Below are 115343 nucleotides of genomic sequence, written 5' to 3' on the forward strand. Positions count from 1 at the left end.
CCATGGGCATGAACGTGGCCGCAGTCGATGTGGACGATAAGAAGCTGGAACTGGCGCGCCGGCTGGGGGCTGAGGTTACGGTCAACTGCCGTGAGCTGGACCCGGCGGGCTATCTGAAAAAGGAGATCGGCGGCGCCCACGGTGCCCTGGTCACGGCTGTCTCGCCCAAGGCGTTCGAGCAGGCTATCGGCATGACCCGTCGTGGTGGCACCATTGCCCTGAACGGGCTTCCGCCGGGAGAATTCCCATTATCGATCTTCGACATGGTCCTCAACGGCACAACCGTTCGCGGCTCCATCGTCGGGACGCGGCTGGATCTGCAGGAAGCCCTGGAGTTTGCCGGTGAGGGCAAGGTCAAGGCGACGGTTGCAGCCGAACCTCTCGAAAACATTAACGACATCTTTTCCCGGATGCACGAAGGCAAGATCGAAGGACGTATCGTGATCGATATGAGCCTGTCCTAGATGCCCTGCGGTACATCTTGCCTCGATGCAGCAGGATGTACCGTTCCTACCCTCCCGTCTGTCTAAAGATACTGACGCTGTATCTGTCTGCCTTAAATGCAAAGCCTCAGTGCTGTATAAGCACGCCCTTGCATGCAAGTTCTTCCTGGAAGGTTAGCTGACGTAGGGTTGCGCTTGTGAAACAATCCCACGCCGCCGCTACCTTTTGGGACTGTAGACATGAATGTTCAAATGCGTAACAACGTTCACGTCACCGGTAATGGACCAGCTACCATGGTGTTTTCCCATGGTTTTGGCTGTGATCAAAACATGTGGCGCTTTCTTGCTCCGGTGTTTGCCAAGCAATATCGGACGGTGTTGTACGACCTTGTTGGAAGTGGCTCATCAGACCTCTCCGCCTATGACCGGGTAAAGTACAACTCTTTGAAGGGCTATGCCGAAGACGTAATCGAACTCATCGACCAATTTGCCGAAGGGCCTGTGATTTTTGTTGGCCATTCAGTCAGCTCAATGATTGGTATGCTGGCCGATATTGCTGCGCCAGGGCGTTTTGCTGCCCATATCATGATTGGCCCATCACCCTGTTACATCAATGATGGTGATTATTTCGGCGGATTTACCCGCAGTGACATTGAGTCATTGTTGGAAACCCTGGAAAGCAACTACCTGGGATGGTCAAGCACCATGGCCCCCGTCATCATGGGTGCCCCAGGCCAGCCGGAACTGAGCGACGAATTAACTAATAGTTTCTGCCGTACCGATCCAGAGATTGCCAAACAGTTTGCCCGTGTTACGTTTACCTCGGATAACCGAGCTGACCTTGTAAAACTTAAGACCGACACGCTGATTCTTCAGTGCAGCGATGATCTGATCGCACCGATTCAGGTAGGTGAATATATGCACCGCACGCTACCGAACAGCGTACTGAAGATCATTGATAACGTAGGGCATTGCCCTCACCTGAGTGAGCCGGATGCGAGTATCGACGCTATGAATGCTTTCCTCGGCACGCGTTGCCGTGACGCCAGTGGCGTTTGACGCTAGCGGCTTGCCGGATGCTGAGGCGCTCTTTGAAGAAGCTGCCTGTGGGCTTTTGGTTACCAATCGGGACGGGATCATTCGCCGCGTCAACAAAACCTTTTGCCGGTGGATGGGCTACTGTGCGTCCGAACTGGTCGGTTTGCGGCGGATACAGGATCTGCTGACGATGGGCGGGCGTATTTTTCACCAGACCCATTGGGCGCCGCTGTTACAGATTCAAGGCTCCGTGGCTGAGGTCAAGCTTGATCTGGTTCATCAGGCAGGGCATACGATCCCGATCATTCTCAATGCCGTACGCCGTGAGTATGCCACTGGTGTTTTTCATGAGCTGGCCATTTTCGTGGCCGAAGATCGGCATAAATACGAGCGCGAGCATATCCTGGCGCGGCGGCGGGCCGAAGAACTATTGATCAAGCAGCTTGAGGCGCAGCAGGCTCTTGAAGTGGCTCAGGCAAAACTTCGGCTGGCGCTCGAGTCCGGTCAATTGCTGGTCTGGGATGTTAATCCCGAAACCACTGAACGCCGTTATGAAGAGGGAGTTGCCAGCCTGCTGGGGTTCGAGACGCCCCAGACCATCACCGAAGAGCAGTATGCCTCGTTCATCGAGCCTGAAGACCGTGAGCGGGAGCAGCTGGCCTTCTCACAGGCGTTAAACGTCTATGGTGAAGCCTATCGCTGTGTGTATCGGCTTAATGGTGTGGATGGGGTTCAGCGGACAGTGAGCTCTTCGGGGCGAGGGTTATTCAAGGAGGATGGCTCCCTGCATCAGTTTGTAGGCATTCTTCAGGACATTACCGAGCTGAGCCAGCAGCGGGCAGCGGCGGAAGATCGCGCGCTGTTTGCCGAGCAGATGGTAGGCATCGTCAGTCATGACCTGCGTAACCCGCTATCAGCTATCAGGATGGGAATTCATCTGTTAGAGCGAGGCGAAGTCACGCCTGCCCAAACTCAGGTGCTGGGGCATCTCACGCACTCCACGGACCGTGCGCAGCGGCTGATTGCCGACCTGCTAGACTTTACTGTGGCGCGGGTGGGAGAAGGCATCACATTGTCCCTCGAACCTATCCAACTGCATAAACTGGTATCGGCTAACGTTACTGAGCTGACCCTCGCATTTCCCGGACGAGCTCTGGAACATGGAGCATTTGGGGAAGGCATGTGCATGGGGGATGCTGATCGCATTGCTCAGGTCATTGGGAACTTGGTTTCCAATGCCATGGCCTATGGCGCTCCAGACCGTACGGTGACTGTAGCATCCGGTATTGAGGGCGATACCTTCTGGGTCTCGGTTCATAACCATGGCGTACCTATTCCAGACGATGTATTGCCTAGATTGTTTGAGCCCATGACCCGCGGTGGCAGTGGTAACAGCAAGGTACGCAGCGTAGGGCTCGGCTTGTTCATCGTGCGTGAAATTGTAAGAGCCCATGAAGGTGATATTCGTGTTCGCTCATCGGCTGGGGAAGGCACAGCCTTTATCGCGACCTTTCCGCGGAGAACCATGGAGCGTGCCTAGCCTGACCGAAGCCTGCCGTTAGAACACGCCTCGATCAGTTTTGGATTTATGCTGGCCGGCTTTCACTAACCATTCGCACGGCCAACCCTGCCAGTACGGTTCCCATCAGCCACCGCTGAACAGTCAGCCATAACGGGCGGCCTGCCAGAAACGCTGCAATAGAGCCTGCCGTAAAGGCGATCAATCCGTTCACGGTTACGCTGATCAGAATCTGCGTCGCGCCCAGGAGCAGGGACTGGGTCAACACGCTGCCCTGTGCAGGGGAAATGAACTGAGGCAGCAACGACAGATAGATCACGGCAATCTTGGGATTGAGCAGGTTGGTCACAAAGCCCATGGCGAAGAGTTTGCGTGGACTGTCCTTGGGTAGGTCCCTGACCTGAAACGGAGACCGTCCGCCGGGTTTCACGGCCTGCCAGGCCAGATACAGCAGATACAGCGCACCGCCTATCCGCAGCGCATCGTAGGCGAAGGGCACCGCCATCAGCAGAGCAGTGATTCCAAGGGCTGCACAGACCATGTAGAACGCAAAGCCCAGGGCCACGCCGCCAAGGGAAATCATGCCAGCCGTTCGGCCCTGGCAGATGGAGCGGGAAATCAGATAGACCATGTTTGGTCCGGGTGTCAGCGCCATGCCCAAGGTGATGGCCGCAAAGGCGAGCAGGTGTGAAAGTTCAGGCATGACGACTCCTTTCAAGACATTGTTTCTAGGCTATCTATATATCATCGGAAAACGTTCAATGGATTGAATAATAAGCCAGCAGGAAAGGGCTAAGCTTAGAGCACTCGCTATATACAACAAGAACAAGGTGAAAGGCCCATGAATGCGCAACAACCCTTTCTCTCTCCATTATCTGCTGTCATTGAGGAGATTCAGGCGTTTCTCGGTGAGCGGATCGTAACCAGTCTCGCGGAGCGTGAACAGCATGGTCATGGCGAGTCCTACCATGCGACCCGGATGCCTGATGCCGTCTGCTATGCACATAGCACCGAAGAAGTCTCCCGCATCGTCAAGGTCTGCGCCCACTACGGCGTTCCCATCGTTCCCTTTGGGGGCGGCACCTCGCTGGAAGGGCATGTCTGTGCGCTCAAGGGTGGCATCTGTATAGACCTTAGTCGCATGCAGCGCATCCTGGCGGTTCGCCCGGGCGATCTGGATGCCACGGTTGAAGCCGGAGTGACGCGCCAGCAGCTCAATACCGAACTGCGGGCCACGGGACTATTCTTTCCCATCGATCCGGGCGGAGAAAGCACCCTGGGCGGCATGGCGGCAACACGTGCCTCCGGGACCAATGCCGTACGCTACGGGACTATGCGGGAAAATGTCCTGTCGCTGACCGTGGTGTTGGCCGATGGCCAAATCATCAAGACGGCCAACCGTGCCCGCAAGTCCTCGGCGGGTTATGACCTGACTCGCCTGTTTGTAGGATCGGAAGGAACGCTGGGTATCATTACTGAAGTGACCTTGCGGCTGTACGGCATTCCTGAAACCACTTCTGCTGCAGTGTGCACATTTCCCGATGTGGAAAGCGCCGTGACCTCGGTAGTGACGATCATTCAATACGGTATCCCTGTTGCACGGGTCGAGCTACTTGATGCGCGAACCATCATGGCAGTGAACCGTTATTCGAAGATGGAGCTGGATGAACGACCTACCTTGTTCTTTGAATTCCACGGCTCACCCGCAGGCGTTGCCGAACAAGTAGAGCTGACCCAATCGATCACCGAGGGTAACGGAGCGCTGAACTTTGTTGCTGCGGCCGATGCCGACGCGCGTAACGCGCTTTGGAAGGCCCGTCATAATGTGCACTACGCCATGCAAGCCATGCGTCCGAACGGGCGGGTATGGAGTACCGACGTATGCGTCCCTATCTCGCAGTTGACCCCTTGTATCACCGAAACCGAAAAAGACGTGCAGGCCGCCTCGTTCTTCATTGCCATGGTCGGGCATGTGGGGGACGGTAATTTCCACCTGGGGCTGGTGGTTGACCCTTCTAGCGAATCCGAGTTGGCAGAAGCCGAAGCGCTTAATGATCGGCTGGTGCATCGCGCCATTGCCCTGGATGGAACGGCCACGGGTGAGCATGGCGTGGGATCAGGTAAGATCAAATTCATGGGGCTTGAGCACGGTGCCGCCGTGAACACCATGCGCACCCTGAAAATGGCGCTGGACCCCCAGGGGATTCTCAACCCAGGGAAGGTGCTCCCGGAAGCCGATGTCTGACGCCTCGGCAAGCAGGCCCGCCTGGAAATAACGGCGAGCCTGCTTTACATACGTCTTTATAGATCGGATTTTCGTATACCCCCATGAAAGACGCAGGGTGTACTTTCTGGGACAGAACAGGATCAGGCGAACCCGCCATTGGCGCGTATGACTTGCGCGTTGATCCAGCTGCCTGCTGGGCTTGCCAGAAACGCTACCACCTCAGCGATGTCCTCAGGCGTACCGAGGCGTTCAAGCGGTGTAGCCTGTTCGATCTGCCGGATCTGCTCCTCACTTTTGTCACTAAGAAAGAGCTCGGTTGCCACCGGGCCGGGCGCAATGGCATTGACGGTGATGTCCTGACCGCGCAATTCATTAGCCAATACTCTGACCAAACCTTCAACGCCAGCCTTTGTGGCGATATAAGGGCCGTATGTGGGCAGCGATTTGGCGATCACGCTGCTGGATAGCGCAATGATCCGGCCGCCACGCTCTACCTGTTGCGCCGCCTGGCTCAACACCAGAAACGTGCCGCGCAGGTTGATGGCTATCATCCGGTCAAACGCCTCCAGGTCACCTGCCGAAACAGGAGTATTGGTCATGATACCGGCGCTGTTCACGACTATATCGATCCGTCCGTAGGCTTCCTTGGCCGCCTTGAACAGGGTCTGCACATCTTCCAGAGTGGCAACGTCGCCTCTGACCGCGAGGGCATTACCTCCCAGTGATTCTATTTCAGCCACCAAAGCCTCCGCAGGGCCTCGGCTGTGGGCGTATTGAATGGCAACGGAAAAGCCTGCTTGGGCGAGACGTTTGGCAATGGCATGTCCGATACCACGGGAAGCGCCGGTAACAATGGCTGTACGGGATGAATGCGGCATGTCCGACTCCTAAAGCCAGGGCCGGAACGTCCAGCCCTTTCATGGCTGTCATTTTTTGCAATTCATTGGCATTGGATAAATGCACAGAACTTGGTAAGACCGTTCAACAGGCACCAACAATGGGCTGAAGCCATGGATAGATTCGAGTCGCTGCGGCTGTTTACCCGTATCGTCGAGCTGGGCAGCTTCACGCAGGCAGCCAATGCCCTAGGTATCCCTCGGGCTACGGCAACCCATGCGGTTAAGGAGTTGGAGAAGCGGTTGGGAACGCGCCTGCTGGAACGTACAACCCGACAGGTCCGCACAACGCTCGATGGTCAGACCTACTACGAGCGATGCTCTCGTATTCTGGCAGATCTCGAAGAGGCTGAGTCTTCCCTGAGCGCCATTGCGGCCAATCCGCGCGGCATGCTTCGCGTCGATCTGCACGGCAGTCATGCCACACGAATCATCCTTCCTCGAATCGCCGAATTCCGGCAGCGTTATCCAGACATTGAGTTATCCATCAGCAGCGGTGATCGGTTGGTGGATCTGGTGCGTGAAGGAATCGATTGTGTGGTGCGGGCAGGGCACCCTAGGGACTCAACGCTGATCGTAAAAAGGCTGGCGCTCATGCCCGAGGTGGTCTGTGCAAGCCCTGGCTACTTTGCCCGCTATGGTGTGCCAAAGCATCCAGATGAGTTGACCCACCATCAGGCCGTTGGCTTCTTTGCCAGCAGCCACGACATTCGTTACCCCTTCACCTTTCAGGTTGAGGGGCAGGTTATCGAGTGCGATCTTGGCGGTTGGATCTCGGTCAACGATGCCGAATGCTATACCCGCGCAGCCCTGAGCGGTTGCGGTTTGATTCAGGTGCCTCGCTTCCGGGTGGAAAAATACCTGAAAGCGGGGCGGCTGAAGGCGGTTCTACAAGAGTTTGCTACGCCGGGCCTGCCGGTTTCATTGCTCTATCCCCAACACAGGCAGATATCGCCTCGAGTGAGAGTTTTTGTGGAGTGGCTGACTGACCTGTACCGCGACCGTTTTGACCCGATAACCTGAGCTGGCAGTTGGTTTTATTTGGCAGGATGGATTTCTTGCCAGAGGTGGACCTTGTTGACGAAGGCTTTGCCAATGGAGACCGCCATCGGCTCTACCCCGAACACCTCAAAACCGCAACGCTCATACAGGCGCAGTGCGGTGTGGTTGCCTTCCGTGACGGTAAGCTGTACCAGCCTGATATCTTCGTGATGTCGGGCATGCTCCAGTACAGCTTGGATCAGATGAAAGCCGATGCCTTGACGGCCAAACCGCTGTGGAACGTACATGCCAAACAGAGTGGCCTTGTGCCTGATCTTTTCTCGAGTTTCGAAGGAAAGTCCTGCTACACCCAGCAGCTGATCCTTGTCGAATGCGCCAAATACCGCATCGCTTTCCAGCCGGGATCGCCACCAGTCCAACGGTAGCACCGCGCGCTCCGCCTCGCTGGAGGTAAAAGATTCCGGATGCAAGGCATAAGCCTCAAGCATCAGGGTGCGGTAACTGATTGCATGATCTGGACAAAGACGATGGATAACCATGATGAACGGTAATAAAAAGTAGTTTATTTAATTATAACCAGCTGCTTTTTTAAAGACCTTAACAAGGTTTTCACATAGTGCTTGGTAATAAGTATTTTATTGACCCTTCATATTGAAAATTTATTCATGGTCCCTGATTTTTAGCCGATAAGTTTGTTTGCCAGAATTCTTTTTGCAGATTAAACATCTGCATCTTTATAGCCCTGCAGTTTGCCTTTTCAGGCAAAGGATGTGTGTATGCTAAGACGCATGAGAATCGCACAACGGACCGTATTATGTTTTGGTCTCATTATTATCCTGCTGTTTGGGCTTGGTGTCTTTTGCCTGCTCCAGATGGCGGAGATCAGAAAGTCCGGCGAGGTCATTCAGAACGAATCGTTACCCAGTCTGGCTTTAGGCGATGAGCTTGGCATTGCACTTGCCCGTTTGCGTACCACAGCACTGCAACTCTATGTATACGACCTGCCGGAAGAGCAAACCAAATATAAGGAGCGATTTTCCAAAATAACGGCTAAGGTCGAGCGCGTCATGGCAGATTACAACAAGGATGCCGATGCGCCGGAAGAAGTTAATGCCATGAAGACGCTAGGCGACTCTTATCAGGTTTATAAAGAAGCCATATATAAGGTTATCTCCCTGATGGAGGCTAAAAAGCCGGAAGAGGCGTTGAAAGTTCTTCGCAGTGTTTCTTCCTACGCAGACGTTATCAATGCGCAGATTGAAGTTCTGGCAAACCATAACCAGAAAGAAGCGCAAGGTGCAGGTAATAATGCCAACAATGCCTACACTCAGGCACGCACCATTGCCATTACAGCCATTACTTTGGCTGTCTTGTTTGGTGCACTGCTTGCCTGGTTTTTTAGCCGTAGCATCATTTTACCAATTCGTTCGGCGGTCAGCGTGGCCCAACAGATTGCGCAAAACGATCTTACGGGGCGTATCGATACCCAAGGTGTAGATGAAGCAGCTCAACTGCTTCAGTCCTTGAACTTCATGCAGGAAAACCTGCGTACAACATTGGGCGAAATCGAGGGTTCTGCCAACCAGCTTGCAGCTGCTGCGGAGGAAATGAGCAACATTACCCAGGAAAGCAAGCGGGATATTCAACAGCAAAACAGTGAACTGGATCTTGCAGCGACGGCCGTAACCGAGATGAGTGCTGCGGTGGATGAAGTGGCCTCCAATGCAGTGGCTACTTCGGAGGAATCCAAAGCGTCCACCCGTACCGCCGAGCAGGGCCAGGCTCAACTCAGCGAAACCATTGAGTCGATCCAGTCCATGGTGAGCAACGTGCTGGGAGCTTCTCAGCGAGCGGAAGCGTTGGCTGCGCAAACGCAAAACATCAGCAAGGTTCTCGATGTTATTCGTGCTGTGGCAGAACAGACTAACCTGTTGGCCCTGAACGCAGCGATTGAAGCCGCACGAGCTGGCGATGCGGGTCGTGGCTTTGCAGTGGTTGCCGATGAAGTGCGCGCCCTGGCCCACAGGACCGGTGAGTCGACTCGCGAAATCGAGAGCATGATCGGCCAGATTCAGGTCGGTACGCGCGAAACCGTGAGTGCACTGCAAAGCAGTGCCGAGCAGGCTGGGGAGACCATGGATAAGGCGAGCGCTGCTGAACAGGCTCTGCACAGCATTACCTGTGCGGTCATGGGTATTAACGAGCGTAACCTGGTTATCGCAACTGCCGCTGAAGAACAGGCGCAGGTTGCCCGCGAGGTGGATCGCAATCTGGTGCGCATCCGCGATTTGTCCCAGCAGACGGCCTCTGGCGCAGAGCAGACAGGCGTGGCCAGCCATGAATTGTCGCGTCTGGCAACGGACCTCAACGGCATGATTCGGCGGTTCGCTCTGTAACTCAGTCGCCTATCGGCTGTAACTTCTTTTCGCGCAATAAAAAGCGGCTCACAAGAGCCGCTTTTTTCATGCACTATTCCTACAGATCAAGGGTAGCGACGGCGCTCAGGCGCTGGCGGGAAGTATTGATACAGCCATGTTTCGCTGAGCGTTCGGTCGTTGGTGCGGATGAACAGGCGCATGTCTACCGGGTCCACGCTATCGCTGGTCGGATACCAGTCGAAGATCACACGATACCCTTTGATGTCCGGTATCCAGAGGACGTGGAAGTCTTTCAGCTCACCGCTCGAGACCTTGACGACGGGCTCGATTCCGGTGCCTTGGGGGAGGGTATCCAGGCCACCGCCCACGAAGTCCACCGCAAAGCGGCGGGCCCAGACTTCCGGATAGTGCTCACCCGGCGCCCACCCCTCTACGAAGCCGCCCATGCCGGAGCGCGTCGCATGGACCTGTGCCAGCGGTGTTCTAACCGGCGGCAGCGCGCTCCAGTAGAGCTTGTAGCCATAGCGCAGCTCTTTGCCCGCCGTGATAGGCACCTTGGGATTCCAGCAGGCCACGATGTTATCGAGCGTCTCGCCGGTTGTCGGGATTTCCAGTAGATCAATGCTGCCTTCACCCCATTCCGTAGTGGGCTCGACCCACAGGCTTGGGCGGCGGCTGTACCAGTCCACCGTATCTTGATAGCTGGAAAACTCATGGTCGCTCTGCACGAGGCCAAAACCCTTGGGGTTTTTGTCTTCGAACGCATTGAACTGAAGCTTGGCGGGGTTATTCAGCGGACGGCACACCCACTCGCCATTACCGCGCCACATATAGAGGCGGTCGGAGTCGTGGATCTGCGGGTGGATGGTGTCGCACATGCGGCGCTCATGGGTGCCGCAGCTGAACATGCTCGTCATCGGCGCAATACCCAGCTGCTTGATTTCCTTGCGCGCATAGATATTAGCGTCGATTGCCATTACCACCTGCGTGGCGCGGCAGTCGATGTCGAAGCGATATGCACCGGTCGCGCTGGGCGAGTCGAGCAGGGCATAGACTACAAATCGCGTGCTGTGCGGCTCGGGCGTCTCGAACCAGAACTTGGTGAAGTTCGGGAATTCCTCCACCGTATCCGAGAAGTTATTGATGGCAAGGCCACGGGCTGACAGGCCGTACTGCTTGGTATCGTCCACTGCACGGAAGTAGCTTGCCCCCAGGAACGAGACGATATCGTGCTGCGTCAGCTCGGGTGACTTGAACACCTTGAAGCCGGCGAAGCCCAGGTCACCCTTGAGTTGTGACTTATCGACGCCGCTGTTCTCGTACTTGAACATCTGAGGCCGGAAATGGATTTCCGTGGCCTGCTTTTTCTTTGGATCAACGCTATACATGCGGACCGGCTGTTTGAAGCCCATGCCAACATGGAAGAACTGAACATCGAGCTGGCCTTTCAGATCATGCCATAGCGACTCGTTGGCATCGTACTGAATGGCGTTGAACTGCTGTGGCGTCATTTTTGCCAGCGTGGGCGGCAACTGCTGAGACGTATCCACATAGGCACTGGCTGCCATCTGCTTGGCCTGATTTTTCAGCAGATCGAACTCGAACGGTTCTACATCCTGGCTGGAGGCGCCAGACAGGGATTGAGCGGCGAATACGGTCGTCGAAGGAAGACCGGTATACGCGGCAAAGGCCAGTGAAGCTTTCAGAAGATCTCTGCGGTGCATACATGAACCTATGTGACTAAGGTGTCGTCAAGCGCTGTGGCAACGGGGCCGGCTCTGTCCGATAACAAAGACCTGTCTCGAATAATCCTCAACGCAGCGGCTGAGGGTAAGAGATGTTTGCGAACGAGAACAGTTCGATTCTGTTTCGGAAACTGTAAAACACTGCACAAAGCTGTCGATTTGGGTCTGGAATGCCTTTTCAGGGTGTTTCCAGGGGTTGTCTCATCTGGCCTGATGGGGCAGACGAGACATAGTCCGACACGAATTCTGTCAGGCGCGGCGCAGCAGCATGCGCTCGATGGCGCTCAGCAGCACCCCGTAGAGCGGCAGGAACAAGAGCAGGCTGACGCTGAGCTTGACGGTATAGTCGACCCAGGCAATCTCCACCCAATGCTCGGCCATGAAAGGGTTGTCGCTGTGCCAGAAGGCAATGGAGAAAAAGGCGAAGGTATCAAGCAGGTTGCCCAGTATCGTCGAGGCAGTAGGTGCTATCCACCATTGCTGCAGCTGACGCAGACGATCAAAGACATGGATATCTACCAGCTGGCCCAGCACATAGGCAAAAAAGCTCGCCAATGAGATACGCAGTACAAAGGTATTGAATTGCGCCAAGGCTTCCAGGCCGCGGAATGCGCCTTCCTGGAACAGCACAGAAAGGATGTACGAGACGACCAGCGCCGGCACCATGACTCGGGCGATGACCTGGCGCGCCGGGCCTTTACCGAGAATCCGCACCGTCAAATCAGTGGCCAGGAAGATGAACGGAAAGCTAAATGCGCCCCAGGTTGTATGCCAGCCAAACAGGTTGAGCGGCAGCTGGACGAGGTAGTTACTTGCGATGATGATCAGGATATGAAAGCCAATCAGGCCGGCCAATGCCGAGCGCCTGACGGAAGAGGTCAGTTGCATGATGCATCCTTTTTAGTGGAATGGGGTGAGGGAACCCATGACGTTGATCTGCTCTTGGGAGCAGGGCGCGCATTCTAAGCGCAGTGCTGGCTAAAACGTAGCGAAATTCGCCGGGCGTTATTGACGCACCCAGGAAAAAGCCCACCAGGCGGTGGGCTTTTCAACACACAGGGCTTACAAGCGGAACTGCGCGACCTGCTTGTCTAATGACTGGGCCAGATGCTGAATGCTCGATGCATTGCGCGAGGCGCTTTCAATGGAATGGCTGTTGGTCTCTGCCATCTGAGCGATGCGCTCCACGCTGCGGGCTACATCCTGGCTGGCAGCAGATTGTTCACGCAGTGCCATGGAGATCTGGTCAACCACGGAGATGATGCGATCCGAGCCACTGCGAATCTCGTCGATGGCCTGGCTGGCCGAGTGAGCCAGTTCCACACCCTGGTTCACCTGAGTCACGCCCACGTTCATGCTGCTGACTGCGTCCTGGGTGCTCGCCTGGATCTTCTTGATCATGTCGGCGATTTCCTGGGTTGACTTGCCGGTGCGCTGCGCCAGCAGGCGAACTTCATCGGCGACCACCGCAAAGCCGCGGCCCTGGTCACCTGCACGGGCGGCCTCGATGGCTGCGTTCAGGGCCAACAGGTTAGTCTGCTCGGCAATCTCGCTGATCACGTTCACGATGGAGGTGATCTGATCGGCGTGGCGGTCCAGCTCGGAAATCTGTTCAGCCGAGCTCTGCACCGTACCGGCGATCTGCGTCATGCTGTCCAGGGTTTGCTTGATGACATTGCCACCCTGGATGGAACGCTTGCCGGAGTCAGTAGAAATACCATGGGCCTCGTTCGCGCTGGTCGAGACATGGCTGATGCTGACGGTGAGTTCTTCCACGGTAGCGGCCATGGAGGATGCCGAGCTTGACTGGTCCCGTGCGGCGACAGCCAGTTGCTCCGAGGTGTTGGAGATATCGCGAGCGGCCGTCAGAAGCTGCTCGGCACCACCCTTGATCTCGGAAATCATTTCCCGCAGACGCTGCTGCATGGCGTTGAAGGCCTTAAGCAAGCTGCCAATTTCATCTTCGCCGGTGCTGCGGATCTGAGTATCCAGACGGCCAGCGGCAATGGCCTGAGCAACCTGAATGGCATCATTTAGACGGCGCTTGATGGATACGGATAGGCTGAAGGCAATGACTATGGCCGCTAGGGCAGCCAGGATTCCACCCCCGATAAGCGTCCAGATAGCAACCTGTTCGGCAGACTGCATGGCTTCATTACGCACGCCCAGCAGCTTGGACTCATCGTTGCTGAAGTCAGCGATGATCTTGCGCATCTTGTCCATCTTGGCCTTGTCCTGACGGTCGATGATGCGTTGCACCATGTCGTCCATGGAGGAGGCACCTTGTACGACTGCGCGACGTAGCTGGATGGAACGCTCGATGTCTTCGCTCAGCCACTTCATTTGCGTGGCCTTGAGTTCATCCAGACGGGTTTGCTGGGTCGGGTTATCCGACGTCAGGTTTTTAAGCTTCGTCCAGGTTTGCTCAAACGCTGTTTTCCCTGCGTTGTAAGGTTCCAGAAAGTCGTCCTGACCGCTGAGGGCAAATCCACGCATACCCGTTTCGATGTTGGTCAGGCTAATCAACAGGTTGTTAGCCCCATCAATGGTCTGATAGGTATGAATGTTCCACTTGACCGAATTATCGACCTCGGTAAAGCCGTGGCGGGCTACATACACCAGGATGCAGATGATCGCGATGATAAGCCCAAAGCCTGCACCAAGCTTTTTGGCAATACTTAAATTGGACAACATGGGACGCGCTCCGATAGGAGAAGGCAGTAAGGTTTCACCTGCTCTGTATCGGTAAAAAAAAGAAATATCTTTAGGCTGGACGCACCCTGCGGATAGCGATAAGACGGCGGCCGCTCTAGCGCGGCTATCTAAAGCGCTCCGTTGGTAAGAGGAGCGCTTTGAGCCTTGCGGCCTTATGAAAGGGGTATTCCCAGCTGCTCTTCACAGCGCTTGAGCGAGCGCGCCTGGGTCTCGGCGTACAGGGCCAGCTCATCCAGTACCGACGCGCCCAGTGCCTGCTCGAAACGGTCCTTACTGGACGCCTTGGTATACTGCGTCTGAGCCTGATCGCCCAGGTTGGACTGGAAAATACCGGCCGCGCTGACCGGCAGAAAGTCCTCATATACCAGCGGTTCATAGTGGATATAGCCTGCCTGGATCAGGGCATCCAGATCTCTTGCCCCATCCTGGGTAACCGCATCGTCCTTGTCGGTGACGAAGTAACGAAAATAGGCCAGCCCCTGTTTTCTCAAAGCCTCATAGCTGTCCGGCAGCTCGGCGAATATGTCGGTCAGTGCCTGCATGTATGCCTGAGCGTTGCTCTCGCTGGGAGCCTGGGTGCGGGCAATGTTCAGGAGCTTGTCGTAGAGCGCACGTCCCTTGGGCGTCAATGCAACACCACGCTGCTCGATCTCGCCAAAGCGGGCCGTGTGGCTGCCAGCAACGGCATTGCCCTGTTCATCGATGAAGGTCACCTTTTCCTGCAACGCCTTAAAGCTTGTCTGGCGAAGCAGAACAGGGCAGCGGCGGGGTGGTGGGCCTTCGATAACTGCCTTGGGCGTAATCCCCCGTGACGGCATGCCTTGCTGGATGGCATCGATATCCAGGGTCCGGGGCGTCAGGTGATTAATGTGCGGCCCCTTGAACGCCACGATATCGGCAATCAGACGATGCTGGTCGTGCAGCTGCTGATATACCTCGGCGCTGACTGTGGCCTCGCCGTGCCAACGGAAGGTTTCCAGGGCTTCACGCACGAAGGCATCGGCGTCGCTTGCGCTCAGCCCGCCTTCGGTCTCGCAGCGGGCGATCAGTTCCAGCGCACGTGACGTAAAGATGATGCGCTGCGCCAGAATCGCCGCGGCTTTCTGTTTAAGTGCTTCGTCCTCGATCAGCTCCAGACGGAGCAGAGAGGTAAAAACGCGAAAGGGACTCTTTTGCAGCGAAGCCTCGTGGACGGCCCGAAACGCGGTGGAGTGCACCGGCACGCCTGCTTCGGAAAGATCGTAATAACCCACCGGATACATGCCCATGACTGCGAACAGGCGCCGCAGCGTAGCCAGCTCCTGCGCCGTACCTACGCGGATAGCCCCATGGCGCTCCTGGTCCAGCCGCTCGATTTCACCCGTCTGGCGCAGTTGTTCTGCCAAGATCGGATTGTTTGCCAGCGTACGCTGATTGATATCGCTCACCAGCTCCAGCAATGTTCCATACAGGGGCACTTCGGCCTTGTACATGTCGGACATAGCTCGGGAGAACCGGGCGCGAATCTCATCGGGATCGACAAAAGCCTGCGTCGTCATGGCATACCGCTCCTTAGATGGGCCGGACTATAGAGGTATCAGTCCATTCTGCTGGCCGCTTTCCTGCCTTACAAATGACAAAAATTCACCCATTCATTCATAAAGGGAATCAGACAAGCCGCTCAGTCGTGCCGCTTCTCACTGTCCATGTGAGCCAATTGAGCGGCGGGATAGCGTTCTCCTGCCGCGGCGTTGGCGGGAATGGCCTGCTCGATTCTGGCCAGCTCCTCGGCGGTTAGCATGATATCCAGTGCACCCAGCGACTCATGCAAACGTTCACGGGTACGTGCGCCTACCAGCGGGACAATATCTTCACCGCGCGCCAGCACCCAGGCGATTGCCATCTGTGCCGCGGTAACCCCTTTCTCTTGAGCAATGACTTTGAGCGTGTCGGCCAGCTTGAGGTTGGCGTCCAGATTGCTGCCCTGAAAACGCGGGCTGATGGCGCGAAAGTCCTGCTCACCTCCGCGGTCTTTTGACCAGTGACCGCTGATAAGGCCACGTGAGAGCACGCCATAGGCCGTGATTCCGATGCCAAGTTCACGGCAGGTAGGCAGGATGTCCGCTTCGATTCCGCGTGAAATCAGTGAGTATTCGATTTGCAGATCAGCGATAGGGGTAACGGCCGCGGCCCGGCGGATCGTATCGGCCCCGACTTCGGAGAGGCCGACATGGCGCACATAGCCTGCCTTGACCATTTCGGCGATGGCGCCCACGGTATCTTCGATAGGAACGTCTGGATCGAGGCGGGCAATACGGTAGATATCCACATGATCCGTATTCAGGCGTTTGAGCGTGTACGCCAGGAAATTCCGGATAGCCTTGGGGCGACCGTCGTAACCCATCCAGGCCCCGTCTGGTCCTCGCAGGGCACCGAACTTTACGCTGATCGTTACTGCCTCCCGGCGATCCCTGAGCGCTTCGGCAATCAACAGCTCGTTATGGCCCATGCCGTAGAAATCACCGGTGTCGAGCAGGTTGACGCCCGCTTCCAGCGCCGCGTGGATCGTGGCAATGCTTTCGGTACGGTCCGCCGGACCGTACAGGTCCGACATGCCCATGCATCCTAGTCCGAGCGCTGATACCTGGAGGCCGGTCTTGCCGAGCGTGCGTGTAAGCATGGCGAAAGCTCCTAAAAGAAGACGTTCACCATAGACCGGTCCCTGGCAGCATCTACGCCCTGGGAGCGCAGCATTAACCTGGCTAATCGCTCACTCAGTGATGAGCGGCTTCTTCCTCGACTCGTGCCGCACGCTCTGAAGAACGTACGGTCGGTATAGCGGCCACTTTGTCATCCAGCTCTTCCAGCTTGAATTCGACGTCTCTGAGTTGCGTACTGATGGCCACCAGCTGGTCTTCCAGCAGGCGAGCACGCGCCAGTGTTTCCCTGATGATTTTAAATGACGGGATTCCTACGACGACGATAAGAATCAAGGCAATGATCGAAGCGATGCTCATGGGTGGGGTCCTTTTATCGGCAGTCATCAAACTGCGGCATTCCATTACCAAGGGCTTTCCCGCATGAGTCTCGGAAAGTATGGCGAGTCGATACCGCGTCTGGTCTCGGCTACGCTTTTAAAGGCGCGCCGATCCGTGGTTAAGGGCGAGATGATGCTCTAATGCCATCAACTCCCGCTGTGACAGTGCAAATGATGTTTTGATCCTCAATGCAACCGCATTCGCAGACAAAAGGTCGCTATCACTGTATGGAATAGTATGGAAAAGCCGTGTGTTAGACACGCTGACGCATAGTCAGCCTGTGGAACCACGACAGCGGCCTGCAAGTCACACCCGCAGGCGCCCCAGATGCTCTGCAGGCGGCTGGCGCCGTTGATCTGCCAAAAGGAAAAACAATGACTCTATCCCTAAAGAAACTGATAACCCTGGGGCTGCTCATGGCGCCTCTGGGTGCCTTCGCTCAACCCGGCGCGTTGACTGAGGTAGGCATCGACAGTGGCCGCTTGAAAGGCAGCCAGTCGGGCGATGTCATCTCCTTCAAAGGCATTCCCTTTGCGGCCCCGCCGGTGGGTGAGAACCGGTGGCGTGCGCCTCAGCGTGTGAAGCCCTGGCGCGGAGTGCGTGAGGCGACTGCCTATGGCGCAGACTGCATGCAAAAGCCGATGGCCAGCGATGCAGCTCCCTTGGGCGTAGAGCCCTCCGAGGACTGCCTGTACCTCAACGTCTGGCGTCCGGCGCAGGAGACGGCAAACCGCAAGGCCACACTGCCGGTTGTCGTCTGGATCTATGGGGGCGGCTATGTTAACGGCGGTGCTTCACCGTCTGTCTATGACGGTAGCGCCTTTGCCCGCGATGGCGTGGTCTTTGTCAGTTTCAACTACCGGATCGGCCGCTTCGGCTTTTTCGCTCATCCTGCGCTGACGGCTGCAAAAGAAGGCCCGCTGGGCAACTATGGCTACATGGATCAGATCGCTGCGCTGCAATGGGTGAAGCGCAACATCCGTCAGTTCGGCGGTGACCCAAACAACGTTACCGTCATGGGTGAGTCTGCTGGCGGCGGCTCGGTGCTCAATATCACGACCACACCACTGACGCGGGGGCTGTTTGACCGTGCCATCGTCATGTCAGGGGGCGGACGTTCCTTGATGGGTGAGCTGCATGAGGTCAGCCGTGACTTGCCCGGGAATCCCTCCGCCGAGACCATCGGCAAGAATTTCGCCCGCAGTGTTGGTGTTGAAGGCACTGGTTCCGAGGCATTGAAGGCGCTGCGTGAATTGCCGGCCAGCCGTGTGCTGGGCGACCTGAACATGATGACCATGGGCAGCAATACCTCTACTTACGTGGGCGGACCGGTACTCGACGGGCGGGTCGTGGTGGGTACACCGGAACAGGTCTACAGCGCTGGTCAGGAAAACAAGGTGCCTATGCTGAGCGGTTCGACCAGCGCCGATCTTGGCTTCAATACGGCCAAGACAATGGATGAGCTGTTCGCACCGTTTGGGCGTGAGGCAGAGCGGGCTCGTCAGCTATACGACCCGGAAAATACAGGTGATGTGCAGGCGGTAGGGGCTGCGGTTGCCATGGACCGGATGATGACCGAGCCGGCTCGCTTCGTGGCCGACAAGATCTCCCAGCATGATCGCCAGGCATTTCTTTATCGCTTCTCCTACGTCGCCGATTCGCTGCGCAGTGAGACCAAAGGGGCGCAGCATGCCAGCGAAATTCCCTATTTCTTCAAAACGCTGGAAGCGCGATATGGCGACAAGGTAACGGACAAGGATCAGGACATGGCCAGCGATGCTCACGCCATCTTTGTCAACTTCATCAAGACGGGTAATCCCAACGGTACAAATGTGGCGCGCTGGCTACCGTTCAACCGTGAGGGCAATCTGGTCATGGATTTCACGGCCGATGAAGGTCCGGTTCTTAAAGAGGACCCCTGGAAAGAGCGCCTCGACCTGATCGAGAAAACTCAGCACGCCAAACCGTAAGCTATTCGTCGAGCCGGTCCTTGCCGGCTCGACATGCCTGTTTTCCCTGTTTTTCTCTCTCTGGCAACCCGTCCGCCATCACACTTCGCAGATTGACAATTCTGCCAATTCTTCTCATAGTTTTGCCACGCAAACGTTTGCGCCATAACAAAGACAACAATGGAGTGCACCATGAACGCATCCCGCCCTATGCGGCTTCTCGCTGCTGCTGTTCTGTTTTCCACGACTTCCGCTTTTCTGCCCTTGTCCGCGGCTTATGCTCAGGATGCGGATAAACCCAAGGTCGCGCTGGTGATGAAGTCTCTCGCCAACGAGTTCTTCCGCACTATGGAAGACGGTGCCAAGGGTTATCAAAAAGAGCATTCTGACCAGTTCGATCTGATCTCCAATGGCATCAAGGACGAAACCGACACGTCCAGCCAGATTCGTATTGTCGAGCAGATGATCGTGTCCCAGGTCGATGCCATCGTCATCGCACCGGCAGATTCCAAGGCGTTGGTGCCCGTCATCAAGAAAGCCATGGATGCAGGCATCAAGGTCGTCAACATCGACAACCGTCTGGATCAGGACGTACTCAAGAGCAAGCAGCTTGAGGTGCCCTTCGTAGGCCCGGATAACCGCAAGGGTGCCCGTCTGGTAGGTGAGTACCTGGCCAAGCAGCTCAAGGCCGGTGACGAAGTTGGCATCATCGAGGGCGTTTCCACTACCTTCAATGCCCAGCAGCGCACCGCTGGCTTCAAGGACGCTATGGAAGCGGCCAACATGAAGATCGTGGGTGTCCAGTCCGGCTCCTGGGAGATCGACAAGGGCAACGCCGTGGCCTCTGCCATGATGAACGAACATCCCAATCTGAAGGCGCTGCTGGCTGGTAATGACAGCATGGCCCTAGGCGCTGTTTCTGCCGTTCGCGCTGCGGGCAAAAAGGGCGAAGTATTGGTAGTGGGTTACGACAACATCAATGCCATCAAGCCCATGCTCAAGGACGGCCGCGTTCTGGCTACGGCTGACCAGTACGCCAGCAAGCAGGCGGTCTTTGGTATCGACGCTGCGCTCAAGCTGGTCAAGGGTGAGTCCACCGGTGCTGTCGACGGTGTGATCGAAACGCCTGTCGAGCTGGTAACCAAGCCGTAATTCATCCTTACCCGCCGGGCTTTGGCGCGGAGTCGATCGTATTCGCCTCTGCACCGGAGTCTTGCGGGGCACCTGAGTTTTAAAGGAGACCGTCATGTCGGGCAGGCCAGTCCTTTCCATTACCGGCATCGGCAAGACCTATGCGCAACCCGTTCTGGGAGAGGTCAGCCTTGAGCTGTATCCCGGCGAGGTGTTGGCGCTGACAGGTGAGAACGGCGCCGGCAAGAGTACGTTGTCCAAGATCATCGCGGGGCTGACTCCGCCCACGACCGGGCAGATGACCTTTCTCGATCAGCCCTACACCCCCGGTAGCCGCACCGAGGCCGAGCGCCTGGGCGTGCGCATGGTTATGCAGGAGCTGAACCTGCTGCCGACCCTGACCGTTGCCGAAAATCTGTTTCTCGATAACCTGCCCAGTCGGGGCGGGTGGATTTCCCGCGGGAGGTTGCGCGAACAGGCACGGCTGGCCATGGCGCAGGTCGGACTGGATGCTATTGATCCGGATACCCTGGTCTCTGACCTGGGGGTCGGCCACCAGCAGATGGTCGAAATCGCCCGTAATCTGACCGGTGACTGCCGCATCCTGATTCTCGACGAGCCTACCGCCATGCTGACGGCGCGCGAGGTCGACCTGTTGTTCGAGCAGATCGAGCGCCTGCAGGCCCGTGGTGTCGCCATCGTCTACATCTCCCACCGCTTGGAAGAACTCAAGCGCATCTCCCAGCGGATCGCGGTTCTGCGCGATGGCCGGTTGGTTGCCGCCGAGTCCATTAGCCGTTACAACACCGATCAGCTGGTAGCGCTGATGGTGGGACGTGAGCTGGGTGAGCATATTGACCTGGGCGAGCGCCACATTGGCGCGCCGATACTGAAAGTGGACAAGCTGAGCCGTGCCGGCAAGGTCTGCGATGTATCGTTCGAGGTTCGCACTGGAGAGATTCTCGGTATTTCCGGCTTGATCGGCGCGGGTCGTACCGAATTGCTGCGGCTCATCTACGGCGCCGACCGGGCCGACAGCGGGCGTGTTTTTGTGGGTAATCCGCTGCGTGAAGTCAACGTCAGCTCGCCAGCCGAGGCGGTCCGCAATGGCATCGCCCTGATCACCGAAGATCGCAAGGGGGAAGGGCTGCTACTCACCCAATCCATCTGCGCGAATCTGGCGCTGGGTAACATGCCTGCCGTTGCCAAGCGCGGCGTGGTTCAGTCTGCGTCCGAACTTGCCTTAGCAGAGCGGCAGATCAAGGCCATGCGAATTCGCAGTTCCAGCCCTCATCAGCTGGTGGGTGAGCTTTCCGGCGGTAATCAGCAGAAGGTCGTGATCGGCCGCTGGCTGGAGCGTGATTGTCAGGTGCTGTTGTTCGATGAGCCTACCCGGGGCATCGACATCGGTGCCAAGTTCGACATCTACGGCTTGCTGGGCGAGCTGACCCGGCAGGGTAAGGGACTCGTTGTCGTGTCCAGTGACCTGCGTGAGCTGATGTTGATCTGCGACCGGATCGCCGTGTTGTCTGCCGGCCGTCTCATGGAAACCTTTGACCGTAACGATTGGAGCCAGGATCGCCTCCTGGCCGCCGCCTTTGCCGGATACAGCAGCCGTGAAGCGATGCTGGGCGAAGCGGTTTCTCCCATACAGGAACTCTCCGTATGAACACTACCGTAACTCCGGCCGCGCCCAAGCGCAGCAGCAGTGTGTCCGGCCTGGGCACCTACCTGGGATTGGCCGGTGCCTTGCTGGCCATGATCGTGCTGTTCTCTGCCATGAGCAGCCATTTCCTGTCCTATAACACCTTCACCACCCTGGCCAACCAGATTCCGGACCTGATGGTGCTGTCGGTGGGCATGACGCTGATCCTCATCATCGGTGGGATCGACTTGTCCGTAGGTTCGGTGCTGGCACTGGCGGCCTCGGTCGTTAGCGTGGCTACGCTCAACTGGGGGTGGGGTATCTTCCCGGCAGCGGCCCTAGGTATGGTTTGCGCAGCCTTGGCAGGCACCGTGACGGGCAGCGTAACCGTGGCATGGCGGATTCCTTCATTTATCGTCTCCCTGGGTGTGCTGGAAATGGCGCGGGGACTGGCCTACCAATTAACGGATTCGCGCACGGCCTACATCGGTGACGCCTATGGTTGGCTGTCCACGCCGTTCGCCTTTGGGATTTCGCCTTCCTTTATCATCGCGCTGCTGGTGATTGCCGTTGCCCATGCCTTGCTGACGCGCAGCGTGTTTGGCCGCTATCTCGTCGCCATCGGCACCAACGAAGAAGCAGTGCGCCTGGCGGGTATCAACCCCAAGCCTTACAAAATCCTGGTTTTTGCTCTGATGGGCCTGCTGGCAGGGTTGGCCGCGTTGTTTCAGGTGTCCCGTTTGGAAGCGGCTGACCCCAACGCCGGCGCCGGGCTTGAGCTGCAAGTCATCGCGGCGGTAGTGATCGGCGGAACGAGCCTCATGGGCGGACGCGGTTCGGTCATCAGCACGTTCTTTGGCGTACTGATCATTTCCGTGCTGGCCGCCGGGCTTGCACAGATTGGCGCCAGCGAGCCGACCAAACGCATCATTACCGGTGCGGTGATCGTGGTGGCCGTGGTGCTGGACACCTACCGCAGCCATCGCGCCAAGCGCCGAGGCTAACCATGGCGACCATCAAGGACGTCGCGGCACTGGCCGGTATCTCCTATACCACCGTGTCGCACGTGCTCAATGGTACTCGCCCGGTCAGCGCGGAAGTGCGCACTAAGGTCGAGGCAGCCATCGACCAGCTGGGTTACGTTCCCAGCGGCGTGGCCCGCTCGCTCAAGGCCAAGGCCACCAGCACAATCGGGCTGCTCGTGCCCAATGGCAGCAACCCGTACTTCGCGGAGCTGGCGCGGGGTATCGAGGATCACTGCGAGCGTAACGGCTACAGCGTCATCCTCTGCAACTCCGATGATAATAACGACAAGCAGCGCCGTTACCTGCGTGTGCTGCTGGAGCGTCGTATCGACGGCTTGATCGTGGCCACCGTGGGCGGCGACGGTGAGTTCGCCCAGGCCTTGGCCGCAGTCAAGGTGCCGATGGTGCTGGTCGACCGCCCGCTGGAAGGCGTGGAGGCGGATCTGGTGCAGATCGACCATGAAGAGGGCGGCTATCTGGCAACGAGGCACTTGTTGGCGTTGGGTCATCGGCGTATCGCCTGCCTGGGTGGACCTGCCGAAACGCTGGTCGCTCAGGAACGCCTGGCTGGTTATTGCCGTGCGATGAAGGAAGCTGGGCAGACGATACAGCCTGGGTGGCTGCTCAATACCGAGTTTACTAGCGCCGCCGGTTATACCGCTGCCGCACACTTGTTGGAAAAGAGTGCACCCACGGCCATTTTTGCCGGGAACGATATGATCGGAATCGGTATCCTGCGCGCCGCCGCCGAGCGCGGCCTGCGCGTTCCGCAGGATCTGTCGGTTGTTGGTTTCGACGATATCGCTGTGAGCCGCTACCTTTATCCGGCATTGACCACGGTGGGGCAGTCCATCCTGCAATTGGGCGAGCGCGCCGCCGGACAGCTACTGGCCCGGCTCGGGCAGCGGCACCGGCCTACACCCGAACATACCGTGGTGGCGCCTACCCTGGTGGTACGCGAGTCCACCACGTCTATCGAATTGAACGAGAGTCCATAAGATGCAAGCAAAAATAGTGATCGTGGGGAGTCTGAATATGGACCTGGTCGTACGGACCCCACGCGTGCCGGTAGGCGGTGAGACCCTGGCGGGCCGCAGCTTCGTGACAGCGCCGGGCGGTAAGGGTGCCAATCAGGCAGTGGCCTGTGCCCGTTTGGGCGCCCAGGTCACCATGATCGGCTGCGTAGGCCGTGACGCCTACGGCGAGCAGCTGCGTAGCGGATTGGAAGCCGAAGGCATCGAGTGCTCCACGGTCGAATCCGTAGAGGGTGTACCGACCGGTATCGCCTCCATTCTGGTTGATGACAATGGGCAGAATTGCATCGTGATCGTGGCAGGGAGCAATGGCGAGCTGTCGCCCGAGCACCTGACCCGCCACGACGCCGCATTGCAGGCTGCCGATGTGGTCATCGCCCAGCTGGAAGTGTCGGTCGCCACGGTCGAAAAGACGCTGACCCGCGCTCGCGAGCTGGGAAAGACGGTCATTCTCAACCCAGCACCAGCCGTAGGCCCGCTGCCTGCTCATTGGTATGGTCATGTGGATTACCTGGTTCCAAACGAGAGCGAGGCCGGCCTTCTGACCGGTATTGAGGTCAACTCGCTGGAAACAGCCGCCCAGGCTGCCCAGCAACTGCTTGATGCAGGCGCCAAGCGTATCCTGCTGACGATGGGCTCACAGGGCGTGCTGTATAAGGATACCGAACGGCAGCAGCACTTCCCGGCGCAGGTTGTCCAGGCGGTGGATACCACGGCGGCCGGAGACACCTTTGTTGGCGGATTTGCTGCTGCCCTGGGTGAAGGTCTTCCATTGGAAGAGGCCGTTCGTTTGGGCCAGCAGGCGGCTGCGCTGTCCGTCACCCGTGCCGGAGCGCAACCCTCCATTCCCTATCGCCGCGAATTGAACATCTGAGAGCGCCCATGAAAAAGACTCCTTTGCTTAACAGTGCGCTATCCCGCGTGATCGCCAGCCTTGGTCACGGTGATGTGATCGTGATCGGCGACGCTGGCATGCCCGTACCGCCCGGCGTGGAATGTATCGATCTGGCCGTGACTCATGGCGTGCCCGACTTCGCTACTACGCTGCGTGTCATCGTGAGTGAAATGCAGGTCGAGTCCCATGTCCTTGCCGAGGAAACCATTGCCCAGCATCCGCCTGCATTGGCTGAAATCCAGCGGTTAAGCGCCGCGGGCGAGTTAGGCAAGCGCCAACTGGTAAGCCATGAGGACCTCAAGGCGCTATGCAAAAAGGCGCGCGTTCAGGTCCGCACCGGCGAATGCCAGCCCTATACCAATATTGCATTGATTGCTGGCGTCACTTTCTGATGACACCGGCAGGGCACGCTCACTGAGGTAGTCTATCCAGTGAGCGTGGCTCATGAATGGGGCAACCGTTGTACTGCCCCCTGAACCCGGATGACATCTCGTAGGCCGGCTTGCGAGAACGCATCACACCCCCAATGGGACGATGCGCTGCCAGGCCATGCCAGGGTGAGAACGCCATGCTGTCGTCTACTTCCCTGGCGCGGGCCTCCGTCCAGGTGGGCTGCGGATCGACTTCGATCCGGGCTACGGTGATATAAGGGCTTTCTTCCTCCGGCCACTGTGCTGAAGCATCCTCGACGGGCATCTTCTTCGAATCGGTAGCCAACTGAACCCGCATCTCCCATACGCCACCCTGCCTGGCAAAGAATTCGCTTACCGCCTCGCGTAGCCCATTGGGCTTGCCGTTTACATTCAGCGGTGCGTCGGACAGGGCCATCAGCTCGGGAGAAGCAGGCACTACGCTGAGTTTGGCGTAATAAGGCCCATACAGCAGGGGCACGCTGGTGTAGAAGGTTTCGCCCAGGATGTGGGTCTCCGGATGGCCGCCCAGGGATTTGAGCGTTGCACTTTCACCGCCAACGGCTTCGATTACCTTTTCAGTACCGCGCAGGACGGCCGACAGCGCTTTCTTGAGATCCGGAGTCTTGTCTGTGGTTGCGGCCAGAAGCTTCAGGCTTTTCAGAAAGGCCTTTGGTGTTGCTGCCGAAAAAGCCGGTGCATTCACCATTACGAAATCCTGAGTCAGCTGGCCCTCGCTACCCGGCAGACGATCTCCCTCCACACCAATGACCTTGATCGCAAGCCCCCGCGGCGAGGAGACGCTATCGTCCAGCAGATCTCCGGGGTTGGTTGAAAAGCGCAGCACGACAGGGTAGTCACCCGCTTTGGCAAATACACCCTGAGCAAGCTCTGTTGGCAGGCCTTCCAGTACCTTCAGACGTCCCTGCAACAAGCCATGGCTCTTGGCATGAACACTGCGTACGGCGTGCCCATAATCCTCGGAGGTCGTCTCGATGATCTTGCGCATCGTTTCGACAAGCTTGCGAGTGGTCTCGGCCTCATCCTCCGGGATCTGTTCAAATGATGGATCAAACAGCAGTGGGCGAATGGGAAGGGTGGTCGACATGGAAAGTCCTCAGCTCATCAGGGTGCGTTATGTGGCATCGTTGTTATGGCGTGCGTACTGGCCACAAGCCTTCCTGACTCTGGACACGCCCTGCTATCGACTGTTCATGAAAGGCGCTGATGAATGACAGATAGATGGCATTTTGTATAAAAATCCCTCGTCCCGCCGTCTCGTTTGGAACGAATCGAACCTTTTTCGCTGCACATTCCGTTTAAACGCAACAAAACGCTATGAAGCAAAACCCTTCCCGCTGGCCGCAGTCCGTTAAAGAACGTTCTATTAGAGGAGAACTCCATGTCTGCCCCAGCACTTCCCATGATGCCGGCGGCTCGTACAGCCCAGGTCAACGGTATCAAGATGGCCTATTACGAGGCCGGCCCTCGAATGACCGGCTCCAAACCAGCCATTCCCATTGTGCTCTGCCACGGTTTTCCCGAGCTGGCCTTTTCCTGGCGTCATCAGATCAAGGCGCTGAGTGAAGCGGGGTATTGGGTCATCGCGCCTGATCAGCGCGGCTATGGATTGACCGATCGGCCCGAGGCTGTTGAGGCCTACGACATGGAGCACCTGACCGGTGATCTGGTCGGTCTGCTGGACCATCTGGGGATAGAAAAAGCCATTTTTTGTGGTCACGACTGGGGCGGCTTGCTGGTCTGGCAGATGCCGCTTCTGCATCCTGATCGTACTGCCGGTGTGATTGGCCTTAATACGCCCTATCTGCCTCGCCCGCCTGTCGAACCGATCGAGGCGATGCGAAAGCGCATGGGCGACGAGATGTATCAGGTGCACTTCCAGAAGCCCGGCGAGGCAGACAGCGTTTTCAACCGAGATGCCCGTAAAGTGTTCAGTTTCCTGATGAAAAAGCCTAGAGGAGACGAGGTCGACGGGGCGGGTATCGCAAAGGCCAAGGCATCTGAGCAGGGCTCAGCCTTTGCACTGGTGCGCTGGCTGGAGGCCTATCAGCCCGAACAGGATACCCGGGAAACCTTTCTGACCGAGGAGGAGTTCAACGTCTTTGTTGAAACCTTCAGCCGGACCGGCTTTACCGGTGGCATTAATTGGTATCGCAACATCACACGTAACTGGGAGCGTTCGGCCAATCTGCCGACGGAGATAAACGTGCCTTCGCTCATGGTCACTGCGGATCAGGATGCCTTCCTGCCGCCTTCCATGTCGGAAGGCATGGAAATGTACGTGCATGACCTTCAGCGAGGCGCCATCCAGTCCTCCGGTCACTGGACCCAGCAGGAGCGGCCCGATGAGGTCAACCGCGTCTTCCTGCACTGGTTGCTACTGCGGTTTCCGCTAGAGGTCCGTTGACGGGGTAGGACACGCGTTGATGCCGCTCAGGCTGCGACAGCTTGAGCGGCTCGCATGATTCGGTTGCGGCCTTGCTGTTTACCCTGGTAAAGCGCCTTGTCGGTGCGCTTGATGGCATCCTTCAGACACTCGCACTCGCCAATCACGCAGGTCGCCAGCGTGGCCGTCACCATAATGGTGGCACCCTCTACCTCTAAACGTATTGCGCGAATTTCATTCAAGATCCGCTCGGCAATCTTGTCGGCATTTTTCAGATCGGTATTACGCATCAGGATCAAAAATTCCTCACCACCCCAGCGTGAGGCCACGTCCGTGCCTCTCACCGACGCGGCAATGACCGATGACACCTGCTGCAGGACCGTGTCGCCCACGTCGTGGCCAAAGGTATCGTTGATGTTCTTGAAGTGATCCACATCCAGCATGATCAGTGAGATCGGCTTGAACGTTTGAGGGCTGCGGTACAGCCGCTGCGCCTCGCTGTGCAGACGTCCGCGGGTATATAGATTGGTCAGGCTGTCCTTGTTGGCCAGGGTGAACAGGTCTACCTGCATGGCAATCGAGCTGGAAGCCGTCAGGGCCGAAATATAGACCAGCATCACGATGGCCGAGCTCAGATTGAACAGGCTGAACAGCTCTGTAACCTTGGGGCTCAACATGAGCAGGGGTTCAACGGCGAAAAACAGATCCGTAACCTTGCCTATCAGTAGGCAAGTACAAATCAGTATGCAGGTTACCCAGCGCCAGAAGGGGGCAACGGTGTAATTGAACAAGGCAATCGGAACGATGCAGAGCAGGTAGTAGTAAAACCCGGTATGCCATCCTATGACCATGGTTGCGACCACGGCATGCACGACGATTTCTGATATGAGCAGCGTGCTTGTCAGCCGATAGCGCTTGGCCTTGAGTAATTGAAGGCAATAGAAATGAATGGCCACGCTGCCAATGTTGGTCAGCCAGAGGGCTTTTACATCCAGTGCAATGAACGTCACCAGAAAAATAATGTGAATACCCAGCACTGCCTTGATGCCAAGTACACCCCTGCTCCAGAAACGATCCGTTGCTGTTTCCAAAATCTGGGCGCGATCAGACGCCGAAAGATCATTACTCATTAAGTCCGACCCGACTTATACATGCATGGCGCTGCACGTTTCAGCCCGTGAAAGTTGTTACAGAACATCGGCTGGACCTGGTAAGTCTTGAGTGAGAACAGCTTGAAAATAAGCCGCTTGATCAGCGGCACGGCAATCTTGAGGAGGTACAGGAACCGCCGATTAGTAAGGGTATGTTGCTTACAGTAAGCTAGCTAATAAGACACGCTTATCCCTGAGTATGAATAAGCCTATTGAACCGGCACCTCATAACGCCGGACACCCATTACCTGATGAGTATCGAGACGCAGCCCGAATGGCTTGCGTGGAGTTGATGTGTGCTGCCCAACAAACTGATCCTTGCCGTGCTGATTGTCGGCATTTCTGTCGTCGGCCTCAGTATCGGCGCCACCATTCCCGTCGTGGCGCTACGCCTGCACGAAGCGGATATCTCCAACCTGACCATTGGCATCCTTTCAGCCTTGCCGGCCGCCGGTATGCTCGTGACGGCCTTTATCGTCGAATGGCTCACCGCACGGCTTGGCCGCAAGCACATCTACCTGCTGTGCTTTTTCCTCTCCATGGTCAGTATCGCCATGCTGGAAGTCTTCAGAACCGAACTCATCCCGCTAGGGTTGTTCCGCTTTCTGATAGGAGTAGGGGCAGGGCTGATCGTTATTCTGGGGGAGGCCTGGGTCAACGAGATTGCCGATGAATCCAACCGTGGTCGTGTTGTCTCCCTGTACGCCACCTTCTTCACTGGTTTTCAGCTGCTTGGGCCTGCCATGGTTTCCGCCTTGGGACCCAGCAGTGCCTGGGTGACAGGCATCGTTCTGGCGATCTTTGCTGTGTGTTTGCTAGCTACCGCGCGGTTTCTGCCCAACCCCATCGCCGGTAAGGCTATCGTTGAGGAAAAGACCTTTACCGTGTTGGGCTTTCTGAAGGTCGCCCCTGCGATCTGCGCAGGCGTCGTGTTCTTCTCCTTTTTTGATAGCGTCGTGCTGTCCATGTTTCCCGTGTTTGCCTTGAGCCACGGTTACGAAGTTGCACTGGCCGCACTGATGGCGACCGTCATTCTGCTAGGTGACACCTGCCTGCAATACCCGCTGGGTTGTCTGTCCGATCGCTTCAACCGCAACCACCTTTACCTCGGCTGTGGTCTGATTGCCTTGCTGATTGGTCTTGCGCTGCCCTGGTTGATCCAGATGCAAGCGTTGCTTTGGCCAGTGCTGGTCATATTGGGTGCGGTAGCCGGTGGCGTCTATACCTTGGCCATCACCCTTATCGGGCAGCACTTTCAAGGGCAGAACCTGATTACCGCCAATGCCAGTGCAGGGTTTCTGTGGGGCGTGGGAAGTCTTGCTGGTCCCATCCTGAGTGGCGCAGCCATGTCCGCAGGGCCAAATGGCCTGCCACTGGTATTGGCCGCAGCGGCTGGCTTATTCGTACTGTGTGCCCTGAAGGCAAGGGGTGGACGTGCCCTCAGACTGGAGCAACATGGTTAGAGACTCGATAGACGAGAGCCATGCGCTCTTGCAGCGTGGCTGATGAGCTTTGTTCCCCGGCAGACAGGGGCGCGGCTGCAACCATAAAAGCTCTTGCCAGCCTTGGCCGTGCGCAGGCTCATGGGCGCCGAGCAGAACGGGCAATTCTCCGCGTTGGCCTGCCAGGGTGTAACCAAAGGTGCATTGGCAGCAATGATCGAATGGTGCGGCGCGGGTTTTTGAGTTATTCCACTGCTGCGCAACCCCTCATAGACGCTCCAGGCTACCAGCACGCCAACAATACCCAGCATGATCGCGGCATCGCTGACGGAAAGTGCCCCGGCAGCCGCATCCTCGGCCCATGTCAGGCAAGGTAGAAGAAAAAGCACTGATCCAGTGAATGCCTTTTGCGTAAGCGGCATGCGTCCCATGACTCTATCCATTTGGCTGATGCGCGGCGCACAGTGCGCCTGATATGCGAGGGCTATCGGCAAAGGACATTCAAGCTTAAGTCGAAGGCAATAAGCCCCGACCAGTGGCGTATCGGGGCTTTGTTTTGTCACCGATGAATGGGAGAGGCGGCATTCATGGCGAGAGCGTGCAGGCGCTCATCAATGCGTCTCGGTCACCTTTTTCAGGTAACGCGGCTGATCAGGATTGCAGCCGCGCGCCTTGGCCAGTGTCTCGGCAAGAACATAAAAGCTCTGGATCAAGGTGAAAGGCTCCAGCATGGCATGGTCGGTCCGGGCGCTGGGTAAATCGACGCCGTCATTATCCTCGGTTGCAGCCACCAATACCTTGGCCCCACGCGCACGCATCTCTTGGGCGAACGCTAGCGTGCCGGCCTGCTCAGGGCCGGCAGGTGCAAAGATCAGAACCGGATACCCTTCGGTGATGATCTCCATCGGGCCGTGTTTAACCTCTGCACTGGAAAAGGCTTCGGCCTGTATGCCGCAGGTTTCCTTAAGCTTCAGAGCTGCTTCCATGGCAATCGGGAGGGCCGGGCCTCTGCCGATGATCAGCATCTTGTCGACCGGTGTCAGCACCTCGATGGCCCTGGACCAGTCTGCCTCCAGGGCACGCTCCATCTGCTGAGGCAATGTCTGGAGCGCTTGTAGCAGGTCCGACTTTATACCCAGGTTGCGCTCCAGATAACCTACCGTCTGGGCAGCTGCCATAAGCATGGCAACATAGCTCTTAGTGGCAGCCACACTTTGCTCAAGTCCGGCAGGCAGCAAGACCTCACCATCAGCAATTGCCGCCAGAGGCGAATCGGGCGTATTTACCAGGGCAGTCGCCCGAGCGCCGCGGGATTTCAAATAACGAACGCTGGCAATCAGGTCCGGACTCTTGCCAGATTGGGAAAGCGCCGCCACCCAGGCATTGTTGAAGCGCAGGGGCGGCTGATTGAGGCTGACCAGCGAAAGCGGCATGGAAAGGCTGGGAATGCCGATCCGGCACATCATCAGATGAGCAAAATAGGCGGCTGCGTGATCCGAGCTGCCCCGCGCCACGGTCATCATGAGGTCGGGCAGATTGCGAGCCAGACGGTCTGCCAGTGCCGTAACAGCACTGTTGTCGTCCAGCATGCGTTGCAGGACGGCAGGAATGGACTGGGTTTCATTCAGCATCAGGGACATTGCAGTTACCTTCGGGACGTCAACCTTCGGACGCTGTAGCGTCCAGTGTGGAAAGAAGCTCGGTTTGGCTCAGGATCTGCTCGGGAATAAAGGCAAGCCCGACGGCATCCATAGCCATACTGAGCGCGCCCCATAGAGGCGCGTCGTGCGTGAAATGCGCCGTGACGATCTCAGGCGCAAAGGGAACAGTACGGTTGATCATGTGCTTGATGAGCGGGGCCAGCGTTGCCGCTTGCCGATAAAGCCCTCCACCAATGGCAATGCGGCCAACATCCAGGGCGATCGCCAGATTGGCCACCTGAGCGGTGCAGGCAGCAATCCGCACATGCAGCGCCTGCTGAGCGCGAGGCTCCTGGCTGGTGAACAGGTCGAGCGCCTGGTGGCCCGGCCCGAGTAGCTCAACGGCCAGCTGATTCAGGGCCGTTCCGGAAAATAGCTCCTCCAGCGGGGCGCCACCTTGCTCGTGGCTGTACCAGTCCGACACGCGCTCAGGGTCTAGAAAGGGCGACAACATATAGCCAATTTCCATGGCGGCGCCGTTATGCCCACGGATCAGCTGCCCATTGGCAATGGCTGCGGCAGAAAGCCCCGTGCCCAGGTTCAGGTAGAGGGCATGATCGATACCCTGCAGGCTGCCCCAGCGCGTCTCGGCCAGTGCACCGGCCTTGACGTCGTTGTCCAGCATGACCGCAGGCGTACCCAACCCTTGAGCAATCAAACCGTGCAGATCAAGCCCTTCAAAGCCGGGTGTATTGGGCGCCATCAGCAAGGTATGAGCACGTACAACGCCTGGGAATACGCCCGCCACGCTGCGAATGGTCGTTGCGCCAAGTTGCTGTGCACATTCCCGTGCGGCCTCAAGCAGGCGCATCAGGGCCGGCTCGCCAAGCAGGCCCTCGGCATGGGTCGCCAGGACCCGAGTCGCCAGCTGTTCGCTGGCGGGGTCATAGCAGGCAATGTGGGTTTTAGTACCGCCAACATCGATGGCCAGCAGTACGCCCTGATCAGGCATGGTAAGACTCTCTCTTTCAAGTGCTTGTGTCATGGCGCTACAGTCAGGAGAGCCGGTGTGTACGCGCCCACAGGAGATAGGCGCCGCCACCCACCAGCAGCCAGACCAATGACCACTGGATCGGGTAGGCACCGGGTGCGTTATGGTTGGAGGCCATGTAGATATAGACCCAGCCCACCAGCGCAATAACGGCCGGCACCGGGTAAAGCCACATCGCATAAGGCCGTTTCAGGTGCGGTTGGTTCTTGCGCAGCACGAACAGTGCAATGATCTGGGCAACAGACTGCACCAGAATCATGACGGTTGTCAGAAGCTGGATCAGCGTGGTCAGGTCGCTCAACCGGCCGATCATGAAGCCGATCGACGTCAGCACACCCATGCTCAGCAGCCCATACGTCGGGAACTCATGGCGGGCATGCACCTTGGCAAACGCCTGGAAGAACACCTTGTCCCTCGCCGCTTCATACGGCACCCGCGAGCCACCCAAAAGCCCTGCGAACACCGAAGCCAACGCAGTGATCAGAATCAGAACCGTCACGACATTGGCTGCTGTAGCGCCCCATGTTTCGCTCAGTACCACCGAGGCCACGGATTTATAAGCCGCCGAATTGGGATCAAGCATGCGATGCCAATCCACGACGCCCAGCACGCCCACCTGCATCAACAGGTAAATGGCGAGAATGCCGAGAATCGAAAAGATGATGGACCTGGGAATCACGCGGCCCGGCTGGTCAACCTCACCAGCAAGGTAGGCCGAGGTGTTGTAGCCTAGGTAGTCGTAAATTCCGATTGTTAGCCCTCCAGCCATGCCAAGCCAGAAGCCACTGTCGGAAAGATCAAACGCCCCCTCGGGAAAGCTGAAGGCCAGCTCAGGGTGAAAGTGGGAGAGGGCTGCAGCAATCAGACTGCCAATGCTGATCAGCATGATCACCCACAGCACAATGCCCAGCTTGGCGACCGACTCGATTTTGCGCCACAACAGCCCGATGATCAGCCAGATAAGCCCCAGGCCAATCACATTGCCTGCCGTCTGGCTCATGTCCGGCCAGAACCAGGTGAGGTACTGAACGAACCCGATGATTCCCGTGGACATGATCAGCGGAATGAACAGCATCGCCGTCCAGATGAACAGAAAGGGCATCAGCTTTCCCGTGCGTTTGCCAAAGGCCTCGCGCAGGTACACATAGGTACCCCCGGCACCTGGCAATGCCGCACCCAGCTCCGCCCATACCAGACCATCGCATAGGGCCAGCAGGGCGCCCAGTATCCAGCCGAGATAGGCCTGTGGGCCGCCCATGATGACAATCATGGTTGGAATGGTAATGAAAGGCCCCACACCACACATCTGGCTCATGTTGAGCGTAGTGGCGGGAAACAGACCAAGTTTTTTCTTGAGGCCGGAGGAGGGCTGGCCGGTTACGGGTGATGACGGCATAGGACGATCTCTTCGCTCGAAAGGTAAAGGGTGGGCAGATGAAAGATTCTTCGTGCCATCGATCGGCTCTACCGATTCGGCATTGTTGTTGTAGTGAAGGGATCGCTTTGGTCAGGTGAGCACATGCCAAACAGCGAACCACCCTTAGAAAACCATAGGCTTTATATTAATTCAACTTGATTTAATTAATGCGCGCTCCTGATGATGTAAACATGAGAAAGGCATCTACCAAACGCATCGTGACCACCGGCACCAATGCCGAACACGCCCGCCTGCATAATCGTCGGGTCATTCTGGAAGCCATCCGCCTGGGTGGACGGCTGACCCGTGCCGACCTGACAAGGCTGACCTCCCTTACCGCTCAAACCGTCTCGAACATCGTGACGGAGCTGCAGGAGGAGGGCGTGCTGCTCGCCCATGCGCCGGAAAAGGTTGGCCGGGGCCAGCCCCCCGTTCCCCTGTCGATCAACCCTCAGGGCGGCTATGCCATCGGCTTTCATGTCGAGCAGCATCGCATCATTGCCGTGCTGCTTGATCTACTCGGAGAGTGTCAGGCGCAGGCCAGCCTGCCGGTCGATTACCCCACCTTTGACGAAGCGCTGCCCCTGCTCACTGAAACTGTTGGCCGCTTCCGGGCACAGTTTCCCTCGCATCGCTTCATCGGTGTCGGTATTGCCTTACCCGGGCCGTTCGACGTGGAAGGCATCACTGCCGTTGGCCCGACAGCCCTATCCGGCTGGGATGACCCAGCCATTCCCTCGCGCCTTGAAGAGGCGCTGGAATTGCCCGTGCTTATCGAAAACGACGCAACCGCCGCCACCATGGGCGAGCGGCTACACGGCGTTGCCAGCGATCTGCAAAACTTTGTGCATCTCTTCATTGGCAGCGGCCTGGGGGCAGGGCTGTATCTGGAGAATCGCCTGTATCCCGGGCACTGGCATAACGCCGGGGAGATTGGCCACATGTCCGTTATTCCTGACGGCAAGGTCTGCTACTGCGGAAACACGGGTTGTCTGGAGCGGTATGTGTCCATCGCCTCGCTGCTTGAACACCTGGGACAAACCGCCGATCAGGATATTGCCACCTGGGACTGCAACACCGCCGCCTTCAGGCAAGGCGTTGACGCCTGGCTTGATGAGGCCGTACCTGCCCTGCGACAAGCCATCAACATCCTCGAATCCCTCCTGGACCCGCAAACTATCCTCATCAGCGGTTTTCTGCCTGAGCCAATTCTCAAGCAACTGGTAAACCGACTAGCGCCGCTACCCGTCTCGGTCAGCCGCCGCCCAGACCGTGAATACCCCCGCATCCAACTCGGCGCCGCCGGCCCGGACACCGTCGCCCTAGGCGCGGCAGCCCTAGTCATCCTGACCGAAATCAGCCCGCATTATGAAACGCTGCTCAAAGCCGAAAGGGGATAAGAACAAAAAACCCGCACAAGGCGGGCTTTTGGTGTTTCGCTACATGCAGCGCATGTGGAAACAGGTATCTGGCGCATCCGGCGGGATTCGAACCCACGACCCCTGCCTTCGGAGGGCAGTACTCTATCCAGCTGAGCTACGGATGCGTTACGAGGGCGACATGATACTCATGTCAGGGCGGAACGTCCATGCCCTGTTGCGCGTTCGTGTTTCCAAGCAAAATCAGCGGGTTGGCTTCGTAGCTTCTCTGACGGTTTATTTCTTCTATAAAGCAGCGTGCGTTGTTTTTATCGAACACATATTGCGCTTATGTTAGCGGAAGCCTAGCATGCGTTTGAGATTTTGAACGCTTGCCGCTTCGCTTTGGCAGACGTTCGCTGTGTCATCCATCGGCCCGTCCGGCGATGGGCCGTGTTCCGCTGTATACCGCCAATCAATGCCTTCCCATAACCCTTTGAATTCAGGGTGAGGGATGGTTATCGATTCGCGATAAAAGAGTTGAACGGAAAGCGCTGTTGCCTTTCCCATTCAGAATATTGTCAGCGGGGCTTAATAAAGTGGCCCCGTCGACCTGAAATCTCTTCGAGGAGACCTTCATGCAATTGAAAGATGCTTCACTGTTCCGACAGCAGGCTTACATTGATGGAGCCTGGATGGATGCCGACGGCGGCCAGACGATCAACGTAGGCAACCCGGCCACGGGCGAAACCCTCGGAACAGTACCCAAGATGGGCCGCGCAGAAACCAAGCGCGCCGTCGAGGCAGCTGAGCGTGCTCTGCCGGCCTGGCGTGATCTGACGGCCAAGGAGCGTTCGCAGAAGCTGCGTCGCTGGTTTGAGCTGATGATCGAGAACCAGGACGACCTGGGCCGCCTGATGACGCTGGAGCAGGGCAAGCCGTTGGCCGAAGCCAAGGGCGAGATCACCTATGCCGCCTCCTTTATTGAGTGGTTTGCTGAAGAGGCCAAGCGCGTTTATGGCGATACCATCCCCGGCCATCAGGCGGACAAGCGCATTATCGTTATCAAGCAGCCGATTGGCGTGACTGCGGCGATTACGCCCTGGAACTTCCCGGCAGCCATGATCACCCGTAAAGCCGGCCCTGCCCTGGCAGCCGGTTGCACCATGGTCATCAAACCTGCCAGCCAGACGCCATTCACCGCGCTGGCCATGGCCGAGCTGGCCGAGCGTGCCGGTATTCCGAAAGGGGTGCTGAGCGTGGTCACAGGCAGCGCGTCCGAAATCGGCGCCGAGCTGACCAGCAACCCGACTGTTCGCAAGCTGTCCTTCACTGGCTCTACCGAAATTGGAGCCAAGCTGATGGAGCAGTGCTCCCCAGGCATTAAGAAGGTGTCTCTGGAGCTAGGTGGTAACGCACCGTTCATTGTATTTGACGATGCCGATCTGGATGCCGCCGTTCAGGGCGCCCTCATCTCCAAGTATCGCAATGCGGGCCAGACGTGTGTCTGCGTCAACCGTATCTATGTGCAGGATGGTGTGTACGACGCGTTTGCCGAGAAATTCAAGGCAGCGGTCGAGAAGCTCAAAGTGGGCAACGGCCTGGAAGAGGGCGTTGCGATTGGCCCGCTCATCGACGACAAGGCGGCTGCCAAGGTCAAGGAGCACATCGAGGACGCCGTGTCCCACGGTGCCCAGGTGATCACAGGCGGCAAGGCTCACCAGCTGGGCGGCAGCTACTTTGAGCCGACCATCATGATTAACGTACCGGCAGACGCCAAAGTCTCGAAGGAAGAAACCTTCGGCCCGCTGGCGCCGCTGTTCCGCTTCAAGACGGAAGAAGAAGCCATTGCCCGCGCGAACGATACCGAGTTCGGTCTGGCCGCGTACTTTTATGCCCGCGACCTGTCCCGCGTCTTCCGTGTGGCTGAGGCGCTGGAGTCTGGCATGGTGGGTATCAATACCGGCCTGATCTCTACCGAAGTGGCACCGTTTGGTGGCGTGAAGTCGTCCGGTCTGGGTCGTGAAGGCTCCAAGTACGGTATGGAAGATTATCTGGAAATCAAATACCTCTGCCTGGGTGTTTGATCGCCACGGCGTCTGGTTAACAGGCGTTGATAGTTATCGGACCCCGGTTGGCCCAAGGCCAGACCCGTTTTCCGGTAGCCGTCTTGTGGTTCCCTCGCTCAGGGTGTCATCGCCTTGGGCGAACGGTGTGGTAACGCACTACCTCCGGCGAGTGGCTGGCGTTGTTGGCAGTCGATCATCGTATGCTGCCCTGCGACCGGTGCTCGCTTTTACTCCCTATCTGGCTGACGATGAGCAGCTCAAGAGGACACCATGACTGATACAAACGCTTCCCTGATGCATCGCCGTAACGCCGCTGTACCCCGTGGCGTTGGGCAGACTCACCCGATCTTTGTCGACCGCGCCGAGAATGCCAAGGTGTGGGATGTCGAAGGTAACGAATACCTGGATTTTGCCGGCGGTATCGCTGTGCTGAACACCGGCCACCTGCATCCCAAGGTAGTGGCGGCCGTGCAGGAGCAGCTTAAAAAGGTGTCCCATACCTGCTTCCAGGTACTGGCGTACGAGCCCTATGTCGCCCTTTGCGAAAAGCTCAACCAGCTGGTGCCGGGCAACTTCCCCAAAAAGACCGCACTGTTCAACTCAGGCTCTGAAGCCGTTGAAAATGCGGTGAAGATTGCCCGTGCAGCCACTCAGCGCGCCGGTGTCATCGCGTTCACCAGCGCCTACCACGGCCGTACTATGATGACCCTGTCGCTTACCGGCAAGGTCGCTCCTTACTCGGCTGGCATGGGCCTGATGCCGGGCGGTGTATTCCGTGCCCTGTACCCTTGTGAGCTGCATGGCATCACCGTTGACGACGCCATTGCCAGCGTGGAGCGTGTGTTCAAGAACGACGCACAGCCGGGTGATATCGCAGCGATCATTCTTGAGCCGGTGCAGGGCGAGGGTGGCTTCTATGCAGCACCGAAAGAATTCATGGTTCGCCTGCGCAAGCTGTGCGACGACCATGGCATCCTGCTGATTGCCGATGAGGTTCAATCGGGTGCGGGCCGTACCGGTACTTTCTTCGCGATGGAGCAGATGGGCGTTGATGCTGATCTGGTCACCTTTGCCAAGTCTATCGCGGGCGGCTTCCCTCTATCAGGCGTTACGGGCCGCGCAACTGTGATGGATTCCGTGGGCGCTGGCGGCCTGGGTGGTACTTATGCCGGTAACCCGCTGGCGTGTGCGGCGGCATTGGCTGTCATCGATGCGTTTGAGGAAGAAAAACTGCTGGACCGCTCCAAGGCTGTGGGCGAGCAGCTGACGGCAGGCCTCAAGGCCATCGCTGCCAAGCACAAGACGATTGTCGATGTGCGCGGCCTGGGTGCCATGATTGCGGTCGAGCTGGGTGAAGATGGTGACGTCCACAAGCCCAACGGTGCATTGGCCAGCCAGATTGTGGTTCGTGCCCGTGAAAAGAACCTGATCATGCTCAGCTGCGGCACCTATGGGAACGTCCTGCGCATCCTGGTTCCGCTGACTGTCAGCGATGAAGATCTGCAGCGTGGTATTAGCATTATCGGCGAGTGCTTCGACGAACTGGCCTGATCTGCTGTGTGACAAGAACCGCCGCTTTCGCGGCGGTTTTTTATTGTCTGCAAAAAAAGTTGTTTGATGATTTAAGGCGCTGATTTAGAGCCTTTAGGCCGCTTTGCGCGATGTTCGTTAGCCTTTTTCTTGCAAGTCATACGATGACTTGTCTAGAGTCTGTCTTTCCTCTTCGAATGCTCCTGTGCTGTATGCAGCACGAGCGGCCAATGTGGGCGTTGCTGTCGGGAGGATGACAGGCCCGTCGCCACGTTTCGGCGGCTATTTATAATAAGAACAAGGAGTAATGCCCCCATGGCTGATCAACAGCAGCATGGCGCTACGGCTGACGATACCCGTAGGCGTTTTCTCAAAACATCGCTCGTCCTTTCGGCTGCGTCTGTAACCCTGGGCCGCTTCGGTCTTGCAGAAGCCGCAAGCCCCGAACCGCTCAGTGAGCGTTACCCGGATCCGCTGGTCCAGGTATTGGATGAGAGCTTTCTTAAATACCGTATTTTCAACGCGAGCATTGAAAAGCTCGGCACCGGCATGCGCTGGCTCGAAGGGCCGGTCTGGTTTGGTGACGGTCGGTATCTGCTGGTTAGTGATATTCCCAATAATCGCATCATGCGGTGGGACGAGGTTACCGGTAGCCTGAGCGTTTTCCATGATTCTTCCAATTACTCCAATGGCTTGTGCCGGGATCGTCAGGGCCGCCTGTTGATCTGCGAAGGGTCAACCACTACTCATGAAGGCCGCCGCATCACGCGGATGGAATACGACGGTCGCATCACTGTTCTGGCGGATCAGTTCGAGGGCAAGCGCTTCAACTCGCCTAACGATATTGCTGTGAAGCGTGACGACTCCATCTGGTTTACCGATCCACCGTTCCAGGCCGACAGTAACTATGAAGGGCATAAAGTCCAGACCGAGCTGCCTCATGGGGTTTACCGTATCGATGGCAAGACGGGAGCGGTTACCCGGGTGATCGATAATCTGGCAGGGCCCAATGGCCTGTGCTTCTCGCCAGATGAAAAGACTCTGTATGTGGTCGAGGGGCGTGCCAAGCCGAACCGTCTGGTCTGGGCCTATGTGGTCAACGATAACGGTACGTTAGGTGAGCGGCGCAAGCATATCGAAGGTGTAAATTACGGGGCACTGGACGGTATCAAGTGCGACGAAGACGGCAACCTTTGGTGTGGCTGGGGAAGCCCAGGTGTCCCGGAGGCCAAGCCGGAGGAGCTAGACGGCGTGATGGTCTTCAACCCGGCCGGCAAGGCGATCGGTCATATCCGTTTGCCGGAGCGCTGCCCGAATCTATGCTTCGGTGGTTTGAACGGTAACCGCCTCTTCATGGCGAGCAGCCACTCGCTCTATTCGCTGTATGTGAATACGCGCGGTGCGATCTATTTATAGCAGGCAATAAAAAAGCAGCCAGCCGGGCAACGGCTGACTGCTTTCATAATAAGGATCAGCTGACGGTGGGGCGGAAATACAAGGCATCCCCTTTGTGCAAGCCAATAAGGCTGTCGTGATCCTTGATGACCTCTGCCTCGATTAGCTCATCCTGACCATTCACGCGTAGCGTCACCCGTGTGGTCGCACCCAGCGGGCGAACATCACGAACTTCGGCAGGCTGATGCCCTGTGAGTGCCTCCCGGCTGATGGAGACTTCGTGGGGGCGGAACATGATTTCCGAGCCGTTTACCTGCAGGCGGTTCGAGTCGCCCAGGAAGTGATAGACGAAATCACTGGCCGGTTGCTCATACACCTCACCCGGCGAGCCGATCTGCTGAATCACGCCCTTGTTCATGACCACGATACGATCCGCCACTTCCATGGCTTCTTCCTGATCGTGGGTGACGAAGACAGATGTCAGGTTGATTTCTTCATGCAGACGAGCCAGCCAGCGGCGCAGTTCTTTACGCACCTTGGCATCCAGCGCGCCAAACGGTTCATCAAGCAGCAGAATCTTCGGCTCTACTGCCAGCGCACGCGCCAGGGCGATCCGCTGACGTTGGCCGCCGGACAGCTGCTCAGGGTAGCGGTCTGCCAGCCAGTCCAACTGAACCATGTTCAGGAGTTCATGGACCTTTTCGGCGATCACTTTCTCGCTGGGCCGTTCGCGCTTGGGCTTCATGCGCAGGCCAAACGCCACGTTGTCGAACACGGTCATGTGGCGGAACAGGGCGTAATGCTGGAACACGAAGCCTACGTTCCGATCCCGCACGTCACGGTCGGAGACGTCTTCACCATGAAAGACAATGTTGCCGTTGTCCGGTGTTTCCAAGCCGGCAATAATCCGCAGCAGGGTGGTCTTGCCGCAGCCGGAAGGACCGAGCAGGGCGACCAGCTCACCGCTCTGGATATCAAGGTTGATAGTGTTCAACGCCTGGAAGGCACCAAAGCGTTTGCTGACGTTACGGATTTCAATGCTCATCAATGCGTCTCCCGAGTGCTGTTCTGGCTGGCTAGGCGGCTTTCGCTCCACTGCTTGAACAGCAGGGTCAGCAGGGCCAGGGCCAGCAGCAGCGAGGCCACGCTGAACGCGGCCACATGGTTGTATTCGTTATAGAGGATCTCGACATGTAGCGGCAGTGTATTGGTGACACCGCGAATGTGACCGGATACTACCGATACCGCACCGAACTCACCCATGGCACGTGCATTACAAAGCACCACGCCATAGATCAGGCCCCATTTAATATTGGGCAGGGTGACATGCCAGAACATTTGCCAGCCACTGGCGCCCAGGAGTCGTGCAGCTTCTTCTTCCTGCGTGCCTTGCTCCTGCATCAACGGGATCAGTTCGCGTGCCACGAAGGGAAAGGTGACAAACAGGGTGGCCAGCACGATTCCAGGGACGGCAAACACGATCTGAATATCGTGATCCTGCAGCCATGGGCCCAGCAGTCCCTGCGCGCCGAAGAGCAGCACATACACCAGACCGGCGATGACCGGCGAAACAGAGAAGGGCAGATCGATCAACGTAACCAGGATGCTCTTGCCTCGAAACTCGTACTTGCTCACGCACCAAGCCGCAGCCACGCCAAACACCACGTTCAGTGGCAGCGATATACCGGTCGCGATGAGCGTCAGTTTCAGCGCTGACAAGGCATCCGGTTCGATAATGGCGCTAAAGAACGTGCCAAACCCTTCCTTAAGGGCCTCCGACAGGACGATATACAGGGGCAGCAACAGGAACAGTGTAAATACGACCCAGGTAGCTACGATCAGGATACGACGTCCCCAGGGGCTGCCGCGCCGAGCGGCACTGAGGGAGGGGAGATTCGATGTGTTCATGGTGTTCCCTCAAGGATGCTCGATACGGCGCTGCAAGAGGTTGATGCCCAGCAGCAGGATGAACGACACCACCAGCATCATCACGCCAATGGCCGTGGCGCCGGTATAGTCGTATTGATCAAGCTTGACCATGATCAGTAGCGGCAGGATTTCGGTCTTCATCGGCATGTTGCCGGCAATAAAGATGACCGAGCCGTACTCGCCCACACCGCGAGCAAATGCCAGGGCGAAGCCGGTCAGCCACGCCGGAAGAATCGCCGGTAACAGAACATGACGAAACACCTGCAATGGCTTGGCGCCGAGGCAGGCTGCCGCTTCTTCAATTTCCTTGGGAATGTCCGCCAGTACAGGCTGCACGGTACGGACCACGAACGGCAGCGTGACGAACACCAACGCCAGGGTGATACCCAACGGGGTGAACGCAATCTTGATGCCCAGCGGTTGGAGCAGGCTGCCAATAAGTCCGGCCGGAGCATACAGCGCCGTTAAAGCAATGCCGGCAACGGCCGTTGGCAACGCAAAGGGCAGATCGATCATGGCATCGATGATCTTGCGTCCGGGAAAGGTGTAGCGGACCAGTACCCAGGCCAGCAGTATCCCGATAACACTGTTGATAACAGCTGACGCAAACGCAGTGCCAAAGCTCAGGCGTAAGGCGGCCAGGACGCGCGGTGCGGTAATAATGGCCCAGAACTGGTCCCACGTAAGCTGGGCGGCATGGACAAACATGGCCCCCAACGGAATCAGCACAAGAAGGCTGAGGTAGACAATGGTGTAGCCCAGGGTCAATCCGAAGCCGGGTATGACTGGGGAAGTACGACGCGACATAGTGTGTCCTTAGTCAGGCCCGCAGACCTGGCAAAAGGCCCCGGTTAGCCGGGACCATTCTGTGGAGCTCATCCGGGCATCAGTGGCCCTGGTAGATCTGGTCGAAAACCCCGCCATCATTGAAGAATTTGGGCTGCGCCGATTTCCAGCCGCCAAAGGCGTCATCGATGGTTACCAGTTCAAGCTTCGGAAACTGCTGGGCAAACTCGGCAGCCACCTTCTCGTTACGCGGACGGTAAAAGTTCTTCGCGGCAATACGCTGGCCCTCTTCACTGTACAGGTACTGCAGGTAGGCCTCGGCAATCTTGCGTGTCCCCTTGCGATCGACCACCTTGTCCACCACCGCTACCGGCGGCTCAGCCAGAATGGACAGTGACGGCACGATGATCTCGAGCTGATCGCCGCCTTGTTCCTTCTTGGCCAGAAAGGCCTCGTTCTCCCAGGCAATGAGCACGTCGCCCAACTGGTTGTTCACGAACGTGATGGTCGAACCGCGCGCCCCGGTATCCAGTACAGGGACATGCTTATAGAGGTCTTGCACATAAGCCTGTGCCTTCTCGTCAGTGCCGTACTGTTTCTTGGCCCAGGCCCAGGCTGCCAAAAAATTCCACCGAGCCCCGCCAGACGTTTTCGGATTGGGTGTTATGACTTCTACACCTTCTTTGGTCAGGTCGGCCCAGTCATGAATACCTTTCGGGTTACCCTTGCGCACCAAGAAAACAATGGTCGAAGTATAGGGCGTGCTGTTATCGGGAAGACGAGTCTGCCAATTATCTGGCAGCAGCTTGCCGATGCTGCTGATCTGGTCAATATCGCCTGCAAGGGCCAGCGTGACTACATCCGCCCGTAGCCCATCGATCACCGAGCGCCCCTGTTTGCCTGAACCACCATGCGAATTTTTGACGGTAACGCCTTCACCCGTTTCGCTTTTCCAGTGCTTGGCGAACGCCGCGTTGTACTCCTGGTACAGCTCACGTGTCGGGTCGTAAGACACATTCAACAGTTCCGTTGCGGCTGCGGCCGGCCCTGCAATCAATACGCTGGCCAGCGCGGCCAAAGCGAAACGGCGGATGAACATGAAACGGCTCCTTGTGACTTTTTATTTAGAATTGGCTACTAGGATAGACGGTGGCATGGCACGAACGTCGCATAGACGTTCAAGCCTTATTATTGGAAGGTAGCTGTGGACGAAACTTTTCCTTGCGTTCAATCTGCACGACCTGCCCGTTATGCACGGTGATCTCGACCGAGCCGAAGCGCAGGCCCTGCAGGGCGTTCTGAATATCGTGAAGAATGGTGTCGTTGTGGTTATCCAGACTACGAAAGGGCGTTGCGCTCATGGAGTCTTCCTGATCGTCATGTCGTGTTAACGGCGTGAGCGCATAGTGATGGAAACGGCTTATTTCTTAAAATACTGTTTAGTGATTTTCTTATGCTTTAAGGTTTTAAGAAGCCGAACGGTGACATTATTCGTAGCAAAAGCATGAGTGGACATCTGTAAATACTCAGTAATAATGGGCGAACGCCTGTTCACTGAGCGTATTCATTCTTACCCCCTCTGAGGTAATGCCAGCACTATGTGGTACAACGGCTTGCTCGATCTTTCAGTGTGGCAACTGATTGCGGTTACGCTGGTGCTCACGCACATCACCATCGTAAGCGTCACGGTGTACCTGCACCGTTATTCCGCTCACCGCTCGCTGGATCTCCATCCCGCGCTCAAGCACTTTTTCCGTTTCTGGTTGTGGTTGACCACTGCCATGAACACCCGTGAATGGACAGCCATTCATCGTAAGCACCACGCCAAATGCGAAACCGAAGACGATCCTCACAGCCCGGTTTTCAAAGGGCTCAGTACGGTCGTGCGCAAAGGCGCCGAACTCTATAAAGCGGAAGCCAAGAACGAAGAAACCTTGCGCATCTACGGCAAGAACTGCCCGGACGACTGGCTCGAGCGTAACGTATACAGCCGGTATCCCAACGGCGGCATCCTGCTCATGTTTCTTATCGACATCGCCCTGTTTGGTACGCTCGGACTAAGCGTCTGGGCTATCCAAATGGCCTGGATTCCTTTCTGGGCAGCCGGTGTGGTCAATGGCCTGGGGCATGCGGTGGGCTATCGCAATTTCGAGTGCCGCGACGCGGCTACCAACCTGATCCCTTGGGGCATCATCATTGGTGGCGAAGAGCTGCACAACAACCACCATACCTATCCGAACTCGGCCAAGCTGTCGGTCAAGAAGTGGGAGTTCGACATGGGCTGGGCCTGGATCAAGCTCTTTTCCTGGCTCAAGCTGGCAAAGGTCAATCGCGTGGCACCCATCGCGCATCGCGTGGAGGGGAAAGGGCTGCTCGATATGGATACGGCCATGGCAATTCTCAACAATCGCTTCCAGATCATGGCGCAGTACCGAAAGCAGGTCATCGCTCCCCTGGTCAAGCAGGAGTGGCGCACGGCCGATCCAGCCAAGCGGCCGCTGATCCGCAGCGCAAAGCGCTTGCTGTCCCGTGAAACCAGTCTGCTCAAAGAGCGCCAACACGCTACAATTCAATCACTGCTTGAGCAAAGTCAGTCGCTCAAACTGATCTATGAGAAACGTTTGGCATTACAGCATATCTGGATCAAGACCAGTGCCAACGGACATGACATGCTAGCGGCCATGAAGGAGTGGATTGTCGAGGCGGAGACAAGTGGCATCCAATCCTTGAAGGAATTTGCAGAGCATTTGAAGACGTACTCACTGCGACCAGCAACGGCTTCAGCGCTTTCTTAAATAAACTTGAACAAAAGCCCGCCAAATGGCGGGCTTTTGTCTTTTCGGCAGCGGAACTGGAAACCCGAATGATGTTCTTATGCTGCTGGATTGATATAACGGCGACATTATGGACGAACAGCTGCTAGGTCCGCTTTCTGCGGATGAAACAATGCTCGCGTTACTGCATTCGCGTGCTGAGGCTGAGCGTCTGCGGGAACGTGAAAGACTCTTTAGCGCTCTGCTTGAAAGCGTTAATTCGGTTCTGTGGGCACTCAACTGGCAGACTGGTGAAGTCATCTATGTAAGCCCTGCCTATGAGCAGGTATTTGGTCGGCCGATCGCCCTGGCCATGACCAGCTACGACGTCTGGATAAATAACGTCTACCCCGATGACGTCGAATATGTTCAGGAAACGCTTAACCAGGTGCTTCAGCAAGGCGCCATGGAATCCCGTGAATACCGCATTATTCGAGGGGACGGAGAAATTCGCTGGCTAAGCGACAAGTGCTTCGTCAGCCAGCGCAGCGAAGCCGGTATGCCGCTGCTGGTCGTCGGTATCGCCGAAGACATCACCGAGAAAAAGCGCATGGAGGAAGAACTCCAGCGCCTGGCGACAACTGACGTGCTTACGCGCAGCAGTAACCGACGTCACTTCTTCGAAAGCGCACAGCGTGCCTTTGAGTTGGCTAAAACGACCGCTGAGCCGCTGGCTTTTCTGCTTTTCGATATCGACGACTTCAAGAAAATCAACGACCGCTTCGGTCACCAGATGGGCGATCTGGTGCTTCAGCGTGTGGCTGAATGTGGTGCCCAAATGATCCGCCGGGGCGACCTGTTTGGCCGCATCGGTGGAGAAGAGTTTGCGCTGCTGCTGCCGGGCTGTGATCGAGAGCTGGCGGAGCAAATTGGGGTACGCTTGCAACGAGCAGTACGCCAGTTGATGGTGCCCACTCCCCAGGGCCCCTTGCGGGTCACGATCAGTCAGGGATTGGCCGTTCTCAAGGAAGACGACAAAGGGCTCGATGCCCTCTACGCTCGTGCTGACGAGGCCATGTACAAGGCCAAGCGGCAGGGTAAAGATCAGATCGTCCAGGGCTAGACGAAAACACTTTTTACATTTAGTTTGCTCCCCTGCAAGGGAACCGGTCAGTAATGACGGTTTTAATAGCTATATGAAATAAGACGGGGAAACCTTATTTCAAATAGCGTTAAAACGGTGTTGCTAGTGGTCTACGCTTAAGTTCTGTTCTTATCGACCGATAAGTTCAGTAGCAACACAAAAATAGTTTGGAGCATCTATTTTCATGGGTAAGAAGCCTTTGGCTCTGGCTGTCGCCAGCGCTTGCTTGTCTCTGTACGCCTTTTCCTCCGCTCAAGCTGCTGGGTTCGTAGAAGACAGCAAAGCAACGCTTTCGATGCGGAACTTCTACATCAACACAGATAACCGCAATGGCTCTGCCAAGCCCTCGAAGAACGAGGAATGGGGCCAGGGCTTCATGCTCAACTACCAGTCCGGTTACACACAGGGCACCGTTGGTTTTGGTGTTGATGCCGTTGGTATGTTGGGTTTGCGCCTGGATGGCGGTGGCCGTCTCGGCAAGTCCACGGCAGAGCGCCAGCCTAGTGCTAGCGGCAGCTTCCCGTTGGATACAGATGGCAGCTATGAAAATGAGTTCAGCAGCCTGGGCCTGACGGCAAAAGTCAAAGTATCTGAGACGGAACTACGTTACGGCACCTTATCTCCCAAGCTGCCGGTGGTGACTATTAACGATGGTCGCCTGTTGCCCCAAACCTTTCAAGGCGGTCAGATCCAGTCTAAAGAGATTAAGGATTTGACATTTACTGCCGGTCAGCTTTCCAAGACTAAAACTCGTGGATCAAGCAGCAGTGATAATCTGTCTATTGCCGGTGCTAATAGTGCTACTGGTGAAAATACCAATAAGTTTTGGTATGCCGGGGCTGATTACCAGCTAACTAAAGATCTAACCCTCCAGTACTACTACGGCAACCTGGAAGATTTCTATAAGCAGCACTTCCTGGGCTTGGGTCATAGCATCAAACTGGGTGAAGGTACCTTTAAGACCGATCTGCGCTATTTCAACAGCAAAGACGATGGTGCAAATAATAATACCTCTTCTTATTACACTAGCGGTTATTACGGTGGTAATACGCTGAAGGGTAAGGTTGATAACCAACTGTATAGTGCTTTATTTGCTTACACTATTCAGGGGCATACTGTTGCTGCGGGTTATCAAATCAGCAACGGAAACAGTGATTTCCCGTTTATTAATACTGGTGGTGGCGCGAGTGCATATATCAATACTGATGCACAGATCGCTAAGTTCAATCGTGCAGGTGAGGATACTTGGCAGGTTCGCTACTCCTACGACTTTGCTGCCGTTGGTATGCCCGGCTTGACAGCTGGTGTTGTCTATCTGCGTGGCGATAACATTGATACAGGTCGTGGTGATAGAAGCGAATGGGAACGTGATTTCACGGTCACATATGTTATCCCGCAAGGTACTTTCAAAGGGTTAGGTCTTTCCTGGAAGAATGCTTCCTTCCGCACGGGCCTGCCAGCTTCTGCCCAAAATGCTTCTGGCGTCCCAGGTGCACGCGACCAAGACGAAAACCGTCTGATCGTCAGCTACTCGTTGCCGCTGCTCTAATAGAGCGGTTCGGAAAAAAGCCCGCCTTTATGGCGGGCTTTTTTGTACGTGCTCACGGCGGATACTGTATCGACAGGTGAGCGGCCTAAAAAGCGCTACTTGGCTAAAAGTGTTTTGCCCCAAAAGAGTGCATTGAAAGGTAGACGCTCCAGACGTTTGACTTTAGTTTTGCCGCCTCCGGCAGGAGGTAAGGCAGCCCATCCAATACCAACCTCTTGCTCTAAGCGTTGTAGCGCTCCGGTGCTGCAAGAAGTTGTTATTGCGTTGGAGCACTCCTTGAATACCTCCCCTTTTGCCCTGGCGACTGCCATCGGGCTGCTTTCCTTGCATACGGCCGCACAAGCAGGCGGTTTTATCGAAGACAGCAAGGCTACGCTGTCCATGCGTAACTTCTACATCAACTCCGACTACCGAAGCGGCGGCAAGGCAACGGACCCTTCCAAAGTCGAGGAGTGGGGACAGGCGTTCATACTCAACTATCAGTCCGGGTTCACCCAGGGGCCGGTAGGTTTTGGAGTAGACGCGATAGGTATGTTGGGTCTGAAACTGGACTCCGGCAGTCATATCGGCAAAGGCAGTCGCCAGCCAGGAACCATGTTTCCCCGCGAAAGCGATGGCGCTTCCACGGATGATTTCAGTAGCCTGGGATTGACCGCCAAGGTTCGTATGTCTAGGACTGAGCTGCGCTATGGCACGCTGATGCCCAAGCTCCCTGTGGTCAACTACAACGATGGGCGCCTGTTGCCACAAACCTACGAGGGTGGGCAGATCACCTCGAAAGAGTTCGATAACCTCACGCTGATTGCAGGCCAGATCGAGCACGTCAAAGACCGCAACTCCAGCAATTATGAGTCGGTTTCCATTGCCGGATCCAAAGCGGACAGCAACCAGTTTCGCTATGCAGGGGCTGATTACCAGCTCACCAGAAACCTGACGCTCCAGTATTACTATGGCAGCCTGGATGACTTCTACAAACAGCACTTCCTGGGCGCGCTACATAGCCAGCCGCTAGGCTCTGGTGTGCTCAAAACGGATCTACGGTATTTCGACAGCCGTAGCGACGGCGCCAATGGGCATGAGCCTGCGTACTATGCCAACGGGTATTACGATGGCGGAAGTGCTGTGAAGGGCAAAATCGACAACCGCCTGTACAGTGCCATGTTCAGCTATAGCGTAGCGGGGCATACGTTGGGTGCAGGGTATCAGGGCTCGGAAGGTAACAGTGACTTCCCCTACCTTGAGCAAGGTAATGGCAAGACCCTGTACACCATCACCAATGCCCAGATTGGCAAGTTTATCCATGCGGGTGAGGATACCTGGCATGTCCGTTACGCGTACGACTTTGGAAACGTAGGTGTACAAGGGCTCAATGCCGGTGTTGCTTACTGGCATGGTGATAATGCCCGTTATCAAACAGGTGACAGAAGCGAATGGGAGCGTGATCTTACCGTGTCGTATACGGTGCCCAGAGGAGTCTTGAAGGGTGTGGGTCTTACGGTGAGAAATGCCATGTACCGGCCGGGCTTTCCCGGGCAGCGTGATCAGGATGAAACGCGCGTTATTATCAACTACTCCATTCCACTGCTCTGATGAGGTTGAGAGGCTTGTCGTTACACGGCAAGCCTTATCAAGCCTGGACCTGGCAGAAAAGAATTTCTCTGAATATTCAAGCCTAACGGTGAAAAAGTGTTTTGCCTGAAATGATGGCACTTTGTTATGGACGAAACACTTTTTTACATTTAGTTTTGCGCCGCCGACAAGGGACGCGTCAGTGAACGACCTTATCTTCCAGGGAGTGGAGACACAAGGCGTTATAAAGCCAACCTCGATCTACCCGCTCTCTTGCCGGCCTAGCCGTGCGGCCGTACGTGTGCCTTAACAGCCGCTTTTGTTGTTGTTAGTTGTGGAGCATCTTTTGAACGTAAAACCTCTCGCCGCAGCCATTGCTGCCGGCTGCCTTGGCCTGACCCTGAACAGCGCTGCCCATGCCGCGGGCTTCCTGGAGGACAGCAAGGCTACCCTTACGTTACGTAACTTCTATTTCAATCAGGATAACCGTGACTCGGCTGCGCCCAAGTCTGCCTCCAAGGCAGAGGAGTGGGGGCAGGCGTTCATGCTCAACTATCAATCCGGTTTCACCGAGGGTACGGTCGGCTTTGGCGTTGATGCCGTGGGGATGCTGGGTCTCAAGCTTGACTCGGGCAAGGGGACGCACGGGACTGATGCCAACAGTGTGTTCCCGGATAACGGGCACGGCACTGGCGTTGATAACTTTTCAACGCTGGGCCTGACCGCCAAGGTTCGTATCTCCAAGACCGAGCTGCGTTACGGCACACTTATGCCAACGCTGCCGGTGGTGACCTACAATGACAGCCGCATGCTGCCACAGACCTTTGAAGGCGGCATGATCACCTCCAGGGAAATCGAAGGCCTGACCTTGAATGCCGGTCGCCTGGAGCATTCCAAGGCGCGTAACTCTTCAAACATGGACAGCCTGCGCATTCTCGGCGGCACCGAGCGCAGCAACGCGTTCTACTTTGCGGGGGGTGACTACAAGCTGACCAAGGACCTGACGGTCAGCTACTACTACGCCAACCTTGAAGATTACTACAAGCAGCATTTCCTGGGTCTGGTGCATGACTGGCAGATCGGTCCGGGTGTGCTTAAGAGTGACCTGCGTTATTTCCACAGTACCGACGATGGTGCCAATGGACATAATCCGGACTACTACTCCAATGGCTACTACGGCAGCGGCGTAACCAAGGGCAAGGTCGATAACGATTTGTACAGCGGTCAGTTCCTGTACAGCGTGGCCGGCCATACCTTTGGCGGTGGCTATCAGGTCATCAACGGGGACAGTAACTTTCCCTTCCTGAACCAGGGAGATGGTGCTACGCCATACCTGATCACCTTCTCGCAGAATCAGAACTTTACGCGTGCCGGTGAGCGGACCTGGCTGGTGCGCTACGCGTATGACTTTTCCCAAGTGGGCGTGCCGGGGTTGACGGCAGGTGTGGTCTATCTGAAGGGAGACCATATCGAGGCGGCTGGCAGCAATCCGAGCGAGTGGGAGCGGGACTTTACCCTGGGCTATACCGTGCCTACCGGAACATTGAAAGGGCTGGGCATTCAGTGGCGTAACGCGGTATGGCGTAACGATGTCGCCAACACCCGCGATCAGGATGAAAACCGTCTGATGCTGAGCTATTCGATTCCGCTGCTCTAAGACGTGAATAAGACCATCCTTTACGATGGTACGTAGACTGGAAATGCCGCCTCCCTTTTGGGAAGGCGGCATTTTCTTTTTGCAGAAGGCTCTACGGGTTTAGCGAGAGAGCTGTTCCAGCACGGCCTTGGCCGCAGGCTCCGAAGAGGCGGGGTTTTGGCCTGTTATCAGATTACCTTCAGTCACCACGTAAGGCGCCCAGTCAGCCCCTTTGCTGTACAGGCCGCCGTTGGCCTTGAGCATATCTTCCACGAGGAAGGGTACGACGTCGGTGAGTTGAACCGCTTCCTCTTCGGTATTGGTGAAACCGGTTACCTGCTTGCCCTTGACCAGAGGCTCACCGTCAGCAGTCTTGACCTTGGCCAGCACGCCGGGTGCATGGCAAACCAGGGCGGTGGGTTTGCCTGCTGCATAAAAGGCTTCCAGCAGCGCAATGGAGTCCTGATCTTCAGACAGATCCCAGAGCGGCCCATGGCCTCCGGGATAGAAAACAGCGTCGTAATCATCCGCCTTGACGCTCGCGAGCGGCACGGTATTGGCGAGAGCCGCCTGTGCGTCGGGATCATTACGGAAGCGTTCTGTCGCCTCGGTGCGCGCCTCTGGCTCATCACTCTTGGGGTCCAGAGGCGGCTGGCCCCCTTTGGGTGACGCCAGGGTCAGCGTAGCGCCTGAGTCCTTGAAGACATAATAAGGTGCCGCAAACTCTTCCAGCCAAAAGCCGGTCTTTTTACCGGTATTGCCTAGTTGGTCATGGGACGTCAGTACGAGAAGGATATTCATATGATGGGTCCACCGATCCAGTTGCCGATAAGCTCCTTATGGAGCGCGGTAGGGGTATGGACAGCACATCCGAGAGGACAATTCAGCGTTATCACATGCGTGGTGGCAGTTGTACATGAAGCGCCTGACATGTTCACAAAAAACCGAAGCCTGGCGGGAGGCTCCGGTTTTATTCCACAGTACGCGTGGTGCTTAGTTTCGCGCTCTGGGGGCAGGCTGCTGCTGGGTAATGCAGTGGATATTGCCACCCCCCAGCAAGATCTCGCGGCCTGGGACCTGTACGATCTCGCGCTCGGGGAAGCAGCGCTGAAGAACGTCCAGCGCTTCGGCATCTTCCGGGACATCGAACGTTGGTGCGATGATGGCGCCGTTGACGATCAGGAAGTTGACGTACGACGCCGCCAGACGCTCGCCTGACTTGCGTGGCTGACTGCCCACTGAAGCATCTACGGTTTCGTATTCTTCATCCGACGCATACAGCGGGCCGGGCGTTGGAATCTTGTGGACGGTGAACTTGCGGCCTTTGGCATCCGTGTTGGTTTCCAATACCTCAAGCGCCGCGCGACACCGCGCATAGTTCGGGTCGTTTTCGTCGTCGCACCAGCTCAACAGCACTTCGGCAGGACGCACGTAGCAGCAGAAGTTATCCACATGACCGTCGGTTTCGTCGTTATACAAACCGTCTGGCAGCCAGATAACCTTATCCACAACCAGATAATCACTCAGGATCGCCTCGATCTCACGCTGGGACAGATGCGGATTGCGGTTGCGGTTGAGCAGGCACTCGCCGGTAGTAATGAGCGTGCCTTCGCCATCGACGTGGATAGAGCCGCCTTCCAGTACGAAATCCTCAGTGCGGTAGCGGGGGCAGCTTTCCATCATCAGGATTTTACTGGCGACCTGATCGTCCCGCTTCCAAGGGAAATACAGCCCGCCAACCAGCCCGCCCCAGGCGTTGAAGGTCCAGTCCACACCGCGCACTTCCCCCTGATCGTTGATGACGAAAGTCGGGCCGGTATCACGCGCCCAGGCATCATCGTTGCTGATCTCGACGACACGAATGGCCGGGTGGTTGAGTCGTGCACAGGCATTGTCGAACTGAGCAGCAGAAACACCAACGGTGACCGGCTCGAAGCGTGCAATGGCTCGTGCGACTTCGGTAAAGGCCAGTTGGGCTGGCTTGGCACCCAGGCGCCAGTTATCGGTACGCTCGGGCCAGATCATCCAGACCTGCTTTTGGGGCTCCCACTCCGCGGGCATACGGAAGCCTTCAGCACGGGGTGTCGAGGCGAGCAGACTCATGATTGCAATTCTCCATCGAAGGGGTAGGTCGTACAGGTTCAGGCAACGGTCGCGAATGAGCAGGACATCCCGTTAACGGTAGCAGATTCGAGCGCCATGACTGGCTGGCCGTTATGCCGACAGGCAAAGGCGTGCTTTATAACGGATAAATATCCGACTTAAAAATGAATTTAAGCAATACCATTACAGCATGCGATAACTGGACGGATAACTATCGGTTTATTGGGCAACTGTTAGATCGTTTGGCAGGTACGTGTTTCGCTTGGGCAAATAGGGCGGAAGGTAAAGACTAAGGTAGGCATCGAAAACCCGATGGCTTTCTGCTGCCCAGCGAGGCGTAACAACACCGTGCTGTTGTACGGATCTTGCGTAGACGCGATCACCCAGTTCCATGGCAAGGGCGAAGACGTCGATATCGTCCGGCAGGGGCGGCAGATGAAAATGGGCTGCGAACAGGGCCTGAAGCTGCTCGCCTAGTCGGGTGTCATGCTGTCGGTCGGCCTGGACTACTTCGGTCAGGCCATGATTGGCCAGGATCAATTGCCTGGCCGCGGCATCCTGTTCATATACTTCCAGCATGCGTGCCTCGACGATCCGCGATAGATCGCGCCAGTCGTTAAGGCTGTCATGGTCGACGGAAGTCTGAAGACAGGCGCGAAACGCTGCATGAGCCTCTTGAGTAAGGGCCTCGAGCAATGTGGCAACGCTGGGGAAGAAGTGATAGACCGAGGAAGGCGGAAGGCCCGCCCTTTCGGCAATGCCGTAGATACTTAGGCGTGCAGGCCCTTGATCTATCAGCATGTGCCGAGCCGCTGCCAGGATCTGCTCGATACGCTGGCGGCTGCTGCTGCGCGCCTTGCGTGGGCTGGAGGTTCGGGCCATTACTGTACCGGTGTCCTGGTCGTAAAGGTGATGAGGTTCTGACGATGCCTGTACGGACACGCCGCGTTATCGCGCCTCGCCAGAACCTGATACGGCCCATTCAGGGGTAGCCTGCCCGTTCAGTACTACGATCTGATCTTGAAGATCAACGGGCTTGCTTGAATGTCTGCCAGAGACCTTCGAATGTCTGACGAGTCTCGGCAGGTGGCGGAACCAGAGCGAACAGACGGCGGCGCAACGCCCCGTTGGGGTAAAGTGCATTTTCCTTCTGAAGTTCAGGCGAAAGCAACTTCATCGAGTCAGGGTTGGCATTTGGATAAGACGTCTCTTCGGTAATGCGGGCCAGGGAACGAGCACTCATCACATAGTTGATGAAGCGATGCGCCAGTTCCGCATTGCGCGACTTGCTGGGGATAGCCAGCGTATCCACAAAGACATACGTACCTTCTTGCGGTACGACATAGCTGACCGGCTGGCCTGTCTTACGCGTATTGATTACATCGCCTACGCTGTACACCATTGCTACGCATAGTTGGCCATTCTTGAATGCATCAACCGTGGCGTCGTTATCGATGGAGCGAACATAGGGGCGAATGCTCATCAGGTCCTTGGCAATTTTCTCCATCTGCGCGGGAGAGCTGCGCTCGGGAATGTTGCCCTGATAGTTCATCATGATTGATGAGACATAGATGGGATCGTCGAGCAGATTGACGCCGCACTTGGAAAGGCGCTTGATCTGCTCGGGATCGAACAGCACGCTCCAGCTCTCCGGCAGCGGACCGCCAAAGGCTTCCTGCGCCTTGGGAACGTTGATTGCCAGACCTACTGCGCCCCATAGATAGGGGACGGCATAATGGTTGCCCGGATCCACGGAGTTCAGAATGCCCGAAACATAGGGATCGAGCTTGCTGGTATTGGGCAGCTGTTGGGTGTTGAGTTTTTGCAGCTTGTTTTCCCGGATGAGTCGTTTGAGCTCGTCATGGGAAGGCGCATACACATCGATCGGCGTGTCGCCATCCAAGAGGGCATTTGCCTCCTCAGAAGTGCTGAAGGTGTGGTAGTCGACACGGATGCCGGTGTCCTTCTGGAAATCACTGATGACCTGAGGGTCAATGTAATCCTCCCAGTTATAGACGTGCACAACCTCTTCGGCCTGGGCGAGCAGGGGCAGAATGGCCAGCGCCATGAGCAGCTTTCGCATGGAAACTCCTTGTGTTCCATCATGGGACCTTCCGTGGAACTAAGGCCAGGACGGTACGAAAAGCTGCAAAGTGTGACGGCGTTCTCGTAAACAGACAACGGCCGCCCGGCGAGGACGAACGGACGTTGTCTATAACCGACGTGCTAGACGGTGTGCAGGTACCAGTTGTATTCGAGATCCGAGATGGAGTGCTCGAATTCTTCCAGTTCATGCTCCTTACAAGCCACGAAGATATCGATGTACTTCGAATCGATGTATCGCGCCATGATTTCGCTGTCGTCCAGTTGCCGCAAGGCATCACGCAGGTTGTTCGGCAGACTTTGCTCGTGCTGCTCGTAGGAGTTGCCTTCGGTCACCGGCGGAGGCTCGACGTGATTGGTTAGACCGTGATGGATTCCTGCCAGTACGCCTGCCAGCAGCAGGTAGGGGTTGGCATCAGCGCCCGCCACACGGTGCTCGATGCGTACGGCATCGGGTGTGCCGGTGGGAATACGCAGCGCCGTGGTGCGGTTATCCAGCCCCCAGCTCGGTGCATTGGGTACGTAGAACTGCGAGCCGAAGCGACGATAGGAATTCACGTTGGGGCATAGAAAGGCCATCGAGGCGGGCAGGGTCTCGAGCACACCGCCGACGGCGTGACGTAACGCGGCGTTCTGCTCGGGATCCTCGCTCGTGAAAATATTGTTGCCATTCTTGTCCAGCAGCGAAATGTGCACATGCAGACCGTTACCTGCCTGCCCCGGATAGGGCTTGGCCATGAAGGTAGTGTCCATTTCATGGTCGTAGGCGATGTTCTTGATCAGCCGCTTGAGCAGCACTGCGTAATCACATGCCTTGATCGGGTCGGCCACGTGATTGAGGTTGACCTCGAACTGCGCGGGAGCCGACTCGGCCACGACGGCATCGGCAGGAATATTCTGCGCACGGGCACCATCGATGATGTCCTGCAGGCAATCGGCGTACTCGTCGAGATCATCGATGGAGTACACCTGAACGGACTGCGGGCGCTTGCCGGAAATAGGCGAGCGGGGCGGCTGGGGCCGGCCGTTGATGTTTTCCTGATCGATCAGATAGAACTCAAGCTCGAAGGCCGCGACGACCGTCAGTTCCATCTCGGTAAAGCGTTCAACGACCTGACGCAGCACTTCGCGAGGATCGGCGAAGAATGGCGCGCCTTCCATTTCGTGCATGGTCATCAGGAGTTGTGCGGTAGGGCGTTTCTGCCAGGGCTCCATGGAGAGCGTGCCGGCGATGGGGTAGCAGACGCGGTCGGCGTCACCGATATCAAGGCCGAGGCCTGTACTTTCTACGGTGGAGCCGGTGATATCGAGAGCGAAGAGTGAGGCGGGTAGATTGATTCCTCTTTCGAAGACTTTGGGCAGACTGTTTCGGTCGATGCGTTTACCACGCACCACGCCGTTCATGTCCGAGATCAGAAGGTCGACGAACTGCACTTCAGGATGTGCCTGGAGGAAGTCGGTCGCTTCATTCAAGTGAACGGCACGCGGGGGTACCGACATGATGCAACACCTATAGTTGTTAAAAATATCAATCAGCGGGGACTTCACCTAGGAGTCAATCCGAAAGGGGACCTAAAGTCAACTTTGCTCGTTATTGGTGCTCGAAGGCCTCATCAAGGCCTTTCATTGGGGCACAGGGCTTCGCTTGAGACCCCGTAACACGCCGGCTGAAAGAGAATGTGCGAACCGCATGAGCGGTCTTGAAAGAACGGTTGTGGAAAAAAATGAACAAGACTACTCTCCAATTCATCCAACCATGGCAAACGTAACGGGTGTCCCATGTCGTGCCTGCCGTTGATCGGCGTGACCGCCTGCACCAAGCAGATCGGTTTGCATACCTTCCACATCGCCGGCGACAAGTATCTGCGTGCCGTCGTGACCGGAGCGGGTGGTCTGCCACTTGTTATTCCCGCGCTGGCTGACCTGCTTGACCAGCCCACCTTGCTTGCACGTCTCGATGGATTGATGTTTACCGGCTCGCCTTCCAACGTGGAGCCGCATTACTACCAGGGGCCTCCCAGTGCGCCGGGCACCGCCCATGATCCTGATCGCGACCGTACTACTCTGCCGCTGATTCGGGCGGCCGTGGATGCAGGTGTTCCTGTGCTCGGTATCTGCCGCGGATTTCAGGAGATGAACGTGGCAATGGGCGGCAGCCTGTATCAGAAGGTGCACGAGGTCGGCCCGTTTGCCGACCACCGCGAGCGACCGGATGATCCGCTTGACGTGCAGTACGCGCCCAGTCATGCCGTTCATGTTCAGCCGGGCGGTGTATTCGAGCGCTTGGGGTTGCCCGAGCAGTTCCAGGTCAATTCTCTGCATGGGCAGGGCGTCGAGCGTCTCGCGCCTGGTCTTCGGGCCGAGGCTCTGGCGCCGGATGGCCTGGTGGAAGCGTTTTCTGTAGAGGGCGCCTCTGTCTTTGCCGTTGGGGTGCAGTGGCATCCTGAATGGCAGGTACGCTCCAATTCGAATTATCTGGCGATTTTCAACGCCTTTGGCGATGCCTGCCGACAGCGGGCCGGGCAGCGCTGACGGCGGTCCTTGACCGCCGTATCATCCTGCCTGGACGGTAAGTCCATATGCCTTCCGGGCAGGTTTTTCAAAACCTTGAGGTCTTTATGGCTAACCAGCTTGACCAGCTCACCCAGTGGTTGAAAGAACACAAGATCACCGAAGTCGAATGCCTGATTTCCGATTTGACCGGCATCGCCCGCGGCAAGATCTCGCCCACCTCGAAATTCATCAATGAAAAAGGCATGCGCCTGCCGGAGAGCGTTCTGTTGCAGAGCGTGACGGGAGACTATGTCGAGGATGATATCTATTATGAGCTTCTCGATCCGGCCGATATTGACATGCTTTGCCGGCCTGACGAGAACGCTGTCTTCCTCGTGCCCTGGGCCATCGAGCCCACGGCGCAAGTCATCCACGACACCTACGACAAGCAGGGTCGCCCGATCGAACTGTCTCCGCGCAACATCCTGAAGAAGGTGCTCAAGCTGTATGCCGACAAAGGCTGGAAGCCGATCGTCGCGCCCGAGATGGAGTTCTATCTTACCAAGCGTAGCGATGACCCGGATTATCCCCTGCAGCCCCCGGTAGGCCGCTCCGGTCGCCAGGAGACGGGCCGCCAGTCATTCTCGATCGATGCCGCCAACGAGTTCGATCCGCTCTTTGAAGACATGTACGACTGGTGCGAGCTTCAGAAGCTGGATCTGGATACGCTGATTCATGAGGAAGGCACGGCCCAGATGGAAATCAATTTCCGTCATGGCGATGCCCTGCATCTGGCGGACCAGATCATTGTGTTCAAGCGAACCATGCGCGAGGCGGCCCTGAAGCACAACGTCACGGCTACCTTCATGGCCAAGCCCATGACCGGTGAGCCCGGCAGCGCGATGCACCTGCACCAGAGCGTCGTGGACCTGAAGACAGGCAAGACGGTGTTTTCGGAGGACGATGGCACGATGAGCGAGCTGTTCCGTCATCACATCGGGGGGTTGCAGAAATACATCCCCGAAGCCTTGCCCCTGTTTGCCCCCAATGTGAACTCGTTTCGTCGTTTCCTGCCGGACACCTCTGCTCCGGTAAACGTGGAGTGGGGCGAAGAGAACCGCACTGTAGGCCTTCGGGTGCCGGATTCCGACCCGCAGAATCGTCGCGTGGAGAACCGTCTGGCAGGTGCAGATGCCAACCCATACCTTGCGCTGGCTGCCAGTCTTCTGTGTGGGTATCTGGGCATGATCGAAGGCATCGAACCCAGCGCTCCGGTCAAGGGGCGCGGCTACGAACGGCGCAACCTGCGCCTGCCGCTGACACTGGAAGCAGCTCTGGAGCGCATGGAGCAGTCTGTGACCATTGAGCAATACCTGGGCACACGCTTCACTCGGGGCTATGTGGCCGTCAAGCGCGCCGAGCATGAAAACTTCAAACGGGTCATCAGTTCCTGGGAGCGCGAGTTCCTGTTGATGAGCGTATGACCTGATCGCGCCAGCACAGCTGGCGCATTCCAACCCAGGAGGTGTTATGAACGACAGGACCGTCAGCGAGCGTACCGCGCACTGGCAGGCACTCAGCCGGAACCATCACCTGCCGCCCTTTACGGATTACAAGCAGCTCAATGCAAAGGGCTCGCGCATCATCACGCGTGCCGAGGGCATCTATCTTTGGGACAGCGATGACAATCGCATCCTCGATGGGATGGCCGGGCTGTGGTGTGTGAATGTGGGCTATGGCCGTGAAGAGCTGGTTCAGGCCGCTACCCGGCAGATGCGCGAACTGCCTTACTACAACCTGTTCTTCCAGACTGCGCACCCGCCAGCCATCGAGTTGGCCAAGGCGATTGCAGATATCGCACCCGACGGCATGAGCCACGTGTTCTTTACCGGTTCGGGCTCGGAGTCCAACGACACTGTCTTGCGCATGGTGCGTCATTATTGGGCGACCAAGGGGCAGCCACAGAAGAAAATTATCATCGGCCGCTGGAATGGTTATCACGGGTCAACCGTAGCCGGTGTGAGCCTGGGCGGCATGAAGGCCTTGCACGAGCAGGGCGATCTGCCCATTCCGGGAATCGAGCACATCGATCAGCCCTATTGGTATGGCGAGGGCGGCGATATGAGTCCGGATGAGTTCGGGATTCAAGTGGCCGATCAGCTGGAGCAAAAGATTCTGGAGCTCGGCGAGGATAAGGTGGCGGCCTTTATTGCCGAGCCGATCCAGGGAGCCGGTGGCGTGATTGTGCCGCCCGAGACCTACTGGCCGCGGATTCGCGAAATACTGGCGAAATACGACATTCTGTTCATCTCCGATGAAGTTATCTGTGGGTTCGGGCGTACCGGAGAATGGTTCGGCAGTCAGCACTACGGCATGACGCCAGACCTCATGCCCATCGCCAAGGGGCTGACCTCCGGTTATATCCCCATGGGAGGTGTGATCGTGCGGGACGAGATCGTCGAGGTGCTCAACCAGGGCGGCGAGTTCTACCACGGTTTCACCTACTCGGGGCATCCGGTTGCGGCCGCTGTGGCGTTGGAGAATATCCGTATCCTGCGCGACGAGGGCATTATCGAGCGAGTCAAAAGCGAAACGGCACCTTACTTGCAGAAGTGCTGGCAGACGCTGGCCGATCATCCGCTGGTAGGCGAGGCGAGAGGTGTGGGCCTGGTGGCCGCGCTGGAGCTGGTACAGGACAAGCGGACAAGGGCGCGCTTCACGGGACGTGAGGCAGGCATGATCTGTCGGGAGCATTGCTTCCGCAATGGCCTGATTATGCGGGCCGTGGGCGATACCATGATCATTTCGCCACCGCTGGTCATCACGCCCTCGCAGATCGATGAGCTGATGGTGCTGGTGCGCAAGTGCCTGGACCTGACGGCTGCCGACCTGCATCGGTAGTGAAGACGAGTCGCGAGCAGAACGAGCGTCCAGGGGTGTTTGTCTGACATAACAGCACCCTTGGATGATGGCAAAAATCAAAAGGAATGGTGGCGCACTCTTGAGCCGCGCGCCGGACCTTGCCAGACTGCGCCGGTGCGTTGGCCAGACGCACCAGGGGAGGATCGAAAAGCCTCCTCCGGAATACTTATACGACCCTGTTTAGGAGCATTTCCGCATGAAAGCTTTTGGCAAGACACTGCTCGCACTCAGTCTGGCTGGCGCCTTCGCCGGTCACGCGATGGCAGACGACAAGGTTCTGCACGTTTACAACTGGAATGACTACATCGCTGAAGACACCATTGCCAAGTTTGAAAAGGAAACGGGCATCAAGGTGGTCTATGACGTATATGACAGCAACGAGGTACTCGAAGCCAAGTTGCTGGCGGGCAAGTCGGGCTATGATGTGGTTGTCCCCTCCAACTCTTTCCTGGCCAAGCAGATCAAGGCCGGTGTCTACCAGACGCTGGACAGGAACAAGCTGCCCAACTGGAAAAACCTGGATCCGCAGTTGATGAAGACCCTGGAAGTCAGCGATCCGGGTAACCTGTACGCCATTCCTTACCTGTGGGGTACCATCGGTATTGGTTATAACCCTGACAAGGTAAAGGCTGCACTGGGCGACAATGCCCCGGTGGACTCCTGGGATCTGATCTTCAAGCCGGAAAATATTTCCAAGCTCAAGAGCTGTGGTGTCGCGCTGCTGGACTCGCCAACCGAGATCATTCCTGCCGGTCTGCATTATCTGGGCTACAAACCTGACAGCCAGGACACCCAGGAACTGAAGGCGGCGCAGGACCTGTTCATGCAGATTCGTCCGTCGATCACCTACTTCCACTCATCCAAGTACATCTCTGATTTGGCCAACGGCAACGTCTGCGTGGCGGTCGGCTATTCCGGCGACATTGCCCAGGCCAAGGCCCGTGCCGCTGATGCCAAGAATGGCGTGACGGTGAAGTACAACATTCCCAAGGAAGGTGCCGGTACGTTCTTCGATACCATGGCCATTCCAAAGGACGCTACCAATACCGAGGGCGCCTACAAGTTCATCGACTTCATCATGAAGCCGGAGATCATTGCCGAGATCAGCGACTACGTGCAGTACCCGAACGGCAACAAGGAAGCGACACCGCTGGTCAGCGACGAGATTCGCAACGACCCGGGCATCTACCCGACTCAGGAGACGATGGGCAAGCTGTACGCCTTCCCGGACCTGCCGGCCAAGGTGCAGCGTGCAATGACCCGTGCCTGGACAACGATCAAGTCCGGCAAATAAGTGATGCAGGCCCCTCCGGCAGCTGTTGGAGGGGCTTTCTGGAAGGATAGGGCATGTATACAACGCAGCGATTATCCGACCCACGCTCGAATCTGATTGCAGCTTCGGTGAGTTGTACCGATACGAAAAATCAGTTTATCCGTGACATTTCTACGCTCATCCTGTATCAACGCGGCCCGTTATCAGGCAGGCCGTACGGTAAGCAGGTGAGGGCACTGTTGCCATTGGCGGTAGCTGCCAGGAGTTCGCACGTTTGCAACCGTACATTGTGCGGGCGATACCAGCTTTTGCCGGATGCGCTCCAGGCTTAGGTAATAATCCCTTGGCGGGGCCGTCGCGTTAAACCTGTATTCATTCATAGATTCTTCACAAGGAAATCGGCCGCACAGTCAGGTATGGACTGGCCACTAACCAAGAGGACGACCGAGTGTTTCTTTCCCTTCGTAAGACGCTGCTTGCCACTGCCGCTGCGCTGGCCTTTACACCACTGGCCCATGCCGAGAAAGTCGTGCACATCTATAACTGGAGCGATTACATCGGTGAGACCACGCTGGAAGATTTCCAGAAGGAAACCGGAATCAAGCCGGTCTATGACGTGTTCGACTCCAATGAAACCCTCGAGGGCAAGCTTCTGGCCGGGCGGACCGGCTATGACGTGGTAGTGCCGTCCAACCATTTCCTGGGCAAGCAGATCAAGGCTGGCGCGTTCATGAAGCTGGACCGCAGCCAGCTGCCCAACTGGCAGAACCTGGACCCTGCTTTGCTCAAGCAGCTTCAGACCAACGATCCGGGTAACGAGCACAGCGTGCCTTACCTATGGGGAACCAACGGTATCGGTTACAATGTCGACAAGGTCAAGGAGGTGCTTGGCACCGACAAGATCGACTCCTGGGCAGTGCTGTTCGAGCCGGAAAACATCAAGAAGCTGACCAAGTGCGGTGTTTCCTTCATGGACTCGCCGGATGAAGTCATCCCGGCCATGCTGAACTACCTGGGGCTCAACCCTAACAGCACAAATCCTGACGATTACAAGAAAGCCGAGGCGAAGCTCCTGCAGGTTCGCCCGTACGTGACTTATTTCCACTCCTCGAAATACATCTCCGATCTGGCCAACGGCAATATCTGTGTGGCCTTTGGCTATTCGGGTGATGTTTTCCAGGCAGCGTCACGTGCCGAGGAGGCGGGAAAGGGCGTCAAGATCGCTTATGCCATTCCCAAGGAGGGAGCGAACCTGTGGTTTGATCTATTGGCCATCCCCAAGGATGCGTCCAATGCGAAAGAGGCACATGCGTTCATCAACTACCTGCTGCGGCCTGAGGTGATTGCCAAGGTAAGCGACTCCGTTGGTTACGCTAACCCCAACCCCAAGTCAGGCGAGCTGATGGACCAGAAGGTACGCCAGGATGAAACGGTCTATCCACCCCAAGAGGTGATGGACAAGCTGTATGTGATGGCGGAACTGCCTCCGCAGATATTGCGGGTCAGTACACGCAGTTGGACCCGGATCAAATCCGGTAAATAGCGTTCCATATTCGATAGCCTGACCGTTGAGTCAGGCTGAATGCCTGGCTGACAGCAAGGCGAAAAGAGGCACGGTCGGCGCTAGGGCAAGAAGGGCGGAGGGGTTTTCCGCACCGACTCTAGAACCTCATGCCGTAGCTGTCAGGCAGGATTTCAAGACCCCTGGGGAGTAAATAATGGCGATAGCCTCCGGTGCCTTTAAAAAAGCCGTGACCGGTGTTCAGCAGACCAAAGAAGTGCTGGTGAAGATCGATCGGGTAACCAAGAAATTCGATGAAACGGTGGCAGTTGATGATGTTTCACTGACCATCAACAAAGGCGAGATCTTTGCGCTGCTTGGTGGCTCCGGTTCTGGTAAATCCACGCTGCTGCGCATGCTGGCGGGGTTTGAGCAACCCACCGAGGGAAGGATCTTCCTGGACGGGCAGGACATCACCAATATTCCGCCGTATGACCGGCCGATCAACATGATGTTCCAGTCCTATGCCTTGTTCCCGCACATGACGGTCGAGCAGAACATTGCGTTCGGCTTGAAGCAGGACAGGCTGCCCAGAGAAGAGATCAACCAGCGCGTGGCCGAAATGCTCAAGCTGGTGCACATGACACAGTATGCCAAGCGTAAACCGCATCAGCTCTCTGGTGGGCAGCGTCAGCGGGTGGCCCTGGCGCGCTCACTGGCCAAGCGGCCCAAGCTTCTGTTGCTCGACGAGCCGATGGGGGCGCTCGACAAGAAACTGCGTTCGCAGATGCAGCTGGAGCTGGTGGAGATCATCGAGCGCGTGGGCGTGACCTGTGTAATGGTGACGCACGACCAGGAAGAAGCCATGACCATGGCTCAGCGCATCGCAATCATGCACCTGGGCTGGATCGCTCAGGTGGGCAGCCCGATGGACATCTATGAAACGCCAGCCAGCCGTCTGGTCTGTGAGTTCATCGGCAACGTGAACCTGTTCGACGGTGAACTGATCGAGGACGATGCGGATCACGCCATCATTGCCTCGCCGCAGCTCGAGCGGCACATCTACGTGGGCCACGGGATTAGCACCCGCGCTGAAGACAAGCGCGTGACCTATGCGATTCGCCCGGAAAAGCTCTTGATGGCCAGCCGCCTACCGGAAGACCATGAACACCCCAACTACAACTGGCTAAGCGGGACCGTGCATGACATCGCCTATCTGGGCGGGCATTCGGTGTATTACATCAAGCTGGAGTCCGGGCAACTGGTCCAGTGCTTCATCGCCAACGCGGTGCGCCTGGGCAAACGCCCGACGTGGGACGATCCGGTAGTGGTGTACTGGGAAGATGACAGCGGCGTGGTACTGCAATCATGAGTCTGAAGAAACTGTTCGACGGCCGCCGCCTGGTTATTGGCGTCCCGTTCGTGTGGCTGTTCCTGTTCTTCCTGCTGCCGTTCGCCATTGTGCTGAAGATCAGTTTCGCCATTGCGGACGTCGCGATTCCACCCTATACCGAACTGCTGACCTATGCCGACCAGCAGCTGGATATTGCCCTGAATTTCGGGAATTACCTGATGTTCACGGACGATCCGCTATACCTGGACGCGTACCTTGGTTCGCTCAAGATCGCTGGCATCAGTACGCTGATCTGTCTTCTGATCGGATATCCGATGGCTTATGCCATCGCTCGGGCGCGCAAGGATGTGCAGACGGTATTGCTTCTCCTGATCATGATGCCGACCTGGACGGCCATTCTGATCCGGGTCTATGCCTGGATGGGGCTTCTGTCCACCAACGGCCTGATCAACGAATTCCTGATGTTCATTGGTGTGATTCACGAGCCGCTGCGCCTGCTCAATACCAATTTCGCGGTGTATCTGGGGATTGTGTACTCCTATCTGCCGTTCATGATCCTGCCGTTGTTCGCCAATCTGGTGAAGCATGATCTGACACTGCTGGAGGCGGCATCCGACCTGGGCGCGAGTCGCTTTACCAGCTTCTGGCGTATCACGGTGCCGTTGTCCAAGAACGGCATTATCGCGGGCTGCATGCTGGTCTTCATTCCCGCAGTAGGCGAGTTCGTGATTCCGGAACTGTTGGGCGGGCCGGAAACGCTCATGATTGGCCGTGTGTTGTGGCAGGAATTCTTCAATAACCGCGACTGGCCGGTGGCTTCGGCTTTGGCGGTGGTCATGCTGATCATCCTCATCGTGCCTATTGTCCTGTTCAACAGAAATCAGGCGAAGGAACTGGAGGGCAAGCTATGAGAAGCCTGAAGTTCACAAACCTGATGTTGGTGTTGGGCCTGTTGTTCATCTACCTGCCGATGGTCATCCTGGTGATCTATTCGTTCAACGCCTCGCGTCTGGTGACTGTCTGGGGCGGCTGGTCGGTGCACTGGTATGCAGGGCTTCTGGACAATAACCAGCTCATGGGCGCCGTAGGGCGCTCCCTGGAAATCGCGTTCTACACGGCGATTTCCTCGGTCATCCTGGGAACGCTGGCGGCGTTCGTGCTGACGCGTATTCCTCGCTTTCGCGGGCGTACGGTGTTTGGCGGTCTGGTCACGGCACCGCTGGTCATGCCTGAAGTGATTACCGGTCTGTCGCTGCTGCTCCTGTTCGTTTCCATGGCACAGTTCATCGGCTGGCCACAGGATCGGGGTGTCGTCACGATCTGGATCGCCCATACCAGCTTTTGCGCGTCTTACGTAGCGGTAGTCGTGTCGGCGCGTCTGCGCGAGTTGGACCTGTCTATCGAGGAAGCCGCTATGGACCTGGGCGCGCGTCCCTGGAAGGTGTTCATGCTGATCACCATCCCGATGATTGCGCCTTCTCTGGCAGCGGGTGGAATGATGTCCTTTGCGCTATCGCTGGATGATCTGGTGCTTGCAAGCTTCGTGTCCGGCCCTGGCTCAACCACCTTGCCAATGGAGGTGTTCTCCGCTGTGCGCCTGGGTGTGAAGCCGGAGATCAATGCCATTGCCAGCCTGATTCTGCTGGCGGTCTCGCTGTTTACCTTCCTCGCGTGGTATTTCACGCGTCGGGCTGAGAAGAAGCGGCTGCAGGGGTTGAAGGAGGCCATGGAGTCGACGGTGACGGAAACTGCCAATGAGCGGGACGTTGAGCGTTTCACCGCGCCGCCTACCAATAGCTGATACAAGAAAGCCACCGAAAGGTGGCTTTTTTTATGCCTGGGTGGATCAGCCTGTTGCCAGAATGAATCGGTGTATGGCCTCGGCCAGACCGTTCCTGTCGGTTTCGGCGGTGATCTGCATGGCGTGAGCCTTGACGTCTTCCTCGGCTTGTCCCATGGCAATGGAGAGCCCGGCTTTCTTGAACATTGAAATATCGTTTTCACCGTCTCCAATGGCGACGGTACGCGTGAGTGGAATGCTCAGATGCTCCGCCAGTGCCACTAGCGCATGGCCTTTACTGGCCTGGGCGGCTGTAATATCCAGATAATAGGGTTGGGAACGTACGGTATGGGCATACTGCCCCAGCTTCTGATCCAGCTCGGGTTGCAGGCTGGCGAGGCGATCATGGTTCTTACTGACAGCTACCAGCTTGTCGACCCGGTCAAGGTAGTCGTCAAAGCGGTCGACGATCAGCGGATCATAGCCCAGGGCTCTTTTCTCATGGCCGATGTAGGGGTTGTCTGGATTGGCAATGATCCATTCATTATCGGCGAAGAGCCAGATATCCAGGTCTTCGTCCTCAAGCTGCTCAAACACGCTGTCCACGGCATTCCGGGGTATACGGTGTGCCTGCAGGAGCGTGCCATCCGGCTTGAGCAGGGTGCCGCCGTTGAAGGCGCCGACGGGGAGGGTAAGATCAAGCGCTTCGATCAGCCAATGCATGGCCCGTGGCGGGCGACTGCTGACCAGCGTAAAGTTGATTCCAGCCTCACGCAGGCGCTGTACGGCCTCGATCGTGGCTTGGTTTAATTGCTTGTCGGTACGCAAAAGGGTGCCATCGACATCCGACAGCATGAGTTGATACGGGTGGTTCGTCATTATCGTTCCTGTCGAGCCATAGTAGAAAAGAGCGACAGGCTGCCTGGAGGTGCGCCTCGATGCGCTACCTCCAAGCCTGCTCGGAAAGCGTTACTGCGGGATTTCTACGTGCCCACCAAAGCCGAAGCGCATGGCCGACAGGAGCTTGTCGCCATAGGTCGCCTTCTGGCGTGAGCGGAAACGGGCATACAGTGCGGACGTCAGTACCGGGGCAGGTACGGCTTCCTCAATAGCGGCCTCAATGGTCCAGCGACCTTCACCACTGTCGGACACGAATCCGCTGAATTTCTCCAGTTCCACGTCCTGAGCCAGTGCCTGAGCGGTCAGGTCCAGAAGCCAGGAGGAAACGACACTGCCACGGCGCCATACCTCGGCGATGTCTGCCAAATCCAATTGCAGGCGTTCTTCTTCCGGTACATTTTCGGAGCCGCGCATCTTGAGAATGTCAAAGCCTTCGGCGTACGCCTGCATCATGCCGTATTCGATACCGTTGTGAATCATCTTCACAAAGTGACCGGAACCAGCCGGGCCTGCATGGATATAGCCACGTTCGGCACGCTCGTCCGGGGCGTTGCGGCCACGGGTGCGCTCGATGTCGCCGTAGCCAGGGGCCAGGGTGTCGAAGATGGGGTCCAGGCGGTCCACGGTTTCCTTGTCGCCGCCAATCATCATGCAGTAGCCGCGCTCAAGGCCCCAGACGCCTCCAGAGGTGCCTACGTCCAGGTAGTGGATACCTTTCTCGGCCAGCGCCTTGGCGCGGCGCAGGTCATCCTTGTAGTAAGTATTGCCACCATCAATGATGGTGTCGCCCGGCTCCAGCATCTGGCCCAGGGTGTTGATGGTCTGTTCGGTCGGGTCACCCGCCGGAAGCATGACCCACAGCGCGCGTGGCTTAGCCATCTGCTGGATCATGTCCTCAAGACCGGTTGTTGCTTTGGCGCCTTCTTTGGCCAGCGTCTCGATGGAGTCGGCGCTGCGGTCGTATGCGAAGACCTCGTGCCCGTTTTTCATCAGCCTGCGGGCAATGTTTCCGCCCATCCGGCCCAGTCCGATAATGCCAAGTTGCATGTTGTTGCCTCCACGAGCTTTTACGTCAGGCGATAGCCGCCTCGACTAATTGTACGATACGTTGCAGCCCTGCTTCGCTATTGCCGTGCTGAATGTGAATACGTAAATGTCGACGACCTCGCTCGGCGAGCACGGAAAGGTCCCCTTGTGCCTGAGCGGCTTCGACGATGCCGAAGCTTACCTTGCGTCCGGGAATGGCCAGATCCTGCTGGGGTTCGGCGGTAATCTGCAGGAAAACCCCGCTATTTGGCCCTCCTTTGTAGGCTTGGCCTGTGGAGTGTAGAAAACGGGGGCCGAAGCCGCCAACGGTGGCGACACGGTAACGATCCCGTAACAGGGTCCGCAGCCGCGTCATCAGGATTTCGTGGGCGTCGTTACGCTCGATATAGGCAAGCACGGCAGCGTAATCGCCCGGATTGAGGCGAGCAAAATGCTCCCGAAGTACCTGCTTGGCCGAGTCGCCGCTCAGGGGGGAGTCGCTGTAGAACGCCAGCTCGCCATCGGTAAAGAAGGGATTTCCGCTGGAAAGCTGTCCGGTTTTTTCGTACTCATCGGTTAGCGCACGCGTTTTGACCTTGCTGGCCTCGACGTCAGGCTGATCGAAAGGATTGATGCCTATCACGGCGCCCGCAATGGCTGTAGCCACTTCCCAGCGGAAAAATTCCTGACCGATAAGGTCAGGCCGCATCAGGCTTATGCGGATTACGGGCTGGCCGGCTTTTTCCAATGCCTCGACTTGGGCATCCAGTTCGCTGCCGTCATTATCTGCACGCAGATAGACGAATAAACGATCATTGCTGTAATGGGAGGGGTCAGCCGGGGGCTCCAGGTCGATCGGAATGATGCCTTTGCCTTGTTTGCCTGTGGACTCCGCCAGCAGTTGTTCAAGCCAGGCACCGATACTGGCGATCTGGGGCGAGGCGAACAGGGTCAGCTTGTCCCGCCCGGCCTTGACGGCTTCACCCATGACCACACCCAGATAAACGCCCGGATTGATTGCAGGCGGTGCACTGGGATCGCATGCCAGCACCATGGGGCGCGTAATCTCGAACAGGCTGTCTACATCGTGTCCAAGCAGGCTCAGCGGTACGAGCCCAAAGGCCGAGAGCACCGAGTAACGCCCGCCGATGGTCGGGTCTCCATAGAAGAGGGTGCGATAGCCCTGCGCCTTGGCGCTGACCTCGAGCTTGGAGCCGGGATCGGTAATGGCGATGAAATGATGGCTGGCCTGATCCTCACCGAGCGCTTTGCAGGCAGCGTCGAAAAAGTAAGCGTTGAGAATTTCAGGTTCCAGGGTCGAGCCGGACTTGCTCGATACCAGAAAGACCGTGCAGGCATAATCAATGGACTGCTCCACGGCGGCAATTTGAGCCGGATCGGTAGAGTCCAACACCAGCAGGCGCAGGCCTTCAGGTGTGTTGCCCAAGGTTTTCGCCAGCACTTCCGGCCCAAGGCTGGAGCCACCCATGCCCAGTAGAACGGCGGTGGTATAGCCTTCGGCTTTGAGCGATTGTTCCAGTATGACCAGAGCGGAGGTGTTGATATGCGGCTCAGTAGCAGCTTTCAACCAGCCGCCCCATTTCGCTTCGTCCTGACCGGTCCAGAGGGAAGCATCCATGTGCCATAGCCGACGTGACCAGCCTTCGCGGCGGGCCTGCTCAAGCTGCTGCTCGACGGCTTGGGACAGGTCTTCTGGCAGGCTGAACTTAGCCTGGTTGAGTTTACCGGCCAGCAGTTTGACGCGCTTGGCACCCACAGCACCGAGCAGATCGTCAGCTGCATCGGAGAAAAGTTTGGCGCCTGCCTTTACCAAGTCTGTCGTTATGCCCGGCAGATCCAGCCCGAACCGCTCGGTGGCTTCGAGTGTGGCGCGGGCTTCATCCAACCCTGTAGTGAGGGTTTCCTTCACCGTGCCATGATCACGAAAGGCATCCATGGTCTTGGGCGGCATGGTATTAACGGTGTCCGGTCCGATCAGCTCATCGACGTACAGTGTATCGGGATGGTCGGGATTCTTGGTGCCGGTAGAGGCCCATAGCAGTCGCTGAGGTTGAGCGCCCTTGGCGGCCAGGGCTTGCCAACGTTCGCTGGCTATCATGGCCTGATAATCAGCATAGGCCAGTTTGGCGTTGGCAATGGCAACCCGACCCTTGAGGGACTTGAGCGTTGCGTCGTCATTCCCGGCTTTCAGCTGTTCATCGATCTTTTTCTCGATTTCCGAATCGATCCGGCTGATGAAAAAGCTGGCAACACTGGCTATGCGGCTGATGTCTTCTCCAGCCTGAATACGCGTCTCCAGCCCAGCCATGTAGGCCTCGGCAACAGCGCGATAGGATTCCCGGGAAAACAGCAGTGTCACGTTGACGCTGATCCCTTCGGCAATCAGTTGCTGGATGGCTGCTGCGCCCGCTTCGGTACCAGGCACCTTGACCATCAGGTTCGGTCGATCGACAGCTTTCCAGAGTCGACGTGCCTCTATCAGGGTGGGCTCGGTATCCATGGCCAGATAAGGCGATACCTCCAGGCTGACGTAGCCGTCCTTGCCGTTTAAACGGTCATAGACAGGCCGCAGGATGTCGGCGGCCTGTTGAATGTCTTCGACCGCCAGATATTCATATACATCGACCGGTGAGGCATCGGCACGGTTGAGGAAGCGCTCTAGCGATTCATCGTAATCCGTACCGTGTCCCATGGCCTTTTCGAAGATGGATGGGTTGGAGGTAACGCCGGTCAGGCCATCCCGCTCAATGAGCGTCTGCAGCTCACCCTTGCGCAAAAATTCCCGACTGACGAAATCCAGCCAGACGGCCTGACCGGCCATACCCAACTCTCGCAAGAGGCTGCTCATCATGACCTCCCGGCGTTCGCCTGTTCAGTGGCCAGTTTGACAACGTTTTCAACCGTAAAGCCGTATTTCGCCTGCAGCTTGCCGATTGGTGCAGAGGCACCAAAGCTGTTCATGACGACCATGGCGCCCTTGCGGCCTACGTAACGCTCCCACCCCATCGGGCCAGCCTGCTCGACGGCAACCCGACCGGTTACGTCATCAGGCAGCACGCTTTCTTTATAGGCTTCATCCTGCTGCTCGAACAGCTCCCAACACGGCATGGAGACGACACGTGCCGCTATACCGTTTGCTTTGAGCTGCTCATAAGCCTCGACACACAGACCGACTTCACTGCCGGTACCCATGATGATGACATCTGGCTTGCCGTTTTCGGCATCCGCCAAGACATACGCACCACGGGCCGTACCTTCCGCCGAGGCGTAGCGAGTGCGGTCAAGCGTCGGCATGGGTTGGCGGGAGAGGACGATGCAGGAGGGACGGTTGGTCTGCTCGAGCGCAACCTTCCAAGCCTGGACGGCTTCGTTGGCATCACCGGGACGCAGGGTCAGAAGACCAGGAGTTGCCCGGAGCTGAGCCAGCTGCTCGATGGGCTGGTGAGTAGGCCCATCTTCGCCAACACCGATGGAGTCGTGAGTAAAGACGAACACCACGGGCAGCTCCATGATCGAGGCCAGGCGAATCGGCGGCTTCATGTAGTCGCTGAACACCAGGAACGTCGCCGTAAAGGAGCGCAGGTAGCAGAGGGCAAGGCCGTTGGCGATAGCGCCCATCGCGTGTTCACGTACGCCATAGTGGAGGTTGCGACCGGCGGGTGTCTGCGCTGAGAAGCTTCCAGCGCCGTCAAAGGTCAGCTTGGTCTTGGTAGAGGGCGCCAGGTCCGCCGAACCGCCGATCAGCCACGGGATCTTGCTGGCGAAGGCGTTGAGTGCCTTGCCACCGGATTCACGGGTTGCCACGCCCTTGGCGTTGGCTTCGAACTCTGGAAGTGCATCCATCCAGCCTTCAGGCATCTGACCGGCGCGCATGCGGTTGAGCTCGTCTACAAGGGTAGGCTCCTGCTGCTCAAGCGTTTTCAGCGCTGCCTGCCATTGCTCGTATTGGCTTTGCCCGCGCTCAACCATCTGGTCGCGCAGCCAGGTTCGTGCATCGTCCGGCACCAGGAAGTCAGCGTCTTCAGACCAGTCATAGGATTTCTTGGCGAGGCGGATTTCATCAGCGCCCAGTGGTTCGCCATGGGCGGCGGCGGTGTTGTGCTTGTTGGGTGCACCATAACCAATGATGCTGTCGACGATGATCAGGGTTGGCGCATCGTCATGGGCCTGGAAAAACTCGATGGCCTGGCCAAAGGTCAGGGCGTCGTTGGCGTCCTTGACATGGACCACGTTCCAACCATAACCCTTGAAACGTGCGCCAACGTCTTCGCTGAATGTCAGGTCCGTGTGGCCCTCGATGCTGATGGTGTTGTTGTCGTAAATCCAGCACAGGTTGGACAGCTTCAGGTGCCCGGCTACCGAAGCCGCTTCACCACTGACACCTTCCATCATGTCGCCATCGCCACATAGCACGTAGACGTTGTAATCGAAGAGGGTAGCGCCGTCACGGTTGAAGCGCTGTCCGAGCCAGCGTTGGGCCATCGCCATGCCAACGCTGTTAGCACACCCCTGGCCCAGCGGGCCGGTAGTGGTTTCCACGCCGGTAGTCATGCGGTATTCAGGGTGGCCGGGCGTCTTCGAATCCATCTGGCGGAACTGCTTGATGTCATCCAGGCTGACGGCCGGGTTGCCGGAGGGCTGGCCATGCTCGTCGATCTCGGTCACACCGGCCAGATGCAGCAGCGAATACAACAGCATTGACGCATGACCTACAGACAGCACAAAGCGGTCGCGGTTGGGCCAGTCCGGATGCTCAGGGTGGTAGCGCAGGTACTTGCTCCACAAGGTATACGCCACAGGTGCCAGGGCCATGGGCGTGCCTGGGTGGCCTGAGTTGGCCTTCTGCACGGCGTCCATGGAAAGGGTGCGTATAGTGTTCACGCACAGCTGGTCACGCTCGATGTTGGGGTCGTTGGAAAAAGTGGTGTTGGCAGAGCACATTGCGGATTCCTCGATTGGAGCGTGGAAGCGAATGGCCGGGATGCCGTCTCGCGGCTCGTCATGGTGCAGGCGATAGGCAAGGACAGCAGCTCGGCTGACCGGGCATGCGGGTTATCCAGGCGCAGGGCCTGGGCTGGCGATCCGGCCGATAGGCTGGCGTTAAGCTACTTCTCGACAGCTGATTCGCATGCGACGGAACAGTACTAGGAGGTGTGAGCTTTCAGGCGGGCGTTTGTTCCTCTCATTTTGCGAGAGAGTGCGTTGAAGGTCTTTAAAGGTATCAGGCCGACACGCGACGACCGGGCACGTGATCCAAACAGCCAGCTTCGTTATCATAGGCGCTGACTTTTCTCCTGCGCCCTTCGGGGCGCCGCACCGAGCCCAGCATGAAACAGTACCTAGACCTGATGCGACACGTGCGTGAGCACGGCACCTTCAAAAGCGACCGTACCGGCACCGGCACCTACAGCGTGTTCGGCTATCAGATGCGCTTCAACCTGGCCGATGGTTTTCCCATGGTCACCACCAAGAAGCTGCACCTGCGTTCCATCATTCATGAGCTGCTGTGGTTTCTCAAAGGCTCGACCAATATCGCCTACCTCAAGGAAAACGGCGTTTCCATCTGGGATGAGTGGGCCGATGAGAACGGTGACCTCGGCCCGGTCTACGGTTATCAATGGCGGAGCTGGCCCGCGCCGGATGGCCGTCATATCGACCAGATCGCCAACGTTATCGAGATGATCAAGAAGAATCCCGACTCGCGCCGGTTGATCGTCTCCGCCTGGAATCCTGCCCTGGTGGATGAGATGGCCCTGCCGCCGTGCCATGCGCTGTTCCAGTTCTATGTGGCAGATGGCAAGCTCTCCTGCCAGCTCTACCAGCGCTCGGCGGACATTTTCCTGGGTGTGCCTTTCAATATTGCCAGCTACGCGCTGCTCACCATGATGGTGGCGCAGGTCACGGGTTACGAGCCGGGCGAGTTTATCTGGACGGGCGGTGACAGCCACCTGTACGCCAACCATCTGGAGCAGACGGACCTGCAACTGACCCGCGAGCCGCTGCCCCTGCCTACCATGAAGCTCAACCCAGCGGTCAAAGACCTGTTCGAGTTCACGTTCGATGACTTCGAGCTGGTCGGCTACGAATCCCATCCCCACATCAAGGCGCCCGTCGCTGTTTGATACGCCACCGGAACGCCCTGCCTGGGTAGGGCGTTCCGGTTCTGAAACTGTTCATCTGCTCGACTTACAGCTCATCCAGCCGCGTTGCACGTGTCTGCGTGAAGCCGCGGTTATGCTTGCTCAATGGCGAGTTAGGGTCCAGCAGCGAAGTTCGGATGAAGTGCAGGTAACTGCACACGCGGCGCAGCGGCGAGCGTTCGAACTGTCCTGAGTTGGGCTCCTGATGAATCTGGGCGGCCTGTGCCGTCTCGATGGCGTGATCTACTGCCGACAAGGCCCGCTCCATATGCTTGGGGCTGGGTTGCACGAACAGGCGGATCAGGGCGCGTCCCATGATGCGGATAGCCTGTCGCCAGGGACGCGATTCCTGATAGCAGGGGTGCAGGGGCAGGTTTTCCTGTTCGTAGCGCAACTCGATGATGGCATGACCAATTTCCAATGACAGAAACATCCAGCGCAGAAGTTGGCGTTGCACGGCGGTATGGCCGGTGGAAAGCACATAGGCCTGGTTGAGCAGGTCGCGGGTACTGCTATCGAAGCCTGATGCCAATCCCTTGAGCTTGCCGCTGATGGCATAGACGACTCGCATGCGTAAATCCTGCTCGAGACGTCCCCATAGCCATGGGCGATTAGGCGGCATGAGCACCGCAGCGGCGACCGCAGCAATAAAAGCGGCGAGCAGATAGGACAGGTACTGATTGAAGAAGGCATTGGCATCATACAGCGTGACGTTGGCCGGCAAGGCGGCCGAGCAGAACCACACCATCAGCCCTGTGCCATAGCCCGCCCACTGGGGACGGGTGATAAAAAACGCGCCGACGGCAAACACGGGCGACAGCGCGTAGAACAACAGGGGGAAGCCATCCAGTTGAGGCAGTACCCAGAACACCAGAAAAAAGCCAGCCAATGAACCGGCCAATGTCCCGACGGCCAGTTGCAGGCAGTAACGGCGGGGGTTAGGAGAAGTCGACGAAAGCGCCGAGATCAGGACGGCTGCCAGCGCACAGGTATCACCGCTGGGCCAGGACGTTTCGATCCAGAACAGCCCCAGCACGAGAACCACCAGGGCGCTGCGTATACCGGAAATGGCCGCTGCCATGCGGTTGGCCACGGGGGTGAAGCTTTCCGGGGGCGGCGTCTTGGGTGGCTTGGGACCGTTCAGGGTGGCATAGGCCAGGCAGTAGCTGTAGAGGTCTTCGGCAAAGCGGTAGAGCAGTTCGGCGGCCGTGTTGAAGTCCAGCAGGTCGCTGTCCCCAATCTGTTGATCCTGAAGCTGCGTTCGGCCCTCGCGAATAGACTGCATCAGCGGCTCACGGTGCAGCGCGAGCTTTTCTGCCAGACGGGCCGCGTCGGTCTCGGTAGTCAGCCGCTCACCGAACGGTGCAAGCAATGTGGTGATCTCCGAAAGGCAGGGCGAGAAGGCGTCCAACAGGAGCGGGCGCTGGCGCATCCGGGTCAGCAATTGATTCAAGGCATGGAAGCGGGTGTTGAGCTGCATGAACTGGCTACCCAGATTAGCCAGCCGTCCGCTGCGCTGACGCAGGTGTGGGTCTTCGAACGCACTGGCGCTGCGCAGGCTTTCAAAGCCTACGGACTCGGCCGCAAAGCGTGCCGCCAGGGTTTCGAACTGCTCACGCGTCAATGCGCCGCTCAAGCCCTCATGGGCCATGCGGGCAAAATCACGAAAGCGCAGGGAGAGGGTATTGCGCAGCACGGTGCGGGTCGTCTGCGGCAGGACGATAGCGCTGACTGCACCGGTGCAGCAGATGCCCAGGCCAATCTCCAGTACACGCCACAGGGCCTGCATAAAGGCATTTTCCGGATGGCTCGTGGCTGGCAAGCCGATCAGGCTGGCGGTGTACCCGGCCAGTAGAAAGGCATAACCGCGAAAGTCGCGATAACGTGCAGCGCCCGCCGTACACAGGCCTACCCACATGGCCAGCGAGCCAAGCAGCAGGACCCGCTCCTGGGCGAAGAGGGCAATGAACAACACCATCACGCTCAGGCCGACCAGCGTTCCGATGATGCGATAGAAACTCTTGGCCAGCACCTGTCCGCTTTGGGGCTGCATGACGATAAAGACGGTGACCAGTACCGTACTGGGTTGGGGCAGCTGCAACCGGTAGGCCAGCCAGAGTGCAATCAGTGCTGTCAGCAGCGCCTTGAAAATGAAGGCCCAGGTAATGCCATCGGTACGGGCCCATTCCAGCAGGGCACGGTGCCAGGCCGAGCGGCTCGGTAATCGACTGGCAAGAGAAATAGCGCGCAACGGTAACCTCGACGCTCAAAGGGCGCACGGAGTGAATCGGTCAGGGTGAAGAACAGCGTTGCAGTCAGCGCAGGGCGATAGCGCACTGACCGTGAAGCGGCGGCAAGATCTTCTTGAACAGACGAGACAGCGGCCTGAACAGACGGGCTGACAGGGGCGTTACGATCAGATAAGGCGGAGCGGGAAGCGGAAGCGTTTTCCGAAACAGTTGCAGCACGGTGGCCTACTCAAACAGTCACTAGCTCAGACGAGCGCTATCTATTCTATGTAGAGCAGGGTGGCGGGAATAAGCAGGAAAATCGTGAAGGATTATTAACTGTAAAGCGAGTAATCAAAGGGTAGGGAGTTGTGCCAGAATTTGCCGCTCTGAGAGGAGTACGATGGACAATCTCTTTAACATGCGTGCTTTCATGTGTGTTGTGGAAGCCGGCAGCTTTACTGCGGCGGCCCAACGCCTTGAGCTTACCACCGCCTACGTTTCCAAGGCGGTCACCAATCTGGAAACACACCTTCAAACCCGTTTACTTCACCGCACTACCCGTCGGATCGCGCTGACCGAGGCGGGGGAACGTTACCTGCAGCGTTGCCAACAGATCTTCGCCTACATTCAGGAGGCGGAAGCCGAAGCCAGCCATGCCCATGCGCATCCGGTGGGCAAGCTCAAGGTTCATACCATGACCGGCTTGGGCCAGCATTACCTGATCAAGACGATTGCCCGCTACTGCGAGCAATACCCTGAGGTGAACTTCGACCTGCGGCTGACCAATACGTTTACCGATATCCTGGAGGACGGCTACGACGTCTCTGTAATCCTGGCCTCCCAGCTCAAGGATTCAGGCTACTTTTCCAAGCGACTGGGCAGTACCCACAGCATTCTGTGCGCATCGCCAGCTTACCTGGAAAAATACGGCACCCCCCAGACGACGGCTGCCTTGCGTCAACACCGTTGTCTGCGCTTGGTGAACAAGGCTATGTCGCTCGATAAATGGCTGTTCCAGGGGCCCAAGGGCGAAGAGCTGGTCACGATTGATCAGACCCTGTTCCAGGTCAATACGGCGGATGCCCTGATGGAAGCCATCGCTTCTGGCATGGGCATCGGGGCGCTGCCGATCTATGCCGCCGTCAAGGGGCTCAAGGACGGGACGCTACAGCAGGTCCTGCCACACCACAGCCTGTACCCGCTTAACGTTTATGCGTTGTATCCGTCTCGCCAGTACCTGGATGCAAAGATCCGGACGCTGGTGGACTTCCTGCGCGATACCTTGCCGGGGCTTCTAAAGGCCGACGAGCAGGCTGTGAAGCGGCTGTATGAAGAAGGCCCGGTCAGCGCCTGATGATTAGTCAGGCTGCTGCGCCAATTGCTCGGCCAGGTCTTCGATCTGCTCACGGCGGTTGGCGTCTCGTAACTTGTGGGAAGCGTTGAGCGAAGACCACTCCGGATGGGCACGGGCGTGATTCAGGGCGGCAGGAAGCTTGCCCTCACGCCAGCGCTGATCCTCAGGTGTTTCCACTTCGATAGCCTTCATGGCTGCGTGACCGCGGGCATCGAGTGCCTTGACCAGTTGACGCTGGCGTAGGGCGAGCAGGCGCAGCACGGCATCGTCCACGGTCAGCTCCCGCTGGCCGCGTAGCTTGCCGAGCAGGCGCTGACCATAATGACCACCGGTTTGCAGCAGCCCGCCTGCCAGGGCGCCCAACGCTGTTGCAGCACCCAGCATCAAGCCACCCGCCAATAGGTCGATACCGGCACCTGCCGCAGCACCTGCAGCAACACCCCCGGTCAGACGGATACCTAGAATGCGCAGGGTTTCGGGATTGAATAAATCATCGCCCCAGCGGCCATCCAGTAATGGAAGGTCAGCGGCGCGTGCATCGCCCGAGCGAAAGCCGTACAGCTTGAGTAAGTCCTCCACGCAGCGCTGCTCACGCTTACGCAGATCGTCCCGCAGGCGTTGAGTCGCGGCCTTTACCGCATCGTCCTCTGGCGGCACTACATAGCGGCAGGCGGCGGCATCGATCAGCAGTTCGGCGATGAGCTGTGCCGCGCTGTGCTGACGTGCCACTGCCTGGGCTTCGTGATCGGCAATCAGGCGCTCCAGGCGTGAACGCGCCGGCTCGATGAGTAAGGCCAGGCTTTCATACAGGCGGCGCTCGCCGTCCTCAGGCGGAGCAACACTGTCGAAGCGCACCAGGGCATGCAGTCCGAGGCGTGCCAGTGCAGTGCGCCATTCTTCCTCGCGATGCTGCTCGGCTGCCACAAAGTTCAGGACGGGCAGCAGCGGCTTGCCGCACCCGGCCAACACGGCCAGTTCATCCTTGTATTTGGCAAGTACCGGCTCGCGGGCATCGACGACATAAAGCCCGGCATCCGAGCTCCGCAGCTGGCGCAGTACCTTGGCCTCCTGCTCGAAGCGGTTGCGGGCCTCGGCGGTATCGAGGAAACGCTCCACGCGAGCGGGGCCATCCAAGCGCTCGCCGGGGCGTTCGAGCTGATCAAGGTAATCCCGCAGAGCGATGGCATCTTCCAGACCCGGCGTATCGTAGAGTTCGATCAGGGCTTCGCCGTCCACGGAAAGCCGGACACCCTCTACATGACGCGTGGTACTGGCGCGATGGGAAACCTCGCCAAATCCGATGTCGCGGGTCAGTGTTCGCAGCAGGGACGTCTTGCCAACATTGGTATGGCCCACAACAGCCAGAACGAGCGGTTGGGTCATGAACGTTCTCCTGAGGCGCAGCAGGCGTTGTTGAGCATCGCCTTGCTTACTCCAACCGCGCTCAAACGCCACTTATTCATGTCCAGTCTCCAACCATTCCAACGGAGACCGTTCTCCGTGGGGAAGTGCCATTCGATCCAGCCCCTGGCGCCAGTCATCGAGGCGGTCGGCATCCAGTTGGGCGCCTGCAGGCGCAGGTAGCAGCCAGACGCGGGTAGTACCTGCGCAGCGGGCTAGTTCGCCGATCAAGGACAGGGTGCCTCGGTCCGGTGAACGACGGGGATCGCAGGCAATCACCAGGCGTACGGGCGGATAACGGGTGAGTTGCTCCAGCAGGCGGCGACGCTGCTGTCCGTCGTCCAGCACACCGGCGTTGCGCACGGTGTCCGGCAGCGCGGGTGGCCAGGCCTGTGTGTCGTCCAGCTCAATCGCGACCAGCACAGCACTTTCACCGGCAATTTCCAAGTTACCGGCAGACGGCTCCGGCAGCTGCTCAGGCGCAGCGTCATTGACGCCCAGACGCTCGGTGGTAGGCATCAGCTTTTCACGTAGCAGCACATAGCCGGGCTGCTCGATATCCAGCGTCAGTTGCTGGCGGCGGCGTTGCCATTGCCAGAGGCAGAGGGCAAAGAGAAGCGCGCGGGGAATGAGACCATAGACAATCAGCACGCCTACCAGCCAACCGGCCCAGGCATGACGTGCCGCCTCAAGCCCCTGTGCCGCGTTGCCACTGGCACGAATGGTCTCGATATCCGGCATGGGAAAACCCAGCAATGCAGGCAGCGCACCCAGCGCGTGAGTCATGGTGACAAAGGTATCGCTGCTCAGAATGGTGGTTTCCCAGATAAAGCTGTAACTGCGGGTCGCCAGCAGGGCAAGCAGGATGCCCAGCGCTGCACTCAAGGCCAGCAGCCAGAGCCCATGCACCAGTGTGCCCAGCCCCCAGCGCACCAGCCGTTGACGGCCGAGGAGAATAAGCAGTGCCGGGCCGAGCTGGGCTGCGCGAGCATCCCGGGCCAGCTTGCCGGCCAGCCACAGCCAGAGGCGGCCCAACACACTGGCGCTGCGTCCACCGCCGAAAAAGCCGATCAGCCATAACAGCAGGGTCAACAGGTGCAGGCCCAACAGACTGCCCAAGGCCCAGAAGACATTGACCGGGCGCACGCCATCGCCCAGAGCGCCAAAACCGAGGCCGGCACCGGACAATACGGCCAGAAAGGCGAGCAGCCAGAAGGCGAGGGTGGCACCCTGACGCCAGTGGCGACGGGCTTCGATGAGGCCGTCACGCTGGCCTAACAGATGGGCGCGCAGGTTCAGGCGCTGCACGAAGCTGCCGCCGGCGGCGCGCGCGCGGCGGTTGGCCTCGCTGTCTTCCAGCGGACCGGCTTCTTCCTCGGTCAGGCGGACGGCTTCGGTCAGCCAGAGTGCATCAAGGGTGGAATCGGAAGGGGCAGTAGTGGGTTCGGTCACTCGTCAAACTCGTCCTGGGGATGCGCGGAGGATAACGGGTCGGCATCCAGCGTGTTAACTGGCAAGCCACTGGCAAGGCGGTTGCGCTCTGCTATGCTGCGCGGCTATGAACAAGACACTTCCTCTCAGCTTGATCGTGGCGGTCGCCGACAATGGCGTGATCGGCCACGAAAATCGTCTGCCCTGGCACTTGCCGGCAGAACTCAAATACTTCAAGGCCGTGACCTTGGGCAAGCCGGTGATCATGGGTCGAAAGACCTGGGACTCGCTGGGTCGTCCATTGCCAGGGCGTTTGAATCTGGTCGTCAGCCGTCAGACCGATCTGACGCTCGAAGGTGCCGAAACCTTTACATCGCTGGATGATGCGGTGACGCGAGCCGAGTCCTGGGCCCGGGAGCAGGGCGCCAGTGAGGTTATGCTGATCGGCGGGGCGCAGCTCTTCATCGAGGCGCTGCCTGATGCGGATCGCTTCTACCTCACCCGTGTGGCGCTGGAGCCGGAAGGGGATGTGTATTTCCCCGAATGGGACGAGCAGCAGTGGCAGCGGGTATCGCGTGACGAGCACCCGTCCGAGGATGGCCGTCCGGCATATGCGCTGGAAGTATGGGAACGCAAGCGCTAGGCGCTGCTCATGTTGATTACCTGTTAAACGGGGCGCCTATCAGGCGCCCCGTTTCGTTCTAGAAATACTTCAACCAGGTGATATCGCGGCGGCGTGCCTTGAGGTGGGCAAACCAGCGAACCGGCCAGTAGAGCGCAAAGGCCAGCACGATGGCGCTGATCCACAAGGCCCATACATGATCGAAGCCAAAGTACGTTCCCTGATTGAGGCCGAACAGGGCAACGGCAATCCGGTACAGTACGCCCAACACGTACAGGTGCAGGATGTAGAAAAACATCGGTGCTGCGCCAAACACGGTAAACCAGTACAGCAGACGGCTTTTCGGCTTGCGCTCGAACAGCACGAGTAATAACAGGCCCAGGCCCAGTGTGAGTGAGAGGAACAGCAGGGAGGGTGGGTACTTGGTGATGTTCAGAAAGCTCATCACCGTCAGCAGGGGTGTTTCTCCGGTGACCCACTGCTGCGCCTGACCATAGCCATTGATCATCCGCAATACCAGGAAGAGCAACAGGGCGCCAATCCCCCAGCCTAACAGACGCTTCTGGCGCTCGGACGGGTTCAGCTGGGTAAACCATGGGCCTACGGCATAGCCCAGTGCAATCACGCCAATCCAGGGTAGAAGCGGATAGGACGTCCGCAGCCGCAGGCTTTCGCCCAATTCGATCCAGCCGCGGTCATGCAATATCGCCCATGGGACATGGAAGGGCGAGCCTGCCGGAAAATGCACCCCGTCCAACAGATTGTGCCCGGCTACCAGCACGAGGCCGATGGCGATCAGCGCTGCGCGGGGCAGCCAGACCAGTGCCGACAGCATGATCATGCTCAGGCCAATGGCCCAGATCACTTGCAGATAGATCACCTTGGGTGGGAACTGGAACGTCCAGGCCAGGCTGACCAGCGTGAATTCCAGAATGACCAAAAATAGCCCGCGCTTGAACAGGAAGCTGGAAACCGCAGCCCGGTCATTGTGCTTTGCGCCATAAAGAAAGGCACCCAGGCCTGTCAGGAAGACGAAGACCGGTGCGCACAGGTGACTGGCAATCCGGCTGAAGAACAGGTCAGGTGAGGTCGAGGCGACATCCATGGGGTCGATGACCTGCCGATGCAGGAAGAACGTTTCGCGAACATGATCGAGCAGCATGAATACAATCACGAGCCCGCGCAGGGCATCGATGCTTTTGAGGCGGTGGGACGTTGAGGTCATTTAAGGTCGTTCCATGAGACACATCAGCAGATAGTGCGATCTGTAATGTTATCTTATTTCAATGGTATATCCCTGGTTCTGCCACATTTGGTTACGGTTTGGCTGACCCTGTGATTATCTGAATAACGCTCAAGATCCTGATTTTTCTACCTTCAAGCCAAAAGGACTTTTTCGCTTCGCTTGTGGAAATAAAATTCCAAAATATAAAACATGGAAAAAATGTTTGATTAATGCGTGAAGACGTTTTAGGCTGATTTCAACTCGTTCAGCACCCCGGTGCGAAAGACCGCAGGCCGATAAAAATAAATAGGAGCCACCATGGGCGACACAACCTTTGCCAATGGACGTCAGCTGGATGTCATCTGTCTTGGGCGCCTCGGCGTCGATCTGTATGCACAGCAGATCGGGGCACGGCTCGAAGATGTGAGCAGTTTTGCCAAGTACCTGGGCGGCTCGTCCGCCAACATCGCCTTTGGCACCGCCCGGTTGGGGTTGAAGTCCGCCATGCTGACCCGCGTCGGCGATGACCATATGGGCCGCTTCCTGGTGGAATCTCTGAACAAGGAAGGCTGTGATACCCGGGCCATCAAGGTCGATCCTGAGCGGCTCACCGCCATGGTCCTGCTGGGAATCAAGGACCGTGAAACCTTTCCTCTGGTGTTCTATCGCGAAAACTGCGCCGACATGGCGCTGCGCGAGGAAGACATCGACGAATCCTTCATCGCTTCAAGCAAGGCCTTGCTCATCACCGGTACGCACTTCTCCACCGAGGGCGTCTACAAGGCGAGCAGCCGTGCGCTGGACTATGCCGAGAAGCACAACGTCAAGCGTGTACTGGACATTGACTATCGTCCGGTACTTTGGGGTCTCACCGGTAAGGCGGATGGTGAGACCCGTTTTATTGCCAATGCACAGGTAAGCGCCCACGTTCAGCGTATCCTGCCGCGTTTCGATCTGGTCGTCGGAACTGAAGAAGAGTTCATGATTGCCGGCGGCTCGGATGATCTGCTGACTGCCCTTCGCAAGGTGCGTGAAGTCAGCGAGGCGACACTGGTGGTCAAGCTGGGCGCGCTGGGCTGCACCGTGATTCATGGCGAGATTCCCGAGCGCCTGGAAGACGGTAGCATTTACCAGGGCATCCGTGTGGAAGTGCTCAACGTGCTGGGCGCAGGTGACGCGTTCATGTCCGGTTTCCTGCGCGGGTGGCTTACCGGCGGTGATGATGAGCGCTGCTGCCAGCTGGCCAATGCCTGTGGTGGTCTGGTCGTCTCCCGTCATGCCTGTGCACCGGCCATGCCTACCCTGGCGGAGCTCGATTATTTCTTCAACAGCCCGATACCGATTACCCGACCGGATCTGGACCCTGCGCTCAACCGCCTGCACCAGGTAAGCGTGCCGCGCAAGACATGGCAACCGCTGTACATCTTTGCCTTCGATCACCGCGGTCAGCTGGTGGAGCTGGCGCAGCAGGCCGGGCGCGACCTCAAGGCCATTCCCGAGCTGAAGCAGCTGTTCATCCGTGCCATCGAGCGGGTGGAGGCGGATCTGAGGGAGAACGGCGTGCAGGGCGATGTTGGTTTGCTGGCCGATGAGCGTTTCGGCCAGGATGCCCTCAATACGGCAACGGGGCGTGGCTGGTGGATTGCCCGCCCGGTGGAATTGCAGGGCTCGCGTCCCCTGGCGTTCGAGCATGGCCGTTCCATTGGCAGCAATCTCATCAAGTGGCCTCAGGAGCAGATCATCAAGTGTCTGGTGCAGTTTCACCCGGACGATGAGCCTGAGCTTCGCCTTGAGCAGGAAGCTCAGCTCAAGGGGTTATACGAAGCGGCTCAGGTCAGCGGGCATGAGCTGCTGCTGGAGGTGATTCCGCCGAAGAACCATACCTCCGATCAGCCGGATGTGCTCTACCGCGCCATCAAGCGGCTCTACAACATCGGAATCTACCCCAACTGGTGGAAGATCGAGTCCCAGCCTGAGGCGGTGTGGGAAAAGTTGGATGAACTTATCACCGAGCGCGATCCGTATTGCCATGGGGTTGTGCTGTTGGGGCTCAATGCACCGGCCGAAGAGCTGGCTGAAGGGTTCCGTCATGCCAGTACCAGCAAGACCTGTCGCGGGTTTGCCGTTGGCCGGACGATCTTTCAGGAGCCGAGCCGCGCCTGGCTCGCTGGTGAGATCGATGACGAAGCGTTGATCAGCCGGGTGCAATCGACTTTCGAGTTCCTGATCAAGTCCTGGCGTGAGGCTCGCCGCCTGGGCTGATACGTCTCGACTTTTCGCACTACCAGACAACAACAAGATTAGGTGTGGCAACCATGACGAATTCACCGGTCAAGATCGGGATCAATCCGATCTCCTGGAGCAATGATGACCTTCCTTCGCTGGGCGGCGAAACCCCGCTGAGCACAGCGCTGCGCGAGGGCAAGGAGATCGGTTACCAGGGGTTTGAGCTCAACGGCAAGTTTCCCAAGACACCTGAAGGCGTGCGTGACGTGCTGGGCGAGTACGGGCTGGAGCTGGTGTCCGGCTGGTACTCAAGCCTCATGGCGCATCGCAGCGCAGAAGATGAAATCAAGGGCATTGCCGAGCATTGCCGCCTGTTGGCCGAAAATAACGCCAAGGTCCTGGTATATGGCGAAGTGGCCGGTTCCATTCAGAGCAAGCGGGTCCCTCTGGTTGAGCGTCCACGCTTTTATACAGACGAGCAGTGGAAGGTTTACGGCGACAAGCTGACGGCTCTGGCACGCTTCACCCAGTCCCAAGGGGTGCGTCTGGCCTACCACCACCATATGGGTGCCTATGTGGAGTCCCCCGAGGACATTGATCGGCTGATGGAGGTGACTGGCGAGGAGGTCGGGCTCCTGTTCGATGCTGGTCACTGTTACATGGGCGGTGGCGATCCGCTGGCCGTATTGAAGAAACATATCGACCGCGTTTGCCATGTGCACTTCAAGGACGTTCGCAAGAGTGTCGTGCAGCTGGCCCGTAACAACCAATGGAGTTTCCCGGATTGCATCGTCAACGGCACCTTTACGGTGCCCGGCGATGGCGATATCGATTTTGCGCCACTGCTCGACACTTTGTATGCCGCCAATTACCGCGGCTGGCTGGTAGTGGAGGCCGAACAGGATCCGGCCGTGGCGCCCAGTTATCTCTACGCCCAGAAAGGGTATGAAACGCTGCGCGCACTGGTATCCCGCGCCAACGCTCGACTCACCCTTTATTAAGAGGAGGTTGTATGGATTTGCTCGTCAAAGGCTCCGCTGAACGCCGCACGCTGGTCCAGGTACCCGACAATGCACTCGAATACGTGGGCTTTTCGGCTCACAAGCTCAAGGATGGCGATGAGCTGCCTGTGAACGGACAGGACAGGGAAGTGTGCATCGTACTGCTGACCGGCAAGGCGACCATCAAGGCGAACCATCCGCAGAAGGGTGCGCTTGCCTGGGAACACATTGGCGATCGCCAAAGCGTGTTCGAGGACAAGTCACCCTATGCAGCTTATCTGCCGCCCGCTACCGAAGCCCTGGTGGTAGCCCACGGTGATGCGGAAATTGCTGTATGTCTGGCGCCGGGCAATCCAGAAGAAACGTTGCCGCCCCGGCTGATCGAGCCGGCGACCATGAAGCGTTCAACCCGAGGCAAGGACGCCAACACCCGTTACGTCTGCGACATCCTGCCGGACACGGCCGAGGCGCATTCGCTGCTGGTCGTAGAGGTGATCACGCCGTCTGGTCATTCCTCCAGCTATCCGCCCCACAAGCACGACACGGATGACCTGCCGGCACAGAGCTTTCTGGAGGAGTCCTACTACCACCGTCTGAATCCGCCCCAGGGCTTTGCCTTCCAGCGTGTCTATACCGACGACCGCAGCATCGATCAGGCCATGACCGTGGAAAACAACGATGTGGTACTCGTTCCCAAGGGCTACCACCCGGTTTCCGTACCCTGGGGATACACCTCCTATTACCTCAACGTGATGGCCGGGCCTAAGCGTGTCTGGAAATTTCATAACGACCCGGCCCATGAGTGGCTGCTTCAGGGCTGATCCGCTTCAACACCGAACTCCCGCCATGGTTGGCGGGAGCCACGACAACGCGCTTCAAGGAGTGCACGAGCCGAATACACGATCAGAAGCAACTTCGTAGTAGCTGACTTCTGGAAACCCAAGAACAAGAACCAGAGCGAGCGATATGACGATCCCTACTTCCACCCATGCACATCGCCATGACATCGGTTATGTGCTGAGAATCTGCGCCGTGGCGGCGTTAGGCGGCATTCTGTTCGGGTATGACACTGCTGTCATTTCCGGCGCTGTGGACTCGCTGCGTGCGTATTTTTCCCTGTCTGCGGCCGAGACCGGCTGGGCGGTTTCCAATGTGGTCATCGGCTGCGTCGTCGGTGCCTTGAGCGCAGGCTGGGTAGCCGGCTGTCTGGGTCGTAAGAAGGCGCTCGTTCTGGCCGCTGTGCTGTTTACCGTTTCAGCAGTAGGGGCGGCGGTGGTCGACAGCTTCGTCTGGTTTGTCATCTACCGCATGATTGGCGGGTTGGCCGTGGGTCTGGCGGCTACGGTCTCGCCCATGTATATGTCCGAGGTCTCGCCCAAAGGCATGCGGGGGCGCGCCCTGGGCATGCAGTCGATTGCCATCGTCGCCGGCCAGGTGATCGTCTTTACCGTGAATTACCTGATTGCCCGTGATGTAGCAGCGGAGTGGCTGGTCGATTACGGCTGGCGCTGGATGATCGGCTCCGAAGTCGTGCCCTGCATTCTCTTCTGCATCATGGTATTCACCATTCCGGAGTCGCCCCGCTGGCAGGTGATGGTCGGTCAGGACGATAAGGCCCTGAAGACGCTGACACGTATTTCCAACGCCGAGCATGCCGGGCATCTCCTGGCAGAGATCAAGGACTCATTGAAGCAGGACCGCCAGGGCTGCCCGCAAAAAGTGGAGCTGCGCAGGTCCGGCTTGGGGATGATTCTGCTTGTCGGGTGCATGCTGGCCATGCTTCAGCAGGTCAGCGGCGTGAATGTGATGATGTATTACGCGCCGATGGTACTCAAAGGCGTCACCGCCAGTACCGAGTCCGCCTTGTTCCAGACCATCTGGATCGGAGTGATGCAGTTGGTGGGCACCTTGATCGGCGCCTGGTTGATCGACCGCGTTGGCCGGATTCCGCTGATGAAGTACGGCACCATCGGCTCGGTCAGCGGACTCCTGATCACGTCCTATGCCATGTACACCCATCAGGACGGCTACCTGACGCTGTTCGGGATGCTCCTGTTCATGCTGCTGTATGCGCTGTCCTGGGGGATCGGCACCTGGGTTCTGATCTCCGAGATTTTCCCGAATCGTCTGCGCTCGATGGGGATGAGTGTGGCCGTGTGCAGCATGTGGATTGCCAACTTCCTGGTGACCCAGACGTTCCCGATGATCAATGACCATCCCTACCTGATGAGCACATTCAATGGTGCCTTCCCAATGTGGCTGTTCGCAGGCTTTGGCGTGTTCAGCTATTGGTTCGTCATCCGTTTCGTCCCTGAAACCCGTGGTGTATCGCTGGAAAAAATGGAAGGCGTGATGCTGACCAAGATTCGTCGCCAGCCCATGCCGGCCAGTACTCGGAAAACCGGTCAGGCCTTGTCATCCAAGCCCATTTGATAAGAGCGGATCGCGGTAAGGATCCATTGGTTTTGTTAGCTACGCCGTGCTTCGAGCGGCCCCGAAGGAGTTCGACATGAGTCAAGAAACAGTCATCGGCCATTACATCAATGGTCAGGTCCAAGAAGCGGGCACCGAGCGTTACAGCGATGTGTTCAATCCGGCGTTGGGGCAAGTGAAGGCCCGTGTGGCCCTGGCGACCACCCAAACGGTGAATGAAGCTGTCGCAGCCGCCAAGGCCGCGTTTCCGGCCTGGTCCGAACAATCGGCTCTGCGCCGTTCGCGCATCCTGTTCAAGTTCAAGGAGCTGTTGGACAAGCACCACAAGGAGCTGGCGCAGCTCATCACGTCTGAACATGGCAAGGTCCTGTCCGATGCCATGGGTGAAGTCACCCGCGGCATCGAGGTTGTCGAGTTTGCCTGCGGTGCGCCCCATTTGATGAAGACAGCGTTCACCGACAACATCGGTGGTGGCATCGACAACTACAACATGCGTCAGGCGCTGGGCGTTTGTGCCGGGATCACACCGTTCAACTTCCCGATCATGGTGCCGCTGTGGATGATTCCGATGGCATTGGCCACCGGCAATACCTTTATCCTCAAGCCTTCCGAGCGCGATCCTTCCGCCAGCCTGCTCATGGCGGATCTGCTCAAGCAGGCTGGCCTGCCCGATGGCGTATTCAACGTCGTACAGGGTGACAAGGAAGCGGTGGATGCACTGCTGCAACACCCGGACGTTGAGGCCATCTCCTTTGTAGGCTCCACACCCATTGCCGAGTACATCTATCAGGAAGGCACCCGCCGTGGTAAGCGTGTTCAGGCTCTGGGTGGCGCGAAGAATCACATGATCGTCATGCCGGATGCCGATCTGGATCAGGCGGCCGATGCCTTGATCGGTGCCGGCTACGGCTCCGCCGGTGAGCGCTGCATGGCGATTTCCATCGCCGTGGCCGTAGGCGATGTGGGCGACAAGCTGATCGAAAAGCTTTTGCCCCGCATCGACAGCCTCCGTGTCCGCAACGGCATGGAAGGCGACGCCGACATGGGCCCGCTGGTGACCGCTCAGCACAAGGCCAAGGTCGAGGGGTACATCACCAAAGGTGTTGAGGAAGGTGCGCAACTGATCGTTGACGGTCGCAACTTCAAGGTGCCGGGTGCCGAGAATGGCTTCTTTGTTGGCGCAACCCTGTTCGACCAGGTCAAGCCCGAGATGACCATCTACAAGGACGAGATCTTTGGTCCGGTGCTGGGCATCGTGCGCGTGCCGGACTTTGCCTCGGCCGTCGAGCTGATCAATGCCCATGAATTTGGCAATGGCGTGTCCTGCTTTACCACCGACGGTGGCGTCGCCCGCGCGTTTGCCCGCTCCATCCAGGTGGGCATGGTCGGTATCAACGTACCGATTCCCGTCCCCATGGCCTGGCATTCCTTTGGCGGCTGGAAGCGCTCCCTGTTTGGCGACCACCACGCCTATGGCGAAGAAGGCATCCGTTTCTATACCCGCTACAAGAGCGTCATGCAGCGCTGGCCCGATAGCATCGCCAAGGGTGCCGAGTTCAGCATGCCGACTGCCAAATAACCCATACCCCAAACCAGCACTGCGTTTATCGAATCCTGGAGAACAACAAGATGAGCCAGCCCTTACGTTTTGCCCTTAACCGCATGGTTGCCCCACGCCTGCCGCTGGAAGAATTCATTTCGCTTGCTATCACGCTTAACGCGGATGCCATTGAGATCCGCAACGACCTCAAAGGCATCGAAATAGAGGATGGCACTCCCGCTTCACGCGTACGTCAGCTGTGCCAGGAGAAGGGCATCCGTGTGCTGTCGATCAATGCGCTGTATCCCTTCGATGTGTGGAATGACGAGCGTCGTGCCCAGACGTTAAAGCTGGCCGCCTACGCCCGCGACTGTGGCGCAGAGGGTGTGGTCATGTGCCCGCTCAATGATCCCAAAGACCCGCGTAGCGAGGCCGAACGCGCCCGTGACCTGCATACCGCGCTGACCGAGCTGGCGCCTATCCTGCGTGAGCACGGCATCCTGGGCTTTGTCGAGCCGCTGGGCTTTGAGGAATGCTCGCTGCGCCGCAAGCGTGATGCCGTAGACGCTATCAATGCCGTAGGCGGGCGCGATGTGTTCCGTGTCGTGCATGACACCTTCCACCATCATTTGGCAGGCGAGCAGGAGTTCTTCCCTGAAATGACCGGCCTGGTGCACATCTCGGGTGTGGAGGACGGTGCGCTGCCGTTGAACACCATCCGTGATGGCCACCGCGTGCTGGTGGGCGAGGCCGACATCCTGGGCAATGCCGCACAGGTCCGTGAGCTGCTCAAGCTGGGCTATAACGGCCACCTGTCGTTCGAGCCGTTCGCCGAAAGCGTCCATGCGCTGACGGATATCCAGCCGTCACTACTGGCCAGCATGCAGCACCTGAAAGCACGTGTAGACGCTGCCGAAGGGCAGGCGGCCTAAGCAGAGACAGTACCTATAACAAAGGGCAAGGCAGGGCGGCACATGTCGCCCTGTACTCGACCCCAGGCGTGGAATTGAAAGGGTGACAACATGAGTACAACACGACTGACCATGGCCCAGGCGCTGGTGAAGTTTCTCGATAACCAGTACGTGAGCGTCGATGGGGTTGAAACCAAGTTCGTCAAAGGCATCTTTACCATCTTTGGTCACGGCAACGTGCTGGGGCTTGGACAGGCACTGGAACAGGACGCTGGGGATCTGATCGTCCATCAGGGCCGCAATGAGCAAGGCATGGTTCATGCCGCCGTGGGCTATGCGAAGCAGAAGCTGCGTCGTCAGATCTATGCCTGCACCTCATCGGTCGGCCCGGGGGCGGCCAACATGATCACCGCGGCAGCCACTGCAACCGCCAACCGGATTCCAGTGCTGCTCCTGCCGGGGGACGTCTACGCCAGCCGTCAGCCTGATCCGGTGCTACAGCAGATCGAGCAGTCCCATGATCTGTCCATCAGTACCAACGATGCCTTCCGGGCTGTCAGCAAATACTGGGATCGCATCACGCGTCCCGAACAGCTGATGACCGCCGCCATTAATGCCATGCGCGTACTGACCGACCCGGCCGAAACCGGTGCCGTAACCCTGGCCTTGCCGCAGGACGTGCAAGGCGAAGCCTACGATTACCCGAATTACTTTTTCCAGAAGCGCGTGCACCGCATCGACCGCCGCCCAGCCACTGAGGCCATGCTGGACGATGCCGTGGCGCTGCTCCAGGGCAAGCGCAAGCCGCTGCTGATTTGTGGCGGTGGCGTAAAGTATTCCGGCGCAGCCGAAGCCCTACAGCGCTTTGCCGAGCGCTTCGAAATCCCGTTCGCCGAGACCCAGGCGGGCAAGAGCGCCATCGTCTCGGCCCATGAATTGAACGTGGGGGGAATCGGCGAGACGGGTTGCCTGGCAGCGAATATGCTGGCCAAGGAAGCCGACCTGGTCATTGGCGTCGGCACGCGTTACACCGATTTCACCACCTCGTCCAAGTGGATTTTCCAGAACCCGGACGTCCAGTTTATCAACCTCAACGCCAGTGCCTTCGATGCTTACAAACTCGATGCCGTGCAGGTCGTTGCGGATGCGAAGGTGGGGCTGGAAGCGCTAGGCGAAGCCTTGGGTCGTACCGGCTACAAGGCGCAATGGGGCGATGCACCGCAGCAGGCCCGCGCCAGGCTCAAGGAGGAAATCGACCGCGTCTACAACGTCGAGTACGGCACTGAAAACTTTGTACCCGAGATCGACGATCACCTGCCACGTGCCGTGCTCGAAGAGTTTGTCGAGCTGACCGGCTCCAGCCTGACCCAAAGCCGCGTGCTGGGCGCGCTGAATGAAACCCTGGCCAACGAAGACATCATCGTTGCGGCTGCCGGCAGCCTGCCGGGCGATCTGCAGCGGGCCTGGCGCAGCAAAGGCACCAACACCTACCACCTGGAGTATGGCTATTCCTGCATGGGCTATGAAATCAATGCGGCTCTGGGTGTGAAGATGGCCGAGCCCGAGCGAGAGGTTTATGCCCTGGTTGGGGATGGCTCCTACATGATGCTTCACTCCGAACTGGCAACGTCCATTCAGGAGCGCCGAAAGATCAACGTGATCCTGTTGGACAACATGACGTTCGGCTGCATCAACAACCTGCAGATGGAGCACGGCATGGACAGCTTTGGTACCGAGTTCCGCTATCGCAACCCAGAGACCGGCAAGCTCGATGGTGGTTTTGTCCCGGTGGATTTCGCTATGAGCGCCGCCGCCTATGGCTGCAAAACCTACCGTGTGAAGACGTTGGATGAACTTCATGCCGCGCTGGAAGATGCGCGTCGGCAGACGGTCTCCACGCTGATCGATATCAAGGTCCTGCCCAAGACCATGATTCACAAATACCTCTCCTGGTGGCGCGTCGGTGGTGCCGAAGTCTCCACGAGCGAGAAGGTCCAGGCAGTGTCACGCATGCTCAAGGAGAACACTGCCAAAGCGCGACAGTACTGATTTGCAGGGCGCCGATGGGTTGAGTGCAGCGATGCCTATCACGCCCGGTATTACCCCAACGTTTTTCGAACAAGAATTCCAAACGGAGAATGACCATGACACTGCGTATCGGCGTAATCGGAACAGGGGCTATCGGACAGGATCACATTCGTCGGTGCAGTCATGCACTGGTGGGCAGTACAGTCGTGGCAGTCAACGACATCAATCAGGAGCAGGCCGCCAAGGTCGTCCAGCAGCAGGGCATTGAAGCCGAGGTTTATGCCAGCGGCCACGACCTGATCAATGCACCGGAAGTGGACGCCATTCTGGTTACCTCCTGGGGGCCAAGCCATGAAGAGTTCGTGCTGTCGGCCATCGCGGCCGGAAAGCCGGTCTTCTGCGAAAAACCGCTGGCCGTCACGGCAGAGGGCTGCAAGAAAATCGTCGAGGCTGAGATGGAGCATGGCAAGCGGCTGGTGCAGGTCGGTTTCATGCGTCCTTACGATCAGGGCTATCGCGCGCTCAAGGCCGTGATCGACAGCGATAAGATCGGCGAGCCGCTGATGATTCACGCGGCGCACCGCAACCCGACGGTAGGCGAGTCCTATACCACCGAGATGGCCATCGTCGACACGCTGATCCATGAGATTAATGTCTTGAGCTGGCTGCTGGACGATCAGTATGTGTCAGCCCAGGTCATTTATCCCCGCAAGACGTCCCAGGCATTTGCTCATCTGAAGGACCCACAGATTGTCCTGCTGGAAACTGCCAAGGGCACCCGTATCGACGTGGAAGTCTTCGTCAATTGCCAGTACGGCTACGACATCCAGTGCGAAGTCGTCGGCGAGCGTGGCATTGCCAAGTTGCCGGAGCCTGCTTCCGTTCAGTTGCGCAGCGGTGCCAAGTTGTCCACTGAAATCCTCATGGATTGGAAACAGCGTTTCATCGATGCCTACGACGTGGAGCTGCAGGCGTTCATTGACGGTATCAAGGCGGGCAAGATCACCGGTCCATCCTCATGGGATGGTTACACCGCCGCCGTGACCGCCGATGCCTGTGTCGCTGCCCAGCGTAGCGGCGCCATCGAGCCGATCCGCCTGCCGCAGCGTCCTGCGTTCTACGAATAAGTCGTCACCATAACCAATAAACAGGCCTCCTCCTGAGGGGAAGAGGCCGCCAGAGGAGCACAGATCATGCGTATTTGTCTGGACCCAAACATGTATCGCTTTCTGCCTATTCCCAAGATGGTGGATAAGGTGGCAGAGCTGGGTTACGAATACATCGAGCTGTCCCCACGGGACGACTTCCTGCCGTTCTACAAGTATCCACGCGTCGATAAGGCTCGGATCCGTGAATTCAGAAAGGCACTGAGCGATACTGGTGTAAAGCTGTCCTCGCTGCTACCGGTCTATCATTGGGCAGCACCGGACGAGGAGCTGCGCAAGGCAGCGGTTCGTAACTGGAAGCGCGCTATCGAGATCTCCGTAGAAATGGACTGCGATCTCATGAACACCGAATTCAGTGGTCAGTCGGACCAGCCGCTGGTGTGCGAAAACCAGTTCATGAAGTCCATGGAAGAGCTCCTGCCAATCTTCGAACGCGAAGGCATCAAGCTCGACATCCAGGCGCATCCTTATGACTTCAGCGAGCGCAACAACGAGTCGGTCGACCTGATCCGTGGCCTCGACAAAGACTTCGTGAACTACCTGTACGCTGCGCCACATACCTTTTTCTACGATGACGGCAAGGGCGATATCGCCTCGATGCTGCATTACGCCGGGGACAAACTGACCCACGTGATCATTGCCGACACCTGGAACCATCGGGCTTCGTCGGGTCTGCGCTATATCGTCAACCCACCAGGCGTCAACGCCACCGTCCACCAGCACTTGGATATCGGACAAGGCGAAGTGGACTGGGAGGCCTTCTTCTCGACGTTGCGGGAAATGAAATTCGACGGTATCGCTACCGTCGCCGTCTTCGGCTTTGAAGACCGGGCCGATGAGTCGAGCCGCTTCATGCTGGAGCGCGTCAAGCAGGAGCTCGGCTAATACGCCCTTCTGGCCGGGAGTGTTTGCAGGCTCCCGGCTTGCGCAGCCGTCATGCAAAACGGCTATTTCCCTACTAAAAAAGGACCCTGACGCGCTTCGTTGTCGGACACAGGGTAGGCCTGTTATTGCTCGGAGGTTTTATGCGTGTTGGTTTGGTGGGTTATGGTAAGGGCGGACGGTTTTTCCATGCGCCCCTGATCACGTCAGTGTCACCTATCGCCCTGGTGGGTGTCGTGATACGTTCACCTGAGCGCCGCGCCGAATTGCAACAGGATTATCCCGGCGTACCCGCCTACGACACGCTAGCCGAGCTGATCGATGCTGGTGTTGATGCTGTGGTAATTTCCACGCCGCCCGAAACCCGGGAAGGCATGATTCTGGAGGCTGTCTCCAGAGGTGTTCCCGTCGTCAGCGACAAGCCGTTTGCCTTGGACGAATCGCGTGCTCAACTACTGATCTCAGCCGCCCGCGAATCTGGCGTGCCACTCACGGTTTACATGAACCGCCGTTGGGACTCGGACATCCGTACCGCTCGCCGGATGATTACGTCAGGCAAGTTGGGCGAAGTCCTTACATTCGAATCGCGTGTGGAAACCTTTGTATCCGGCACTCGGGGCAACGCCAGTGGTGGAGGTTTATTGCGGGATCTGGGCAGTCATCTGGTCGATCAGGCGCTCTGGCTGTTCGGATCGGTACGCTCGGTCTATGCCGAGGTCCGTTTCATGGATCAGCAGCAGCAACTCGATGAGGACTTCTTCCTGTCGCTTACCCATCAAAACGGTGTTATCTCGCGTCTCTGGGGCAGTACGATTCAGCACAATCCAGGGCCTCGACTCAAGGTTAACGGCACCGAAGGCTGCTATCGGATCGAGTGCCTGGATGGGCAGGATCAGGCACTCCTGGCGGGACGTTCACCCAAGACCGAGCGGGACCGCTGGGGCGTTGAGGACCACCTGCGCTGGGGCTGGATGCAGCATGGCGAAGAGCGTGAGCTGGTGCCCTCCGAGCGGGGCCGCTGGGACCTCTTCTATGAGCACCTGGCAGCTGCCCTGAGCGGAAAAGGCGAACTGCCTGTTTCGTTGGAAGACGCCCTGGAAACCACACGCATCCTTGATGCCGCCCGTCGTAGTGCGCAGCAGGGGCAAGTCATTACGCTGGGCTGATCATCTCGTTCTCATCCTTATAGAAGCCTGGAGCCGAGAATTGCTTCCCGGCTTTACAACGCCTGCAAACTGCCATTTTCTGCCACTGTTGCGATAAAAAAAGATAATTCTATATGCTGTTGCTTTGGAAATTAAATTCCAATACAGTCTGAATCAGATTGACGATTTCACGACCCGTACAGGGCTTGTACGGGCAGGCCGATAAAAACAAAAAGGTGCCGTCAATGAACGATAATCCTCTCTGCGCTCAAGCGGCCTTTCTGGCCGCGCCGCCTCGCTTTTCCTACCCGGTCTTTTACCTGACTGGTTCCTGCTGCCTTCTGGCTTGCCTGGGTAATCGCCAAGAATGACGCGTTCCTGTTCGTAAGAAAGGGGAGTCCCGCCCTGGGGCTCTGCTTGATCGTGATGCACTTCCACCCATAACACTCACAATATCTGGAGTCATTCATCATGCAGATAAGCAAACGAATCGCCGCCGCAGCCCTGTCGCTGTTCATGGCTACAACCACTATGGCAGCCGATATCAAGGTCGGGGTCAGCATGGCGCAGTTTGACGACAACTGGCTGACGTACCTGCGCGAGTCGATGGCCAGGAAAGCCAAGGATGAAGGCGTTCAGTTGCAATTCGAGGACGCCCGCAGCGATGTGGTCAAGCAGCTCAACCAGGTACAAAGCTTTGTAAGCCAGAAGGTCGACGCCATTATCGTCAACCCGGTCGATACTGCAGCTACCCGTAATATCACCGAGGCGGCGACGAAAGCCGGGATTCCGCTGGTGTATGTCAATCGCCGCCCGGATGAGGAAAACCTGCCAAAAGGCGTGGTTACAGTGACATCCAACGACCTGGAAGCCGGACGCCTGCAGATGCAGTACCTGGCCGATAAAATGGGCGGTAAGGGGAATCTGGTCATCATGCTGGGCGATCTGGCCAACAACTCCACGCATAACCGCACCAAGGGGGTAAAGGAGGTTCTGGCCAAGTATCCCGAGATCAAAGTAGTAGAAGAGCAGACGGCCAATTACATGCGTGACAAGGGCATGGACCTGATGAGCAACTGGCTCCTGTCAGGTAAGGAGTTCGATGCGGTTTCGTCCAACAACGATGAAATGGCAATTGGCGCGGCCATGGCGCTACAGCAGGCCGGCAAGGCAAAGGGCTCGGTATTGATCGGAGGCGTTGACGGCACGCCGGATGGTCTAGCTGCGGTCAAGCGCGGCATGCTGGCAGCCTCTGTCTTTCAGGATGCCAAAGGGCAGGCTGATGGCGCTGTGGAAGCAGCCGTAAAGCTGGCAAAAAAGGAGCCGGTTGAGCAAAACGTTTGGATTCCCTATGAGCTGATCACGCCCGAGAATGTGGATTCGTTCCAGAGCCGCATCAAGCACTAACGCAACACCGTCTTTTGCGCCGCGTTCTGCGGCGCTACTCGCTCACTGATTCCAGTACGCACCATGGACTCGCTTTTGCTGCTGTGCATAGGGTGGGGCAGCGGCAACACCTTGGCAGTCCAGTACGGAGCCGGGTGTGGCGCTAGGGCCTATAGGACCGACGGATTATAACAAGGGCAGCGCCAGTTTCCGGGTGGTTGAGTTTTTCGACTGGCAGGTAGCCCAGTGCTTTGGCAGCCAGTTCCAGATGATATATCCGCGTGACAAACGCAGTCTCGATGGCACGTAGCAGTGGTATTCCATTGGCAGGCGCACCATGTATGGACTGACCGTTGCGCCTATCTGGTCGCCTAATGGCCCCACCTTTCGCAAGGCCCGTCCTGAGTTGCATTTCTACGTGACCTACGCCGTCTGGAGCCGTGGTGCGCAACGGGCTGCTGATCCTCTGGCACCCGGCTCAGCATTATCGAGCACAGGTGTCTTTAGCGCTGACCGGCACAGCGCTCATATAGGTGTTCAGCTGGAACGCTTATGGTAGAGCGGGTTATTTATATAATGAAAAATAAATTCGGAAATCACGTTGCAATGGAAAATTTATTCTAGTAGATTCTGATCCAAGGTTGACGACTGTAACGCGCCTCCTCTGCAGGAGGCGCGCACACCAACAAAAACAAACAGGTACTGTCGATGAAACCCTCTCTTCCTTACAGGACGACTCCGAGCGGTCTACCAGCCGTAGACCGTCGCGTACTCGCTTCGAGCCTCAGCGTGCTCAGCGCACATGTCCTATCGTGCAACCAGCATGGCCCTTCGTCCTGCTCACGTCGCACTCCGAACAGAACCGTTCCGGCTCGGTGCTCTGCCTCGACGGGGTTTGCCTTTTTCGATGCCAGCATGATGCCGGTGCACAGGGCTTAAGGAGCCACCATGAAGCGCTGTCTGGGTTTGCTGTTCTGCCTGCTTATCTCTCCGCTGGCCTGGCCCGATATGAAAATCGGTGTGGCGGTCGCACAGTACGATAACTACATCGCCTACCTTGTTCAGGCCATGCAGGCGCGTGCCAAAGAGATACCCGGTGGCGCCTCTCTGCAACTTGAGGATGCGGGTGGTGATGTAGTGCGTCAGCTAGGGCAGGTTGAAAACTTCATCAGTCAGAAAGTTGATGCCATCATCGTCAACCCGGCTGATACAGCCGCGACCCGCAAGATCACTGAGCGCGTTACCCAGGCGGGTATCCCGCTGGTTTATCTCAACAGCCGCCCTGAGGTAGACAGTTTCCCGGCAGGTGTCGTGTTTGTAGGCACGGATGAGCAGCGCATTGGCCAGATGCAAATGGAGTATCTCGCCGAAAAGATGGGCGGCAAGGGAAACCTCGCTATCATCCTTGGCCGACTGGCCCATGACGATACGCGCAAGCGCACGACTGGGGTGAAGGATGTTCTGGCTAAATACCCCGATATCAAGGTGGTAGAAGAGCAATCCGCCAACTGGGAACGTGACAAGGGCATGGACCTGATGAGCAATTGGCTCCTGTCCGGCAAGCCGATCGATGCTATTGCGGCCAATAACGATGAGATGGGTATCGGTGCAGCCATGGCACTGCGTCAGGCCGGTCGCAAGGACGTCATGGTAGGCGGTGTCGACGGCACGGCCGACGGCCTGGCTGCCATCAAGCGCGGACTGCTGAGTGTAACGGTGTACCGCGATACCGTCGGTATCGGGGCCGGCTCGGTAGATGCCGCCGTCCGCCTCGTCAACAAGGAAAACCTGCAAGGCGACATCTGGGTTCCGGTGCAGCTGGTTACCCCCGAGAACTATCAGCAATTCCAGAGTAAATAACGATCAGACGCCAGCGCCCTGCTTCAGCTGGCGCTCACGAACGTTCCGAGGAGAAGAATAAGATGCTCGGCTCAACTACTGCTGTAACGCCCTCAACCTACAAACAGATCAATTACGAAGCCGACCCCATGGGTACGGAGTACCTGCTAGAAATCCTGAACGTCAGCAAAGGCTTTCCAGGCGTTGTGGCTCTATCCGATGTGCAGCTCCGTGTTCGTCCAGGCACCGTGTTGGCGCTGATGGGAGAAAACGGGGCGGGTAAATCCACCCTCATGAAGATCATTGCAGGAATTCATCAGCCCGACAGTGGCGAGATTCGCCTGCGTGGCAAGCCCGTGACGTTCGAAACGCCGCTGGCCGCCCTGCAGTCAGGCATCGCCATGATCCATCAGGAGCTCAACCTGATGCCCCACATGACCATTGCTGAAAACATCTGGTTGGGCCGTGAACCGCTCAACGCCCTGCACATGGTCGATCATGGTGCCATGCACCGTAATACCGAAGCGCTGCTGGCGCGCCTGCGGATTGATCTCGATCCTGAAGAGCCGGTCGGCAACCTCAGCATTGCTGGCCGGCAAATGGTCGAGATTGCCAAGGCGGTCTCCTACGACTCCGATATCCTCATCATGGACGAGCCCACCTCAGCTATCACCGAAAAAGAAGTGGCTCACCTGTTCTCGATCATTGCTGACCTTAAGGCGCAGGGAAAGGGCATCATCTATATCACGCACAAGATGGATGAAGTTTTCCAGATTGCCGATGAGGTCGCGGTCTTCCGGGATGGTTCCTACATCGGCCTGCAGCGTGCGGAAAGCATGGATGGCGACAGCCTGATCTCCATGATGGTAGGCCGTGAGCTGACTCAGCTGTTTCCCGAACGTACCGCTCCGACCGACAAGGTCATGCTCTCGGTACGCAACCTGTCCCTGGACGGTATCTTCAAAGACGTATCGTTCGACCTGCGTGCGGGTGAAATCCTTGGCATCGCCGGCCTTATGGGGTCGGGGCGTACCAACGTAGCCGAAACCCTGTTTGGTGTCACGCCAGCCACCAGCGGGGAAATCTACCTGGACGGTGAAAGGATCACCATGAGCGACCCCTGTCTGGCGATTCAGAAAGGCCTGGCGCTCCTGACCGAGGACCGGAAGGACACCGGCATTTTTCCATGCCTTTCGGTTCTGGAGAATATGGAGGTCGCGGTCCTGCCCAATTACAGCGGTAGCGGTTTCGTCCAGCAAAAACCACTGCGCGACCTCTGCGAAGACATGTGCAGGAAGCTGCGCGTCAAGACGCCTTCGCTGGAGCAGTGCATTGCCAACCTGTCCGGCGGTAATCAGCAAAAAGCGTTGCTGGCACGGTGGCTGATGACCAACCCACGTGTCCTCATTCTAGATGAGCCGACGCGAGGGATCGACGTGGGTGCCAAGGCTGAGATCTACCGGCTGATCTCTCTGCTGGCCAGTGAAGGCATGGCTGTCATCATGATCTCGTCTGAACTGCCTGAAGTGCTCGGCATGAGCGATCGCATCCTGGTCATGCATGAAGGGGAGGTGACTGGCGTGCTCGACCGCGACGAGGCCACGCAAGAACGGATCATGCATCACGCATCCGGAATCAGAGCGATTCACTGAGTAGGGGCGGAGGTTTTCTCCGCATATCGATACGCATAGCGGCCTGGCAGTAGTCAGCGGGCACGTTCGCCTGGGCGAAAGCAGGAGAAGAGGAAATCACTATGAATGCTATCACTGAAAACAAAACAGCTGAGGTACCCAGGAAGACCAGGCGGCGTATTCCTACTGAAGTGGGTATTCTGCTCGTACTATTGGGTATTGGCCTGGTGTTCGAGCTGTTCGGCTGGGTCATGCGTGATCAGAGCTTTCTCATGAACTCTCAACGCCTGGTGCTGATGATTCTCCAGGTTTCCATCATCGGTCTTCTGGCCATTGGCGTTACCCAGATCATTATTACCACAGGAATCGATCTGTCTTCAGGCTCTGTGCTTGCGCTTTCCGCAATGGTTGCGGCTAGTCTGGCGCAAACGTCTGATTTTGGCCGCGCGGTCTTCCCTTCATTGACCGACATGCCGGTCTGGGTGCCGATCATGGCCGGATTAGGCGTGGGACTGCTGGCCGGCGTCATTAACGGAAGCATTATTGCCGCTACCGGCATTCCTCCTTTCATCGCCACGCTGGGCATGATGGTGTCGGCCCGCGGTCTGGCGCGTTATTACACCGAAGGTCAGCCCATCAGCATGCTGTCCGACTCGTACACCGCCATTGGCAGCGGTGCCATGCCGGTCATCATCTTTCTGGTCGTGGCTGTCATCTTTCATATCGCCCTGCGGTATACCAAATACGGTAAGTACACCTATGCCATTGGCGGCAACATGCAGGCGGCTCGCATCTCGGGCATCAACGTCAAGCGCCATTTGATCATCGTCTATAGCATCGCCGGCCTTCTAGCAGGCCTCGCTGGTGTCGTTGCCTCGGCCCGAGCCGCTACAGGTCAGGCGGGGATGGGTATGTCCTACGAGTTGGATGCGATTGCCGCCGCCGTGATTGGCGGTACCAGCCTGGCGGGCGGCGTAGGGCGTATTACTGGAACGGTCATCGGCGCCCTGATTCTGGGCGTCATGGCCAGCGGCTTTACCTTCCTCGGGGTCGACGCTTACATCCAGGACATCATCAAGGGCATCATCATTGTGGTGGCCGTTGTCATCGACCAATACCGAAATAAGCGCAAGGCCAAGCGCTAAACAGCTTCCCACGTCTTGGCTCGCCGTTTCCAGGCGAGCCTTTTTTATTCTGCAATGTGTGCTCTGCAAGTCAGTTCCGGTCGCTGTTCGGAACCTTGATCGACCGGAAACTCTCCATTCATAAGAGACTTCAACGGTTATAAGGAGACTGCTTGATGAGTACCGCCGCCACGATTACTTTCGCACAGCTTTGCCCAGGAGACCGCTTCACCTTGCAGGATGATGATCGCCTGTTTACCAAACTGAGCGATACGAGTGCCCGAGAACACAGCACACATTCAATCAACCTGAAGGAGGAAGGGTTTGGCTACCAGGACGACCCTGTCCAAGACCTCCCAGGTGAGACACCTGTTGAGTACGTTCCGGTTGGCGGTCCTTTGCGGGTTAGCGGTTGATCATGTAAGCGGCCTGCTTCCAATGTGCCCTTGTTCCAGCGGAGGTGCTGTCGCTGTCACGCTTCTGGGCAGGGGCGACATTATGTCCTAGTAAAAACGTCCTATTGACTTTTCAAGACGCTACAATAGCGACCTCATGATTCGATGGCGTTATGACATCAGCTGTCATGACAATTCGCCTTCATACCAAATCCCGCACTAATTAAATCGATAACCGCGGAGCTTAACTATTCGCGGCGCCTTGCTGTTTCTAAAAAAGGCCCCGCTTTGCCTGGCCAGCGAATGGCCCTTTTGGAGAAGTAAATGCTAAAGGATTTTTTGCGTGTAGCCGTTTTGGGCGTCAGTCTTGTTAGTGCCTCTTGCTGGGCGGCCATTACCCCTGAAGAAGCGATGAACATGGCTGGCCTTCAGCGCACGCTGGGCCAACGCATGGCCAAGGATTACCTGATGATGGGGTCCGGTGTTCGCGTAGACGTTGCAGCCAAGCAGCTCAAGGACACTGTTACACTGTTCGACAACCATCACAAATTGCTTGTCGAGTTCGCACCGAATACTGAAATTCGCAGCAAGCTCAGCGAGATAGAGAAGACTTGGCAGGAATACAAGCAGTTGGTTCAGGCTAATCCTGACAAGGATCAGGCCGTCGCCATGCTGGGCGTCAGTGATCAGCTCCTGGATCAGTGCCAAAAGCTGACGGATCTCGTCGCAAAGAACAACGGTGGTGAGTCTTCCCGTCTGGTGAACCGTAGTGGCTGGAACCGAGTGCTAAGCCAGCGGATCGCCATGCTGTACATGGCCAAGAACTGGGGTGTGCAGGCGCCCGGGCTGGACGAGGCGTTTGACAAGTCCGTCGGTGAGTTCGATACCGTCATGACAGAACTCAATACCGCGGGCACGCCCAACCCTGAAATTGCCACTTCGCTGCGTAAAGCCGAAGCTCAGTGGAAATTCACCCGTACGGCGGTAGATCTAACCACTCCCGACAACTATGTCCCCACAGCAATGGCCTCCAGTGCCGATACGCTGTTCAAGCAGATGAACGAGCTGACACGGCTGTACGCAGGGCTATCTGCCGGCAACTGACCGATACCTATGCTGAGGGCCATTCTGCTCGTACCGGCAGAATGGTCCTTATTGCTTCGTCCTCCATTTTGCTCACGCTACCTTTATTTATTCCTGAAAGATTAACGCAGCACTTCTGTAAAAGAGCTGAAGTGAGCTTGTCGTGATGGAGTCGTTATGAGCAACTGTGCCTGATCTGGAAAGAGCATTCGAGGCATTGGTAAGAGACTTTGAAGCACTATTTGGCAAGCAGGAACGCCAAATCAAGTGACTGCTGTTGCCTTATGCAAGGTTAAGGCGCAGTGGAAATTTACCACTATGGTCGCTGGTTTTTCCCAGCCTAACCAGTTTGTGCCTACCACCATGGCTACCAGTACCGACAAGCTATACGACAAGGTCAACGAGCTGACTCAACTGCATGCGGCTTTGCCAGTCAACCAGTAGACGTAAGTTGCTGCTGTCTTGAGCATGTGCAGGTAGAAGGGAAGGGGGGCGGACCTGCATCGCAGGTCCGCTGAGCAGATCAGACGTTGAAGCGGAAGTGCATGACGTCGCCATCCTTGACGATATAATCCTTACCTTCCAGGCGCCATTTGCCTGCTTCCTTCGCGCCATTTTCACCCTTGTACTGAATAAAGTCGTCATAGGCGACCACTTCGGCGCGGATGAAGCCTTTCTCAAAGTCAGTGTGAATCACGGCAGCTGCCTGTGGCGCGGTAGCACCTACCTTGACCGTCCAGGCACGAACTTCCTTCACTCCGGCAGTGAAATAGGTCTGTAGATTCAGCAGTTCATAGCCAGCGCGGATTACGCGGTTCAGGCCGGGCTCTTCCAAGCCTAGCGACTCAAGGAACATGTCCTTTTCCTCACCATCATCCAGCTCGGCAATTTCAGCTTCGATTTTGTTGCATACCGGAACAACAATTGCGCCTTCTTCGGCAGCAATGCCTTTGACGATATCCAGATGAGGATTGTTTTCGAATCCGTCTTCAGCCACGTTGGCGATATACATGACCGGCTTGCTGGTCAGCAGATGAAAGCCGCGTACCATGCGCTTCTGTTCGTCATCCATGTCCTTCAACAGGCTGCGCGCAGGCTTTCCTGCTTCGAAATGAGGAATCAGCTTTTCAAGAAGTGCTTTTTGAGCTACTGCCTCCTTATCGCCGCCCTTGGCGTTGCGAACCACTCGCTGCAATTGCTTCTCACAGCTTTCCAGGTCCGCAAAGATCAGCTCAAGGTCAATGACCTCAATGTCTCGCTTGGGGTCAACGGAGTTGGCTACGTGAATAACGTTTTCGTCTTCAAAGCAGCGAACCACATGAGCAATGGCATCAGTTTCGCGGATGTTGGCCAGGAACTTGTTTCCAAGGCCTTCGCCTTTGGATGCGCCTTCTACCAGACCGGCGATATCCACGAACTCCATGGTTGTAGGGATTACGCGCTCGGGCTTGACGATCTCGGCCAGTGCATTGAGTCGAGCATCAGGCATTGGCACTATGCCGCTGTTCGGCTCGATGGTGCAGAACGGAAAGTTTTCTGCAGCAATGCCGGACTTGGTGAGGGCGTTGAATAGAGTGGACTTGCCAACGTTGGGCAAGCCGACGATGCCACAGTTAAATCCCATGAAATTGTCCCTCGCGGAGTAGGTTAGGCCTTCTGGCTATGCAAGCGCTGCATGGCACGGGTCCAATCCCCGGCCAGAATGTCCGGCAGCACGCCGAGGGCAAAATCGATACTGGTATCCAGCAGTTCCTGTTCGGCACGTGGCGCGCGGCCCAATACGTAGCCGGAGACTAGACTGCTATGCCCCGGATGGCCAATGCCAAGCCGTAGGCGATGAAAACCGTTTTGGTTGCCCAATTGGGCAATGATATCGCGCAAGCCGTTATGACCACCGTGCCCACCACCTTTTTTCAACTTGGCAACACCCGGCGGCATATCCAACTCATCGTGGGCGACCAGAATGGATTCCACAGGAATACGGTAAAAACCTGCAAGCGCCGCAACCGCTTGGCCGCTACGGTTCATGTAGGTCGTAGGAATCAAGAGGCGAACATCATGGCCGTCATGTGTAAATCGGCCCGTCAGGCCATGATACTTGCGATCAGCGACTAGATTGACATGATGTTGAGCAGCAAGACGTTCAACAAAAAGGGCCCCCGCATTATGCCGCGTCTGTTCGTATTCAGCGCCTGGATTACCCAAGCCAACGATCAGTTGTACGGCAGTCATAACGGGAGCCCTTCTTCCTAAGTTTGTCTATGAGGTTAAGGCAGCGACTATACAGACAGAGTAACCCTATCGAGAAGCGCATCAGGGCGATGCGCTCATAATAGTCTGCTGTAGAGGCGTTACCTTCTCCTCAACAAGCCTTAGGCAATGCCTTACTCAGCAGAACCTTCGCCTTCGCCCTCAGCCGGAGCCTGGACGCGGGACAGGTGGATGCTTGCTACTGGCAGGTCGCTGCCATGAGCCAGGGATACCAGCTCAACGCCAGCCGGCAGCTTCAGGTCGCTCATGTGAACAATCTGGTTCAGCTCGACCTTGGACATGTCGACTTCGATGAACTCAGGCAGGTCTTTTGGCAGGCAAGAGACTTCTACTTCGTTCACGTTGTGCGAAACTTCACCGCCGCCTTGCTTAACGCCAATGGCAGCTTCCTGATTGATGAAGTGCAGCGGAACGGTTGCGGTCAGCTTTTGGCCAGCCACTACACGCAGGAAGTCAGCATGCATAACGTAGCCCTTGGCAGGGTGACGCTGCAGTGCCTTGATCAGAACGCTTTCGTTCTGGCCGTCAACGTTCAGGTTGATTACGTGGCTGAAAGCAGCCTCGTTGTTCAACAGCTTGGCCAGATCCTTGCCTTCCAGCGTAACGGATACAGGCGCTTTTTCACCGCCGTAAATTACGGCAGGAACTTGTTCGGCATTACGACGCAGGCGGCGGCTCGCACCTTTCCCCAGGTCGGAACGCGCTTGGGCATTCAGAGTAAAGTCGACCATTTGTAGTCTCCTAAAAAAGACAATTGCCTGAGTCACTTGCGACCAGCGATCAGACCATTGACTAAAAAGCCCCGCATGATGCGGGGCCGTTATACCAACACCAGTTCTTAACGGAACATGGCGCTGATGGATTCCTCATTGCTGATACGACGCACAGCTTCGGCTACCACTGGAGCAATGTCCAACTGGCGGATACGAGTGCAGGCTTGCGCAGCAGCAGAAAGCGGAATGGTGTTGGTAACGACAAGCTCATCAAGAACGGAAGTGTTGATGTTCTCGATTGCGCGTCCGGAAAGCACGGGGTGCGTGCAATACGCCAATACCTTGGATGCACCATGCTCTTTCAGAGCCTTGGCGGCATGGCAAAGTGTACCGGCTGTATCAACCATGTCGTCGACTAGCACGCAGGTGCGGCCTTCGATGTCGCCAATGATATGCATCACTTCGGACTGGTTGGCTTTCGGACGGCGTTTGTCGATGATCGCAAGATCTACGCCCAGGCTTTTAGCCACGGCGCGTGCGCGAACTACACCACCAATGTCGGGAGAAACAATCATCAGGTTCTCGAAACGCTGGTCTTCGATATCGTCAACCAGAGCGGGGGAGCCATAGATGTTATCAACGGGAATGTCAAAGAAACCCTGAATCTGGTCGGCATGAAGATCGACAGTCAGAACTCGGTTGACACCGACAACGGTAAGCATGTCAGCCACTACTTTAGCGCTAATAGCAACGCGTGCGGAGCGCGGGCGGCGATCCTGACGTGCATAGCCGAAGTAGGGGATAACAGCAGTGATTCGGGTAGCTGAGGAACGACGGAAGGCATCAGCCATCACGACCAGTTCCATCAGATTATCGTTCGTAGGTGCACAGGTCGGCTGAATCAGGAAGACGTCCTTACCACGAACGTTTTCGTTGATCTCGACGCTGATTTCGCCATCGGAGAATTTACCGACGGAAACATCACCTAGAGGAATGTGCAGCTGACGCACAATGCGCCGTGCCAGATCGGGGTTAGCGTTCCCCGTAAAGACCATCATCTTGGACACGCTGCAGTACCTGCCGGCTGAGGGTGGACCTGATGAAAAGGAAATGGCAGGGGCGGCTGGATTCGAACCAACGCATGGCAGGATCAAAACCTGCTGCCTTACCGCTTGGCGACGCCCCTGTGACGTTTCAGATACAGTTGTATCTGTTTCTCAGAACAAACTTCCCAGTTTACGGTGCAACATTGAAGTGTTGCTTCCTTTAGCTACGAAGCTTGGCAGGGTAGCTGGAAGTTGGTCCGCAACTTTAACAGCTTCGGTCTGACTTGGGAACCCCCCAAATATGCAACTACCAGTGCCGGTTAATCTAGCTGAAACAAATTTGTTTAGCAAGATCAAAGCGTTACGTATTTCTGGATAACGCTTTTCTACCACGCTCTGGCAATCGTTTCGACCGCCCCACTCGAGAACGGGGCGAACTTTACTGGGATGCGTGTCACGTGTCAACAGGGGATCGTTAAAAATTTCTGCTGTACTTACAGACACTTGCGGAACAGCCACCAGATACCAGGGCTCTTCTATCTCTACCGGCGTCAGTCGCTCACCAATCCCTTCCGCCCAGGCTGCCTTGCCTCGCACGAATACCGGAACGTCCGCGCCAAGGGTAAGGCCAAGCTCTGCCAGTGCCTCTTCGCTGACGTTGAGCTTCCAGAGGTAATTCAGCCCGAGCAGGGTAGTCGCTGCATTCGAGCTGCCGCCTCCGATACCACCGCCCATGGGCAGCCGCTTATCCAGCCAGATATCCGCTCCGAGAGAGCAATGAGTTGTCTGTTGGAGAAGCCGAGCGGCACGAACGATCAGGTTGGAATCATGTTCAACACCGGGAAGGACGGTATGCAACCGGATCTGACCGTCATCACGCAGCGCAAACTTGAGCTCATCGGCATAGTCCACGAACTGAAACAGTGTCTGCAACTCGTGGTAGCCGTCGTCGCGCCGACCCAGGATATGAAGGAAAAGGTTCAGCTTGGCTGGGGCCGGTAAGGTCAACACGTCTTTCATTGGCCTAGCTGGCGTGGCTGCCAGTCCTTGATAACCAGTGTCACATCGAGGTCCTGACCTTTGATCTTCAAGCGCTCGGGCAGGCTATAGCCATTCTGTTCGGTGTAGCGGGTGTACTCCACGGTCCAGCCGTCCTGGAAGAGGCGGGACAGGTGACTGTCGCCGTCCAGTGTAAGTTGGCTGCGGCTGTCTGGAGCTGGAAGTCCACGCACCCACCAGAGCAAATGGGAAACGGGTAAGCGCCAGCCGAGCTGCTGCTCAAGAAGCGCCTCGGGGGAGTCTGCGTGGTAACGCCCCTGATTGGCTACCTCCAGCGTAACGTCGTCTGGGCGTCCCGTCAGACGGGCTGCGCCACGGCCTAGAGGTCCTGACAGGCGTATATCGAAATACCCTTGCCGCTGAAGCCAGAATAGGGTGCCACTGCCGGAATCATTGGGAGCACGGATACCTACCTTGCCGTTGATCTGCCAACCGTCCAGCGTCGTAATGCGTGCCTTGTGAGCCTTCCAGGCCGCGCTGTTGCCATGCCCTTCGACCGTTTCATGGGGCACTTGACCCGCGCACCCGGCCAGGAATGCCAGAAATGCCGTTATGAGGATAAAGCGGATATTGAATTTCACAGTGTTTCTGAGCCTGTCAATCGTTTGAGCGTGCTACGTAGCACGGCGTTATCAGGGGACTGTTCAGCAGCCGCCGCCCATACCTTGCGTGCTTCCTGCTTCTTGCCTCGCGCCCAGAGAACTTCGCCCAGATGTGCGCCGATCTCGGTATCGGGGAAGCGCTGAAGGGCTTGGCGTAGATACTGCTCTGCAAGATCAAGCTTGCCCTGGCGGTAATTGATCCATCCCATGCTATCGAGGATAGCGGGATCATCAGGATTGATCTGATGAGCTTTCTCGATCAGCGTGCGTGCTTCGGCGTAGCGGGTCGTACGGTCGGCCAGGGTGTAGCCGAGTGCATTGAGCGCCATGGCATTGTCGGGATCCTGCTTGAGAATAAGGCGTAGATCCCTTTCCAATTGACCAAGGTCTCCGCGCTTCTCCGATACCATGGCACGGGTATAGAGTAAATTGAGGTCGTTTGGATACAGCTTGAGGCCCTGCTGGATGGTATTCCAGGCCGCCTCCGACTGATTGTTGTTGGTCAGGCTTTCGGCCTCGAGCAGGTAGAGCTGGACCGCATAGTCAGGCTGGCGTTGGCGAGAGGCGGCAAGAAGCGATTTGGCTTCTTCGAATCGCCCCTGACCCATCAGGATTTCAGCCTGACGCTGCTGGGCGGGTAGGTAGTCGCTACCCGGGCCGACCAATGCGTATTGGGTCAGCGCCTGTTCGGGATCATTCAATTCCTCGGCAACACGCCCCAGGTTGAAGTGGGCCGCGTCCACGTGGCTGCCACGCTGAACCAGTTCTTCCAGATAGGTGCGTGCGTCAGTCCAGGCTTCGGCTTCCAGGCATACCAGTGCCAGGGAAAAGCGAAGATCGTCATCATCGGGAAACTGTGCGACCAGGTCCGCAAACTCCTGCTTGGCCTGATCAAGCTTGTTTAGCTCAACCAGCAGGCGGGCATGAGCGAGGCGCAGACGTTTATCGTCCGGATGCTCCTTGATTCCATTTTCCAGCAGCGGAAGGGCTTCCTTGCTACGACCAAGACTCTGAAGCATGCGGGCTCTGAGCAGCAGCGGTGCCACTTCATGTCTGGCGGCAGGGTGATCTTCCAGTAACGTCAGCGCCTCGTCGACTCGTCCGTCCTGTTGAAGCAGCAATGCCTTGCCGAACAGCAGTTGGCCGTTCTCGGGGTACTTGGCCTGAAGGCGATCAAAGCTTTTGAGCAGGCCCGCGCGGGTGTCTGCGTCCGTCTCGGCTGCCGACAGGGCAAGAAAATCGAAATGGGTGTCGCCCTGGCCCTGCAGAACTTTCTCCATGTAGGTCATGGATTCGTCGTATTGGCCGGCACGTGCCAACATGATGGCAGCAGCGCGTTGGGCATCAAGGTTATCTGGCGCGTTCTTCGCCCATATAACAGAGGTATCCAAGGCGGAACTGTCTGCACCCAGGTATTCTGCGATGCGAAACGCGCGTTCGGCTACGCCGGGATCCTGAGTGCTCTGGGCCTGTTCGACATAATTGGCCAATGCAATATCGAATCGATTGCGTTGCCCGGCCAGTTCTGCAACCAGCAGGTCATATAAGGTGTCTTCCCTGAAGGAGCCGTACTTTTCCGGCTGGGCTGGCGCAGCAGCAGGTGCAGCCTGTTCAGGTTTGGTTTGTTCAGAATTCGTGTGGCTGGCCAGGTTTTGGCAGCCACCCAATAGCAGCGCAGTGGTCAGCAGCGCGAGATATTTAGTCATGAGATCGAAACGGCCTCTCTGCATTCAGCCCATCATGCCACAAGGTATTAGGCAAGCACATGGGCCTGATAGTTGTCGTTCAATCGACGACGTAGGACAATTACCGGCTTTCCAAAAAACTTAGCGATTCTGCATGGCTTTCCTCGCGCTTGGCATCAATCACAAGACCGCCTCAGTGGATGTACGCGAACGCGTAGCGTTCACCCCTGAGCAAATGGTAGAGGCATTACGGCAACTGTGCCGGGAGACCTTGAGTCGCGAGGCGGCCATTCTGTCGACCTGTAACCGTAGTGAGCTCTATCTGGAAATGGAGCAGCCCCTTCCGGACAACGTTCTGGCATGGCTCGCCCACTATCATCATCTCTCGCTGGATGAGCTGCGTGCCTGCGCGTACATTCATGAGGATGACGAGGCGGTCCAGCACATGATGCGTGTAGCGTCTGGTCTGGACTCCATGATCCTGGGCGAACCGCAGATTCTGGGCCAGATGAAATCAGCCTACGCGGTAGCACGCGAAGCGGGCACTGTAGGCCCCTTGTTAGGGCGTCTTTTTCAGGCAACGTTCAACACGGCGAAAAGTGTCCGTACCGATACCGCCATTGGCGAAAACCCGGTTTCGGTTGCCTTTGCTGCGGTAAGTCTGGCCAAGCAGATCTTCAGTGATCTCAATCGCAGTCAGGCGCTTTTGATTGGCGCAGGAGAAACCATTACGCTGGTGGCAAGGCACCTCTACGAGCAGGGCGTCAAGCGGATTGTGGTCGCCAACCGGACACTCGAGCGCGCCAGTCACCTGGCAGAGCAGTTCGGGGCGCATACGATTCTGCTTGCCGATATTCCGGAAGAGCTGCCCAATAGCGACATCGTGATCAGCTCGACGGCAAGCCAGTTGCCCATCCTGGGGAAAGGTGCCGTTGAGCGTGCGCTCAAGCAGCGCAAGCACAAGCCGATGTTCATGGTGGATATTGCAGTGCCGCGCGATATCGAGCCGGAGGTCAGCGAGCTGGACGATGTGTACCTGTACACCGTCGACGATCTGCATGAGGTCATCACCGAGAACCTTAAGAGCCGGCAGGGCGCTGCCCAGGCGGCTGAAAAACTGGTGCTGGCTGGGGTCGATGAGTTCATGCATCGTCTGCGTGAGCTGGCAGCGGTGGATGTATTGCGAGCCTACCGGCAACAGGCCGAGCAGATGCGTGATGACGAACTGGCTCGTGCTCAGCGGCAGCTCGCCAATGGTGTTGCGCCTGATCAGGTGCTGGCCGCGCTGGCACGGAGCCTGACCAACAAGTTGTTGCACGCGCCTAGTGTGCAACTCAAGAAATTGTCTGCTGAAGGGCGCATCGATGCGCTGGCTTTGGCTCAGGAACTGTTCGCTCTCGACGAGGGCGTGGATAAAAAATGAAAGCCTCTCTGCTGCAAAAGCTCGATGGATTAAATGATCGTTTCGAGGAGCTGACAGCGCTGCTCGGTGATGCCGACGTAATCAGTGACCAGACCCAGTTTCGTGCTTATTCGAAGGAATATGCGGAAATCGAGCCGGTCATCATGGCGCTTCGGGAATTTCGCAAGGTGCAGGCCGATCTGGAAGGCGCTCGTGCCCTGCTAAAGGACAGCGACCCGGAAATGCGGGCCATGGCCGAAGAAGAGGCCGAGCAGGCAGAAGCCGCGCTGATCGACCTGGAAAATCAGCTACAGCGAATGCTGCTGCCTCGCGATCCTAATGACAGTCGCAACGTTTTCCTTGAGATTCGTGCCGGAACCGGTGGGGATGAGGCCGCCATTTTTGCCGGGGATCTGTTCCGCATGTATTCGCGCTATGCCGAGCGTCAAGGCTGGCGCATAGAGGTCATGTCCGAGAACCTGGGCGAGCATGGTGGCTACAAGGAAGTGATTGCCCGTGTAGAGGGCGACAACGTCTACGCCAAGCTCAAATTCGAGTCTGGTGCCCATCGTGTCCAACGGGTTCCCGAGACCGAGTCTCAAGGGCGAATCCATACATCGGCCTGTACGGTGGCTGTGCTGCCGGAACCTGATGAGCAGGCAGCTGTGGAGATCAACCCGGCGGATTTGCGTATTGATACCTATCGCTCCTCCGGTGCGGGTGGTCAGCACGTCAACAAAACCGAGTCGGCCATTCGTATTACGCACCTTCCCAGCGGTATTGTCGTCGAGTGCCAGGAAGAGCGTTCACAGCACAAGAACCGCGCCAAGGCCATGGCGTGGTTGGCGGCCAAGCTCAATGACCAGCAACAGGCGGCACATCAGCAGGCTATCGCCAGCACCCGTAAATTGCTGGTAGGCTCAGGGGATCGTTCCGAGCGTATCCGGACCTATAATTTTCCACAGGGCCGTGTGACTGATCACCGTATCAACCTGACCTTGTACTCTCTGGGTGAAGTCATGGAGGGCGCGGTGCAACAGGTCATCGAGCCTCTCCTGCAGGAATATCAGGCCGACCAACTGGCGGCCTTGGGGGACTGATATGGCCACTATCGGGGCATTGCTCAAGGAAGCGCGCCTGCCGGATTCACCCAGCGAGCGTCTGGATGCCGAATTGCTGTTGGCGGCTGCGCTGGGAAAGCCGCGTAGCTTCCTGCGTACCTGGCCTGAACGTATTGTGACGCGTGAAGCCAAGGATCTTTACAGCACCTTTATCGAGCGTCGTCGAGATGGGGAACCGATAGCTTATATCCTGGGCCATCAAGGATTCTGGTCGCTCGATCTTGAGGTCTCGCCTGATACCCTGATACCGCGCCCTGACACGGAGCTTCTGGTTGAAACCGCGCTGGCTCTGACAGGTGCCGAACACAGACGCGTGCTTGACCTGGGAACAGGTACTGGTGCCATCGCCCTGGCGCTGGCCCATGAGCGTGCGCAGTGGCAGGTAATAGGGGTGGATCGTGTAGACGGCGCGGTAGTGCTCGCTGAGCGAAATCGGGCACGACTGGGCATTTCGAATGCCTCTTTTCAGCAAAGTCATTGGTTCGCTGCGCTTTCCGCAGAGCGGTTTGACGTCATTGTCAGCAATCCTCCCTATATTCCACACAATGATCCGCACCTTGATGAAGGGGATGTTCGCTACGAGCCTGCCTCTGCATTGGTTGCGGGTGACGATGGTCTGGATGATATTCGCCTTATCGTTCGGCAGGCTCCGGAACATTTGTTACCTAGTGGATGGCTGCTTCTGGAGCATGGGTTCGATCAGGCTCCAGCGGTTAGGTCGCTACTGACTGAGCAGGGCTTCATATCGGTTGAAAGCCGTCGCGATCTGGGTGGGCATGAGCGCGTGACACTGGGGCAGCGGCCGTGCTGAGCGATGCGGAGCTGTTGCGCTACAGCCGGCAGATTCTGTTGCCTCAGATCGATATAGAAGGGCAGCTG

The 115343-nt window shown here is 57.4% G+C and carries 100 protein-coding genes and 2 tRNA genes (2 of these 102 running past the window's edge); 59 read left to right on the forward strand and 43 right to left on the reverse strand.

Annotated elements, in window-relative coordinates; all coding sequences use genetic code 11:
• From adhP to B3729_RS10475, 3 genes are all read left to right on the forward strand, one after another.
• Positions 1 to 464, forward strand: the 3' portion of a protein-coding gene (gene adhP, locus B3729_RS10465; protein WP_010795729.1) for an alcohol dehydrogenase AdhP. The gene continues 568 nt to the left of window position 1, outside the view; only the last 464 of its 1032 coding nucleotides appear in the window; the start codon falls outside the window, past its left edge; it ends in the stop codon at positions 462 to 464.
• A 219-nt stretch (positions 465 to 683) separates the two neighbouring features.
• Positions 684 to 1502, forward strand: a complete 819-nt coding sequence (locus B3729_RS10470) for an alpha/beta fold hydrolase (protein WP_122041662.1) — start codon at positions 684 to 686, stop codon at positions 1500 to 1502.
• On the forward strand, positions 1459 to 3021 hold the full coding sequence (locus tag B3729_RS10475; RefSeq protein ID WP_286787827.1) for a sensor histidine kinase: 1563 nt from the start codon (positions 1459 to 1461) through the stop codon (positions 3019 to 3021). The genes B3729_RS10470 and B3729_RS10475 overlap by 44 nt, the downstream gene beginning before the upstream one ends.
• 46 nt (positions 3022 to 3067) lie before the next feature.
• On the opposite strand, the gene B3729_RS10480 is transcribed toward B3729_RS10475, so the two are convergent.
• Positions 3068 to 3703, reverse strand: coding sequence for a LysE family translocator (locus B3729_RS10480; protein WP_019366006.1), 636 nt, complete (start codon positions 3701 to 3703; stop codon positions 3068 to 3070).
• A 138-nt stretch (positions 3704 to 3841) separates the two neighbouring features.
• On the opposite strand from B3729_RS10480, the gene B3729_RS10485 reads away from it, so the two are divergent.
• Entirely contained in the window at positions 3842 to 5245 is a 1404-nt protein-coding gene (locus B3729_RS10485) for an FAD-binding oxidoreductase (RefSeq protein ID WP_286787828.1), read from the forward strand.
• 122 nt (positions 5246 to 5367) lie between these two features.
• Here the strand turns inward: B3729_RS10485 and B3729_RS10490 are convergent, their stop codons facing one another.
• Entirely contained in the window at positions 5368 to 6105 is a 738-nt protein-coding gene (locus B3729_RS10490) for an SDR family oxidoreductase (RefSeq protein WP_286787829.1), read from the reverse strand.
• A 132-nt stretch (positions 6106 to 6237) separates the two neighbouring features.
• Here B3729_RS10490 and B3729_RS10495 point away from each other — a divergent pair, with 132 nt between their 5' ends.
• On the forward strand, positions 6238 to 7146 hold the full coding sequence (locus B3729_RS10495) for a LysR family transcriptional regulator (protein WP_286787830.1): 909 nt from the start codon (positions 6238 to 6240) through the stop codon (positions 7144 to 7146).
• A 14-nt stretch (positions 7147 to 7160) separates the two neighbouring features.
• Here the strand turns inward: B3729_RS10495 and B3729_RS10500 are convergent, their stop codons facing one another.
• The gene (locus B3729_RS10500) at positions 7161 to 7664 is read right to left on the reverse strand and encodes a GNAT family N-acetyltransferase (RefSeq protein ID WP_286787831.1); all 504 of its coding nucleotides are present in this window, start codon (positions 7662 to 7664) and stop codon (positions 7161 to 7163) included.
• 237 nt (positions 7665 to 7901) lie between these two features.
• Here B3729_RS10500 and B3729_RS10505 point away from each other — a divergent pair, with 237 nt between their 5' ends.
• Positions 7902 to 9521 carry a methyl-accepting chemotaxis protein gene (locus tag B3729_RS10505; RefSeq protein WP_286787832.1) on the forward strand — a complete coding sequence of 540 codons (1620 nt, stop codon included), beginning with the start codon at positions 7902 to 7904 and terminating at the stop codon, positions 9519 to 9521.
• A gap of 86 nt (positions 9522 to 9607) precedes the next feature.
• Here B3729_RS10505 and B3729_RS10510 read toward each other — a convergent pair whose 3' ends face one another.
• The 6 genes from B3729_RS10510 to B3729_RS10535 all read right to left on the reverse strand — a co-directional run bounded on the left by B3729_RS10510 (position 9608) and on the right by B3729_RS10535 (position 16959).
• The gene (locus B3729_RS10510) at positions 9608 to 11227 is read right to left on the reverse strand and encodes a glucan biosynthesis protein D (protein ID WP_286787833.1); all 1620 of its coding nucleotides are present in this window, start codon (positions 11225 to 11227) and stop codon (positions 9608 to 9610) included.
• 270 nt (positions 11228 to 11497) lie between these two features.
• Positions 11498 to 12136 carry a 7-cyano-7-deazaguanine/7-aminomethyl-7-deazaguanine transporter gene (locus tag B3729_RS10515; protein ID WP_074822161.1) on the reverse strand — a complete coding sequence of 213 codons (639 nt, stop codon included), beginning with the start codon at positions 12134 to 12136 and terminating at the stop codon, positions 11498 to 11500.
• Positions 12137 to 12310: 174 nt separating this feature from the next.
• A complete protein-coding gene (locus B3729_RS10520; RefSeq protein WP_150346643.1) occupies positions 12311 to 13942 on the reverse strand; it encodes a methyl-accepting chemotaxis protein in 1632 nt (543 codons plus the stop codon).
• Between the two features lie 173 nt (positions 13943 to 14115).
• Positions 14116 to 15501 carry a 2-oxoadipate dioxygenase/decarboxylase HglS gene (gene hglS / locus B3729_RS10525; RefSeq protein ID WP_286787834.1) on the reverse strand — a complete coding sequence of 462 codons (1386 nt, stop codon included), beginning with the start codon at positions 15499 to 15501 and terminating at the stop codon, positions 14116 to 14118.
• A gap of 122 nt (positions 15502 to 15623) precedes the next feature.
• A complete protein-coding gene (locus B3729_RS10530; RefSeq protein WP_286787835.1) occupies positions 15624 to 16622 on the reverse strand; it encodes an aldo/keto reductase in 999 nt (332 codons plus the stop codon).
• A gap of 94 nt (positions 16623 to 16716) precedes the next feature.
• Positions 16717 to 16959 carry a hypothetical protein gene (locus B3729_RS10535; protein ID WP_286787836.1) on the reverse strand — a complete coding sequence of 81 codons (243 nt, stop codon included), beginning with the start codon at positions 16957 to 16959 and terminating at the stop codon, positions 16717 to 16719.
• Between the two features lie 395 nt (positions 16960 to 17354).
• Here B3729_RS10535 and B3729_RS10540 point away from each other — a divergent pair, with 395 nt between their 5' ends.
• The 7 genes from B3729_RS10540 to rbsD all read left to right on the forward strand — a co-directional run bounded on the left by B3729_RS10540 (position 17355) and on the right by rbsD (position 25051).
• Positions 17355 to 18950, forward strand: coding sequence for a carboxylesterase/lipase family protein (locus B3729_RS10540; protein ID WP_286787837.1), 1596 nt, complete (start codon positions 17355 to 17357; stop codon positions 18948 to 18950).
• Positions 18951 to 19121: 171 nt separating this feature from the next.
• Positions 19122 to 20081 (forward strand): sugar ABC transporter substrate-binding protein, encoded by a 960-nt coding sequence (locus tag B3729_RS10545; RefSeq protein ID WP_150346648.1) that lies wholly within the window; start codon positions 19122 to 19124, stop codon positions 20079 to 20081.
• A 94-nt stretch (positions 20082 to 20175) separates the two neighbouring features.
• Positions 20176 to 21729, forward strand: coding sequence for a sugar ABC transporter ATP-binding protein (locus B3729_RS10550; protein WP_286787838.1), 1554 nt, complete (start codon positions 20176 to 20178; stop codon positions 21727 to 21729).
• Entirely contained in the window at positions 21726 to 22709 is a 984-nt protein-coding gene (locus B3729_RS10555; protein WP_019365989.1) for an ABC transporter permease, read from the forward strand. Before B3729_RS10550 ends, B3729_RS10555 begins: the two co-directional genes overlap by 4 nt.
• Positions 22710 to 22711: 2 nt before the next feature.
• A complete protein-coding gene (locus B3729_RS10560; RefSeq protein ID WP_286787839.1) occupies positions 22712 to 23728 on the forward strand; it encodes a LacI family DNA-binding transcriptional regulator in 1017 nt (338 codons plus the stop codon).
• A gap of 1 nt (position 23729) precedes the next feature.
• On the forward strand, positions 23730 to 24638 hold the full coding sequence (gene rbsK / locus B3729_RS10565) for a ribokinase (protein WP_026003976.1): 909 nt from the start codon (positions 23730 to 23732) through the stop codon (positions 24636 to 24638).
• Positions 24639 to 24646: 8 nt separating this feature from the next.
• A complete protein-coding gene (gene rbsD, locus B3729_RS10570; RefSeq protein ID WP_150346652.1) occupies positions 24647 to 25051 on the forward strand; it encodes a D-ribose pyranase in 405 nt (134 codons plus the stop codon).
• Between the two features lie 19 nt (positions 25052 to 25070).
• Here rbsD and B3729_RS10575 read toward each other — a convergent pair whose 3' ends face one another.
• The gene (locus B3729_RS10575) at positions 25071 to 26177 is read right to left on the reverse strand and encodes a catalase family protein (protein WP_286787840.1); all 1107 of its coding nucleotides are present in this window, start codon (positions 26175 to 26177) and stop codon (positions 25071 to 25073) included.
• Here B3729_RS10575 and B3729_RS10580 point away from each other — a divergent pair.
• Positions 26176 to 26304 carry a hypothetical protein gene (locus tag B3729_RS10580; RefSeq protein ID WP_286787841.1) on the forward strand — a complete coding sequence of 43 codons (129 nt, stop codon included), beginning with the start codon at positions 26176 to 26178 and terminating at the stop codon, positions 26302 to 26304. The genes B3729_RS10575 and B3729_RS10580 overlap by 2 nt on opposite strands.
• Positions 26305 to 26471: 167 nt before the next feature.
• Positions 26472 to 27497: an alpha/beta fold hydrolase gene (locus B3729_RS10585; RefSeq protein ID WP_286787842.1), complete on the forward strand. Its 1026-nt coding sequence runs from the start codon at positions 26472 to 26474 to the stop codon at positions 27495 to 27497.
• Between the two features lie 26 nt (positions 27498 to 27523).
• Here B3729_RS10585 and B3729_RS10590 read toward each other — a convergent pair whose 3' ends face one another.
• The gene (locus B3729_RS10590; RefSeq protein WP_286787843.1) at positions 27524 to 28606 is read right to left on the reverse strand and encodes a GGDEF domain-containing protein; all 1083 of its coding nucleotides are present in this window, start codon (positions 28604 to 28606) and stop codon (positions 27524 to 27526) included.
• A 317-nt stretch (positions 28607 to 28923) separates the two neighbouring features.
• Between B3729_RS10590 and B3729_RS10595 the strand changes: the two genes are divergently transcribed.
• A complete protein-coding gene (locus tag B3729_RS10595) occupies positions 28924 to 30090 on the forward strand; it encodes an MFS transporter (RefSeq protein WP_286787844.1) in 1167 nt (388 codons plus the stop codon).
• Here B3729_RS10595 and B3729_RS10600 read toward each other — a convergent pair.
• From B3729_RS10600 to B3729_RS10615, 4 genes are all read right to left on the reverse strand, one after another.
• Complete coding sequence (locus B3729_RS10600) at positions 30087 to 30500, reverse strand: topoisomerase DNA-binding C4 zinc finger domain-containing protein (protein WP_286787845.1); 414 nt, start codon at positions 30498 to 30500, stop codon at positions 30087 to 30089. The two genes, B3729_RS10595 and B3729_RS10600, sit on opposite strands and share 4 nt — an antisense overlap.
• Positions 30501 to 30680: 180 nt before the next feature.
• Complete coding sequence (locus B3729_RS10605; RefSeq protein WP_286787846.1) at positions 30681 to 31709, reverse strand: SIS domain-containing protein; 1029 nt, start codon at positions 31707 to 31709, stop codon at positions 30681 to 30683.
• Positions 31710 to 31728: 19 nt separating this feature from the next.
• Entirely contained in the window at positions 31729 to 32721 is a 993-nt protein-coding gene (locus B3729_RS10610; RefSeq protein ID WP_286787847.1) for an ROK family protein, read from the reverse strand.
• Between the two features lie 43 nt (positions 32722 to 32764).
• Positions 32765 to 34156, reverse strand: a complete 1392-nt coding sequence (locus tag B3729_RS10615; protein ID WP_286787848.1) for an APC family permease — start codon at positions 34154 to 34156, stop codon at positions 32765 to 32767.
• A gap of 212 nt (positions 34157 to 34368) precedes the next feature.
• Here B3729_RS10615 and B3729_RS10620 point away from each other — a divergent pair, with 212 nt between their 5' ends.
• Positions 34369 to 35577 (forward strand): ROK family transcriptional regulator, encoded by a 1209-nt coding sequence (locus B3729_RS10620; RefSeq protein WP_286787849.1) that lies wholly within the window; start codon positions 34369 to 34371, stop codon positions 35575 to 35577.
• A gap of 69 nt (positions 35578 to 35646) precedes the next feature.
• Here the strand turns inward: B3729_RS10620 and B3729_RS10625 are convergent.
• Positions 35647 to 35723 (reverse strand) — tRNA-Arg (locus tag B3729_RS10625).
• Between the two features lie 450 nt (positions 35724 to 36173).
• Between B3729_RS10625 and gabD the strand changes: the two genes are divergently transcribed.
• The 3 genes from gabD (at position 36174) to B3729_RS10640 (ending at position 40550) form a co-directional block, all read left to right on the forward strand.
• Positions 36174 to 37622, forward strand: coding sequence for an NADP-dependent succinate-semialdehyde dehydrogenase (gene gabD / locus B3729_RS10630; protein WP_286787850.1), 1449 nt, complete (start codon positions 36174 to 36176; stop codon positions 37620 to 37622).
• A gap of 252 nt (positions 37623 to 37874) precedes the next feature.
• Positions 37875 to 39155 carry a 4-aminobutyrate--2-oxoglutarate transaminase gene (gene gabT / locus B3729_RS10635; protein WP_286787851.1) on the forward strand — a complete coding sequence of 427 codons (1281 nt, stop codon included), beginning with the start codon at positions 37875 to 37877 and terminating at the stop codon, positions 39153 to 39155.
• Positions 39156 to 39449: 294 nt separating this feature from the next.
• Entirely contained in the window at positions 39450 to 40550 is a 1101-nt protein-coding gene (locus B3729_RS10640; RefSeq protein ID WP_286787852.1) for an SMP-30/gluconolactonase/LRE family protein, read from the forward strand.
• A 55-nt stretch (positions 40551 to 40605) separates the two neighbouring features.
• Here B3729_RS10640 and B3729_RS10645 read toward each other — a convergent pair whose 3' ends face one another.
• The 5 genes from B3729_RS10645 to oscA form a co-directional block, all read right to left on the reverse strand.
• Positions 40606 to 41574 carry a sulfate/molybdate ABC transporter ATP-binding protein gene (locus B3729_RS10645; RefSeq protein ID WP_286787853.1) on the reverse strand — a complete coding sequence of 323 codons (969 nt, stop codon included), beginning with the start codon at positions 41572 to 41574 and terminating at the stop codon, positions 40606 to 40608.
• The gene (gene cysW, locus B3729_RS10650; RefSeq protein WP_286787854.1) at positions 41574 to 42437 is read right to left on the reverse strand and encodes a sulfate ABC transporter permease subunit CysW; all 864 of its coding nucleotides are present in this window, start codon (positions 42435 to 42437) and stop codon (positions 41574 to 41576) included. Before cysW ends, B3729_RS10645 begins: the two co-directional genes overlap by 1 nt.
• 9 nt (positions 42438 to 42446) lie before the next feature.
• Entirely contained in the window at positions 42447 to 43265 is an 819-nt protein-coding gene (cysT, locus tag B3729_RS10655; RefSeq protein WP_010795678.1) for a sulfate ABC transporter permease subunit CysT, read from the reverse strand.
• Between the two features lie 79 nt (positions 43266 to 43344).
• A complete protein-coding gene (locus B3729_RS10660; protein ID WP_286787855.1) occupies positions 43345 to 44343 on the reverse strand; it encodes a sulfate ABC transporter substrate-binding protein in 999 nt (332 codons plus the stop codon).
• 79 nt (positions 44344 to 44422) lie between these two features.
• Positions 44423 to 44605 carry a sulfur starvation response protein OscA gene (gene oscA, locus B3729_RS10665; RefSeq protein WP_010795676.1) on the reverse strand — a complete coding sequence of 61 codons (183 nt, stop codon included), beginning with the start codon at positions 44603 to 44605 and terminating at the stop codon, positions 44423 to 44425.
• 237 nt (positions 44606 to 44842) lie between these two features.
• Between oscA and desA the strand changes: the two genes are divergently transcribed.
• From desA to B3729_RS10690, 5 genes are all read left to right on the forward strand, one after another.
• Positions 44843 to 46039, forward strand: a complete 1197-nt coding sequence (gene desA / locus B3729_RS10670; protein ID WP_286787856.1) for a delta-9 fatty acid desaturase DesA — start codon at positions 44843 to 44845, stop codon at positions 46037 to 46039.
• A 109-nt stretch (positions 46040 to 46148) separates the two neighbouring features.
• Positions 46149 to 47120, forward strand: a complete 972-nt coding sequence (locus B3729_RS10675) for a sensor domain-containing diguanylate cyclase (protein WP_122041708.1) — start codon at positions 46149 to 46151, stop codon at positions 47118 to 47120.
• 205 nt (positions 47121 to 47325) lie between these two features.
• Complete coding sequence (locus B3729_RS10680; protein ID WP_286787857.1) at positions 47326 to 48690, forward strand: OprD family porin; 1365 nt, start codon at positions 47326 to 47328, stop codon at positions 48688 to 48690.
• A gap of 276 nt (positions 48691 to 48966) precedes the next feature.
• Positions 48967 to 50280 (forward strand): OprD family porin, encoded by a 1314-nt coding sequence (locus tag B3729_RS10685; RefSeq protein ID WP_286787858.1) that lies wholly within the window; start codon positions 48967 to 48969, stop codon positions 50278 to 50280.
• Between the two features lie 325 nt (positions 50281 to 50605).
• Entirely contained in the window at positions 50606 to 51916 is a 1311-nt protein-coding gene (locus tag B3729_RS10690; protein WP_409438662.1) for an OprD family porin, read from the forward strand.
• Positions 51917 to 52015: 99 nt separating this feature from the next.
• Here the strand turns inward: B3729_RS10690 and B3729_RS10695 are convergent, their stop codons facing one another.
• The 5 genes from B3729_RS10695 to B3729_RS10715 all read right to left on the reverse strand — a co-directional run bounded on the left by B3729_RS10695 (position 52016) and on the right by B3729_RS10715 (position 57601).
• On the reverse strand, positions 52016 to 52696 hold the full coding sequence (locus B3729_RS10695) for a type 1 glutamine amidotransferase domain-containing protein (RefSeq protein ID WP_286787859.1): 681 nt from the start codon (positions 52694 to 52696) through the stop codon (positions 52016 to 52018).
• Between the two features lie 192 nt (positions 52697 to 52888).
• On the reverse strand, positions 52889 to 53998 hold the full coding sequence (gene aguA, locus B3729_RS10700) for an agmatine deiminase (RefSeq protein ID WP_286787860.1): 1110 nt from the start codon (positions 53996 to 53998) through the stop codon (positions 52889 to 52891).
• A gap of 219 nt (positions 53999 to 54217) precedes the next feature.
• Positions 54218 to 54880 (reverse strand): TetR/AcrR family transcriptional regulator, encoded by a 663-nt coding sequence (locus B3729_RS10705; protein WP_286787861.1) that lies wholly within the window; start codon positions 54878 to 54880, stop codon positions 54218 to 54220.
• A 145-nt stretch (positions 54881 to 55025) separates the two neighbouring features.
• Positions 55026 to 56081, reverse strand: a complete 1056-nt coding sequence (locus B3729_RS10710; protein ID WP_219651103.1) for an extracellular solute-binding protein — start codon at positions 56079 to 56081, stop codon at positions 55026 to 55028.
• Between the two features lie 143 nt (positions 56082 to 56224).
• Complete coding sequence (locus tag B3729_RS10715) at positions 56225 to 57601, reverse strand: glutamine synthetase family protein (RefSeq protein WP_074822246.1); 1377 nt, start codon at positions 57599 to 57601, stop codon at positions 56225 to 56227.
• A 279-nt stretch (positions 57602 to 57880) separates the two neighbouring features.
• Between B3729_RS10715 and B3729_RS10720 the strand changes: the two genes are divergently transcribed.
• From B3729_RS10720 to B3729_RS10755, 8 genes are all read left to right on the forward strand, one after another.
• Positions 57881 to 58633, forward strand: a complete 753-nt coding sequence (locus B3729_RS10720) for a gamma-glutamyl-gamma-aminobutyrate hydrolase family protein (RefSeq protein ID WP_286787862.1) — start codon at positions 57881 to 57883, stop codon at positions 58631 to 58633.
• Positions 58634 to 58719: 86 nt separating this feature from the next.
• Positions 58720 to 60078 (forward strand): glutamine synthetase family protein, encoded by a 1359-nt coding sequence (locus tag B3729_RS10725; RefSeq protein WP_010795663.1) that lies wholly within the window; start codon positions 58720 to 58722, stop codon positions 60076 to 60078.
• Between the two features lie 46 nt (positions 60079 to 60124).
• Positions 60125 to 61495, forward strand: a complete 1371-nt coding sequence (locus tag B3729_RS10730) for an aspartate aminotransferase family protein (RefSeq protein WP_286787863.1) — start codon at positions 60125 to 60127, stop codon at positions 61493 to 61495.
• 217 nt (positions 61496 to 61712) lie between these two features.
• Entirely contained in the window at positions 61713 to 62810 is a 1098-nt protein-coding gene (locus B3729_RS10735; protein WP_074822255.1) for a polyamine ABC transporter substrate-binding protein, read from the forward strand.
• 451 nt (positions 62811 to 63261) lie between these two features.
• A complete protein-coding gene (locus B3729_RS10740) occupies positions 63262 to 64332 on the forward strand; it encodes a polyamine ABC transporter substrate-binding protein (RefSeq protein ID WP_074822650.1) in 1071 nt (356 codons plus the stop codon).
• A 175-nt stretch (positions 64333 to 64507) separates the two neighbouring features.
• A complete protein-coding gene (gene potA / locus B3729_RS10745; protein WP_074822258.1) occupies positions 64508 to 65662 on the forward strand; it encodes a polyamine ABC transporter ATP-binding protein in 1155 nt (384 codons plus the stop codon).
• Positions 65659 to 66555 carry an ABC transporter permease subunit gene (locus tag B3729_RS10750; RefSeq protein WP_010795657.1) on the forward strand — a complete coding sequence of 299 codons (897 nt, stop codon included), beginning with the start codon at positions 65659 to 65661 and terminating at the stop codon, positions 66553 to 66555. The genes potA and B3729_RS10750 overlap by 4 nt, the downstream gene beginning before the upstream one ends.
• Positions 66552 to 67445 carry an ABC transporter permease subunit gene (locus tag B3729_RS10755; RefSeq protein WP_010795656.1) on the forward strand — a complete coding sequence of 298 codons (894 nt, stop codon included), beginning with the start codon at positions 66552 to 66554 and terminating at the stop codon, positions 67443 to 67445. Before B3729_RS10750 ends, B3729_RS10755 begins: the two co-directional genes overlap by 4 nt.
• 45 nt (positions 67446 to 67490) lie before the next feature.
• On the opposite strand, the gene B3729_RS10760 is transcribed toward B3729_RS10755, so the two are convergent.
• The 4 genes from B3729_RS10760 to tkt form a co-directional block, all read right to left on the reverse strand.
• Entirely contained in the window at positions 67491 to 68303 is an 813-nt protein-coding gene (locus B3729_RS10760; protein ID WP_286787864.1) for an HAD family hydrolase, read from the reverse strand.
• A gap of 90 nt (positions 68304 to 68393) precedes the next feature.
• Entirely contained in the window at positions 68394 to 69371 is a 978-nt protein-coding gene (gene gnd, locus B3729_RS10765; RefSeq protein WP_010795654.1) for a phosphogluconate dehydrogenase (NAD(+)-dependent, decarboxylating), read from the reverse strand.
• Positions 69372 to 69396: 25 nt separating this feature from the next.
• On the reverse strand, positions 69397 to 72219 hold the full coding sequence (locus B3729_RS10770) for a bifunctional transaldolase/phosoglucose isomerase (protein WP_286787865.1): 2823 nt from the start codon (positions 72217 to 72219) through the stop codon (positions 69397 to 69399).
• The gene (tkt, locus tag B3729_RS10775) at positions 72219 to 74312 is read right to left on the reverse strand and encodes a transketolase (protein WP_286787866.1); all 2094 of its coding nucleotides are present in this window, start codon (positions 74310 to 74312) and stop codon (positions 72219 to 72221) included. Before tkt ends, B3729_RS10770 begins: the two co-directional genes overlap by 1 nt.
• Positions 74313 to 74698: 386 nt before the next feature.
• On the opposite strand from tkt, the gene B3729_RS10780 reads away from it, so the two are divergent.
• On the forward strand, positions 74699 to 75493 hold the full coding sequence (locus tag B3729_RS10780) for a thymidylate synthase (RefSeq protein WP_010795651.1): 795 nt from the start codon (positions 74699 to 74701) through the stop codon (positions 75491 to 75493).
• A gap of 64 nt (positions 75494 to 75557) precedes the next feature.
• On the opposite strand, the gene B3729_RS10785 is transcribed toward B3729_RS10780, so the two are convergent.
• On the reverse strand, positions 75558 to 77762 hold the full coding sequence (locus B3729_RS10785; RefSeq protein ID WP_286787867.1) for an FUSC family protein: 2205 nt from the start codon (positions 77760 to 77762) through the stop codon (positions 75558 to 75560).
• 64 nt (positions 77763 to 77826) lie between these two features.
• A complete protein-coding gene (locus B3729_RS10790) occupies positions 77827 to 77979 on the reverse strand; it encodes a hypothetical protein (RefSeq protein WP_159435093.1) in 153 nt (50 codons plus the stop codon).
• Between the two features lie 163 nt (positions 77980 to 78142).
• Between B3729_RS10790 and B3729_RS10795 the strand changes: the two genes are divergently transcribed.
• Positions 78143 to 79096, forward strand: coding sequence for a LysR family transcriptional regulator (locus tag B3729_RS10795; RefSeq protein ID WP_010795648.1), 954 nt, complete (start codon positions 78143 to 78145; stop codon positions 79094 to 79096).
• A gap of 3 nt (positions 79097 to 79099) precedes the next feature.
• Here B3729_RS10795 and B3729_RS10800 read toward each other — a convergent pair whose 3' ends face one another.
• Entirely contained in the window at positions 79100 to 80479 is a 1380-nt protein-coding gene (locus tag B3729_RS10800; RefSeq protein ID WP_286787868.1) for a DUF3482 domain-containing protein, read from the reverse strand.
• Between the two features lie 72 nt (positions 80480 to 80551).
• Complete coding sequence (locus tag B3729_RS10805) at positions 80552 to 81949, reverse strand: DUF2868 domain-containing protein (RefSeq protein WP_286787869.1); 1398 nt, start codon at positions 81947 to 81949, stop codon at positions 80552 to 80554.
• Between the two features lie 106 nt (positions 81950 to 82055).
• Here B3729_RS10805 and B3729_RS10810 point away from each other — a divergent pair, with 106 nt between their 5' ends.
• Positions 82056 to 82571: a dihydrofolate reductase gene (locus tag B3729_RS10810; protein ID WP_010795645.1), complete on the forward strand. Its 516-nt coding sequence runs from the start codon at positions 82056 to 82058 to the stop codon at positions 82569 to 82571.
• Positions 82572 to 82629: 58 nt separating this feature from the next.
• Here the strand turns inward: B3729_RS10810 and B3729_RS10815 are convergent, their stop codons facing one another.
• Complete coding sequence (locus B3729_RS10815) at positions 82630 to 83775, reverse strand: DUF1624 domain-containing protein (RefSeq protein ID WP_286787870.1); 1146 nt, start codon at positions 83773 to 83775, stop codon at positions 82630 to 82632.
• A gap of 318 nt (positions 83776 to 84093) precedes the next feature.
• Here B3729_RS10815 and B3729_RS10820 point away from each other — a divergent pair, with 318 nt between their 5' ends.
• The 19 genes from B3729_RS10820 (at position 84094) to B3729_RS10910 (ending at position 105009) form a co-directional block, all read left to right on the forward strand.
• Positions 84094 to 86037, forward strand: coding sequence for a bifunctional 5-dehydro-2-deoxygluconokinase/5-dehydro-2-deoxyphosphogluconate aldolase (locus tag B3729_RS10820; RefSeq protein WP_286787871.1), 1944 nt, complete (start codon positions 84094 to 84096; stop codon positions 86035 to 86037).
• A gap of 53 nt (positions 86038 to 86090) precedes the next feature.
• Entirely contained in the window at positions 86091 to 87002 is a 912-nt protein-coding gene (gene iolE, locus B3729_RS10825) for a myo-inosose-2 dehydratase (RefSeq protein WP_239382569.1), read from the forward strand.
• 11 nt (positions 87003 to 87013) lie between these two features.
• Positions 87014 to 87823 carry a 5-deoxy-glucuronate isomerase gene (iolB, locus tag B3729_RS10830; RefSeq protein WP_286787872.1) on the forward strand — a complete coding sequence of 270 codons (810 nt, stop codon included), beginning with the start codon at positions 87014 to 87016 and terminating at the stop codon, positions 87821 to 87823.
• A gap of 145 nt (positions 87824 to 87968) precedes the next feature.
• Positions 87969 to 89435: a sugar porter family MFS transporter gene (locus tag B3729_RS10835; protein ID WP_286787873.1), complete on the forward strand. Its 1467-nt coding sequence runs from the start codon at positions 87969 to 87971 to the stop codon at positions 89433 to 89435.
• Positions 89436 to 89511: 76 nt separating this feature from the next.
• Positions 89512 to 91014 carry a CoA-acylating methylmalonate-semialdehyde dehydrogenase gene (locus B3729_RS10840; RefSeq protein WP_286787874.1) on the forward strand — a complete coding sequence of 501 codons (1503 nt, stop codon included), beginning with the start codon at positions 89512 to 89514 and terminating at the stop codon, positions 91012 to 91014.
• Between the two features lie 50 nt (positions 91015 to 91064).
• Positions 91065 to 91907 (forward strand): TIM barrel protein, encoded by an 843-nt coding sequence (locus B3729_RS10845; protein ID WP_286787875.1) that lies wholly within the window; start codon positions 91065 to 91067, stop codon positions 91905 to 91907.
• Positions 91908 to 91997: 90 nt separating this feature from the next.
• Positions 91998 to 93935: a 3D-(3,5/4)-trihydroxycyclohexane-1,2-dione acylhydrolase (decyclizing) gene (gene iolD / locus B3729_RS10850; RefSeq protein WP_286787876.1), complete on the forward strand. Its 1938-nt coding sequence runs from the start codon at positions 91998 to 92000 to the stop codon at positions 93933 to 93935.
• Between the two features lie 95 nt (positions 93936 to 94030).
• On the forward strand, positions 94031 to 95041 hold the full coding sequence (locus tag B3729_RS10855; RefSeq protein ID WP_286787877.1) for a Gfo/Idh/MocA family protein: 1011 nt from the start codon (positions 94031 to 94033) through the stop codon (positions 95039 to 95041).
• A gap of 66 nt (positions 95042 to 95107) precedes the next feature.
• Positions 95108 to 95965 carry a sugar phosphate isomerase/epimerase family protein gene (locus B3729_RS10860; protein WP_122041734.1) on the forward strand — a complete coding sequence of 286 codons (858 nt, stop codon included), beginning with the start codon at positions 95108 to 95110 and terminating at the stop codon, positions 95963 to 95965.
• 140 nt (positions 95966 to 96105) lie between these two features.
• Positions 96106 to 97128: a Gfo/Idh/MocA family protein gene (locus B3729_RS10865; RefSeq protein WP_286787878.1), complete on the forward strand. Its 1023-nt coding sequence runs from the start codon at positions 96106 to 96108 to the stop codon at positions 97126 to 97128.
• Positions 97129 to 97352: 224 nt separating this feature from the next.
• Positions 97353 to 97478: a hypothetical protein gene (locus B3729_RS10870; RefSeq protein ID WP_019364843.1), complete on the forward strand. Its 126-nt coding sequence runs from the start codon at positions 97353 to 97355 to the stop codon at positions 97476 to 97478.
• Between the two features lie 100 nt (positions 97479 to 97578).
• Positions 97579 to 98514: a sugar ABC transporter substrate-binding protein gene (locus B3729_RS10875; RefSeq protein ID WP_286787879.1), complete on the forward strand. Its 936-nt coding sequence runs from the start codon at positions 97579 to 97581 to the stop codon at positions 98512 to 98514.
• Between the two features lie 316 nt (positions 98515 to 98830).
• Complete coding sequence (locus B3729_RS10880) at positions 98831 to 99052, forward strand: carbohydrate porin (RefSeq protein WP_286787880.1); 222 nt, start codon at positions 98831 to 98833, stop codon at positions 99050 to 99052.
• 389 nt (positions 99053 to 99441) lie between these two features.
• Positions 99442 to 100353: a sugar ABC transporter substrate-binding protein gene (locus B3729_RS10885; protein ID WP_286787881.1), complete on the forward strand. Its 912-nt coding sequence runs from the start codon at positions 99442 to 99444 to the stop codon at positions 100351 to 100353.
• A gap of 62 nt (positions 100354 to 100415) precedes the next feature.
• Entirely contained in the window at positions 100416 to 101984 is a 1569-nt protein-coding gene (locus B3729_RS10890; RefSeq protein ID WP_376749650.1) for a sugar ABC transporter ATP-binding protein, read from the forward strand.
• 101 nt (positions 101985 to 102085) lie between these two features.
• A complete protein-coding gene (locus B3729_RS10895) occupies positions 102086 to 103108 on the forward strand; it encodes an ABC transporter permease (protein ID WP_286787882.1) in 1023 nt (340 codons plus the stop codon).
• A 155-nt stretch (positions 103109 to 103263) separates the two neighbouring features.
• Positions 103264 to 103503: a hypothetical protein gene (locus B3729_RS10900; protein ID WP_074822326.1), complete on the forward strand. Its 240-nt coding sequence runs from the start codon at positions 103264 to 103266 to the stop codon at positions 103501 to 103503.
• A 303-nt stretch (positions 103504 to 103806) separates the two neighbouring features.
• Complete coding sequence (locus B3729_RS10905; RefSeq protein ID WP_010795628.1) at positions 103807 to 104586, forward strand: type IV pili methyl-accepting chemotaxis transducer N-terminal domain-containing protein; 780 nt, start codon at positions 103807 to 103809, stop codon at positions 104584 to 104586.
• A 246-nt stretch (positions 104587 to 104832) separates the two neighbouring features.
• Positions 104833 to 105009 (forward strand): hypothetical protein, encoded by a 177-nt coding sequence (locus tag B3729_RS10910; RefSeq protein ID WP_286787883.1) that lies wholly within the window; start codon positions 104833 to 104835, stop codon positions 105007 to 105009.
• 79 nt (positions 105010 to 105088) lie between these two features.
• Here B3729_RS10910 and ychF read toward each other — a convergent pair whose 3' ends face one another.
• From ychF to B3729_RS10950, 8 genes are all read right to left on the reverse strand, one after another.
• Positions 105089 to 106189 carry a redox-regulated ATPase YchF gene (gene ychF / locus B3729_RS10915; RefSeq protein ID WP_010795625.1) on the reverse strand — a complete coding sequence of 367 codons (1101 nt, stop codon included), beginning with the start codon at positions 106187 to 106189 and terminating at the stop codon, positions 105089 to 105091.
• A gap of 23 nt (positions 106190 to 106212) precedes the next feature.
• The gene (pth, locus tag B3729_RS10920) at positions 106213 to 106797 is read right to left on the reverse strand and encodes an aminoacyl-tRNA hydrolase (protein WP_010795624.1); all 585 of its coding nucleotides are present in this window, start codon (positions 106795 to 106797) and stop codon (positions 106213 to 106215) included.
• Between the two features lie 152 nt (positions 106798 to 106949).
• The gene (locus B3729_RS10925; RefSeq protein ID WP_010795623.1) at positions 106950 to 107567 is read right to left on the reverse strand and encodes a 50S ribosomal protein L25/general stress protein Ctc; all 618 of its coding nucleotides are present in this window, start codon (positions 107565 to 107567) and stop codon (positions 106950 to 106952) included.
• A 107-nt stretch (positions 107568 to 107674) separates the two neighbouring features.
• Positions 107675 to 108616: a ribose-phosphate pyrophosphokinase gene (locus tag B3729_RS10930; RefSeq protein ID WP_019364854.1), complete on the reverse strand. Its 942-nt coding sequence runs from the start codon at positions 108614 to 108616 to the stop codon at positions 107675 to 107677.
• A 44-nt stretch (positions 108617 to 108660) separates the two neighbouring features.
• Positions 108661 to 108735 (reverse strand) — tRNA-Gln (locus B3729_RS10935).
• 31 nt (positions 108736 to 108766) lie between these two features.
• On the reverse strand, positions 108767 to 109615 hold the full coding sequence (gene ispE, locus B3729_RS10940) for a 4-(cytidine 5'-diphospho)-2-C-methyl-D-erythritol kinase (protein ID WP_286787884.1): 849 nt from the start codon (positions 109613 to 109615) through the stop codon (positions 108767 to 108769).
• Positions 109612 to 110223 (reverse strand): lipoprotein insertase outer membrane protein LolB, encoded by a 612-nt coding sequence (lolB, locus tag B3729_RS10945; protein WP_286787914.1) that lies wholly within the window; start codon positions 110221 to 110223, stop codon positions 109612 to 109614. The genes ispE and lolB overlap by 4 nt, the downstream gene beginning before the upstream one ends.
• A gap of 8 nt (positions 110224 to 110231) precedes the next feature.
• The gene (locus B3729_RS10950) at positions 110232 to 111962 is read right to left on the reverse strand and encodes a tetratricopeptide repeat protein (protein WP_037030477.1); all 1731 of its coding nucleotides are present in this window, start codon (positions 111960 to 111962) and stop codon (positions 110232 to 110234) included.
• A 133-nt stretch (positions 111963 to 112095) separates the two neighbouring features.
• On the opposite strand from B3729_RS10950, the gene hemA reads away from it, so the two are divergent.
• The 4 genes in view from hemA to B3729_RS10970 are tightly spaced (at most 1 nt apart) and all read left to right on the forward strand, a layout consistent with a single transcriptional unit that may run on beyond the window.
• A complete protein-coding gene (gene hemA / locus B3729_RS10955) occupies positions 112096 to 113364 on the forward strand; it encodes a glutamyl-tRNA reductase (protein WP_010795618.1) in 1269 nt (422 codons plus the stop codon).
• Positions 113361 to 114443: a peptide chain release factor 1 gene (gene prfA / locus B3729_RS10960; RefSeq protein ID WP_122041743.1), complete on the forward strand. Its 1083-nt coding sequence runs from the start codon at positions 113361 to 113363 to the stop codon at positions 114441 to 114443. Before hemA ends, prfA begins: the two co-directional genes overlap by 4 nt.
• 1 nt (position 114444) lies before the next feature.
• Positions 114445 to 115275 carry a peptide chain release factor N(5)-glutamine methyltransferase gene (gene prmC, locus B3729_RS10965; RefSeq protein WP_150346697.1) on the forward strand — a complete coding sequence of 277 codons (831 nt, stop codon included), beginning with the start codon at positions 114445 to 114447 and terminating at the stop codon, positions 115273 to 115275.
• A protein-coding gene (locus tag B3729_RS10970) for a molybdopterin-synthase adenylyltransferase MoeB (RefSeq protein WP_286787885.1) crosses the window boundary here: on the forward strand, positions 115269 to 115343 show its start. Its footprint extends 684 nt past the window's final position; only the first 75 of its 759 coding nucleotides appear in the window; it begins with the start codon at positions 115269 to 115271; the stop codon falls past the right edge of the window. Before prmC ends, B3729_RS10970 begins: the two co-directional genes overlap by 7 nt.

The organism is Pseudomonas sp. UBA3149, from assembly GCF_002364655.1.
In the GTDB taxonomy this organism is placed as follows: Bacteria; Pseudomonadota; Gammaproteobacteria; order Pseudomonadales; family Pseudomonadaceae; genus Chryseomonas; species Chryseomonas luteola.

Excerpts from the sequence above, each read along its gene's own strand:
- B3729_RS10470 (WP_122041662.1), top strand. The coding sequence starts at position 684 with ATGAATGTTCAAATGCGTAACAACGTTCACGTCACCGGTAATGGACCA.
- B3729_RS10475 (WP_286787827.1), top strand. The coding sequence starts at position 1,459 with ATGCTTTCCTCGGCACGCGTTGCCGTGACGCCAGTGGCGTTTGACGCT.
- B3729_RS10480 (WP_019366006.1), bottom strand. The coding sequence starts at position 3,703 with ATGCCTGAACTTTCACACCTGCTCGCCTTTGCGGCCATCACCTTGGGC.
- B3729_RS10485 (WP_286787828.1), top strand. The coding sequence starts at position 3,842 with ATGAATGCGCAACAACCCTTTCTCTCTCCATTATCTGCTGTCATTGAG.
- B3729_RS10490 (WP_286787829.1), bottom strand. The coding sequence starts at position 6,105 with ATGCCGCATTCATCCCGTACAGCCATTGTTACCGGCGCTTCCCGTGGT.
- B3729_RS10495 (WP_286787830.1), top strand. The coding sequence starts at position 6,238 with ATGGATAGATTCGAGTCGCTGCGGCTGTTTACCCGTATCGTCGAGCTG.
- B3729_RS10500 (WP_286787831.1), bottom strand. The coding sequence starts at position 7,664 with ATGGTTATCCATCGTCTTTGTCCAGATCATGCAATCAGTTACCGCACC.
- B3729_RS10505 (WP_286787832.1), top strand. The coding sequence starts at position 7,902 with ATGCTAAGACGCATGAGAATCGCACAACGGACCGTATTATGTTTTGGT.
- B3729_RS10510 (WP_286787833.1), bottom strand. The coding sequence starts at position 11,227 with ATGCACCGCAGAGATCTTCTGAAAGCTTCACTGGCCTTTGCCGCGTAT.
- B3729_RS10515 (WP_074822161.1), bottom strand. The coding sequence starts at position 12,136 with ATGCAACTGACCTCTTCCGTCAGGCGCTCGGCATTGGCCGGCCTGATT.
- B3729_RS10520 (WP_150346643.1), bottom strand. The coding sequence starts at position 13,942 with ATGTTGTCCAATTTAAGTATTGCCAAAAAGCTTGGTGCAGGCTTTGGG.
- hglS (WP_286787834.1), bottom strand. The coding sequence starts at position 15,501 with ATGACGACGCAGGCTTTTGTCGATCCCGATGAGATTCGCGCCCGGTTC.
- B3729_RS10530 (WP_286787835.1), bottom strand. The coding sequence starts at position 16,622 with ATGCTTACACGCACGCTCGGCAAGACCGGCCTCCAGGTATCAGCGCTC.
- B3729_RS10535 (WP_286787836.1), bottom strand. The coding sequence starts at position 16,959 with ATGAGCATCGCTTCGATCATTGCCTTGATTCTTATCGTCGTCGTAGGA.
- B3729_RS10540 (WP_286787837.1), top strand. The coding sequence starts at position 17,355 with ATGACTCTATCCCTAAAGAAACTGATAACCCTGGGGCTGCTCATGGCG.
- B3729_RS10545 (WP_150346648.1), top strand. The coding sequence starts at position 19,122 with ATGAACGCATCCCGCCCTATGCGGCTTCTCGCTGCTGCTGTTCTGTTT.
- B3729_RS10550 (WP_286787838.1), top strand. The coding sequence starts at position 20,176 with ATGTCGGGCAGGCCAGTCCTTTCCATTACCGGCATCGGCAAGACCTAT.
- B3729_RS10555 (WP_019365989.1), top strand. The coding sequence starts at position 21,726 with ATGAACACTACCGTAACTCCGGCCGCGCCCAAGCGCAGCAGCAGTGTG.
- B3729_RS10560 (WP_286787839.1), top strand. The coding sequence starts at position 22,712 with ATGGCGACCATCAAGGACGTCGCGGCACTGGCCGGTATCTCCTATACC.
- rbsK (WP_026003976.1), top strand. The coding sequence starts at position 23,730 with ATGCAAGCAAAAATAGTGATCGTGGGGAGTCTGAATATGGACCTGGTC.
- rbsD (WP_150346652.1), top strand. The coding sequence starts at position 24,647 with ATGAAAAAGACTCCTTTGCTTAACAGTGCGCTATCCCGCGTGATCGCC.
- B3729_RS10580 (WP_286787841.1), top strand. The coding sequence starts at position 26,176 with ATGGAAAGTCCTCAGCTCATCAGGGTGCGTTATGTGGCATCGTTGTTA.
- B3729_RS10575 (WP_286787840.1), bottom strand. The coding sequence starts at position 26,177 with ATGTCGACCACCCTTCCCATTCGCCCACTGCTGTTTGATCCATCATTT.
- B3729_RS10585 (WP_286787842.1), top strand. The coding sequence starts at position 26,472 with ATGTCTGCCCCAGCACTTCCCATGATGCCGGCGGCTCGTACAGCCCAG.
- B3729_RS10590 (WP_286787843.1), bottom strand. The coding sequence starts at position 28,606 with ATGAGTAATGATCTTTCGGCGTCTGATCGCGCCCAGATTTTGGAAACA.
- B3729_RS10600 (WP_286787845.1), bottom strand. The coding sequence starts at position 30,500 with ATGGGACGCATGCCGCTTACGCAAAAGGCATTCACTGGATCAGTGCTT.
- B3729_RS10605 (WP_286787846.1), bottom strand. The coding sequence starts at position 31,709 with ATGTCCCTGATGCTGAATGAAACCCAGTCCATTCCTGCCGTCCTGCAA.
- B3729_RS10610 (WP_286787847.1), bottom strand. The coding sequence starts at position 32,721 with ATGCCTGATCAGGGCGTACTGCTGGCCATCGATGTTGGCGGTACTAAA.
- B3729_RS10615 (WP_286787848.1), bottom strand. The coding sequence starts at position 34,156 with ATGCCGTCATCACCCGTAACCGGCCAGCCCTCCTCCGGCCTCAAGAAA.
- B3729_RS10620 (WP_286787849.1), top strand. The coding sequence starts at position 34,369 with ATGAGAAAGGCATCTACCAAACGCATCGTGACCACCGGCACCAATGCC.
- gabD (WP_286787850.1), top strand. The coding sequence starts at position 36,174 with ATGCAATTGAAAGATGCTTCACTGTTCCGACAGCAGGCTTACATTGAT.
- gabT (WP_286787851.1), top strand. The coding sequence starts at position 37,875 with ATGACTGATACAAACGCTTCCCTGATGCATCGCCGTAACGCCGCTGTA.
- B3729_RS10640 (WP_286787852.1), top strand. The coding sequence starts at position 39,450 with ATGGCTGATCAACAGCAGCATGGCGCTACGGCTGACGATACCCGTAGG.
- B3729_RS10645 (WP_286787853.1), bottom strand. The coding sequence starts at position 41,574 with ATGAGCATTGAAATCCGTAACGTCAGCAAACGCTTTGGTGCCTTCCAG.
- cysW (WP_286787854.1), bottom strand. The coding sequence starts at position 42,437 with ATGAACACATCGAATCTCCCCTCCCTCAGTGCCGCTCGGCGCGGCAGC.
- cysT (WP_010795678.1), bottom strand. The coding sequence starts at position 43,265 with ATGTCGCGTCGTACTTCCCCAGTCATACCCGGCTTCGGATTGACCCTG.
- B3729_RS10660 (WP_286787855.1), bottom strand. The coding sequence starts at position 44,343 with ATGTTCATCCGCCGTTTCGCTTTGGCCGCGCTGGCCAGCGTATTGATT.
- oscA (WP_010795676.1), bottom strand. The coding sequence starts at position 44,605 with ATGAGCGCAACGCCCTTTCGTAGTCTGGATAACCACAACGACACCATT.
- desA (WP_286787856.1), top strand. The coding sequence starts at position 44,843 with ATGTGGTACAACGGCTTGCTCGATCTTTCAGTGTGGCAACTGATTGCG.
- B3729_RS10675 (WP_122041708.1), top strand. The coding sequence starts at position 46,149 with ATGGACGAACAGCTGCTAGGTCCGCTTTCTGCGGATGAAACAATGCTC.
- B3729_RS10680 (WP_286787857.1), top strand. The coding sequence starts at position 47,326 with ATGGGTAAGAAGCCTTTGGCTCTGGCTGTCGCCAGCGCTTGCTTGTCT.
- B3729_RS10695 (WP_286787859.1), bottom strand. The coding sequence starts at position 52,696 with ATGAATATCCTTCTCGTACTGACGTCCCATGACCAACTAGGCAATACC.
- aguA (WP_286787860.1), bottom strand. The coding sequence starts at position 53,998 with ATGAGTCTGCTCGCCTCGACACCCCGTGCTGAAGGCTTCCGTATGCCC.
- B3729_RS10705 (WP_286787861.1), bottom strand. The coding sequence starts at position 54,880 with ATGGCCCGAACCTCCAGCCCACGCAAGGCGCGCAGCAGCAGCCGCCAG.
- B3729_RS10710 (WP_219651103.1), bottom strand. The coding sequence starts at position 56,081 with ATGCGAAAGCTGCTCATGGCGCTGGCCATTCTGCCCCTGCTCGCCCAG.
- B3729_RS10715 (WP_074822246.1), bottom strand. The coding sequence starts at position 57,601 with ATGTCGGTACCCCCGCGTGCCGTTCACTTGAATGAAGCGACCGACTTC.
- B3729_RS10720 (WP_286787862.1), top strand. The coding sequence starts at position 57,881 with ATGTCGTGCCTGCCGTTGATCGGCGTGACCGCCTGCACCAAGCAGATC.
- B3729_RS10725 (WP_010795663.1), top strand. The coding sequence starts at position 58,720 with ATGGCTAACCAGCTTGACCAGCTCACCCAGTGGTTGAAAGAACACAAG.
- B3729_RS10730 (WP_286787863.1), top strand. The coding sequence starts at position 60,125 with ATGAACGACAGGACCGTCAGCGAGCGTACCGCGCACTGGCAGGCACTC.
- B3729_RS10735 (WP_074822255.1), top strand. The coding sequence starts at position 61,713 with ATGAAAGCTTTTGGCAAGACACTGCTCGCACTCAGTCTGGCTGGCGCC.
- potA (WP_074822258.1), top strand. The coding sequence starts at position 64,508 with ATGGCGATAGCCTCCGGTGCCTTTAAAAAAGCCGTGACCGGTGTTCAG.
- B3729_RS10750 (WP_010795657.1), top strand. The coding sequence starts at position 65,659 with ATGAGTCTGAAGAAACTGTTCGACGGCCGCCGCCTGGTTATTGGCGTC.
- B3729_RS10755 (WP_010795656.1), top strand. The coding sequence starts at position 66,552 with ATGAGAAGCCTGAAGTTCACAAACCTGATGTTGGTGTTGGGCCTGTTG.
- B3729_RS10760 (WP_286787864.1), bottom strand. The coding sequence starts at position 68,303 with ATGACGAACCACCCGTATCAACTCATGCTGTCGGATGTCGATGGCACC.
- gnd (WP_010795654.1), bottom strand. The coding sequence starts at position 69,371 with ATGCAACTTGGCATTATCGGACTGGGCCGGATGGGCGGAAACATTGCC.
- B3729_RS10770 (WP_286787865.1), bottom strand. The coding sequence starts at position 72,219 with ATGAGCAGCCTCTTGCGAGAGTTGGGTATGGCCGGTCAGGCCGTCTGG.
- tkt (WP_286787866.1), bottom strand. The coding sequence starts at position 74,312 with ATGTGCTCTGCCAACACCACTTTTTCCAACGACCCCAACATCGAGCGT.
- B3729_RS10780 (WP_010795651.1), top strand. The coding sequence starts at position 74,699 with ATGAAACAGTACCTAGACCTGATGCGACACGTGCGTGAGCACGGCACC.
- B3729_RS10795 (WP_010795648.1), top strand. The coding sequence starts at position 78,143 with ATGGACAATCTCTTTAACATGCGTGCTTTCATGTGTGTTGTGGAAGCC.
- B3729_RS10800 (WP_286787868.1), bottom strand. The coding sequence starts at position 80,479 with ATGACCCAACCGCTCGTTCTGGCTGTTGTGGGCCATACCAATGTTGGC.
- B3729_RS10810 (WP_010795645.1), top strand. The coding sequence starts at position 82,056 with ATGAACAAGACACTTCCTCTCAGCTTGATCGTGGCGGTCGCCGACAAT.
- B3729_RS10815 (WP_286787870.1), bottom strand. The coding sequence starts at position 83,775 with ATGACCTCAACGTCCCACCGCCTCAAAAGCATCGATGCCCTGCGCGGG.
- B3729_RS10820 (WP_286787871.1), top strand. The coding sequence starts at position 84,094 with ATGGGCGACACAACCTTTGCCAATGGACGTCAGCTGGATGTCATCTGT.
- iolE (WP_239382569.1), top strand. The coding sequence starts at position 86,091 with ATGACGAATTCACCGGTCAAGATCGGGATCAATCCGATCTCCTGGAGC.
- iolB (WP_286787872.1), top strand. The coding sequence starts at position 87,014 with ATGGATTTGCTCGTCAAAGGCTCCGCTGAACGCCGCACGCTGGTCCAG.
- B3729_RS10835 (WP_286787873.1), top strand. The coding sequence starts at position 87,969 with ATGACGATCCCTACTTCCACCCATGCACATCGCCATGACATCGGTTAT.
- B3729_RS10840 (WP_286787874.1), top strand. The coding sequence starts at position 89,512 with ATGAGTCAAGAAACAGTCATCGGCCATTACATCAATGGTCAGGTCCAA.
- B3729_RS10845 (WP_286787875.1), top strand. The coding sequence starts at position 91,065 with ATGAGCCAGCCCTTACGTTTTGCCCTTAACCGCATGGTTGCCCCACGC.
- iolD (WP_286787876.1), top strand. The coding sequence starts at position 91,998 with ATGAGTACAACACGACTGACCATGGCCCAGGCGCTGGTGAAGTTTCTC.
- B3729_RS10855 (WP_286787877.1), top strand. The coding sequence starts at position 94,031 with ATGACACTGCGTATCGGCGTAATCGGAACAGGGGCTATCGGACAGGAT.
- B3729_RS10860 (WP_122041734.1), top strand. The coding sequence starts at position 95,108 with ATGCGTATTTGTCTGGACCCAAACATGTATCGCTTTCTGCCTATTCCC.
- B3729_RS10865 (WP_286787878.1), top strand. The coding sequence starts at position 96,106 with ATGCGTGTTGGTTTGGTGGGTTATGGTAAGGGCGGACGGTTTTTCCAT.
- B3729_RS10870 (WP_019364843.1), top strand. The coding sequence starts at position 97,353 with ATGAACGATAATCCTCTCTGCGCTCAAGCGGCCTTTCTGGCCGCGCCG.
- B3729_RS10875 (WP_286787879.1), top strand. The coding sequence starts at position 97,579 with ATGCAGATAAGCAAACGAATCGCCGCCGCAGCCCTGTCGCTGTTCATG.
- B3729_RS10880 (WP_286787880.1), top strand. The coding sequence starts at position 98,831 with ATGTATGGACTGACCGTTGCGCCTATCTGGTCGCCTAATGGCCCCACC.
- B3729_RS10885 (WP_286787881.1), top strand. The coding sequence starts at position 99,442 with ATGAAGCGCTGTCTGGGTTTGCTGTTCTGCCTGCTTATCTCTCCGCTG.
- B3729_RS10890 (WP_376749650.1), top strand. The coding sequence starts at position 100,416 with ATGCTCGGCTCAACTACTGCTGTAACGCCCTCAACCTACAAACAGATC.
- B3729_RS10895 (WP_286787882.1), top strand. The coding sequence starts at position 102,086 with ATGAATGCTATCACTGAAAACAAAACAGCTGAGGTACCCAGGAAGACC.
- B3729_RS10900 (WP_074822326.1), top strand. The coding sequence starts at position 103,264 with ATGAGTACCGCCGCCACGATTACTTTCGCACAGCTTTGCCCAGGAGAC.
- B3729_RS10905 (WP_010795628.1), top strand. The coding sequence starts at position 103,807 with ATGCTAAAGGATTTTTTGCGTGTAGCCGTTTTGGGCGTCAGTCTTGTT.
- ychF (WP_010795625.1), bottom strand. The coding sequence starts at position 106,189 with ATGGGATTTAACTGTGGCATCGTCGGCTTGCCCAACGTTGGCAAGTCC.
- pth (WP_010795624.1), bottom strand. The coding sequence starts at position 106,797 with ATGACTGCCGTACAACTGATCGTTGGCTTGGGTAATCCAGGCGCTGAA.
- B3729_RS10925 (WP_010795623.1), bottom strand. The coding sequence starts at position 107,567 with ATGGTCGACTTTACTCTGAATGCCCAAGCGCGTTCCGACCTGGGGAAA.
- ispE (WP_286787884.1), bottom strand. The coding sequence starts at position 109,615 with ATGAAAGACGTGTTGACCTTACCGGCCCCAGCCAAGCTGAACCTTTTC.
- B3729_RS10950 (WP_037030477.1), bottom strand. The coding sequence starts at position 111,962 with ATGACTAAATATCTCGCGCTGCTGACCACTGCGCTGCTATTGGGTGGC.
- hemA (WP_010795618.1), top strand. The coding sequence starts at position 112,096 with ATGGCTTTCCTCGCGCTTGGCATCAATCACAAGACCGCCTCAGTGGAT.
- prfA (WP_122041743.1), top strand. The coding sequence starts at position 113,361 with ATGAAAGCCTCTCTGCTGCAAAAGCTCGATGGATTAAATGATCGTTTC.
- prmC (WP_150346697.1), top strand. The coding sequence starts at position 114,445 with ATGGCCACTATCGGGGCATTGCTCAAGGAAGCGCGCCTGCCGGATTCA.